The following is a 115,343-nucleotide window of genomic DNA, read 5'->3' as shown; positions in this document are numbered from 1 at the left end:
TCGAATACGCTAAAACAAATAATAAAGACGTTCACTTTTTAGGCTTATTAAGTGATGGTGGGGTTCACTCTCACATAAAGCACCTTTTCGGATTAATTGATGCTGCCGATGAATATGGTTTAGAACACACCTACATCCATGCCTTTACCGATGGACGTGATGTAGATCCTAAATCTGGATTCGGGTTTTTAACCGAATTAGAATCTCACTTAGAAAAATCCTCTGCAAAATTAGCTACCGTAACAGGAAGGTATTATGCAATGGATAGAGATAAACGTTGGGAACGTGTTAAATTAGCTTTCGATGCTATGGTAAATGGTGTTGGTGAGAAATCAACAAACGTAACCGAGACAGTTCAAAAAAATTATAACGACGATATTACCGATGAGTTCATTAAGCCAATCATTATGACTGGTGCAGATGGCGCGCCGGTTACAAAAATAAAAGATGGCGATGTCGTGATCTTCTTTAACTTTAGAACCGATCGTGGTCGTGAGTTAACCGAAGCGTTGTCTCAAACCGATTTCCACGAACAAAATATGCACAAGTTAAATCTGCATTATGTAACGCTTACCAATTACGACGACACATATAAAAATGTTAATGTAATTTTTAACAAAGACAACTTATCGGATACTTTAGGTGAAGTTTTAGCTAAAAATGGTAAAAAGCAAATCCGTATAGCAGAAACTGAAAAATATCCACACGTTACCTTCTTCTTCTCTGGTGGTCAGGAAAAAGAATTCGACGGTGAAACACGTATTTTAAGAAATTCACCAAAAGTCGCTACATACGATTTACAGCCGGAAATGAGTGCTTACGAATTACGAGATGCCTTAGTTCCTGAATTAGAAAAAGGCGATGTAGATTTCGTGTGTTTAAACTTCGCGAATGGTGATATGGTTGGCCATACCGGTGTTATGGAAGCAGCTATTAAAGCCTGTGAAGCGGTTGACGAATGTGTTAAAGATGTAGTAACAACAGCACTTGATAACGGTTACACCACTTTAATGATTGCCGATCACGGAAATTGTGAAACCATGATTAACCCTGACGGCACACCTAACACAGCACATACTACAAATCCGGTTCCTGTGGTTTTAATAGACAAGGATTTAAAATCTATTAAAGATGGTATTTTAGGTGATATGGCGCCTACCATTTTAAAATTAATGGGTGTTGAGCAGCCAGCTGCGATGACACAGCATTCTTTAGTTTAAATTCTTTAATTAAAATTGTACATTTGTTTGAAACAACAAGTCTATAATCTTAATGAATTTAAACACGCAACTTATTATAGCTGTCGATTTTGACGGCACCATAGTTGAAGATGCTTATCCAAATATAGGAAAGCCGATGCTTTTTGCTTTTGAAACCTTAAAAATGCTTCAAAACAAAGGCCATCGGCTTATTTTATGGACTTATCGTCACGGCAGTAAATTAGACGACGCCGTTAATTTTTGTAAAGACCACGGCGTAACATTTTATGCCGTAAACAAAAGTTATCCTGAGGAAGAATTCAACAATGCTTCAAGCCGAAAAATCCACGCCGATTTATTTATCGACGATAGAAATATTGGAGGCTTTCCGGGTTGGGGAGAAATTTATCAAATGGTAACCAACACCAAACCTCAAGAAGAAGAAAAAAAGAAAGGCTTTTTCAAGATTTTCAAATAATCTAGCATAATTCAAACTGTTAATTATTCCTTTCATTTAAAAGGCATTCCCACTATTTTAAGTATCTTTGCCCATATTTTTTTTGACACATGATTCATATTAAAACCAGAGAAGAAATTGAATTAATGCGCGAAAGTGCTTTAATCGTATCTAAAACTTTAGGAGAAGTTGCTAAAGCCGTAAAACCAGGTGTATCGACATTACAGCTAGATAAAATTGCAGAAGAATGCATTAGAGATCATGGTGCTATCCCGGGGTTTTTAGGATTATACGATTTTCCGAACACCCTTTGTATGAGTCCTAACTCACAAGTGGTTCACGGTATTCCTAATAACGATCCGCTTCAGGAAGGCGATATTATTTCAATTGACTGTGGTGCATTAAAAAATGGCTTTTACGGTGATCATGCGTATACCTTTGCTGTTGGAGAGATTGACCCTGAAACTGAAAAATTACTTCAGGTTACCAAAGAATCGCTTTATGTAGGTATTCGCGAATTCAAAAAAAATAATCGTGTTGGAGATGTAGGCTATGCCATTCAAAAATACTGCGAAGATCATGGTTATGGTGTTGTTCGCGAATTGGTTGGTCACGGATTAGGTAAAAAAATGCACGAAGACCCAGAAATGCCTAACTACGGTAAACGTGGTCGCGGTAAAAAATTTGCGGAAGGTATGGTTGTAGCTATCGAACCAATGATTAACCTAGGAACACATCGTATACAACAACACAGAGACGGCTGGACGATTACTACTTTAGACAATAAACCAAGTGCGCACTTTGAACACGATGTAGCCATTGTGGATGGTAAGCCCGAATTACTTTCAACTTTTGCTTATATCTATGATGCTTTAGGCATCACATCAAACGAAGAAGACGAATTCAGACAAAACGCATTAGTTCTTTAACATGAACCAAATTGAACGTATTGAACAAGAACTTGAGCCTTTAAGAGCTCAGTTAAACAATCATAAATTATATAGCGCCCTAAACGCTATAGACGATGTTAAAATATTTATGGAGCAGCACGTTTTTGCTGTTTGGGATTTTATGTCGTTACTAAAGTCGCTTCAAAATCAATTAACCACTACTACACTGCCTTGGGTACCCGCGACAAATCCAGCAACCTCAAGATTTATAAATGAGATTGTATTAGGTGAAGAAAGTGATGTTAACGAACTTGGCGAGCCTAAGAGTCATTACGAAATGTACTTAGATGCCATGCTTCAGGTTGGCGCCAGCACAAAACAGATAAATACATTTATCGATTTCATAAAAGAAGGACTTTCAATTACCGATGCAGGTTTAAAAGCAAAACTAGAAGCTGAAACCTTAAATTTCATTCAGTTTTCTTTTGATGTTATTGATACACAAAAACCTCATGTGATTGCTTCTGCATTTACTTTTGGGCGAGAAGATGTGATTCCGGATATGTTCTTTCAAATTATAAATCAGTCGAAAACCGAAGATAACACCTATAGTAAACTCACTTACTATTTAAATCGTCATATTGAATTAGATGGTGATGAACACGGCCCGCTATCTTTAAAAATGATTGAAGAATTATGTAAAGAAGATGATAAAAAGTGGGATGAAGCTTTAGCAACTGCAAAGCAAGCTTTAGAACACCGCATCGCGCTTTGGGACAGCATTGCTGCCTTAATTCAAACCAATCGTTTAGTTGAAGCCTAACGCCTTTGAAAAAGCTTTTTAAAATACTTCTGAATATTATTCCTCGACCTTTATTAATCAGGTTAAGTTATATTATTCGCCCGGTTCTAGCTTTCTTTTTACGAGGAAAAAATTTTATCGACCCTATTGACGATAAAGGATTCAGAACCTTTTTACCTTATGGTTATGGCACGCAACGTAATAATGTATTATCGCCTTCAACATTGAGTTTAGAGCGTCATAGGTTATTATGGTTATACCTGAACAAAGAAACCAATTTCTTTACTGAGAATTTAAAAGTTCTACACTTTGCTCCAGAACAATGCTTTTTAAAACGTTTTAGAAGGTTAAAAAACTTAAATTATACCACTACCGATTTATTATCCCCCATTGCTGATGTAAAAGCCGACATCTGCGATTTACCATTTCAGCATAATGAATTTGATGTTATTTTATGCAATCATGTTTTAGAGCATATTCCAGACGATACTAAAGCCATGCAGGAGTTATATCGTGTAATGAAGCCAGGCGGCTGGGGAATATTTCAGATTCCACAGGATTTAAGTCGTGAAGTAACATTTGAAGACGATACCATTACAGACAAAAAAGAACGCGCTAAAATCTTCGGACAATACGACCATGTTCGTGTGTATGGTCGTGATTATTTCAACAAATTACGTTCCATTGGTTTTACGGTTGAAGAAACTAATTACACGAAAAATTTATCAGAACAAGATATTGAAACCTACTGTTTAGCCAAAGGCGAAATTATCCCTGTGGTTAGAAAGTAAAACTAAATAAAATGGCACAGCAATATTTTATAATTACAGGCGCTTTGTATGGCATGCTATCAGTAATATTTGGAGCATTCGGCGCCCATGCTTTAAAAAAAATAATATCAGAAAGCGAACTATTAATAAGTTTTGAAACAGGTGTTAAATATCAAATGTATCACGCCATAGTTCTTCTAGTTTTAGGTCTAAACAACTTTAATAATTCAACCATTTACTGGTGTTTTACTATCGGCATATTACTATTTTCCTTCAGTATTTATGGTCTGGTATTAAGCAGTACAAAAGGTAAAAAACTAAAGTTTCTAGGCCCTATCACTCCTCTTGGCGGTTTGCTTTTTGTCATAGGGTGGTTACTAATTTTATTACAAACTTTATAAAAAAAGGGAAGCTGTACATAAAACAAACTTCCCTTTAAAAATTGATTAATTATATTTTTAGTGCTTTTAAACAATTAATTTTTAACAAACTTTAAAGTTGTTACTTTTCCTTTTATTGTTACTCTTACTAAATAAATACCACTTTTTAAATCTGAAACATCAATAGCATTGATATTTTTAACTGTTTTAATATAGTTTCCTAAAACCGAATACAGACTTAATGATTCTATATTAAAATCTGATTTAATATTTAACATAGATTGCACTGGATTTGGATAAACAAAAAACTTTTTAACAAGAGTGTAATCATTTATACTCAAAGCATTATCAAACTCAAAAGCACCCCTATCAACTGTGGTATTTACAATTCTTGGATTATTAAGCAAATCTACACTTCCAATAACAAAAGTATTATCACCATTATTAATGGCTGGAGATGTATTTTGAAGTGTAAAATCGTTAGCCAAAAAATCGGTAAAATCTGGCGATGTATTCAAAGTAGCTGTTTGTTGAGCTGAAGATATATTACTAAAATTATCTTCGGCTGTATTATTGTATAAATTTAAAGCTGAAGGAATACCACTATCTCCAACAGAATTGACTATTACTCCATTTGAAGATTCATTTCCCCAAAAAATATTATTTACTAAACTAACCGTATGCACCGATGCTGTTGGTAACGCTTCTAACACTACAACAAATCTATCTCTTGCCTGATATAATGTGGCTTCTTCTCTGTTTTTAACGAAAGTACAGTTGCTAATAGTTGTTGAAAATGTGCTTTGCGGATCTGCTTGAATGATTCGCATTGCGCTAGCAAATTGTCCCTGTGTATCAAATACATTGTCTTTGACTATGTTGTGATTAAACAGCGTATTCGAAATTTTTATAGAAGCATTTACAAACGATGAAAAAGAATCATCATTATTAGAAATATAAATACCACCTCCAAGTTTTGCTACATTATTTTCAAAAACACACTGATTAATATATATACCCAATCCTGCTGTATTGTAAGTAGTAAGATTACTCCTGTAATTCAGATAAATACCCGCCCCATTTTGCTGTAAGTTATTCGTAAATTTACAGTTGTTAAAAGAAATATTAGGAAACTCATTATTAGGTTGCGCCAATCTAATAGCTCCAGCACCTGTTTGTGAATACGCTCTTGTAAACGTAAGGCCATCTATTATAGTCATATTTGTAACTGAAAAATTATCGATTCTAAGCAAACGTCCAAAATTATCGCTTGTTGTTGAGGCTCCAAAAGTAAAATCTGGTATTGCAGTACCATCATCTCCATTTACATCGCCACTAATTATGGTTTCATTATTACCAAAAACACGCTCATTAAGTTGGGTTTCTGTACCTGCAAATCCGCCATAAATTTTAACACCTCTCGCCGTTATTGTGATTCCAGTATTTTGGTTTCCGCCAACAGAAGTAGTTGGCACATATGTACCACCTTTAATCCAAAATTCAGAATTATCAGCAGCATTTTCTAAAGCTGATGTAATATCAGTATAAGCGTTTGTCCAACTTGAACCATCATTGGTTCCTGTGGCATCTTGGTCGATATAAGATATATTGATAAACTCGTTAGATAAAGCCAAAATTTCAGACTGCGTTAATGCTCTGGTATACTCTCTGTAATTATCTATAACATCCTGATAACCCAATCCTATCCTCAAGTCAGGTGAGTTACTAAAAAGATATGAATTAAGACTAGATCCAGACTGCTCTGCTATTTCAGATGTATCATCAGTACTTATTAGCACTCCATCAACGTACATAGAGTATCGATAACTAAAATAATTTTGTGGTGGACCCGACGGAAATGTTTGCACTCGAGTAATCTCCTCACCTGTAATTGTTACATGATGCCATTCATCATCATTAATTGCAGAAGACACAACAACACCATCTGTACTGTAATTGCTACCATACCTAAAGCTACCCACAAAAACTAGTGTTCCATTAAATATTAAATCTAAATAATAACCTGCATTAAAAGTCGCTATATCGTTATATTGCTCTAAAATTCTAGCAGAACCAGAAGACGTTTTTAACCATAAACTAATTGTAAAATCGCCAGTTCCTGTTGGGTGTAAACCTCCGTTTAAACGCGTATTGTTTAGGTCTAATGCACCACCATAATTACCTAATACATCTTGAGTTTGTTGAATATTATTTACGCTATCAATATTTAAATCATATGTTCCTGGTGACACATCATTTTGGATAGATCCATTTGTAAAGAGATACGATCTTGATAAACCCGTGGTAGGAATTTGAGCCAGAGCTATCATACTAGTCAACAACGTTGCTAGTAAAAGTAATTTTGTTTTCATAATAGATTTGATTTTAAATTTTGAATCAAAATTCTAGAAAGAAGTAGTTGATTTAATTTTTTCTTTCTGAAAGGAATTTATTTTTTGCTGAAAGGCACTTTCAATCTTCTTGTAAAATTAAATCGGTAAGCTTGCTATTAAAATTAACTTCGTTAATGCCAAGTAAGGTATCTACTGTTTTTAAGAAATTTTCAAGTCTATTATCACGACCTGAGTTTATGAGCTTTAGCACACCTACTGTTCCATATATTTTCTCAACTTCTTTTGCTAAAACAGCTGCAATAGCAGATTGAGATGCTACTTCTGGTGCATATTTATCAAATAATGATGTATTGTTTTTAAAGACTTCTAATAAGTTAAGTTCTGGTTGATGTTCCACCAATTGTTTTAGATGATTTATTAAGGTGTCAAACAAAATCATGTTTCCGTTTTGATCTGTGTAATAGGCATTCCCCCAGAGGTAAGCTAAAGCTTTTTCGGCTATCCAGTTTCTATTAATATGGTTATTAATTTTTCCTGAGTAATAATGAAAAATATCATGTGAGAAATCTTCATTCCCCATTACAGAAAAAATGGCACGATTACCAACTAAACCATAACCATCGCGATATAATCCGTTATCGCTAATAGAATAATCGAAACCTCGCATATTTAAAATAGCTTGGTAATCTTCACAAATAAAAAACTGAAACTGTTCTGGTTTTACATTGAGTTTTTTTGCTATTTCAGAATTTTTACTATCAAATAGTTTAGCATTTTCTGTGTCAATACACTTTTTATAATAGTAAGTTATGTTTCCAACTATTTGCGTGTCCCAATCTTTTATTTGTTCTTCTAATGGAATATAAAACATGTATTTACCATTAATCTTTGTAGTAAAAAAATGAAATAGACACAACAAATCTGCCGCTTCATCCTCTTGATGCATTACAATCGCTGTAGTAATCTCTATTTTAGATTTACTTTTCGGAATGATGTTTAGAACAGACCATGACCTATCTGGTTTTAATTCACCATTTTCATCAACTATATAATCACTAAATTTTTTAAACGATGAAACCGACAACTTTCTATATGATTCTTTAATATAAGACGTGTCTATATTTTTCGTTAAGCAACTTTTTAAGAAAGTTGAAAGATCATTTTTTAGAAATTCAAATTCTGTAGAATCTACAGGTACTCTAGCATATTTTGATATTTTTAAGTCTTGAGAAAATACACTTTGAAACGCCACTAAACATATAATTTTGACTAATACTTTTTTCATATTATTAACTATCAAAACAAAAAAGACCTTAACAATTCTAAGCCTTTAGATACAACAAAAGCTATTTATTAATGGTTACTGTACCACCACAATTACTATCTGCTGAATAAAATTTATGACCTGGTAATCCTTTGGCATCACTATAATAATAGTATAAATCTATAGTACATGCTTGTATTAATTGACCTCCAGAAGGTATCTCGTGGGTTATGAATGCTTTTTTAGAAGAACCCTCCCAAATCGTACTTCCTTTTTTGTTAGAAACTGTTACATTAACGTTATTTTTTAACCACTTTTGGTAAGCCAACATACGTTGGTATTCTGTACTATTAAAAATATCGTCATTGTATTATTTCATGGCTTTGTCCATCATGGCGCGCTTATCGTCTATATATATTTTTGTTCTAGCATTTTCAGGATTTGCTACCCATTGCTTATAGTTAGCTTTTTGCTTTTTAGTAGCTTCGTCTAAATATGGCTGTAGCACTTAGGCTTTTACTTTGTCGATATCTACACCAACGGACTTTAAACCGTTCATTTTAGACTTTAGCGATTTTAAAAGTCCTTTTTTCTTCTTTGTCTTTGGGGCAGGTTCTGTAGTTTTGCTTACTACTTTTCCCGCTTTTAGCACAAACCTAATTTCGTAATCATCTTTACTTTCCCATTTTTGAAGAAAAAACATGTAATCATCAATAAATACAATTCTATCACGACCAACGCTTCTGCCTTTTCTTATTACATAACCTACTTTTTCCTGTAATTTTTTGTTACCCTCAAAAAACGCTTTTTAGATAGGTTACTGGAAAGGCTATATTATCTGGGAAATATTGACTTGTTTCGTTTCGTATAGATTCGGTTGCGTGATTTGGGTATTGTCTTAAAACAATTTCAAAATGGTCGTTAGGTTGGTTTTTATCAAATTGCACATCGGTAATTTCCATTACGCCATTATGACTTTTATACAAATCGGCAACAATTCTGTATTCACCTCTTGAGACATTGTTTCTAATAATTTCACTTTGATTTTTAACCTCTTGAGCTTGAGCAGAAATAGCGGTTAAAAAAATCCAGAACTTAAATAGTTTAAATGTTTTCATTTTCGCTTTTTATTTATTGACAAACAAAAATGAAAAGTAGAAGCTTGACTTATTTCTTTTTTTTTTGAAAGCAGTTTACTTTTTGCCGAATCTACCTTTAAATGTTAAATGTTTCTCTTATTAGCTCCATAAATTCGTTACGCTTATCTTTAGAAATTGGAATTGTCATATTATTGCTCATCACTAGATGATGACCATCGCGTTTTGATAATTCTTTGATATGCTTGATATTTACGAAGTAAGAACGATGTGTTTTATGAAAAAAAGTTAGGTTACTTAGTTGTTCTACAAAATGTTTTATGGGCTTGCAGATAAATTCTGTATGGCCATTATCAAGATAAACTTTAGTGTACATACCATCAGCTTCAAAAAGTATAATCTCTTCGTGCGAGACAAAAATAAATCCCTTCGGAATTTCTAATGCTATTTTATTTAAAGCTAATTGTTTAAAGGTATTTTTTAAATGGTTTAACTGGGTATTAATATTTGCTTTATTTAATGTGGTTATTGCTTTTTTAGTGGCTAGTTTAAGTTCGGTTTTATCAATTGGTTTTAGTAAGTAATCTATTGCTGTAATTTTAAAAGCGTCTACCGCATATTTGTTATAAGCTGTGGTGAAAATAATCTGAAAGTTTATTTCTTCTTCTGTTAAAAATTCTACTATTTGCAAACCTGAGTATTCTGGCATTTCAATATCTAAATACACAATTTGCGGTTGTTCTTCTTTAATTAACGCTACACCTGTTTCTAAATCTGATGCTTCAAGAATTGTTGTGATTTCAGAAAAAAGTTCTTCTATAATGCATCTTAAAAGTCGTCTTGCTTTATTTTCGTCGTCAACAATTAGTACTTTCATAAGTATTATTCTGATTATAAAGGTATTGAAATTATAATTATTGTTCCTGAATCTTTGGTGTAAGAGCTACTATTAATTATGACTTCAATTTTATTTGTTCTGTTATGATTTATAAGTTTTACTCTTTTTTGGTTAGCGCTTGTGGCAAATGAACGATGTTGTGGGTTACGGTTTTGATTAAGACGCATAGAAGCTTCTACTCCAATACCATTGTCTTTTATAATACAAAGACATTTGGTTTTAGCATCATTTAACTTAAAGATTATTTCTAATTTCCTATTGTCTTTCTTGTGCAGCAACCCATGTTTTAAGGCATTTTCCACATAAGGTTGAATAAATAGCGAAGGTACTTTAATCTTATTTGCATTTAAATTTTCCGAAATAGTTATGGCGTAATTTAAAGCATCTTCAAACCTGTTTTTTTCGAGTTCTAGATATATTTTTAGCGCGTTAATTTCTTGAGAAAGTGAAACTTCATCTTGCCTGCTGTGGTCTAAATAAATACGTATTAATCTTGAAAATTTTATAAGAAAACTACTTGCTAGATCTTTCTCATTCAACACAATATACTCTTGTATAGAATTAAGTGCGTTGAATATAAAATGTGGATTCATTTGGGAACGAAGATTTTCTAATTGCGATAACACTAGTTGCCTATTTATCATTTCGTTTTGCAATTGCGCATTTTGCCTTCGCTTTAATTTGTTAATTTTTATAATGTACAATGCATAAAGTAAACCTGTTATAATTAATGCTATAAAGGTATAAAACCACCAAGTATTCCAAAACGGTTTAGCTATAGCAAAATTTATTGTTTTTACATTACCTTTATTATTAGCTAGTTTAACTTCAAAGGTATAGTTTCCACTAGGCAAACTATTATAAACTACAGAATTCACATAATCATCTGTGGTATACCAATTTTTACTTTGCCCTAATAAACGGTAATTATATTTGGTATTTTCGTTACTTTTAAACCCATTAACATTAAAGACTATTTTTACTGAATTTTCATTGTGAGCCAATTGATATTGCGATAAAAGTTTTTGATTTTTAGAATTAACTTGTACGTTGGTAAAATATATTTTCGGAGTGACATTAGTTTTAAATGAAGTTGTTTTGTTGATACTAAAAAGACCTTGTGTAGAGGCAAAAAACACATGATTACCAATGGTTTCTATATCTGTAATACGATAAGAAGGTATATCTTCTCTTACCGTTAAATTTTTAAACGTTTTAAAGGAAAAATCATAAAATTGAATACCTTTTTCTGTAGCTATCCAAAGTGAATTTTTATCACCTTTTATCTGAGTGATCCTATTAGAAAACAACCCCTTCTCTTTAGTAACATGAGCTATAACACTATCATTTTTAACACAATAAACCCCATTTTTAAAAGTAGACACCCAAATGTTTCCATCTTCTGTTTCGGTAATAGTTTTTACATAAATAGACGTTTTATTGGCTTTTATTTCTTTAGTATCATTAGTAGTATCGATATAAAAAAGCCCATCTACCGAAGCATTGTAAAACGCATTATTGCTTCTTGAAAAATGGTTACCATAAGACCTTTGCGACATTATTACGTCTACCTTATTAAACGCTTGGTTAAAAAACTCTAAACTTCTGTATGTAGAAACACTATACTTTGCATTACCATAAGCTATACCCTTAGCTCCGTTAAGTTTATTATTAATGGTCGTTAAGGTTTTGTTAGATAGATTATAAATTTGAGTTTTATCCTCTTTGGAAACAATAATTGTATCGGATTGTTGTTTTTTAAAAATTTTGCTCACACGATATGCTGAACTTTTGTCTATTATTTTAACCTGTCCGTTATTAATATTAAGGCTACCAAAATGCCCTTTGCTTGTACCAAAAAGCAATGTAGAATCGTTTATTTTTTCTATTTGCGATAAATTTTTAGATGCATCTAATAAGTCGTATTCTAAAACATTAATATTGGGATAAATATAAATACCGTCGCCTTTGGTGATTATCCAAAAATTATTGAAACTATCTTTTATCACTTTAGTAATATATATAGAACTAAAAAGCGTATGAATAAGTCTTAATTTATCTTCCTTTAACTGGCATACATAAAGTCCACAATCTGTAGAAAACCAAATCTGATCTGCTTTAAAAAAAACATTTAAAATGGTTCTTGAAACCAATTGATCTGGTAGTGTTATTTGATAATCTTTACCTGTTACAGCATCTATCTTGTAAAATTTATTTTTCTTGAATTGAGAAAAGAAATACAAGACTAAACTATCTTTTTCTATAACATTAATTTTACGTGATATCCCTAATTGCGCTTTATCATTACTAAAAACACCAACTGAAATACTTTTTTTGTTTTTAAACTGAAAGTCTGCCTTTACTATTTTATCATCTTCAGTATATATATACCCTGTCTTATTTTTGCTTAAATTTCCTATTTCAACCTTTTTATTAAGCGCTTTTTTTAACATTTTACTTTTTAGATTAACAGAAAGGATGTTGTGTCTAGTAATAATTATTAATTCAGAATTTGTTACTAAAAATTCTGTGATTTGTCCTTTTAATTCTTTTGACAAATCAATAAAATGATACATAGTATTGCCAGACACATAAAAAAATTGCCCTGAAATATTATTACACCACACACGACCTAAATGATCTTCAAAAACACCAAAAACAGCATTACCTCTTTGCTCTGAATTAGTGAAGTGTTGATAGCTTTTTCCATCATAACGATAAAGACCATTATCTGCAGCTAGCCAAATAAACTTTTTGGAATCTTCAAGAATATTATAAAATTCAATATCAGGAAGACCATCTTTTTCAGTTAAATGTATTTTTGCAGGTTGTTGACCAAAAATGACACCAACAAAATGGATAAAGAAAAAACACTGCAGTAGCCTGTCCATAAAGATAATTTGGTCACAAATTAATCTTTATTACTATAAGTAAGTCTATTTTTTGCTGACTTACCATTTTTATTTGCTGAAAAGCCGTTAAGGCTTAAGGTTTCAAATTCGTGCTGTTCGTTTTCAAAAATCAAAAACACTTTTAGTTCGGGATGCGATTTTAAAAACGTCTTTACACCTTCAACACCCATAGCTTTAAATGCAGTGGCATAAGCATCGGCCGTCATACAATCTGACGCAATAACCGAAATACTCAACAAATTCGTTTTACTTGGATAACCGGTTTCGGTATTAATAATATGCGCATATTTATTACCATTTTCATCCACCTTAAACTTTCTGTATGTGCCAGATGTTGCCATAGCTTCATCTTTAACGGTAATGCCTTTTAAGATAGATTGCGTACCATCAAAATGCGGTTGCTCTACTCCAACTTTCCAAGGCGATTGTTTTTCAGCATTAATACCACGCGTTCTAATCTCCCCGCCTATTTCAACCAAATAATTCCTGATGTTTTTACTTTCTAAAAACTGACCAATAACATCAACACCATAGCCTTTGGCAATGGCGTTAAAATCGATAAAAGTGCCTGCCGGCTTCTTTAAAACATGGTTATTCAGTTGGACTTTATTAAAACCAACCGACAGCATTAAACTATCTATTTTAAGGCTATCGAGATTTACTATTTTTCCACCCGGACCAAAATCCCAGGCATTTACTAAAGCACCAATGGTTGGATCGAAAGCACCTTGTGTTGCTTTATAAATATTCTTTGAAGTGTTAAAAACAGTTTCGAAATGCGTATCGACCAAGCTGTCTTCATTTCTATTAATTCTTGAAATATCAGAGGTTGGAATATAGGTTGACATCGAGTTATTAATAACTGCAAACAAACTATCAAACTGTGGTTGATAATTTACTTCTGAGTCATATAGCACGGAATAACTGGTTCCAAAAACAGGACCTGACAATTTGGTGTTTTTCACTACTGTTTCACAAGATACCATTAACAGCAATAAAGCTGACGCTAGAACAATTTTCATCTTAATTAAGATTTGTTTCAATAATCTGAATACCGTTATATTCCATTAAATACTCCTGATTTAAATAAATAGGCATTTTTTCACCTTCCACATTACCTATGCCTACGCCAGCATAAAGCACTTTAGCATTTTTTTCTCTGGCATGCTTTTTAAAAGTTTCCATCCAAACCACATCGTAGTTGTTCGGATTATCAGGTAAAATTACCGCTCTAACAATCACAAAATAATATTGACTGTTCTTATCGATACACACAAATTGTGGATGCTTTTTCAATTTGCTGTTCACGGCTATAAACTCAAAACCACGTTCTTCGAGATCTTTTCCAACGTGATTCATAGCCAAATTATGTAATTCCTGTTCTGTAAGTGGTTTACTCATATTGCAAAAATAATATTAAAATTTCGCCTACCCTAAAATTAAAAAATGTTTAACTTTAAAGCACTTACTTATTTAATCCTTACCAAATTGAGGGTTCATTTTTGTAATTAAAATCAATATATGACACCACATCCTCTTTCTAAAAGGATCGGACTTTTTTTAGGCCCTATCCTATTCACTTGCCTTAAAATTATACCATTTGAATCCATTTCAAGTAATGCTACTACCGTAATTGCAATTGCCGGATGGATGATATGTTGGTGGATTACAGAAGCGGTGTCTATTTCGGTTACGGCCTTACTCCCTTTACTTTTATTTCCATTATTTAAAGTCATGCCTATGGCCGATGTAGGAGCCAACTACGGAAGTCCAATCATTTTCCTATTCTTTGGTGGTTTTGTTTTGGCTTTGGCCTTAGAAAAAGTAAATCTGCACAAACGTATTGCCTTAACTATTATAAAGAAAACAGGTTCAACCCCTAATCGTGTTATTCTTGGTTTTATGATAGCCACTGGATTTATGAGCATGTGGATTAGTAATACCGCTAGCACAGTGGTCATGCTACCTATTGCGCTTTCGGTTATAAAATTACTCATCAATGACGATGATGGATTTACCAAACAGGATAAAAATTTTGCTTTAAGCGTGATGTTAGGTATTGCTTTCTCGGCAAATGCCGGAGGCATAGCCACGGTAATTGGCACACCTCCCAATTCGGTTTTAATTGGTTTACTGGAAAATGAATACCATATTGAAATCTCCTTTTTAAAATGGATGATAATGGGTTTACCGTTTTCAATCATTTTAATTAGTGTCATTTACTTGGTGATGGTTAAATGGTTTTTTCCTTGTGAGGGATTGGTATTTAACACCGAAAAAGACTTTATAGATCATGAATTGAAAAAACTTGGTAAAACCAGTTCTAGCGAAAGACAGGTCCTTATCATTTTTGGAATCACTGTCTTTTTATGGATTTTCAGAACGGTAATTAACAAGCTGATTCCAGGTTTAGAATTATCGGATACGATGATTAGTATGTTTGGAGCTTTGATGTTATTTACGATACCCCATAACCTAAAACGTGGTGAATTCATTTTAGAATGGCAAGATACCCAGAAATTAGCTTGGGGCATTCTCATGCTATTTGGAGGTGGTTTGGCTTTGGCCAAAGGCATGTCTGCAACAGGTATTGTTGATGTGGTCGCTAGCACAATTGCTACCAGTCAAATAAGTATTTTAGTTATGGCTTCATTACTCATTATTCTTATGTTATTTATGACGGAACTTATGAGCAATGTGGCATTAACCGCCGTTCTTGCTCCAGTAGTAGCAGGAATAGCTTTAGGTTTAGATGTTCCCATGTTACATCTTCTTATTCCAGTAACACTTGCCAGTAGTTGTGCCTTTATGTTACCTATGGCAACCCCGCCTAATGCTATTGTTTTTGCCAGCGGTTATATTAAAGTAAGCGACATGGCCAAAGTTGGTTTTATTTTAAATCTTATCTCTGTTGCACTACTTATTCTTCTGTTTCAAATAGGGTTACCCTTAATATTTTAACACGAGGTTTTTGGAAAAGGAATTGATTTTTAATAATTTACAATGAATTCGTATAATTATGAAAACAGCCAACAACCGTTTAGATACTGCCATAAACAAATTATATACGGCATTTCACGATGACAGACTTCATCCAGAATGTTGTAAACAATGTGCTGTGGGTAACATTTTAGATCATTCAGATACTTGGAAACATTTTTCTGATAATCATGGCTCAACCAAGCTGAATTATATTGGTAAGGTTAATGAGACCTTCGGAAAACGGTTTAATGGGTATACACCTTCAGAATTACTTCTTATTGAAGCTACATTTTTAAATGCCTGTGGCTACCAATTACCATTACATTTTAAAAATAAAAAGCCTAAAAACCCTACTGATAAAGATGTTTTATTCAATGGGCTTCAAGCAGTCATTGAACTATTATGTAAATTGGACGATAGCCAAAATGTGATGGATTACACAAAACTTTTTGAAAATCTAAAAACAACTAAACAATCACTAGTTTTAGATTAACTACATCTGAAACTTTTTATAGACGCAACCATTTAGGAAAATTCGCATCTAACTATAAACATGTCGAAATGATGAAATACTTATTAATTCCTCTACTCTGTCTTTTTATCTTTAGTTGCTCCAGTGGTAATTTAAAAAAAGAAAACAACTTTTCATTCAAACCAGGTGCCTGTATTGATATTCAAAACAACGGATATAAACTATGTATCACTACCATAGAAGATGGCAGGTGTCCTTTAAATATGAATTGTTTATGGCAAGGAAATGCGGCTGTATACTTTATCCTAACTTCAAATCATGAAGACATATCCTTTACTTTAAATACATTCAAGAATTTTAAACAAGACACTATTATTAATAACCTAAAATTTTCGTTAGTTGATGTTCTACCGTACCCGGAACGGACGCCTTCATCTAACTTGGAGGATTACACTATAAAGCTAGAAATTTCCAATCCTGACTAACTAACATTTACAAAAAAAACACTAACACACTTAATATCAGTACACTAAATTACATAATTTAGAAAAATTTTCTTACTTTTAATTTTCACATAATTAACCACTAACCAACATTGTATGAAAATTAATCAATTTATTCTAACTACCTTATGTAGCGCCTCTCTATTGGCATGTATTTCAAAAGAAAAGAAAGAAACTACCGAAGCTTATGAGACTATTGAAGTAAAAGAAGTCGCCATTGATCCCGTTAAACGCGGTGAGCATTTAGTGAATGCCATTGGTTGTCACGACTGTCATACGCCTAAAAAATTTACAGAAAAGGGGATGGAACTCGATTTTGATCGTTTACTTTCTGGTCATCCTGCTGATGAAGTCTTACCACCTTACGATAAAGAAACAGCCAAATCCTACCTCTTATTTAATATGGGATTAACAGCCGCAACAGGCCCATGGGGCACCTCCTTTGGTGCGAATTTAACCCCTGATGCTACAGGAATAGGCTCTTGGAGTGAAGAGCAGTTTTTAACTGCCATTAAAAAAGGTCTCTATAAAGGTATGGAAGGCAGCAGACCGCTTTTACCGCCAATGCCTTGGCAATCATATAAAAACTTACCCGACGAGGATTTAAAAGCCATTTTCGCGTATTTAAAAACGATTAAGCCCATCGAAAATATAGTGCCAAACAATATTCCTCCTAAAATGAATTAATACAATATAGCGCATAAAAAAAGCCAACTGTACAGTTGGCTTTTTTATTATGATGAGTTTTAGATTATCCTCCGAAATCATCGAATCTGATGTTTTCATCTGGTAGTCCAAAATCTTCTCCCATTTTTTGTACCGCTTTGTTCATTAACGGTGGTCCACAGAAGTATAATTCAATATCTTCTGGAGCATCGTGTTTGCTTAAGTAGTTATCAATAACACAATTGTGAATGAAACCTACAAAACCATCTCCTGGTGCATCGATATCTTCTTTTACTTTCCAGTTATCTTCTGGTAATGGCTCAGAAAGCGCTAAGAAGAAACGGAAGTTAGGGAACTCTTTTTCTAATTGATAGAAGTGATCTAAGTAGAATAACTCACGCTTAGAACGTCCACCGTACCAATATGTTACTTTACGACCAGTCTTTAATGTTTTGAATAAGTGGTATAAGTGTGAACGCATTGGCGCCATACCTGCTCCTCCACCTACGTAAAGCATCTCAGCTTCCGACTCATTAATAAAGAACTCTCCAAATGGTCCTGAAATAGTTACTTTATCTCCTGGCTTTCTTGAGAAAATGTAAGATGAAGCCACCCCTGGGTTTACATCCATCCAACCATTTTTATTTCTATCCCATGGCGGAGTCGCAATACGTACGTTAAGCATAATATCACGTCCTTCTGCTGGGTAAGAAGCCATAGAGTAAGCTCTCTCAACCGTATCATCATTTTTCATTACTAACGGCCACAATCCGAATTTATCCCACTCTGCCTGGAATTTATCCGGTGTTTCGTGTTCTTCCGGATGCGCTGTAATGTCAATGTCTGAATACTTAATTTCACACTTAGGGATTTCAATCTGAATATATCCACCGGCTTTATAATTCATATCTTCTGGAATACGAACTACAAACTCTTTAATGAACGATGCTACGTTGTAGTTACGTACCACTTCAGCTTCCCATTTTTTAATACCAAATATCTCTTCTGGTATTGTAATATCCATATCTTGTTTTACCTTAACCTGACAAGCTAAACGCGCACCGTGTTGCAACTCCTTACGCGTAAAGTGTGGTGTTTCTGTAGGAAGCGCTGATCCACCTCCTGCATTTACGTGACATTCACATTGAATACACGTTCCACCACCACCACAAGCTGATGGTAAAAATATTTTTTGATTTCCTAAAGTAGATAATAAACTACCTCCTGAAGCAACCTCGATTTCCTTTTCACCATTAATAGTAATCTTTACCGGTCCAGATGGCGATAACTTTTGTTTTACTACTAATAGTAAGGTAACCAGTAAAAGCGTAATAATTAAGAACGCGACTACCGTTGCTACTATTGTTCCTGTTGTACCTGCTGCTAATAAAATCATCTTAATTATTTGTATTGTTAGCTAACTCTTCTTTTGCTGTTTCAGCTGCGTTTAAAGCAACCTGATCGTTTGATGTTTTCTCTTCAATAGAAGCTGTTTTTTCTTCCTTCTTAGCCTCATCATCACCTCCAGTTAACATACCACCAAAACTCATAAATCCAATAGCCATTAATCCTGTAATGATAAAGGTAATACCTAAACCACGTAACGCAGGCGGCACGTTTGAATATCTGATTTTCTCACGGATAGCAGCAATGGCTAAGATTGCTAAAAACCATCCGATACCTGAACCTACACCGTAAACAGTAGCTAAACCTAAGGTTGGAATTTCACGAGATTGCATGAATAATGACCCTCCTAAAATTGCACAGTTTACCGCGATAAGTGGTAAGAAAATACCAAGTGAGTTATATAATGATGGAGAGAACTTCTCTACCACGATTTCTACTAGCTGTACCATGGTTGCAATAGTAGCAATGAATAAGATGAATGATAAGAAGCTTAAATCGTAAGCTGCATACTCTTCCCCTAACCATTTTAAAGCACCAGGTTGTAAAATATACTGATCTAACAACCAGTTTAAAGGTACTGTTATAAGCATTACGAAAATAACGGCAGCCCCTAAACCAACAGCTGTTGAAACTTTTTTAGATACTGCAAGGTAAGAACACATTCCTAAGAAAGTGGCGAATACCATGTTATCTATAAATATTGATTTTAAAAATAATTCTAAATGTTCCATATGTTTTCAATTATGAATTCTGAAATAAGAATCCTAAATTAGAGACTAGTCTTCGATTAATGCTTTGTTTCTAGAACGTTGTACCCAAATAATGATTCCTACCACGATTAAGGCCATTGGCGATAATAACATGAAACCATTATTTTCATATCCTATGGCATACAATCCAGTTTTCTCGATTGGATCTCCTAAAACTTTAAATCCTAATAATGTACCAGAACCTAATAATTCTCTAAAGAAACCAACGATAATAAGAATCACACCATAACCTAAAGCATTACCAATACCATCTAAAAACGATTTCCATGGTCCGTTACCTAAAGCGAAAGCCTCAAAACGTCCCATAATGATACAGTTGGTAATAATTAACCCAACGAATACCGATAGGGTTTTACTTAACTCGTATGAGAATGCTTTTAATACCTGATCTACTATAATTACTAAAGCTGCAACAACAACTAACTGAACTATAATTCTAATTTTTGAAGGAATAATGTTTCTCAATAAAGAGATCACCACGTTACCTATACCTAATACAAATAATACAGATACAGCCATTACAATAGATGCTTTTAACTGCGCTGTAATCGCTAAGGCAGAACAAATACCTAATACCTGAATAGTAATCGGGTTATTATCTGCTAACGGATCTGTAATTAACTTTGCGTCTTTCTTTGATAAAAGTCCCATACGATTAATTATTTTTTAAATTATCAAAATAAGGTTTGTAAAGCTTTAAATCGCTTTTAATCATTGCTGAAACACCATTACCTGTAATCGTTGCTCCTGCAATAGCATCCACCTCATTATCTGTTTTATCTTCGTTTGTTGGATCGGCATTTCCTTTAGCTACGTCCACCCCTTTAAAGTTTCCGTTAGCATCTAATAAATGTTCTCCAATAAAATCGTCCATAAAGAAACGCTCTTTAATGTTCGCTCCTAAACCTGGTGTTTCACCTTTATGATCAAAATATGCGCCTTGAATAACCATATTTTCATCCATTGAAACATATCCCCAGATAGCATCCCAAAGTCCCTTTCCGTAGATTGGCACAATGTAAAATGTCTTTCCGTCCTTCTCTCCAATAAATAAAGGTAAGTTGCGCTTTGCAGCATCTCCACCAGCAGCAGCTTTATCTTTTTTAAGATCGATTAAATAAGCCTGATCATCTTCAGAAACGTTTCCGTTTGTAATAACCTCTTGCTTTGTGATATATTTTGAGAATAATTCGGGTGCCTCTTTTGTGTCTACAAACACTGCGCTACCCGCATCATTATTGTTTACTCCCATAGCATATAGAATATTTTGTTGTTTTTCTATACGCATATTTTCTGAAATCTTTGGACTTAATGAAGAAGCCGTAAATGCTAATAAGGCTCCTACAATTACTACCATTGCTATCGCAAATAGAATAGTATATGAATTTTTGTCTGTTCTATTTTCCATCGTTATGCAACTTTAGCTTTTAAACGTTTCATTCTTTTCTTCACATTACCTTGAACAACGTAATGATCGATAGTTGGTGCAAATACGTTCATTAAAAGAATCGCCAACATCACACCTTCTGGATATGCCGGGTTGAATACACGAATTAAGATAGAAATAAGTCCTATTAAAAATCCGTAGATCCATTTTCCTTTGTTCGTTTGTGAAGCCGTTACAGGATCTGTAGCCATAAACACCGTACCGAAAGCAAAACCTCCAATTAATAAGTGGTGCCAGAATGGTGTATTCATTAATCCGTAAAACTTACTTCCTTCTCCAATAACTCCTGCATCTACCACTTGATTAAAAATTAACCCCATTACAATGGCTCCTAATGCAGAAGACAACATAATTCTCCAGCTTCCAATTTTGGTGAAGATTAAGAATAAACCTCCTAAAAGAATTAATAAGGTAGATGTTTCACCAACCGATCCTGGAATAAACCCTAAGAACATATCTAAAGTACTTACCTCTGATCCTCCAAGCATAAACTCTTTTCCTTGTGCTAAGCTACCTAAAATGGTTTCGCCTGAAATGGCATCTAAATTAGCTCCGGCTGCAATTTCATTTGTTCTTTCAACCGCACCTTCAACCCATACTTTATCTCCAGACATCCAAGTTGGATATGCGAAGAACAAGAATGCACGAATGGTTAAAGCCGGGTTAAGGATGTTCATCCCTGTACCACCGAAAACTTCTTTTCCAATTACCACACCAAAAGCTACTGCCACAGCAAGCATCCAAAGTGGGATATCGATAGGAACAATAAGCGGCACTAACATACCGGTTACTAAGTATCCTTCTTCTACTTCGTGTTTTTTTATGATAGCGAATAAGAACTCAATTCCTAAACCAACACCGTAAGACACGATTACCAACGGAAGAATTTTCCAGAAACCAATGGAGAAGTTCGCTAAAGTCCAGAATTCTGAACTAAAGAAACCACTTGAAACGGCCTGAATGTCTCCAACTGCTAAATTATGTTGATAACCCGCGTTAAACATTCCGAAGATTAAACACGGTATCATAGCCATGATTACAGTATTCATGGTACGCTTTAAATCATCGGCTGCCTTAACATGAGTACCACCATGCGTCGTCTCATTCGGCAAGTATAAGAAAGTATGCAGCGCGTTGAATGCCGGAGCAAACTTCGTGCTTTTGTACTTTTCTTTTAAAACATGTAATTTATTTTTTAAACTCATTTTTTATAGTTTTCATTTCTAATTAGAAAAATGAATAAGATTTATTTTTCATTTTGATGTACAAAACTCAAACATCGCATTTTTCATTTTGCTTCACAAAAAGAATAATTATCCAATTTCTTTAAGCATTAAATCTAAGCCCTCTCTAATAATTTTTTGATGCGGTTGCTTCGATACACAAACGAATTCTGTTAATGCAAAGTCCTCTGGAGCGACTTCATACATTCCTAAAGCTTCCATTTCATCTAAATCTTTATACATACAAGCTTTTAAGACTTGTAATGGATAAATATCTAAAGGGAATACTTCTTCGTAACCACCCGTAACTACAAAAGCACGGTGCTCACCATTAGTATTAGTATCTAAATTGTATTCTTTTTTAGGGTTTAACCAAGAAAAGGTTAATGCTCTTGAAGTAGAAACTTTATTAAATACCGGTTTGTTCCATCCGAAGAAATCGTAATCATCACCTTCAGGAATTACAGTTATTACATTACTGTAATAATCTAATGCACCATCTGGTTTAACTTGTTTTCCGCTTAAAACGTTACCTGAAATGATACGAGCGTTAGCACCTTGTGCAATGCCTTTATCGTAAACCATGGTTGCGACTTCACTACCAATTTTAGTTTTAAAGTAACGTGGTTTTTCGATTTCAGAACCTGCTAAGGCCACAACACGCTCGGCATTAAATTTACCGGTTAACAATAATTCACCTATAATAACAAGATCTTGTGCGTTTACTGTCCAAACAACCTCACCTTTATTTACAGGATCTACTTTATTAATAAGTGTACCTACATTACCTGCAGGGTGTGGTCCTGAAACTTTGTGAAGTGTTACTCCAGTTAAACCTGCTAAAGGCGAATTAGAATTAGCTCCAACAGAAACATGTATTTTACCTTCGGTTAATTTACCAAGGGCAGTAACGGCTGCTTGTAATTCTGCTTCTTTACCTTTTAAAGTAAAATCTAAATCGGCTGCTAGCGGTGCACTTGCGTAACCAGAAATAAAAATAGCTTTTGGTGTTTTAGCCGGATTAGCCACAACATCATACGGACGTTGTTTAATAAATGGCCAACAGCCTGAAGCTAAAAAATGCGCCTTAACCATCCCTGGATTAGCCGCATCTACATCAAACTTACCGTTGTCTAAATACACTTGTTCGCTATCTACTTCTATTTTAATAGCATCTACTCTACGTTTTGGTCCACGAACTACCTCAATTACAGTTCCAGATACAGGCGACACAAATTTTACAGCCTCATTCGATTTATCATAAAAAATCGTTTCACCTGCTTTTAATTTAGTCCCTTCTTTAGCTACAAGTTTTGGAATTACGCTGTGGAAATCTTCAGGTCTAACCGTGCAATACTTACTTATAACTGCCTGTTCAACAGTTTTTTCAGCCTCACCTTTAAGTTTTATATTCAGACCTTTCTTAATCTTAATGTCGTTTGACATACGCTATATAATTGAATTTTGTTGTCTAAAAAGCGACGCAAATTTACTGAATTTCTTCAGGAATCAACATTATTGTATTCGCTTAGTTTGTTATTTGTACTGATTCTAAATAACAGATTATTGCCCAGGCATGAAATTTGCATATCTTTACACTATATTATTCGTAATTAAATGAAAATTAACATACAGCTCCTTTTATATTTTTTCCTTTTTTCTCTTACAGGCTTTGCTCAAGTTGAAGAAGTAGCTCCGCCCGATTACATAAAAACGATAAACTTTAAAGGCAATACACCCGAAACACAATTACCCATATTAAAGCTTGGTGAATATGTGATTTTGGAGTTCGATGCCTTAAATGGAAATGAGGATGATTACTACTATAAAATTGAGCATTTTAATCACGACTGGACGCCTTCGGTGTTATTTAAATCGGAGTACTTAAACGGTTTTGATAATCAACGCATTCGCACCTACGAAAACTCATACAACACCTATCAAATTTATTCGCATTACAAACTTACCATTCCAAATCAGTTTACAAAAGGATTGAAAGTTTCAGGAAATTATATGCTTTCTATTTTTAATAGTTATGATGAACTGGTTTTCTCAAGAAAATTCATGATTTACGAAGAAGACGCCTCGGTAGGAGTAGCACTTAAACGCGCAAGAAACATTGAATATTTAGACCAGAAACAACGTGTTGATGTCACTATCTCTCCAAACGGAGCAGCCTTTAATAACCCAATGCAAACCGTAAAAATTGTAATTGTACAAAACAACAATTTAAACACAGCTATTAAAGATTTAAAACCACTATATACGGTTGGCAAACAACTTATCTATAAGTATGATACCGAAACCAGTTTCTGGGGAGGTAACGAATACCTTTATTTCGAAAATAAGGATGTACGCGCAGCTAATACCGGAGTACAATTCATCGATTTAAAAGAACTTTATCACAATTATTTATTTACCAATATGCCCAGATACAACAGGCCTTACACGTACAATCCGGATATTAACGGAAATTACGTTATTACCAATATAGATGCCGAAGACCCGAGTATTGAAGCCGATTACGTTTGGGTACATTTTTCACTGTCTGCCGATGACACCTATAGAAACAAAACTGTGCATGTTTATGGTAATTTCAATAATTACGTGATAGATGAAAGCACCCAACTGATTTACGACGAGAACAGGGATACTTTTTCTACTTCACTTCTTTTAAAACAAGGATTTTACAACTACAAATACGTTCTGGTTAATGATGATAATTCCGTAAACGAAGGCGCTATTGGCGGCAACTTTTACCAAACCGAAAACAACTATAAAGTTATTGTCTACTACCGAAATCTCGGCGCACGTTACGATAAAATTGTCGGCATTGGCGAAGGCACATCGGTTAATATCTCAAACTAACCCCTTTTCAACCCATTTTTTTAACACTTTTGGTTAATTTTTCCCGATAACTTCTAATATTTCTTATTTTAGCAGGACATCTATACCCTATTTACCAAAAACGAACATGGTTCAATTAGTTACAAGAGGCATTAAAATCTCGGTCGAAACCACCTACGAAGGCTCTTTTTACAGAGACTATAAGATACAATATGCTTTTGCGTACACCATTACTATTGAAAACCAAAGCAAGGATGTTGTTCAATTAAATTCTCGTCATTGGGATATTTATGACGCGTTGAACAATATTGAAATTGTAAAAGGCGAAGGCGTTATAGGTAAAACTCCGGTAATTCAACCCGGCGAATCACACACTTATTCTTCCGGATGCCTGCTTTCCTCACCATTCGGTGCTATGAAAGGGTTTTACAATATGCTTAATTTTTCCACTAACAGCATTTTCAAGGTTACCATTCCTACATTTAAACTAAGCGCGCCGTTTGCCATAAACTAAGACATCATGAAAACCGTAATTCAATTTATATGTATTCTTTTAATTTCGGCTACCACAAGTTGTCAGTCGAAAGCGGATAAAAAGGAAGCCTCAGAAGTAAACAGAATTGAGCTTGCCGAAAATTTATCCAGAAAATTATTAGAAGCTCAAAAAAGTGGCAGCTACTATAAGTTATCAGAATCTGAAGCTACACCAACAATGATTAACGGACTTAATGAAGATTTACAAAAAAGCGCTTACATCCAAATAAAAAGTATGTTTGGTGATTTTGAAGATTTGAAATTTGAAGCTCTAAAAATATACCCTAAAAACGGAACCTCTTACGACATCTTTAGGTTTAAAGGTACTTTTGAAAAAAGTAATGAAGTTGAAATTCGAGCCGTTTTAGACAAAGAAGGAAAACTTTCTGGCTTCTTTGTAAAACCCTGGAGCGATAAACTATAGCTCCTCTACTCTATTAAATCGGTATACCGTATTGTTTTGTTTAATGTGGAAAAATTCACAATTCGAATAATGAACAAACTCATATGTTTCGTGGTATTCGAATCCATGGCGCTCGACTTTGTATACAGCCTCAACATCTACATTCCCGTGGGGAGAGATACGTTTAAATTTAAAATGTAAAACCTCCTCTAATTTATGCAATTCAAACCAGGCCCCAGCGGCAACACCAGACAACCACTGCGATTTATGATGTAAATTCTCTACAGGTTTAGGAATTAAAGAACCTATGAAATCTGGCTGATGCCCTTTCAATCGATCTAAAAAACAACGGATATTTTCACTAGCTTGAGACCCTTTAAAAATACCAATCTCACCATTCTCCGTAACCTCAAAAACCTGAGGTCCTGTATTTGCCAACAACACATTTCCAACTGTACTTGGTGTAAACCATTTTGACCTTTTCAACTTTCGTTTAATATCTTTATCCGTCACTGAAGCAATCAGTGCATCAGTTACAAATCGCGCACAGTTACATGCTTTTTTAATAAAAGCTGCATATCGAATAAAATGTTGGTTTTGCATTTCGGTGATATGTGCTCGGGCTTTATTGTAATCTATAGATGTGCATACCGAAGCCACCAGCTTTCCGTCACCATGGGTCAACTTTGGATGCGTTGCGAGAAACTTCAAAATAGCATCTAAATTTAAAATAGAATCGCCTTCTATTTCGGCTTTAAGTGGAAAATCCAATTCATTATCGGTATCCTTACCGCGAACACGCCCCGTAGGTTCTGGCGTTATATAACGTCCAAAATCATGATACTCCAATACACCTGTTACCTTGTTAATAAGCACTAAGGCTGCATGCCCAGCTCTTAAATAATTCTTTTTACCAATTCCGAAAAACCTTAGAAACGGTGAAAACCATTCTTTAGAAACCATAACAATGGTCTCGGGATAAGCCAGGGTTAAAATAATTCCGGTATTATTGTTCATTTACAGTTTCTGGAAGTTTCATAGTCTTGCAGGACGTCAATTCGTTTATCAGATTTTCATAACACATACTAACAACAGCATTCGACTTGACTATCTGGGTAATACTCGTGGTTTTAACAAAGCCGCGATCCATAACAACACCATAATCTAAATTCCCCTGACCAGCACTTTTATGGAATTTTAATAGAGATTCAGAGGTTAGTTTATTCTCCGACTTAAAATCTTCAAACCAAAATCGACGCTCTTGTTTCATTGTATTCGTATACAATGTTGATGACGACCAAATATACTCCGCTAATGGCAATTGCTTAAAATGTTCAACTTCACCATCCCAAACGAATTCAAAAAATCTCAAATCCTGATTCCAATCTACAATCACCATTGTAAAAGGTTCTATATCTTGAAAATTATAAACCACCAACTCCTGTTCCAAGTTTTCAAACAATAAAACATCGGTAGCAACCAGCCCTCTGCTTCGTCTGTAATTTTTCTTTCTTTCATGCAAATCGAAAGCACCATTTAAAACACAAACCACTCTGTTTTGTTCACTAACACCTATCCAACTTCCACCTGAAACCTCATCTTTAGGAAACAATAATTTCGTATTATTCTGTGTAGAAATTTCCGGAAGTAGAGCGGCTCTAACCGGAGCTTCATCTCGATTTGAAGTTAAAATAAAATCATTTTTCCCTTTCGGGACCAAAGTAACTGTGCACATGTCCATTATAGTCTTAGAACGAATTTGCAACTTACAAAAATCTGCGAAATTTTAACAGGTTTTTGACAATTCACTCCCCTATAAACTCCTTTAAAAAATGTAAATTTGCGAAGAACAAAAACAAACAAAACTAAAAACTCGTAATATGGGAAAAGGATTCTTTAATGTACCTGTTGCAGTCAATGAGCCTGTTAAGTCTTACGCTCCCGGAACTCCGGAACGTGATGCTGTATTAGCCGCATACAAGAATATGTATAAGAGTACTGTTGATGTACCTTTATATATAAACGGACAAAACGTAGAAACTGGAAACACCAGAACTATGTCGCCTCCTCACGATCACAAACATGTTGTTGGAACTTATCACTTAGCTGAAAAATCGCATGTTGAAGACGCTATCGCCACTGCTTTAGAAGCAAGAAAATCTTGGGCATTAATGCCATGGGAACAGCGTGCTGCAATCTTTTTAAAGGCCGCTGAACTTGTAGCTGGTCCTTACCGTTATAAAATTAATGCTGCGACTATGATGGCGCAGTCTAAAAATATTTTCCAAGCAGAAATCGACTCGGCTTGTGAGCTTGTAGACTTTTTACGTTTTAACGTTCAATACATGACTGAAATCTACAGCGAGCAACCAAAAAGTACTAGTGACGCATGGAACCGTGTAGAATACAGACCTCTAGAAGGGTTTACTTATGCCGTGACCCCTTTTAACTTTACTGCTATTGCTGGAAATCTTCCTGCATGTATGGCTTTAATGGGGAACGTAGTGGTTTGGAAACCTAGTGACAGTCAGGTGTATTCTGCTAAAGTTATCATGGATATCTTTGAAGAAGCTGGTGTTCCTCCAGGAGTAATTAATGTTGTATTTGGTGATCCGGTAATGATTTCAGATACCGTTTTATCTCACCCAGATTTCTCAGGATTACACTTTACCGGTTCTACATTTGTATTCAAAGAACTTTGGAAACAAATAGGAAACAACATCCATAACTACAAAACCTACCCAAGAATTGTAGGTGAAACAGGTGGTAAAGATTTTATCATGGCACACAAATCGGCAAACCCTATTCAAGTGGCTACTGCTATTACTCGTGGTGCTTTTGAATTCCAAGGACAAAAATGTAGTGCTGCATCGCGTGCTTATATCCCATCAAACCTTTGGGAAGATGTTAAAACGCAACTTACAGAAGACCTAAACTCATTTAGTATGGGTTCTCCTGAAGATATGAGCAACTTTATTACTGCCGTAATTCACGAAGGATCTTTCGATAAATTAGTAAAATACATCGAGCAAGCTAAAGCTGATGCGGACGCTGAGATTATTCTTGGTGGTGGTTACGATAAAAGCAAAGGATACTTTATTGAGCCAACTGTTATTGTAACGACGAACCCAAATTACGTAACTATGGAAACCGAATTATTTGGTCCAGTTGTTACAATTTACGTTTACGATGCTGACAAGTACTCTGAAACCTTAAAATTAGTTGATGCTACAAGTGAATATGCTTTAACAGGTGCTATTCTTTCTCAAGACAGATACGCAATTACTGAGGCTACTACGGCATTACAAAACTGTGCTGGAAACTTCTACATTAACGATAAATGTACTGGTGCCGTTGTAGGTCAGCAACCATTTGGTGGTGCTCGTGCTTCAGGAACTAACGATAAAGCGGGTAGCCCACAAAACTTATTACGTTGGGTTTCACCTCGATTAATAAAAGAAACTTTCGTAACTCCAACAGATTACCGTTATCCGTTTTTAGGAGAATAAAAGTTTATATTATGATTATTGAAATAAAGCCTATCAAATTTGATAGGCTTTATTTTTTCTATAGAAATTTATTTATCTTTCAATATGCAATTCCCTAAACAAGAAAGGCACATTTTTTGATGACTATTAGCTATGAAAAAACAACTAATCATTACCGCTTTATTAATATTCAGTTTCACAACTTTTGCTCAGGCCAACAAATATTTACGTCAAGCCGAACGGAGCACAGATCTTAAAGAACGTATTAAACTATGTAATCAGGCTATAGCATTAGAACCCAAAAACCTGGATGCCTATTTTTTACGAGGGTTAGCAAAAAATGACTTGGGCGACTACTACGGTGCTATAGTCGACTATTCTAAAATTATTCTTTTAGACCCCGACCCGGACACCTATTATAATCGTGGTAATTCGCGATACGCATTACAGGATTTTGAAGGTGCTAAGCAAGACTTTGAAAAAGCTTTTGAGTTAGATCCCTACTTTATAGATGCTCTTTACAGCTTAGGTTGTGCTCAATATGACTTAGGCGAATATGAAGATGCGGTTAAAACCTTCGGAAAAGTTTCGGTTGCTGATCCCATGAACACCAAAGCCATTTACCGCCGGGCTGATAGCTTTAACGCGCTAAAACAATACCGTAACGCGTTAAACAGTTACACACTTGCGGTAAACATAGACAGAAACTCGTTAGCGTATTATAACAGAGGAGTCTTTTTAATGAGCATCAACTATTACAAAGATGCCCTTAGTGATTTTGAAAAAGCCATAAGACGTGATAACAACTATTCTCATGCCTATTTTTACAGAGGAACAGCGCAATTATTTTTAGGTGATTTTGTTAAAGCTTTTGGAGATTACAACACCACATTAAAATTTGACACACTGGATTTTGACGCCATGTTAGGCATTGCCATAACTAATTACAAAATGAACGACCTGAGGAATGCAAAACTTTTCTTTGAAAAAGCCAGCAATATCTTAGATCCGAACAACACTATTAAGGGTATCGACAAATATAAGAACACTTACTGGTATACTAACCAAAACTATTATTTCAAAGAAATGTATCAAGCATTAATTAACCTGTAAACTAACCTTTATATTTTATAGGTAAGTGTACCACCTTTTTAGTTTCAAAAAAATCTTCGGTGTAATAATCTGTTAAATTATAAATGGTTGCTGTTTTGTAATCCTTAAGTTCTTCGGCTAGATCACCGCCCTTAAGATATAAAATGCCGTTTTTAAAATCGTGTCTTTGCTCTTTGGCAATCTTACCTTTTATCCAATGCACAAAGGTTGGCATGGCCGCTACGGCACGACTTACTATAAAATCGTAAGTATCATCGATTTCTTCAACACGCGTATGTGTAGTCTTTACATTGGTAAGCCCTAAACCATCAACAACCTCATTAACTACTTTCAATTTTTTGGCAATACTGTCTACTAAATGAAACGAACACTCCGGATATAAAATCGCTAATGGTATCCCAGGAAAACCACCACCAGTTCCAACATCCATAATTTTACTCCCGTCCTTAAACTGCATCACTTTAGCAATACCTAAAGAATGTAACACATGGCGCAAATACAACTCATCAATGTCTTTTCTGGACACCACATTAATTTTTAAATTCCAATCCTGGTATAAGGTTTCCAGCAATTTGAATTTATTAATTTGATCTTCGGTAAGGTTTGGGAAGTATTTAAGTATAAGTTCCATTCGTGTTAAATTTTCAACAAAAATATGCTTTTTAAACACATATTTTTATAAAAAAACGTTATAAGTTCAGTTCGTTTATACCTATCTTTGCGGCAGGTATGATGGGCAAATTTTTCATAAGTAATCATATTAAAATTTAAAGAATGTCAAAACAAACGCTTTCCTTTTCAAGAACAGATTCTGCAAAGTTTTTCAGAACACTTAACAAACGTGTGAATGAATACTTTAAAGAAAATAATGTAAAACGCACGGGGAATTGGAAACTTTGGGTTAAAACTATTGTTATGTTTTCAATATTTTTAACACCTTACTTTTTATTACTAACATTAAACATCCCTGGTTGGGCACAGTTACTATTAACCATTGTTATGGGAATTGGTATGGCTGGTGTCGGTATGAATGTTATGCACGATGGTAACCACGGTGCTTTCTCCAATAAAGAATGGATTAACCGCCTTATGGGAAGTAGTATCTATATCCTTGCCGGAAATGTGTATAACTGGCAGGTACAGCACAATGTACTTCACCATACCTATACTAATATTCACGGACACGATGAAGATTTAGAAGCCGGACGTATTTTACGTTTTACTGAGCACAGTGAGTGGCGTTGGCACCACAGATTTCAACACTACTACTCTGTATTGCTATACGGGTTATTAACCATAAACTGGGCTATTACTACAGACTGGCAACAAATGCAACGCTATATGAAGCGTAAATTATCTTACGGAAAATTCCCAAACCCGGTTTGGAACTGGAGTAAGTTAGTGGTCTCTAAAATTATTTATGTATCGATTTGGATTGTACTGCCAATGCTTGTTTTAGATATTGCCTGGTGGAAAATTTTAATCGGATTCTTTTTAATGCATTACACTGCGGGATTAATTTTAAGTGTTGTATTTCAATTAGCTCATGTTATGGAAGATGCCGAAATGCCACTTCCTGAACAAGACGGTACCATGAAAAATACCTGGGCAATTCACCAGTTAAAAACTACGGTTAACTTTGGAGCTAAAAGTAAAATCATTAACTGGTTTACAGGTGGATTAAACCATCAGATTGAACATCACATTTTCCCTCACATCAGTCATATTCACTATGATAAAATCGGGAAAATTGTAAAAGAAACAGCAAAAGAATTTAACTTACCATATAACGAATATAAAACCACACGTAAGGCCATCATAGCGCATTTCAAACACTTAAAAGAAATGGGTATGAAACCAGCTTTACAAGTCTAACTATTATTATTAATTAAATGCAACTACTATCCGATAGAGTTCTGAATATGGCGACGTCTGCGACATTAGCCATGGCTGCGAAAGCAAGAGAACTAAGAAATGAAGGCAAAGATATTATTGGTTTAAGTTTAGGAGAACCTGACTTTGATACACCCGACTTTATTAAAGAAGCCGCAATTCAAGCTATTAATGATAACTACAATTCATACACACCAGTTGATGGTTACGGCGAATTGAAAGATGCTATCATTACTAAGTTTAAACGTGATAACAATTTAACATATACACCTGCACAAATTGTAGTATCAACAGGAGCTAAACAATCTTTAGCTAACGTTGCTGCGGTTTTAACCAATCCTGGTGATGAAGTTATTGTACCTTGTCCTTATTGGGTTAGTTATGCAGATATCGTAAAATTATACGATGGTGTTCCTGTTGAAGTAGCAACTTCTATTGACACAGATTTTAAAATGACACCTGAACAATTAGAGGCTGCTATTACATCTAAAACAAAAATGATTTGGTTTAGCTCACCTTGTAATCCTAGTGGTTCTATTTACAGCGCTGAAGAGTTAAGAGCTTTAGCTGATGTTTTAGTGAAATATCCAAACATCTATGTCGTGTCTGATGAGATTTACGAGCACATCAACTATGTGGGTGGTCATGCGTCTATGGCTCAGTTTGAAGACATGTACAACCGTACCATCACCGTAAACGGTGTATCAAAAGCTTTTGCTATGACCGGATGGCGTATTGGTTACATTGGAGCTCCTGAAAAGATTGCTCGTGCTTGTAACAAAATTCAAGGTCAAATGACAAGTGGTGCTAACTGTATTGCTCAGCGCGCTACCATTACCGCCCTTAACGAATCTCCTGAGCGCGTTAAATACATGATTGACGAGTTTAAAGTACGTCGTGATTTAATCTTAGGATTGTTAAATGACATTGAAGGTTTTGAATGCAACACTCCACAAGGAGCATTTTATGTATTCCCTAACGTTTCTGCGTTCTTCGGAAAAACCATTAAAGGGCAAACCATCAATAACGCATCAGACCTATCAATGTTCTTATTAGAAGAGGCCTTAGTAGCAACCGTTGATGGTGCTGCTTTTGGAAACCCTAACTGTTTACGTATTTCATACGCAGCTTCACAAGAACAAATTATTGAAGCAATGAAACGCATTAAAGAAGCAGTAAGTTAAGCTTTTTTATACTCGAAATATTAAAGTCCGGAAAGTTAAGCTTCCGGACTTTTTGTTTTACTCCATATTTTACTTATATTCAGTATTTAACCTAAAACACTTTAAAACTGAATGATATGAAAAAATTAGTTTATGTATTTATTTTATTACTAACTGCCGGAACACTTTTAACTGGATGTAGGGAAAAGAAAACTGCAGGAGAAAAAATTGAAGACGGTATTGAAGAAATTGGAGATGGATTAGGTGATGCTGCCGATGATGTAGGTGACGAAGTTGAAGATGCCGCTGATGATGTTGAAGACGCAATGAAAGAGTAATGTCCATTGACTAATATTATATCTAAAAAAAGAAACGCAGGAAAATATTTTCCTGCGTTTCTTTTCATGTTTGGTATTAACTTTATTATTTAATTATCAGAAATACACTTAGCAAAACACTTACTAAAAACAAGACCATTACAATATTCTGCTTAACCATGTCACGTCGTCTTTCTTTTTTGAGCTTCTCACGTATACGAAGCAAGTCTGCTTTAGTGGCTTTAGGAAATGTTTTCATTCTGGCATTTGAATAACTCCTCCCAAAGCCTTTTTATCCTTGCGTTTAGATATTAAATTTCTATTATTTTTAAGTGAATTGCTCGCAGCAATCATAGCGCCTTCGCCTCCCATAATGTCTAAATTTTAAAAGTGAAACAAATACTAATGGATGAATCTTTTGAAGATCTAATTATAATCCATCCTTAAACAAAAAAGCTGCTTTATTTATAAGTAGTAAAACAGCTTCAATTGTTACACGCTTTAAAACTTATTTTACGTTTAAACGAACAAAATAGGCTACCTATTCCTCCAGAAAAAGGGAGTAAACAAGATTAAAACTGTAAATAACTCTAAACGACCAATAAGCATTAAAAAAGAGGACCACCATTGCGCTAATGGCGGTAAGGCAGCATAATTATTAACCGGACCAAAACTACCTAATGCAGGACCTATATTACCTAAACTAGATGCCGACAACCCTACAGCTGATGTATAATCAATTCCAAACATAGAAAAGACCAAAGCGCCTACAATAAAAGACAGCATATAAAGAATAAAGAAAGCAAGGATATTAAATACAATATCCCCTGTAATAGCTTTGGTATTATAACGCACAGGTAAAATCGCATTGGGATGAAGCGCACGTTTAAACTCTAAAAATCCGTTTTTAATTAAAATTAAATGACGCACCACTTTTACACCTCCAGAGGTACTCCCCGCAGATCCCCCTAAGAACATCAATCCGAAAAAGAAAACGACTAAAAACGGAGTCCACAATGTGTAATCGGCAGAAATAAAACCTGTCGTTGTAATCACCGTTAATACTTGAAACAATGCATGTCTAAAAGCACTTTCGCCGCGTCCCCATACCATTGGGTGATGAATAGTGGATATAGAATGGTCGGCTTTTAAATAAATAATAACCGCCGCTATAATTGAAAAAACAAGTATAAACCTGAAGTAAAGCTTAAACTCCTCATCTTTAATTACTTTCTGAACTTTCCCTTTAAACGCAAAATAACTCAACACAAAATTTGCTCCAGCTAAAAACATAAAAAGGATTACAATATATTGTATTATAGGCTGATCGTTCCAATACGCTAAACTCGCATTTTTAGTAGAAAACCCACCTGTTGACACCGTTGCCATTGAATGATTTATGGCGTCGAAAAACGACATGCCGGCTAGATGTAAAAAGACCGTTTCAGCAACAGTATATCCGAAATAAATTAACCACAAACGCTTGGCGGTATCTGTAATTCTAGGGTGTAATTTATCGGCACTAGGCCCAGGTGCCTCCGCCGCAAACAGCTGCATTCCTCCAATACCTAGTAAAGGTAAAATAGCTATTGCTAATACAATAATTCCCATACCACCAATCCAGTGTGTTGTACTTCGCCAGAACAACACGCCTTTTGGCATTGCTTCAATATCATTTAATATGGAAGCACCGGTAGTTGTATATCCAGACATGGTTTCAAAAAACGCATTGGTAAAACTTGGAATACTTTGGGTGATTACATACGGTAAGGTTCCTGACAAGGACATGATAATCCAACCAAAAGCCACAACAATATACCCTTCTCGCTTATTCATTTCCTTGGTATGATTCCGCGTTAAAAACATGGAAATAACACCGACCAACAGGGTTATAATTCCAGCTGAACAAATTTGAAAGGTTACACCATCATCATATATTAAACTCACTAAAGCCGACAACAACATAAACCCGCCATTAAACAGCAGAAGTAAGCCTAAAAAATGAAAAATGATTTTATAATTAAGTTTCAAAATTCAATATGTTTTTTGAGGTTGATTAAAGGAATAGTTTTTCTACACGTTTTATAGATTGTAACAAGCAGCAAACAACTACTCTATCACCTTCTTGAATTTTAAAGTTCCCTAATGCAATCATGCCAACACCATCTCTAATAACGCCTCCAACTATGGCCGAACGCGGAAAATCAATGTTTTTAATTAATTTATTACACACTGCAGAAGACGACTTCACTTCGAACTCTAATAATTCAGCATTTAAATTACTTAGCTTCGTCATAGCCACAACTTCCCCTTTACGGATATACCTGAAAATATTATTTGCAGCTAATAGCTTTTTATTAATAAGTGTATCTATACCTACCGATTGCGACAACTCAAAATAATCCATATTCTCAACCAAAGCAATGGTCTTTTTAACGCCCTTAGATTTGGCTACAAGGCAAGACATGATATTTGTTTCTGAATTTTCTGTCACAGCAATATAAGCATCCATATCACTTATATTTTCTTCATCTAACAAATCTACATTTCTACCATCACCATGCACCACAAGTACATCTGGCAGCAAGTCTGCTATATAAAAGGCATGCTCTTTATTCTGTTCAACAAGCTTAAGGTTGAATTTCTTCTTACATAAATCTCGTGCTGCTTTATACCCTATTTGGCTCCCCCCAAGAATCATTACATTTTTGATTTCTCGGTTTACCTTACCTGTTAAACGACACAATTCTTCTGCTCCGCCTTCTGAAGTAATAAACACCACATTATCACCACGCTCAAATTTTGTATCACCACGTGGAATAATAGTAAACTGTGTTCCAAAGCGTTGCATTGCAATGGGTACAAAATGTAATTCAGGGAAAATTTCAGCCGCTTCCTTAACCGTTTTACCAACAAACAAAGCTGATCTGGACAAGGTTAAACCAACCATGGTTAACGCTCCACTCTCAAACTCATAAGTATCATTAAAAGACGATTGTTTTAAAGACAATTCAATCTCTGCTGCGGCTAGGGCTTCTGGCGAAATCAGCTCATCAACTCCAAATCGGTCAAACCCCAATTCCTCTTTATGATGAATAAACTCAGTATTCGAAATCCTGGCAATCGTTTGTTTTGCTCCTAACTGTTTCGCTAGTGCACTTACAGTAATATTTGTAGTTTCACTTGATGTTACCGCAATAAACAAATCACAAATCCCAACACGAGCTTCTTTTAAAATAGATATAGAAGTTGCATCCCCGCGAACCACGCGAATATCTAAATGCGCATCGGCGTAAGCAATTCGTTCTTTATCTGGATCAATTAAAGTTATTTCCTGAGATTCGTAGGATAATAATTTTGCTAAATGAAATCCAACTTCTCCAGCTCCAGCAATTATTATTTTCATCTGCTAATTTTCATTTTTTTAAAGGATACACGCTACATTCCTTTCAGAGAAGAAAATACTATTAATCTTATATGCAGAATGTTTCATTATCTATTTTTCGTAAAAAGTAGTACAAAGATAGAATAATTTATAATTGTGAAATTAAAACACTTCTTACATTTCAATTCTGCAACAAGTTTAAATTTAATTTTTTAACGCAATAGGCTTTATTACATATTTTATACTCGAAATAAATTGTGTACGTTTGTCAAAAAATTAAAGCATTGTCAAAAATTAAACCATACAAGCATAGCGATTTAGGAAAAAAAGAGCAGGTAACACAAATGTTCGATACCATCTCTGGTGATTACGATGGGTTAAATCGTGTTATTTCTTTCGGAATAGATATAAAATGGCGTAACAAAGTTGTAAAAATGGTAAAAGAAACCAACCCGAATACCATTTTAGACATTGCTACCGGAACCGGAGATTTAGCTATTAACCTAGCTGAAACCAATGCCACAAAAATTGTTGGTTTAGACATTAGTAGTGGGATGCTGGAAATTGGTAAAGAAAAAGTAAAAAAGAAAGGGCTTGACAATAGAATTGAAATGATTCTAGGCGATAGCGAAAATATGCCTTTTGAAGACAATACTTTTGATGCCATTACGGTATCGTTTGGGGTTAGAAACTTCGAAACACTTGAAAATGGGTTAAAAGATATTTTACGTGTTTTAAAACCAGGAGGTACATTTGTCATTCTTGAAACCTCCATTCCAACAAAAACTCCTTACAAACAAGGTTATAATTTTTATTCAAAAAACATCTTACCTCTTATTGGTAAAATCTTTTCTAAAGACCGCAGTGCTTACAAATATTTAAGCGAATCGGCTTCTGCTTTTCCTTATGGTGAAGCTTTAAACAATATTTTACGTAAAGTTGGGTTTATTAATGTTGAAGATTACCCGCAAACATTTGGGGTAGCAACAATTTATAAATCATCAAAGTAAATTATTTATATGAAACGCATCCTTGTTGTTATATCATTTCTATGCTTAGTTCAAGCTGCTAATGCGCAACTTTTTAGAAGAGATAAAGTTATTTATGATGCGAATCAAGGCCGGGGCTCTACCGATAACAATTTATTACGTTGGGGATATTTCCTGGGTTTTAACTACCTGGATTTCAATTTCGATTACAATCAGGATATGCGTGATATTTATGTAAAACGCAGCCCCGGATTTAACGTTGGGTTAATTGGGAACCTGAGAGTGAATAGCTTTTTAGATTTACGTTTAGAACCGGGGTTATTAATATCCAGTAGAGAATTACATTACAGTGAACAATATTTCGTTAATGAAGAACCTAATGGCTCTGATTTAGTAAGAGAAGTGAAATCAACTTACATCTATGTACCTTTATTGCTTAAAGTTTCCACAAAACGCATCAATAACTTTAAACCATTTATTTCCGGAGGGTTTTCGACAGCTTTAAACTTATCGGCCAATGAAAGCAATCCTAACGACAATAGCAATGGGCAGTTTAGAACCAAAAAGAATATGTTGTTTTATGAGTTAGGTTTCGGAATCGATTTTTACCTACACAACTTTAAATTTACGCCTTCTATAAAAGGTGTCTTTGCTATGAACGATGAGTTAATCAGAGATAAAGACCCGAATAGTCCTTGGACGAGTAACATTCATAGTATGCAAACCAGAGGCGTGTTTATCAACTTTACATTCCAATAAGATAACATTTAACATTGACTGAATACAGCTAAGATCTGCGTTTAAACTCGCTTAATAAAATAGCAGTTGCTGTAGCGACATTTAAACTTTCTGTCGCTTGTAAATCACCAAATCTTGGTATTGAAATCTTATCGGTTACCAAGTTTTCAATCTCATGAGATATACCGTTGGCTTCATTCCCCATAACTAAAATCCCGTTATTGGGTAATTCTGAACTATAAACATTATCGCCTTCCATAAAGGCCCCAAACACGGGAACATCAACCGAACTAATAAATTCTTCAAGATTTACATAGTTAATGTTTACACGGGTAACAGACCCCATAGTTGCCTGAATCACTTTCGGGTTAAAACAATCTACCGTCTCTTTGCTACACACCAGATCTTTAATTCCAAACCAATCACACAGTCTAATAATTGTTCCTAAATTTCCAGGGTCTCGCACGCTATCTAAAGCAACAATTAAGTTATTACTATCAATGCGCTTTGGCTCGGGCCTTTTAAAAACTGCCAAAGCTGTATTGGGAGTCGTTAAAAAACTAATACGCTTTAAATCTGCAGGAGAAATAATGGTTTCTAGTTTGGCATCAATATTGAAGCTTTCGGTCGTATATAAAGCATGAAGCTTTAGAGAAGAAGCTAATAACTCTTTTATAGTTTTAACCCCTTCAACAACAAATAAACCATGTTGTTGACGGTATTTTTTTTGCTTTAAACTGGTTATTAACTTTATTTGACTTTTAGAAAGCATGTAATTTTTGTTACTTTAAATCTGATTATAGGGTATAAAGAAATGAAAAATTACCCTTATGAAAGTCCTAATTGATCTAAATCTTTATCTGTCCAATTATATTTAACAAGTTTTAAAAACAAACTCACTAAATAAGCATTGAAAAAAATAAAAATAAACTCATGAAATAATGTATTTTTGAGCCTATAAATGGTGTTTTTTATTTCAGTTACCAAAAGAATATCAATAACCTACAATAATTTTAAATTTCATTTGAAACAACACTTTTTAAAAATATCAATACTAACAGCTATTGCCGGTCACCTTTTTTCTTGCGACGCTGTAAAACGAGTTGGTGAAAATGAACATTTATTAACCAATAACACGGTTATTATTAACGACAAAAAGAATGGCACTGAAACTATTAATAATCTTTTGTATCAAAAACCAAATAGCAAAATACCCGTTTTAGGTACACCACTCAGGTTACAAATTTACAATTTAGCCAGACCTGATATAGATTCCATTCTTGATGAAAAAATCTATAACAACCCAAAAAAATTGGCACGTAAAACCAAACTTCTTTCCAGAAAACAATTAGACAAGGATGTAAGCAACCGCATAAGTTTTAATGAATGGCTAAAAACTACTGGTGAAGCTCCGGTAATTGTAAATGTAGATAGAACAGAAAAATCGGTTAAGCGACTAGAAGACTATCACATTAATAACGGTTGGTTCGATGTTGAAGCTAGTTATAATATCAACAGAAAAGACAACAAACGTGCCGATGTAACGTATACCGTTGAAACAGGTCCGGCTTTTATTTTAGATACCATTACTACTAAAATAAAATCGCCAGTTGTTGATTCAATTTACCACAAAAAAATATTACGAAACAGTTTAATAAAATCTAACGAGCAATATAAAACTTCAAATTTTGAACAGGAACGCGACAGAATTTCAAGTGAATTGAGAAATTCCGGGTTATTCCATTTTAATCAGGATTATGTTGGGTTTGAAATTGACACCATTGGAACCAACAAAAAAATAAATGTTGACATACAAATTCAGGATCGTGCCATTAGAACACAAGATTCTTTAATTCGTGTCCCTTTCAACATTTACAACGTTAGAGATGTTAGCATCATAACCGATTATACTTTTGAAGACAGAAACAAACCCTTTCAAGATTCTATAACCTACGAGGGTTTTAAGCTTTACAGTTATGGTAAAATGCGCTACCGACCAAAGGCTTTAACCGATGCCATTTTTATTACCCCTGGTAAAGTTTTTAAAGATAACGACCGTACTTTAACCTACCGACATATTAATGGTTTACGAACTTTTAAATATCCGAATATCGATCAGGTAGAACTTGACAACCACACCTTATCAGACACCATCCGGTTAACACCTTTAAAGAAATTTAGTCTAGGATTTAGTGCCGATGTATCGCAAAGTAATATCCAAACCATTGGGTTTTCTTTAAATCCAAGCTTGCTAATGCGTAATATTTTTAGAGGAGCGGAAACTTTAGAAATATCAGCCATTGGATCAATCGGTTCTTCAAAAGACCAAAAAGTTGGAGATCCGTTTTTTGATATTAACGAAATTGGTGCCGATTTAAAACTAACCATACCGCGATTCTTTTTCCCGTTTAACACGAACCGGATTATAGCGAAAGACATGTCGCCAAGCACAAAAATTTCGTTATCAACAACAAGCCAAACCAACATCGGATTAGACAAGCAAACCCTTAGCGGGGTGTTTAACTATAATTGGTCTCCATCTAGAAAAGTAACAGATCGTCTGGATGTTTTCAACGTTCAATACGTTAGAAACTTAAATATTGATAACTATTTCAATGTTTATACAAGCTCATTCGACAACCTTGAAAATATTGCCCTGAACTCCTATAATACACCTTCGGATTTTATTAATATAAATGATAACGGAAACGAATCATTAATCATCGAGAAGTCTGATGAGTTTATAGATTTGGTGTTATCTGATAACAGTTACCAAAATAGTAACCCTAATGAATACAAGGAGGTCAACAATATTAACGAACGTAAGCAAAGGCTTACCGAAAACAACTTAATTCTGGCGTCCAGCTTTAGCCTAACGAATGACGAGCGCACCAACCTGTTTGATGAAGATTTCTCTATTTTCCGTTTTAAAATAGAAACGGCTGGAAATTTAATTTCAGGAATGTCCGATATCTTAGGGCTTCAAAAAAACACTAACGACCGTTATGAAATTTTTAATGTGGCCTATTCACAGTATGTCAAGACGGAACTGGACTATGTTAAACACTGGGATTTAGGCAAAAAAAACATCCTGGCTGTTCGCAGTTTTTTAGGTATTGCTATTCCTTATGGCAACTCAAGCAACATTCCGTTTTCTAAGAGTTTCTTTGCCGGAGGAGCTAACGATAACCGTGCCTGGACGGCGTATAGCTTAGGACCTGGAAGTTCACAATCTAGTAACGATTTTAATGAGGCCAACTTAAAAATTGCCCTTAGTGCCGAGCAGCGTTTTAATATTTTTGAGGATCTTAATGGTGCGTTTTTTATTGATGCCGGTAATATTTGGAATGTTCTGGATGATGTTGAAGATGAAAATGCCGTGTTTTCAGATTTCAATTCATTAAAAGATATCGCTTTAGGCTCTGGTTTTGGTTTACGTTACGATTTCAGCTTTTTCGTTTTCCGTTTCGATGTTGGATTCAAAACTTACGATCCGTCTTACCAAGATCAAAACCGCTGGTTTAACGACTACAACTTCTCTAATGCCGTATACAACATTGGTATTAACTACCCGTTCTAATAAATAAACTAACGGTAACTTAAAGTTCCTTTTTTAGAGCAATATATATTGCGAAAACTACAACGTTTTAGTTTATTTTTAGCATTTTACCAACCAAAAATCAGCCTTGTTTATTTAAAAATTGATTACTTTTGGTTCTTACAAACTAAAAAAACAAAATTTTATAAAATGGGACACAATATTAAACCAGGAGTTGCTACCGGACAAGAAGTTCAGGCAATCTTCAAACTTGCCAAAGAAAAAGGATTTGCTTTACCAGCAGTTAACGTTATCGGTTCAGACACTATTAATGGTGTTTTAGAAACAGCCGCTGCTTTAAACGCTCCGGTAATTATTCAGTTTTCTAATGGTGGTGCCCAATTTAATGCAGGTAAAGGTTTAAGTAACGATGGTCAAAAAGCAGCCATTGCTGGTGCCGTTGCAGGTGCAAAACACGTACACACTTTAGCTGAAGCTTACGGTGTTCCTGTTATTTTACACACAGACCACTGTGCTAAAAAGTTATTACCTTGGATTGATGGTTTATTAGATGCTAGTGAAAAACACTTCTCTGAAACTGGTAAATCACTTTTCAGTTCACATATGATTGATCTTTCGGAAGAACCAATCGAAGAAAACATCGAAATCTGTAAAACCTATTTAGAGCGCATGAGCAAAATGGGTATGACTTTAGAAATCGAATTAGGTATTACTGGTGGTGAAGAAGATGGTGTTGACAACTCTGATGTAGACGATTCTAAATTATACACACAACCAGAAGAAGTAGCTTACGCTTACGAAGAGTTAAGTAAAGTAAGCCCTCAGTTTACTATTGCAGCTGCTTTTGGTAATGTTCACGGTGTTTACAAACCAGGAAACGTTAAATTAACGCCGAAAATCTTAAAGAATTCTCAAGAATATATTTCAGAGAAATATGGCGTAGGTCATAACCACATCGATTTCGTATTCCACGGTGGTTCTGGTTCTACAGTTGAGGAAATTCGTGAAGGTATTAGCTATGGTGTAATTAAAATGAACATTGATACCGATTTACAATATGCATTCATGGAAGGAATCCGTGACTATATGGGCGCTAAAGCTGAATACCTAAAAGCACAAATTGGCAACCCTGAAGGAGACGATGTTCCTAATAAAAAATTCTACGATCCTCGTGTTTGGTTACGTGAAGGAGAAAAAACATTTGTTGAGCGCTTGAAAAAGGCTTTCGAAGATTTAAACAACGTAAACACATTATAGTTTATACATTATAAAAGAATAAAAAGACTCTGCTTTAGTAGAGTCTTTTTTTATACCTACTTATTTACAAAACAATATTTTATAAACATAAAATGAAGATTTTAGGCAATAAAAGAGACATGGCATTACCTCAAAATTAAAAAAAGACTTAATTTTGTGCACTGTTTTGTTATCAAGTTTCGTTTATTTGACAAATAAAACGCTTCAAACAGAGCAAAATAAAGGATGGATAATCCGTAGTGTAAACAGAAATGTTTCAGATTAAAATCTAAAAAAATCATAAATCATTATGTCTTGGTTTAAAAGAAAAACAAAAGGAATAACCACTACTACCGAAGAGAAAAAAGACACCCCAAGGGGCTTATGGTATAAATCTCCAACCGGTAAAATTGTAGACGCAGAAGAATTAGAAAAGAATTTTTACGTAAGCCCTGAAGATGGTTATCACGTTAGAATTGGAAGTAAAGAATACTTCGAGATTCTTTTCGATGATAATAAATTTAAAGAACTAGACGAAAACTTAGAGTCTAAAGATCCATTAAAATTCGAGGATACTAAAAAATACCCAGAGCGTTTAAAATCTGCTCAAGATAAAACCCAATTAAAAGACGCCGTGCGCGTTGGTGTTGGAAAATCTAAAGGTAAAGATTTGGTTGTGGCTTGTATGGATTTCGCTTTTATTGGTGGATCTATGGGGAGTGTTGTTGGTGAAAAAATTGCTCGTGCGGCCGATTACTCTCTAAAAAACAACATTCCATTAATGGTCATCTCTAAATCTGGAGGTGCCCGTATGATGGAAGCTGCTTTATCTTTAATGCAGTTAGCCAAAACTTCGGTGAAGTTAGCACAGTTAGCAGATGCTCAAATTCCTTATATTTCACTTTGTACAGATCCTACAACCGGAGGGACAACAGCTTCTTTCGCTATGTTAGGAGACATCAACATTAGTGAGCCTGGAGCCTTAATTGGTTTTGCTGGACCACGAATTGTAAGAGATACAACAGGTAAAGAATTACCAGAAGGTTTCCAAACCGCAGAGTTCCTTTTAGAACACGGCTTTTTAGATTTTATCACCGTTAGAAAAGAACTTAAAAACAAAGTAAATCAATATCTGGATTTAATCTTAAATCAGCCATTAAGAGCTTAATTAAAACGTATTCCTATCTCCTAATAAAAAGAAAAGCAACTAGTATTAGTTGCTTTTCTTTTTTTACGTAAAACCCTAAGTCATTTATATTCAATATATTTATCCTTTAAAAACACTAACCTAAATCCTACATAATGAAAATTAAACTACCCTTTTTAGCAATTGTACTACTCACTATTTTTAGTTGTGAAGAACTGGACAAACTTACAGAGTTTGACATTACAGACAACCTAGGAACTACACTTGAAGTATCTATACCAGAAGGCGCACCAACCAACTGGTCTCAGGAAATCTCAGTAGATTTGGCCTCTAACAAGCAGGTTCAGGAAAATTTAGATTATGTTCAAAATGTCACCATCAACAACCTAAGTTTTGAAATTACAGATTATGTTGGTGCTGCCGATACACAACTCACCGAAGCTTCAATAACAGTTGCAGGAACATCAATTAGTATAGGTACTATCGATTTAAAAGCCGCTGATGATGCTAACCAGGTGTTTTCAATTGGAACAGAAGAACAGTTAGCCATTATTGCAGCCTATTTAAAACAAGCCGAAAGTGTTACCGTTACTTTATCTGGTATTGTGAGTGCTACACCTGTTGAATTTAATGTGGTTATAGATGTTGATGCAACCATAACAATAGACGTTATTTAATTCAGAATAAAATAATTACATATAAAAAACAAACTTTAAAAGTCGTTCTTTCTTTTTCAAATATTAGTATGTAAATCATTTTTAATTGCTATATTTGCCGCTCGAAAGATAGCCTTTCGTTTACATAACAATTATTTACAATAATATTAGCATGTATTTATCAAAAGAAGCAAAAGAAGAAATCTTCGCAAAACACGGTAAAGGAGCAAATGATACTGGTTCTGCTGAAGGACAAATCGCGTTATTTACGCACAGAATTAATCACTTAACTGAGCACTTAAAAAACAATCGTAAAGATTTTAACACTGAGCGTTCATTAGTAAAATTAGTAGGTAAGCGTCGTGCTTTACTAGATTACTTAACTAAGAAAGATATCTTAAGATATCGTGCAATAGTTAAAGAACTAGGTTTAAGAAAATAATTCGAAAAGAGGCTTTTACAGCCTCTTTTTTGTTTATACACTACTCGTGTGCAGGAGTCTAAACCGCACAAAATAAGAAGCTAATTACAGTTTTTCATTGGTCAACACACAACAACTACACACAACAACACAACGACCATTGTTTAATTAGAATTAAAAAATTTATGATTCCAAAAACATTTAAAGAGGTTATAGACCTTGGTGATGGTAGAGAAATTTCTATCGAAACCGGAAAATTAGCAAAACAAGCTCATGGTAGCGTTGTGGTACAATCTGGAAACTGTATGTTATTATGTACAGTAGTTTCTAACTACCAACAAGCCGATGTAGATTTTTTACCATTAACGGTAGACTACCGTGAAAAATTTGCTGCTGCTGGTCGTTACCCAGGAGGGTTCTTTAAAAGAGAAGCCAGACCTAGTGACGGAGAGGTTTTAACCATGCGTTTAGTTGACCGTGTGTTACGCCCATTATTCCCTAAAGATTATCACAGTGAAACTCAGGTAATGATTCAGTTAATGTCTCACGATTCTGAAGTTATGCCAGACGCTATGGCTGGTTTAGCCGCTTCTGCTGCGATTCAATTAAGTGATATTCCTTTCGAAACACCTATTTCTGAAGTAAGAGTTGGTCGTATTAACGGTGAATTAATCATCAACCCTTCTTTATCCCAATTAGAAGAAAGTGATATCGATATGGTAATTGGTGCATCTGCCGATTCTGTAATGATGGTTGAAGGTGAAATGAAAGAGATTTCAGAAGAAGAAATGACCGAAGCTATTAAGTTTGCTCACGAAGCTATTAGAGTTCAGTGTGAAGCGCAACTTAAATTAGCTGAAGCTTTTGGTAAAAAAGAAACTCGTGAATACGAACCTGAAAGAGAAGACGAAGACTTAGCTAAGAAAGTTCACGATATGGCATACGATAAAGTATATGCCGTAGCAAAAAAAGGCTCTTCTAAACACGAAAGAGGTGCTGCATTCGCAGAGATTAAAGAAGAAATTATCGCTTCATTCTCTGAAGAAGAACAAGAAGAATATGGCGGATTAATTTCTAAATACTACAGCAAAGCTGAAAAGAATGCTGTTAGAGACTTAACATTAAACGAAGGTTTACGTTTAGACGGACGTAAAACTACAGATATCAGACCAATTTGGTGTGAAGTTGATTATTTACCATCTACGCATGGTTCTTCAATCTTTACTCGTGGGGAAACTCAAGCATTGGCTACGGTAACTTTAGGAACTTCTAGAGAAGCTAATATGATTGACATGCCTTCTTTTGAAGGAGAAGAGCGTTTTTACTTACACTACAACTTCCCTCCGTTTTCAACAGGTGAAGCTAGACCTATACGTGGAACATCTCGTCGTGAGGTAGGACATGGTAACTTAGCACAACGCGCCTTAAAAGGTATGGTTCCTGCAGATTGTCCTTATACAGTACGTGTAGTTTCAGAGATTTTAGAATCTAACGGTTCTTCTTCTATGGCAACTGTTTGTGCTGGAACAATGGCTATGATGGATGCTGGTGTACAATTAACTAAACCAGTTTCCGGTATTGCTATGGGATTAATTTCTGATGCTGAAACAGGTAAATACGCTGTATTATCAGATATCTTAGGTGATGAAGATCACTTAGGCGATATGGACTTTAAAGTAACTGGTACCGAAGACGGTATTACTGCTTGTCAAATGGATATTAAAGTTAAAGGATTATCATACGAAATTCTTGTTAATGCATTAAGACAAGCTCGTGATGGTCGTTTACATATTTTAGGAAAAATAACTGAGACTATTGCTACACCAAATAGCGATGTTAAAGCTCACGCTCCTAAAATGATTACCAGAACAATTCCTAACGAATTTATTGGGGCATTAATTGGACCTGGAGGAAAAGTGATTCAAGAATTACAAAAAGAAACTGGAACAACTATTGTTATTAACGAAGACCCAGTTACTGAAGAAGGTATTGTTGAAATCTTAGGAACAGGTCAAGAAGGTATCGATAAAGTTTTAGCTAAAATCGATTCTTTAATGTTTAAACCACAAGTTGGTGAAGTTTACGAAGTAAAAGTTATTAAAATGTTAGATTTTGGAGCTGTTGTAGAATACACTAAAGCTCCTGGAAACGAAGTTTTATTACACGTAAGTGAATTAGCTTGGGAACGCACAGAAAATGTTTCTGACGTTGTAAATATGGGTGATGTATTTGAAGTAAAATACTTTGGAGTGGATCCTAAAACCCGTAAAGAAAAAGTATCTCGTAAAGCGATTTTACCAAAACCAGAAGGTTATGTAGCGCGCCCACCAAGAGATAATAAAGGTGGTAACAGAGACAACAGAAATCGAGACAACCGTCGTGATGACAGAAAACCAAGAGAGAAAAGAGATTAATTTTTAATCTACTCAATACACTTAAAAATCCCGTAAATATAATTTGCGGGATTTTTTTTCATTCTTTTAATCACCAATAATAAGTTTATACCTTCGACTTGTATTACCAATGCTACAAACATCAATATCACCTTCTTCATCGTCATATTCATAAGGATCTACTCCTAAGCTTATATAAATATTATATTGACCTTTTTTAAGCGTTATACCTTCAAAAATAACATAACGTCCATCTACAATTACATCCAATCCTTCAGGCAAACTTTCTGCAATGGAAAAATTATAATAATAACCATCATCATCCGGATCGTTGTTTACAGAAGCCTTAAGTTCATCATAATAATATTGCCCGGCATGGCCCCGTTTTAAATCTTTATCAGGTAATTCGGCATCTTTTCGAATAATACAATCTGAAAAATCAAGACTTTCACATGCTGTCAACAAAAAGCACAATGGCAACAAAACCTTCTTCAACAGCAAATAACTCACTACTTTTGAATTCTGACTTTTCATAATTACAACAAATAAAACACAAAGGTTAATGACAATTTCACCATATAATGTTCCGGATTTACCACATCGTAACTCCGAAACCTCAGCATTCCCAGATTACAAATTCCTTTTAATTTTAAACCTTTAGCTAGCTCTTTATTTAGCCCGAGATTTAAACCAAAATCGAAAAAATTATAAAACTGATTAAAGTTAGTGACTCCCTCAATATATTTGAATGAATTTTCGAAAACACCACCAAATTGGGGTTCTGCACAAAATTTAAACGTTTCATAAATTGATATTTCAGTATTAAAATTGACCTCTTTATCTAATGTATTAAGCCATTTTATTTGAGTAAAATTCACCTGCTGCTTTTGTGCATAACAATGAGCAGATAATAATAAAACCAAAAAAAGCTGCTTCATTGTTTTCATAACTAAAATTTTACATTTATTTATTCATAAAATCACTATCTAGTAACCTTTTATATATCCAGAAACATTGATTGAAGAAAATCCTGGACATTATTGTCGCACCGCATTAATTAGAATCAATAATCATTTCATATTCTCTGCTCGTGCTATATTCGACACAAATAAGACTTTCAGGATAATACGGATCTATATCTAAAAATATTTTAAATTTAAACCTACCGCTTTGGACGGGAAAGCCTTCAAACACAACTGTTCTATCATCAAAAACAACATCAACACCGTCTGGTATTCGCCCCTCGACAGTAAAGGAATAGTCGTAATGATCATCATTAGGTTCATTATCCACAGAAGCTTTAATCTCATCAGAATAATATTGGTTAATTAAGCCGGTTTTAAACTGATGACTTGGAAGACTGGCTTTTACATTTCCAATGCATTCCAAATTATAATCATCATCAATTCGACAACTAATAAGTATTGAGCAAAAAACAAACAATACTATATTTAGCAGTTGGCTAATTCGGTACGTCTTTATTATATAGGATTCTTTCATAATTCTGAATTTGGATTTCGATAAAGCAAATTTCGAAATTGCATTAAAATGAATATCCTAAAATCCTGTATATAGATAATTCAGGACATATTTGATTTAAGTCACTTGCGGAATTTTTTTTATTTCTCTTTCTGCCAATTTATCCTTTATAAATTCCGGCAATAACTTATCTAAAAACATGAGACATTTATTTATAAAGCCAGGTATTACCACTTTTTTTGCCTTTAACATTGCTTCTATAGCTATAATTGCAGCTTCTTCTGGGTTTAAAATCGACTTTCGACTTATCCATCCCATCAACCTATTTTGATAACATAACCTGGTAGTTGTATTTAATCCGCCCGGACAAATAGTCGTTACAGATATATTATCATGTTTCAATTCTTTTCTCAGGCTTCTTGAAAAGGATGTTAAATAAGCTTTTGTGCCTCCATAAACCTGTTTTGTGGGTAAAGCAAAAAAGCTAGCCATACTGCTTATGTTTAATATTCCGGCTGGACCATTTGACTTTAAATTGCTTAAGAGTAATCGAATCAATAAGGTTGGAGTCATTACATTAACATCGATTTGCTTTAAAATGTATTTTTCGCTTAATCCCGAAAATTCACCACGGCTTAAAACACCTGCGTTATTCACTAAATATTTTACTTGTAAACCATTTACCTCGATATACCTTAAAATATCGTAACAACTAACACTAAGACTCAGATCTAATTCTAAATAACACACTTTAACATTAAAGTGTAGTTCTATAAATTTTGATAATTTCTTTAATCCCGAATCCGGTAAAGCCACCAAAATTAAATTCATTCCTCTTTTTGCAAACTCTAAGGCCATGGATTTTCCATACCCCTGACTTGCTCCTGTAATTAATGTATAATATGTTTTCATGATACTGGTTTTAAATATTTTATTGTTCTCTTCAGTCCCTTTTCTATAGGTGTCACTGTATATTTCAGATCTCTTCTGGCTTTATTAGAAACAGATTGCCGATTAATGAACAATGTCTCTAAAACTTTAGGAGATAAACCGGATTTTCCTTGGATGTTACCTAAAAAGCTACTCATAGCCAAACAGGTCTTAACCAGCCAATAATTAAACGTCACTATTTTAATTTTACTTTTGGTGAGCGTTTTTATCTTTTTAAATAATTTTCTATAACTTATATTATCGCCGCCTATGATATATTTCTCATTAGCTACATTCCGCTTCATTGCTTTAATATGTGCCTTTACAACATCTTTGATGTAAACATAATTAGACATCACTTCTATTCTATTAGGCACAAACAAAACATTCTTTTTTGCTATGAGTTCTATTAAACGATTAACACCGTTGGAAAAAGTTTTAACTCCAGGTCCGTAAACCTTGGAAACATTCAGAATAACATATGGTAAACCAAGTTTAGAATAGCCTTTAATCTTTTCTTCGGCCATACATTTAGTAAGCTCATAATCGTTAGCATATGAAGCTAATCGTGGCTGTTCTTCGGTTATTGAAATATCTTTATAAGAAGGACCAAATACCGACAAGCTACTGGTAAACACAAACTTTTTAACTCCTTGATTAAGTGCTGCAGCTAATACATTTTCAGTTCCTACCACATTCGTTTCAAAAAAACTATTGATGCTTTTACATTTTAGATTAGTGAATGCAGCACAATGAAACACATATTCGCAATCTTTAATAGCTTTATTTAGAGAAGACTTATCACAAATATCTCCTTTAAATAGAACTATTTTTTCGTGTAACGGAACTTTTGGCGAATGAATATCTCGACACAATGCGTGTACAGTAATATGTTTTTTAGCCAAAGCCAAAGCCAATTCATGACCTATATAACCTGTTGATCCTGTAACTAAAACTTTCATAACGTTGATTGGTTTTTAAAGGTTAAATGATAAAAAATAGAAATCTCATAAACTGCCGATAATGCAATATGCAGCAGAAACGCATACCAAATACTACCTGTGTAGTAACTAAAGACACATAACAAAACCCCAAAAGGAATAGCCCCTAACATTTCACGTTTTGAATCGAAGGCATGGATAAGCACATAAAAAAAAGTAACATATAAAATAGATAAGTTTAAACCATACGATTCTAAAAAGAAGAAAAACATAATACCTCTAAAAAAGAATTCGTAACACAGTAAAAAAACAAACCTGATTGCAAAATAACCTCGTGCATTCGATAGTTGATAGAAGCTTACAGCATCACTATCATTCAGCTTATAATTTTTGCCAACAGCCATACACGCTGTAAACACACATAAAAAACAAGCCAGCAAAAACCCTACTAAAACGTGTAAATTGAATGCTCCTACCGAACAAATAAGTTGTCTCATTTCAGAAAAAACAGCAAATGGCAACACTCCGAATAATAAAATACCCAAAACATGCTTTAAGTTTAATAGCTTCAGCCCATTTGTAATATTTAACGAAGACTGCAGATTATTAACGCCAAGTCGATTAAAAACTATGCTTATTAGAAAATAAGCTGTAAAACTAACACCAAGCACCCATATGGTTAATTGAAAATTCATGACAGCACTGGTATTAGAGTTACACTAAACAGTTTACTTACTGCATCTATTTTTACACATTTTCCATTCTTATAATGAAATACGTTATACTTTCCTTTATCAAAATCTACCAGATAACACCCTTTGTTTATGGATTTAATCTTTAATTCCTTTTTTAAATTATCGCAATATATCTTCTCTATTGTTTTAGGTTCCTCAAAATAAAGTGTAATTAAGTTTCGAGTGAGTTCTTCAAATTTTAATCGTTGTTTCTCATTGTTGTGAAACAGAATATATCGATCATCTTTTCGAACCACTTTATGATCTGCTTTCACCTTACCATTTACTTTTCGGTACACCGAAGAATACATCAATATCCCATTTTCATAAATTGATTTTTCAGCACACGACACATTAACTTTAACTAGAAATTTAACTTCAACATGGCTTTCCAAAGAATATGTAGTAATATGGTTCTCTACTTGTTTTTCAATGTTTATAAAACCTATTGTTGTATTGTTCTTCACGATCTTATATGAAACAGATTCAGAAGAATTACCTGAATTGAAAGGAAAAGCGGAGCTTACTATAAAAAAGAAAAGAATGGACTTTATTTTAAGTACTATTTCTCTGAATTTACTAAAATCTAATGAAGTATTTGCGCCATACCTCATTCTTCTTACTAGATATAAAATTAATGCTGGTATCATGACTCATAGTTTTATGATTATTTTCTAATCGTAAAATTATAACCACGCTTTAAATTGAATATCCGATAAACTCTATACTATAAAATATGGGATGTCCAACGATAATTCAGGACATAAGAAAATCTAATATTGACTTCTGTAAATAGTGGGAGTTACTGAGGTAAATTTTTTAAATGCTGAATAAAATGTAGATTTTGAATTAAACCCGCATTCCAAGCCAATAGCAACAATGGTATATTCACTAAATTCGTCGTTCGACAAAAATTTCTTGGCTTGCTTCACCCGAAGTGAATTAATAAAATCTGAAAAATTGTAGTCGCTGTAAGAATTGATAAGTTTTGAGAAATAGCTTTTACTCATATTTAAATCTGAAGCCACTGACTCCATACTTAAAAGCGGATTTAAGAACAATTTATTCTTTACAATATAACCTTTAACTTTATTGAAATCAGCCTGATGTTTTTCATTGAAAAAATCGTCACATTCTTCACTTCCATTTTGACTAACTGATTTTGTTAAAATATCATCATTCGCCAGTTTTGATCGCAAAGAGATTCGATCACTCACCACAGTATATTTATAAAATCCCTGATACCCCAACCAATACAATAAAACCGAAGTACAAAAATTTAATGGCAAATAGGCCGTTCTTTGTCCTGTTGTAATATGAAACAGTAAAGCCAAACCCCATAGTCCTATATTCAAAATACCTAAACGGACAAACCACTTTATCCAGTTTAAATCATCGTAAGACACAATGTAATTTAACAGATGATGCTTCTTAAAAATTATCAAACAGGCATTGACAAACATAAAAAGCGAATACCCCAAATTGATTATATTTTCAACAAAAAACCATTTGGTAATTAGAGGTGAATCTTCTTCAAGGTAAGGATTAAAGTCGTATACTATTATTCCTAATCGAACAACCACCTCTGAAATAAAAATTATAATGGTAGGCTTTATATATTTATTGACTTTATCTTCAATCTTAAAATAATGCACCGTAAATGCATAAAACATAGGAACTATAAAAATATGCCACGGCACTTCAAAATTGTTAAGAAAAAATCTAATCGCTGAATGCTCGTCAAATATTCCCCAACCTACTAATACCTCTAAGTAACCCTTATACCTCAACCATGCCTGTAAATTATTTAATGAGATGGATAGAACTATTAAATTTAAAAACACCACTGTGGGATTGAATTTCTTTTTCACACCAAAGGTTACAAGATTAAACCCGAAACCTTGCAGCACTCCTGCCAAAAGCAAAAAGTTTATTAAAGAAATTAAGCTCTCATTCATAAAAGATTAAACTTAATTAATGCGTCCTAATTTATTAGAAAGCAAAAGCTATTTCGTATTACACTAAGATAAAAAATTATTTACTTCAGATTTTATCTAAATCTCACAAAAACAACATATACACATCTAACAATCGACAAAAAAAACACATATTACGACTATTAAACATTTAAAAAATGGGAGGAAATTTTGCTAGTCAGGTTTGCTTATTAACCTTTTGAATGACTTAAAATGGAAACCCTGGTAGAACTATTATTACTGCTATTTTCCCTGCAATGTTTATTTAAAACAATAAAGTATAAATAAACATTCAAAGCGCTATCAATTAAATTCACACAACGATAAAACTTGGATTTCGATTTTGAATTCATCATTTAAGAAAAAATTAGATTAAAAATGCAGAATTAAATAACAAACAAATTGATGAACATAAAGACACTTTGCTTTTACTTATTCTTTTTAACGACTTACATTAACATAAAATTAAACCATACAATTCACAAAACATTTACACATTAGGCGTAAAGCTCATTTATTTTTTGTAATTTATGCAAAACCTAATACCAACCTACTTGCAATTTTTTAAAAAATGCAAGAATTATTTATTCAATCTTTAAAGGATAAGTTTGAAAACCCAACATCCTTTGCACATGAGATAGCAGAAATACTCGACATCGGCTATGATGCTGCTTACCGGCGTATAAACTTAAAAACAAACCTTACGCTAGAGGAAAGTGTTAAGCTAGCAAAACACTATAACATCTCATTAAACAAGCTTTTCGAAATTGGAAATAAAAATTCTATTGTCACAGAATTATCTTCACCGATTAACGATGTTCAAGGATTAGAACAATGGATAAAAGAATCGACAAAACATGTTATTGCCGTAAAAAAAGTAAAAAATGCCCAGTTTATTTATTCCAGTAAAGATATCCCGGTTTTCCACACACTAACCAATTCTCTACTTACCAGATACAAAATGTATGTTTGGCTAAAAGACCTAAATATAGAAATGACTAAAAGTAAAATTACTTTTGATGATTGGGTAAAAACCATTCCTTCATCCTTATTGAAGAGTGCTTTTGAATTGGGTGAAATTTACAATCATACCAATGTTATTGAACTCTGGAGCGATAACACTGTTAACGGATCGATTCAGCAAGTACTCTATTATTTCGAAGCTGGTTTAGTTTCAAAAGAATCCGCATTGCAAATATGTGACGATATCCATGATGTTATTACGCTTGTTGAAAACAAAACTATTAATCAAAGCATTAATGGTCAGAATAATTCTCTTTCTTTTATGCTTTACAAATGTGATTTACAGTCTTTATCGAACACCATAATGGTCATTACTCCTTACGGAAAAGTATTTTTTTCTCCATTTACAGTTTTAAGCTACTTTAAAGTTGAACATAAAGAAACATGCGACATGATGCATGAATTTTTACAAAAACTCATGTCCAACTCAAAACTTTTAACCACCGCCGGAGAACGGGACAGAACCCTTTTCTTTAAAAAAGTCTATCAAAAAATTTCTATCGCCAAAGAGCGCATAAATATGGGTGACAAAATGTTATACATATAACAAAAATTCGTTAAACCCTTTCGCTAATTTTTATTTAACACTCATTTTCATTAACTTACGAATTATGATTTACGAAGACAAAGCAAAATATTCAGACATTCTAAAAAATTCTATTAATTATTTAGAAAACCATGGCTTTGAAAATATCAAAGCAGACATTGACGGTTACGAAACCCCTAAATCCTACACAAAATCTGGCAGTGGCATTTCCATAACCCCAGATGTTGTAGCGACTAAAGAGGGTCGAAAGTATTATTTTGATATTAGTTTAAAATCAGAAAAACCAAAGTTATTGAAATCCAAATGGATTTTCCTGAACACATTAAGTGCCATGAAATCTTCCAGATTTAGGTTAATTACTGCACGCGGGCATTATGCATTCACCCAAGAAATGCTTGATTCCATTAACCTTAACAGCAAAACTTTAATAAAAATTTAATTTACCGGAACCTACTTATAATGTGTGACTTCCATACAGTTTCAGTGTCATATAAATAGGACAAAAAAAAGAATTTCATAATTTTTGTAACATTTTTTTGTCTTATTACGTATAACTATATACAAAAGTAATATTCATATAATTATTTACAGGAGCACTTTTTAAATGAGACAACTTAAAATTACGAAGCAGGTTACCAATAGAGAAACAGCTTCGCTAGATAAGTATTTACAAGAAATTGGTAAAGTTGACTTAATTACAGCCGACGAAGAAGTAGAATTAGCACAACGCATTAAGGCAGGAGATCAAATCGCTTTAGAAAAATTAACAAAAGCTAATTTACGTTTCGTTGTATCGGTAGCTAAACAATACCAAAACCAAGGTTTAACCCTTCCCGATTTAATTAACGAAGGTAACCTGGGGTTAATTAAAGCCGCTCAACGTTTCGATGAAACGCGTGGTTTTAAATTCATCTCGTATGCTGTTTGGTGGATTCGTCAGTCTATCTTACAAGCATTAGCTGAGCAGTCGCGTATTGTACGTTTGCCTTTAAACAAAATTGGTTCTATTAATAAAATTAATAAGACTTTCGCATTTTTAGAGCAAAGTCATGAGCGCCCGCCAAGTGCTGAAGAAATTGCTAAAGAGTTAGACATGACCATTAATGATGTTAAAGAGTCTATGAAAAACTCAGGACGTCACGTAAGTATGGATGCGCCTTTAGTTGAAGGTGAAGATTCTAACTTATATGATGTATTAAACAGTGGGGAGTCGCCTAACCCAGATAGAGAATTATTACACGAATCGCTTCGTACCGAGATTGAACGTGCTCTGGAAACTTTAACGCCTCGTGAAGCTGATGTAATTCGTCTGTATTTTGGTTTAGGAAACCAACACCCAATGACGCTTGAAGAAATTGGAGAAACCTTCGATTTAACCCGTGAGCGTGTTAGACAAATTAAAGAAAAAGCTATTCGTAGATTAAAACATACGTCTAGAAGTAAAATATTAAAAACATATTTAGGTTAGTAAAGTTTTTACGACTAAGTAAACGTAACAACAGTTACACATAACTGTTCGTTTTTTGATTGATGAAAGAACCCCCGGCTGATTACCGGGGGTTTATTTTTATGCATTCTTTAACCTTTTAGTTACTAGGCTTTTCTATATTTGCAAAAAATTCACAAAAACACACCACACAACATGAGTTCTAAATTAATTGCCCCATCGTTATTAGCTGCAGATTTTGCAAACCTTCAACGCGATATTGAAATGGTTAATCAAAGTGATGCCGATTGGTTCCATATAGATATCATGGATGGTGTTTTTGTTCCAAACATTTCTTTTGGTATGCCTGTTTTAGAAGCTATTGGCAGACATGCTAAAAAAACTTTAGATGTGCACTTAATGATTGTTGATCCAGACCGTTATATTAAAACTTTTGCCGACTTAGGAAGCAATGTATTAACGGTCCACTATGAGGCATGTACACACCTACACCGCACACTTCAAGCCATTAAAGCCGAAGGCATGAAAGCTGGGGTATCCTTAAACCCGCATACTAACGTTAGCCTTTTAGAAGATACCATTAACGATATCGACCTAGTACTTATTATGAGTGTGAACCCTGGTTTTGGTGGCCAAAGTTTTATTGAAAACACCTATGACAAAGTCAAGCAACTTAAAGCTTTAATTGAGCGCAAAGGCGCCTCAACCATTATTGAAATTGATGGTGGTGTAACTAATAAAAACGCCAAAGCATTGGTTGATGCTGGTGCCGATGTTTTAGTTGCAGGCAGCTATGTTTTTAAAAGTGAAACACCTATTGAAACTATTAAAGACTTAAGAGAAATTGCTAACTCTTAATAGTTTTTTAGATAGTATTTCAATAAATCCCTTGTTGTAACAATACCAATTAACATCCCTTCCTCTACAACTGGCAAGGCATGAAAAGCACTATTGGCTAATATAGTAGCAGCCTCTTTTATGGTCGTATCTGCTGTAATGGTTACCACATTTTTGGTCATAACCTGCTCAATGGTATAACTATTATAAACCACTGCGTTAACATCATGTTCATCGGCTGTTGCTTCTGCTAAACTTATTTTTTGAAGATCAGTGAAGCTTAACATACCAATTACAACATCTTTACACACTACAGGGATATGTTTAATACGGTATTTATTAAAAAGCGTTTCAGCTCTTTCTAAATCGTCTGTTCTATTCAGAGCTATGACATTCTCCGTCATAATATCTGATACAGGTATTAAAGCATTCATAGTCTATTAGTTTTTTGGTTATATATTCTGAATGGTTGGTTTTAATTGAAATTAGAACAATCAAAAATGATTAAGCAAATATTTTATCAAATCTGTTGTTGTCACAATGCCCACCAATCTGTTGCTATCAACAACTGGTAAGGCATGAAATTCGTGTTCTGCAAATATTTCAGCCACTTCTTTTATGGTACTTGTTGAAGATACCGTTAAAACGTTTTTAGTCATTACTTGCTTAACTTTAAACATTTTATAGACCAAAATATCGGCATCATCCTGCGAATCTTCGGTTAAATCTGCAAAACTCAATCTTAATATATCGTTATAACTCAACATGCCTCTGACATAAAAACCAGAAACTACAGGAATATGTCTAATATGGTGAGATTTTAAAAGATGCTCTGCTTTATCTAAATTATCATTCTCCTTTAATGTAATAACAGGCGTTGTCATTATCATCGAAACTGGTGTTGTACGTATCATCTTCTTATCTGTTTTTACCTTATAAAATTAGCAAACAACAGCTTAAAGATTCATGACAAAAATCATGTTATAATACTAATATCCTACTATATTAAAATTTAGCATTTGTTTAACCTTTACATAGATCTCAGGAAATTCTAACTGGAAGGTATTAGGAGTTTCAATAAAGTTTTCGATTACCACAGCTAAAAACTCAAACTGGTTAGTAAACGCATATTTTCTAAAGTATCCTGAACTCATTAAACGAGCACGCAAAGCTTCATCATTAACTAATAATTCAGATAATTCTTTAAACGTATCACTGAAGATGGTAGAACTTACATCTCTTTCTTTAATACTATTTATATGTATGGCATGTGTAAGCTCGTGGATTCCTAAATTTAAATTATCATCCGCCGATTTATAACCTTCTTTAAAATCTTCCCACGACACAACCAACGCTTCTAATTTAGGATTAAACTCCCCTTTGTGATAGGCATCATTGGTTTTTGAATAAAACTTGGTTGGATACACTACAATTTTAGATATTAGACCTATATAAAAGTCTCTAAACCCAAAGGTTAACATAACTGCTGTAGCAGAAATTAACACTTTTATTTCATCGTTAATTTCAACTCCAGACCTACCTATAAATTCTTTGTCCTCTATAAAACGGAACACACGATGCTCAAAGTGACGTTTGGATTTATTTGGAAGTTTATTATAAAACGTAAATTGTCGCTCCAATATTAACCGCTGGCTTTTATTCAGGCGTTTTAGATAAAGGTAAACGTGATTATACATTGGCTTTTTGTAGCGCATAACATACGCCATTTCAACCATTTTAAAGATATAGTTAATAATAATCCCTAAAAGGAACACCAATAAAACACCAAGTAGTATAACACTACTTAAATCCATATCTCTTACCAAAACCAGATTGAACATAAAACAATACAATGTATTTGGGGTTACACATGCTAAACTTAATCAAAAAAGTTGGTATATATTTAATCGAATATTTAAAAAAGCCTTACTGCGAACAGTAAGGCAAAAAAAATCGCTATTTGTTACATTACTCTTCCTCTCAATAACAAATAGTTTATAATGTGTAACTAATTATAAAAGCCCTTTCCCATATAAATAAAGTATTAGTTCGACAATTGATTTAAAAAGTTAAGTAGAAAGCCTAAAACAGCTTTCTACTTATTAAGTTGTTAATTAATCTCTACTACCTTTTTAGGAATCTCTTTAATAGGTTCTTTTTTTAAAAGGTTTAATTTTAAAATGCCGTTTTTGTAAGTCGCTTCAATTTCTTTACTAACATCTACAGTTTCTGGAAGTCTTAAAGAGCGTTTAAAAGAATTATAACTAAACTCTTGGCGAGTATAATCATCTTCTTTCTCTTCTTTTTCCATTTTCTTTTCACCACTTACATACAAGACATTGTCTTCAATAGTCACTTCAAAATCTTTTTTATTGAATCCCGGTGCGGCAAATTCAATTTCAAAATCAGTATGATGTTCTTTAACGTTCATAGCTGGCATCAATCCTTCTTCTGCAAAAAAATCTGAATTAAAAAAGTCATCAGAGCTTAAAAAGCTCTTTAAGTCTAAATTATTCCAAGGGAATAATCTGTTTCGGTTGTTAAACTTTGTGAGTGACATGACAATTAATTTTTGATTATTAATTTACTGGTCTAATATAATATTAATGAACCCTTTATAATATGATAAATATCAGTTAAAGGACATTTACCCGAGTAAATTGAATAAAAATTCATGTTGTTAAATAAGCTTTATGATGATTGTCAGTATTTGATTAATCTATTATCGTTAACTTTAAAACTGCATAATTTATGATGAGATGAGTGTACATATTGAAGCCGAAAAAGGCGCCATCGCCGATACTGTTTTATTACCTGGAGACCCATTACGCGCCCAATGGATTGCCAATACCTTTCTAGAGGACGTGGTTTGTTACAATAAAGTTCGGGGCATGCTTGGCTTTACAGGATTTTATAAAGGTAAACGCATCTCAGTTCAAGCCAGCGGTATGGGGGTACCTTCTGCTTTAATTTATTATCACGAACTCATTAACGATTATGAGGTTAAAAACCTGATTCGTGTTGGCACTGCCGGTTCGTACCAAGAACACGTAAAACTTAAAGACATTGTTATTGCCATGTCGGCATCGTCGACCTCTGCCATTAACACATCCAAATTCGGATCGTATACCTATGCACCAACAGCAAGTTATAACCTATTTGAAAAAGCTGTAGATTATGCCAAAACCAATAACATTTCCTTCCATGCCGGAAACATATTAACCGCCGATGTGTTTTATGATGACAATCCAGAATTCTATAAAATCTGGGCCGAATATGGCGTACTTTGTGTAGAGATGGAAACTGCAGGACTTTATAGCATTGCTGCAAAAAACAACGTAAATGCATTAACTGTTTTAACCATTTCAGACTCTCTGGTATCTAAAGAAACAACGAGTGCAAAAGAACGCGAAAGCACGTTTAACAGCATGGTTGATATTGCGTTGAATATTGGTTAAAATAAAAACGCTACATAATTCTATTAAATTATATAGCGTTTTTCAAAATGTGACCACGGAAGATTATATTTCCCAAAATGTTCCGGTTTGAAAATAAAAACAGCTTACTTACAAATTCAAGCAAGCTTGATTTGACGTAGGGTATTTTTATTTATTCGTGACCACGGAGGGATTCAAACCCCCGACCGCTGGAGCCGAAATCCAGTGCTCTATTCAGCTGAGCTACGTGGCCAATTTCTCTTTTACAAAGATTATGCTATTATGCTAACTTTTGTCTAACAATTGTCGATATGGTTTTTCCATCAGCTTTACCTGCCAATTCCTGAGACACAACACCCATTACTTTCCCCATATCTTTCATACCTTCTGCTCCAGTTTCAGCAATAACCTTAACCACAACTTTCTCGATTTCTTCTTCAGATAAAGCTTCCGGTAAGAATTGACTAATCACTTCAGCTTCTGCCAATTCAGGCGCTGCTAAATCCTCACGTCCTTGTTCAACATATATCGCTGCACTGTCTTTACGTTGTTTTACCAACTTTTGAAGCATTTTAAGCTCTTGCTCTTCGGTTAAACCGTCCTGCCCGCCTGCTTCGGTTTGTGCTAATAAAATAGCTGATTTTACTGCTCTTAAAGCCGTTAAAGCCGTTTGATCTTTAGCTTTCATGGCTTCCTTTAACGCCGTCATGATATCTTGTTGTAAACTCATTGGTATATTTTATTTGATTGCGAATATACTAAGAAAAATAGTTTCGTTACCTCATTTAAATGCATAAAAAACCCGTAAAGTTGAGAGAGGGACTTTACGGGATCCATAACATAGAAAGGGTAGTGTACTAAATTAATCTACATTGTCATGTAAAAATGAATTATTACTTCTTAACTGAATATCATCATTATCGTCTAAACCAACGCTAGTTCTTGAGATATTATTAGTTTCCGATGAATGTCTGGCTTCATTTAAATTTACACCTTGACGCTTGTAAGCCGGCACTTTTTCTATATCGTCTATTTTTGCATTATTAAACTTATAGTTAAAGTCTTTCATCTTACGTCTGCGCTCTTCAGCACGCTCTTTTAACATATCTGAAATCGGACTATTCATAGGGTCTATTTCTTCTGCCAAATCAGCTTCTGAAACTTCCTTTTTAACTGTTTTCTTTTCAAAAACCACGTCTTGATCGTAGTCTTCTAAAACATTGGTTTGCTTTTTTGCCTTTGAAGTTTCTGGCTCTGCATAATCTTCTAAAGCATAACGAATATCTCCTTTTTCGTTAGTTTCGTTTACCGGAATAAGCTCTACATAATCATTAACCTGAATTTGTTTTACTTCTTCCTCCAAATCAAATCGCTTAGGTTCTTGCGTTTGTTTTGGTTGCGATTTTTCCTCGTTAGATATCGGTAAATCGAAGGTTAAGGTGATTTGCTTTTCTTCTTCTTCAGCATCAACAACTGGTTCTGGTGTTGACATTCTTGTTACTGGTTTTATAACAAAATCGTCATCCTCTTCAACGTGTCCTTTTACTTCTTCATATTGCACATTGATATTTTTAATAAACTCTGATGTTGGAATGATGTTAAAATCATTATCGGCCCTTTGGTTGGTTTCCGACTTTTTTTCAAAAACAGGTTCCTCTTCTTCCACATCAAAATCTAAAGTATGTCTAACCACTGGTGGTTCTTTCTTCTCTTCCAGCTCAATAACAGGTTCTATAATTACCGGATCTTTAGTTTTAGCGACAGGCTTTTTAGGCTCTGCATCGTCACTTCCTAAAGAGTGCACCACCTTTTTTGTTTCGGTATTAGAAATTTCGTCCTGTTGCTCTACATTAAAACCCGTTGCGATAATAGTTACTGCAATAGATTCTTCTAAAGCGTCGTCTTCACCAACCCCCATAATGATATTGGCACCATGACCAGCTTCATTTTGAATATGATCATTAATTTCTCCAATCTCATCGATAGTAATTTCATGTGAACCCGAAACAATTAATAGTAACACGTTTTTGGCTCCTGTAATTTTATTATCGTTTAATAACGGAGAATCTAAAGCTTTACGAATAGCATCTTGAGCACGGTTTTGTCCAGCAGCTATAGCCGATCCCATAATAGCAGTTCCACTATTACTTAATACGGTTTTAGCATCACGTAAATCGATATTTTGAGTGTAGTGATGTGTAATAACTTCGGCTATACCACGAGCAGCTGTGGATAACACTTCGTCGGCTTTAGAGAACCCGGCTTTAAAGCCTAAGTTTCCGTAAACTTCACGAAGCTTATTATTGTTAATTACGATTAACGAATCGACTACATCTCTTAATTCTTCAACACCCTTTTGCGCCTGTTCGATACGCATTTTTCCTTCGAACTGGAACGGCATAGTAACGATACCTACGGTTAAAATATCTAAATCTTTAGACATTTTTGCAATAATAGGTGCAGCACCTGTACCTGTACCACCGCCCATTCCGGCCGTAATGAAAACCATTTTCGTGTTAGTATCTAACATGGTTGAAATGTCTTCAAAACTTTCTACGGCAGAGTTTTTACCCACCTCAGGGTTGGCACCAGCTCCTAATCCTTCGGTTAAATTAACTCCTAACTGTATTTTATTGGGTACACCACTATTTTGAAGTGCCTGGGCATCGGTATTACAGATGTAAAAGTCTACCCCTTTAATACCTTGTTGGAACATGTGATTGATAGCGTTGCTACCGCCACCGCCAACACCAATAACTTTAATAACATTTGATTGATTTTTTGGTAAATCAAATGCGATGCTTTCGAATTCTTTTTTGCTGCTCATAAATTCTGTTTTACTGGTATAATTTAATTTTTCTTTAATCTATTTTTTTTCCTCGATAATCGAGATTTAAAAATGTCGAGTCTCTGCTCGAGTTCTATATTCATTTACCCCTGAAGGTGCACTACACCTTCAAGAGTTGATTTATTCGGCGTTATCTAAAAAATCTTTAACACGCTCTGTTAACTTATCTAAAAAAGAACGACGTTCTTTTATTGGTTGCGGCTCTATAGGTTCCTGTTGTTCTTCTGTAGATGCCTCTGCTGCATTTTCTGCTACAGGAGTTTCTTCAGCGACAACATCCTCTTGTTGTTCTACACGTCTGCGTTCTTGACGTTTTAACCCGTCTAACACTAGCCCTACCGCCGTAGCAAATAACGGACTTGTAATATCATCATCACTATCGCCAGCTAAATGCTCGTTAGGATACCCAATTCTAGTATCCATTCCTGTTATATATTCTACCAACTGCTTTAAGTGTTTTAACTGAGCGCCTCCACCTGTTAAAACAATACCGGCAATAAGTTTCTTTTTCTGTTCTTCGTGTCCGTAGTTTTTAATTTCTACGTAAACCTGCTCGACAATTTCAACCACTCGAGCATGGATAATTTTCGACAGATTTTTTAAAGTGATTTCCTTTGGTTCACGACCTCGCAACCCAGGAATAGAAACAATCTCGTTGTCTTTATTTTCTCCCGGCCATGCAGAACCAAATTTTATTTTAAGCAATTCAGCTTGCTTTTCAATAATCGAGCACCCTTCCTTAATATCTTCAGTAATCACATTTCCTCCAAAAGGAATAACCGCTGTATGACGTATAATTCCATCTCTGAAAATTGCCAAATCGGTAGTACCACCACCGATATCAATTAGTGCTACTCCCGCTTCTTTTTCTTCCTGACTTAACACCGCATTAGCAGATGCTAAAGGCTCTAAAGTGATCCCTTCAAGATTTAAACCTGAACTTTTTACACAACGCCCAATGTTTCTAATGGAAGACACCTGACCAACAACCACATGGAAATTTGCTTCTAAACGACCGCCATACATTCCGATAGGCTCTTTAATTTCAGCCTGACCATCCACTTTATACTCTTGAGGTAATACGTGAATAATTTCTTCACCCGGAAGCATAACCAATTTATGTACCTGATTAATTAATCGGTCGATATCATCATCGTCGATAACTGTTTCTGAATTTGCGCGCGTGATGTAGTCGCTATGTTGTAAGCTTCGAATATGTTGACCTGCAATACCAACAGTAACATTTTCTATTTTCATACCGGCAGCGGCCTCAGCCTCTTGAACTGCCTGCTGAATAGATTGAATGGTTTGCGTAATGTTATTAACAACGCCACGGTGAACACCCAAACTTTTAGACCTACCAATGCCTAAAATTTCAACTTTACCGTAATCATTTTTACGCCCAATCATGGCCACAATTTTTGTGGTTCCTATGTCTAATCCTACTGCTAAATTATGCTCCATTGCTTAAATTTTGGTACACACTACTTGGTTGTCAAACTGCAAATTGACCTTACTATAATTCTTAAGCGTATGCTCTTTCAAGTTTTTTTGATAGAACGCTTTAAGATTATTAATCTTCTTATCTAAAAATTTAGTATCGCCTAACTGTACTAAAAAGTTGCATTGTCTGAGTTTTAAAAATATCTTCTCGTCTTTGCTTTGATGAATTTCTATAACATGTTTTTCAAGGAAATCATCGGTTGTAATCTTTTTGGCAACGGTATAAACTTCTGCTAAATTATTTTTTTCAATAAAACCAGTAACCAGCGGCACTCGTGCGGAGTAATTACTCGATAAAGGCATGTATTTGCCATCACTATCTATGTAATAAGACGCATTGGTGCTAACTCTTGCAATAGGTGTTTTTTGTTCAACTTCTGCATTAAGTGTTCCGTTTACAGCGAGATACACTTCTGCATTTTTGATCATTGGATTAGATTTTAGGGCATTCTCTAATTCATTCAAATCTAAAGTTTCTTTAGCAACATTTTTAACTTCACCAAAATTTTGTATTAACAATTTACTAACAGTCTCATCTGTAATGTATAAATTGTTTTCGCCAACAAATTTAACGTTAGGCTGCATAACCACTCGAGATGCGTTTCTATTGGATGCAAAAGCAAACAGAAACCCAACCAGTGTGAGTAATACGCCCATTTTTATGTAATTCCAATTAATTTGCAACGCTAAATTCCTTTTTTATTCGTTTTACTTCTTCTCCTATATCACCTGCTCCAATAGTAAGGATAACTTGTGCCTCACTTTTATGGATTTCGGTTAAGAGCTCTGTCTTACTCACTAACTTCTTTTTGTTATTCTCAATTTTTTCTAATAACCACTGGGATGTCACCCCTTCTATTGGCAACTCGCGAGCCGGATAAACATCCAACAATAATAACTCATCAAACTGAGCTAAGCTTGCCGCAAATTCATCAGCAAAATCTCGTGTTCTACTAAATAAATGCGGTTGAAAAACAGCCAGCACTTTTTTGCTTGGATACATCTCTCTTACTGCTTGATGCACCGCATTAATTTCTTCCGGATGATGGGCATAATCGTCAATAAACACTAGATCATTAGTTTTAATCTGATACGTAAATCGACGTTTCACCCCCTTGTAGGATGCTAAAGCTTTGGCGAGCTGCTGGTTAGGGCAACCATATTCTACAGCCATCGCCAAGGCTATTAATGCATTCGACAAATTATGTCTCCCGGGCAGGTTAAATTCTAAATTTTCGAGTACTGTGGTTGGTGTTTTCACATCAAACACATAAGTACCGTTTACTATTTTTATATTTTTTACACTATAATCAGCGTCGTCTTCAATACCGTATGTTATTCCCGAAATAGGCAAACCATTTTTAACAAACAGCTTCCCATTTGATTTAACACGTTTTGAAAAATCTTCAAAAGACTTTTTCAATTCTGATGCATCACCATAAATATCTAAATGATCAGCATCCATAGATGTGATACATGCTAAATCTGGTGACAAGGTTAAAAACGAACGATCAAACTCATCGGCTTCCACAACCGATACTTCAGTTCCGTTTAGGATTAAGTTTGAATTGTAATTCTCACTAATACCTCCTAAAAAAGCGGTAACAGGCACATCGCAAACCTTCATTAAATGCCCCAGAATACTGGTTGTTGTCGTTTTTCCATGCGTTCCTGCAACAGCTAAACAAAATGTGTTTTCTGTAATAACACCAAGTACCTGAGACCGTTTTAACACCTGAAACCCTTCAGTTGTAAAATAGTTTAACTCAGCATGATCTTTAGGTACCGCAGGCGTATACACCACTAAAGTTGTTTCAATATTTTTAAACGTAGCTGGAATATTATCTATAGCATCTTCAAAATGAACAGCCACACCCAAATCCTCAAGACCAGACGTAATATCGGTAGGGGTTTTATCGTACCCTGCAACCGCTTTTCCGTTGGCCACAAAATAGCGCGCCAAAGCACTCATACCGATACCACCGACACCAACAAAATAAACGTTATGTATGCTGTTTAAATTCATTTAACTTTTAACCTTTAGAAGTATTTCAACCTCGTCTGCTATATCTTTTGTAGCATTAACCAATGCTATTTTCTTTATATTTTCTCCAAGTTCCTTCTGCTTTTGCGGTGATGCTACCAGCTGTGAAAATTTATTTTTAAAATCCACTTCCAATTCATCTTCCTTAATAATCATGGCTGCATTGTTGTCTACAATGGCCATGGCATTTTTGGTTTGATGGTCTTCAGCCACATTAGGTGACGGAATAAAAATGACTGGCTTACCAACAATACAAAGTTCTGACACCGAACTTGCTCCTGCGCGCGATATCACAATATCGGCCGCAGCATAAGCAAAATCCATATTATTTAAAAACTCATGCACCTGTACATTCACTGTATTATTATAGATTTTATACTGCTGATAATACAACTTACCACACTGCCAAATCACCTGAACATTTTGTGTATCGAAAAAATCCAACTCCTTTTCGATAAGCTCATTGATGCGTCTTGCTCCTAAACTTCCTCCTAAGACCAGCAAGGTTAACTTTCCTTCTTTCAAGTCGAAAAGCTTTTTAGCCTCTTCGGTTTTCGAATTGATATCCAACAAGCCTTGACGCACCGGATTCCCGGTTTTTATAATTTTATCTGCCGGAAAAAATCGCTCTAACTCATCGTAAGCCACACATATTTTCTGAACGTGTTTTGCCAACAATTTATTGGTGATTCCCGGAAACGAATTTTGCTCCTGTATTAAACTCGGAATACCATTCTGCGATGCCATATACAATAACGGTCCGCTTGCAAAACCTCCCGTACCTATAGCCACATCAGGCTTAAAGGACTTCACTATTTTACGAGCATTGTACAAACTACTCATTAGCTTAAACGGAAACATTAAATTCTTCATCGTTAACTGACGCTGAATTCCAGAAATCCATAGTCCTTCAATTTTATATCCGGCCTGTGGTATTTTTTCCATCTCCATTCTATCTTTTGCACCAACGAATAAAAACTCGGCATCAGGCATACGATGCTTCAATTCATTCGCAATAGCAATTGCAGGATAAATATGTCCTCCTGTTCCTCCACCAGACAATACAATTTTATATGTGTTTTTTGTCGCCACTAATTAATCCTATTTATATCGTTTCAGATAAAATTCCCAACGGATTTTCTTCTTCCGTCAATACTTCTTCTTGTTCTTTTATTTCTTCGCGCTGAGCGCTTACACTTAAAACAATTCCAATAGCGAGACATGTCATCCATATCGAGGTTCCCCCACTACTGATTAACGGCAAGGTTTGTCCTGTAACTGGAAATAATTCTACAGCCACCGCCATGTTTATTAACGCCTGAAATACAATTGGCAAACCAACACCAAGCGCCAGTAACTTACCAAATACTGTATCGGTTTTTTGAGCAACGATAACTATTCTAAATAATAGCCACATATACATCACCATAATAAACACACCTCCAATAGAGCCATATTCTTCTACAATAATCGCAAAAATGAAATCGGATGATGATTGTGGTAAAAAGTTCTTTTGAATACTTTTACCCGGTCCCACACCCTGAATTCCACCAGAAGCAATCGCTATTTTAGCCTTTTCAATTTGATAATCGGCTTCAGTATCTTCATCATTAGAAAAATTCTCAATACGACTCATCCAGGTATCTACACGATTAGGCATCACTCCCGGAAATGCTTTGGCCACCAAAACAAACATAGCTAGTGCCAATATTCCAGAACCAATAATTACCGCCAAATAACGTATAGGATATCCGCCTAAAAACACCAGCATAACCACCATTAAAAATATAATAGCAGCTGTTGATAAATTGGCCGGCAAAATTAATGCTAATACTAAAAATACTGGCGTCCAAAGTGGTAAAATTGATTCCTTAAATGTGATGACTTCATCTTTCATTTTGGACATGTATCGTGCTACATACACCAAAAGCACAACCGCTGCAAAGGTTGATGTTTGAAACGACATTCCCACGATAGGTATTTGAATCCATCTACTTGCATTAGCTCCATCTATAGTTGTACCTTGAAGCATCGTGATTCCTAATAAAACCAGAACAACCGGAATCATAATAAGCGATAACCCTCTAAAATATCGATACGGTATTTTATGCACACCATACATAATGGCAAACCCTAAAAACAGATGCATAAAATGCTTAATAAAAAACGCAAATGTATTGGTACTATCACCTCGATAAGCCAAATTACTGGCAGCACTATACACAGGCAAAAACGATAGTATAGCCATTAAAGCTACTATCGCCCAAATTAATTTATCGCCTTTTATGTTTTTAAATAGTGCCTGCACTTTTTAACTAATTATTTTCTTTTTTCTTAATTTTTATAAATTTCTAACAGCATCTTTAAACTGACGCCCACGGTCTTCATAATTTTCAAACAAATCAAAACTTGCACATGCAGGAGACAATAGTACGTTATCCCCAGATTCAGACAACTTATAAGCCATTTTTACAGCCTCCTCCATACTTTGAGTTTCAACAATAGTATCAACCATACCTCCAAACGTATCAATAAGTTTATCGTTATCAACACCCAGACAGATAACAGCTTTCACCTTCTCATTTACAAAAGCAAATAACTCCTCATAATTATTGCCTTTATCAACCCCGCCAACAATCCAAATAGTCGGTGCATCCATACTTTCTAAAGCAAAATATGTTGCGTTTACATTAGTTGCTTTAGAATCGTTTATATACTGTACTTTATTAATTTTAAGCACCTGCTCTAAACGATGTTCAACACCTTGAAAACTTTCTAGGCTTTCGCGGATGGTCTGCTTTCTAATTTTAAGCAAATGCGCTACGGTTGAGGCTGCCATAGCATTTTTAATATTATGCTTACCTTCTAATGCAAGATTGTTTGTTGACATATGTATCTGGTTGTTATCAATTGCTATAATCATCTTTTCCTCTTCTAAATATGCACCCTTATCTACTTTTTTTGTTATTGAAAACGGTAATAATGTCGATTGAACCGGGTGCTCTTTTAACCAATTGGTGATCACTTCATCATCGGCATCGTAAACCAAATAATCTTCTTTGGTTTGATTTTCTGCAATCCTGAATTTTGAAGCGATATAATTTTCAAACTTGTAATCATATCGATCTAAATGATCAGGAGTTACATTCAGTAATACAGCAATTTTCGGTTTAAATGTATCGATATCATCTAACTGAAAACTACTGATTTCTAAAACGTAATTCGGGTAATCGTGTTCTAAAACCTGTTTTGCAAAACTATCACCAATATTACCGCCCAAACCTACATTCAACTCCTGCTTTAAAATGTAATGCGTTAATGTTGAAGTTGTGGTTTTACCGTTGCTACCAGTAATTCCAACAATGGTTGCTTTTGTAAATTTTGATGCGAATTCGATTTCTGAAACCACCTGAATTCCTTTTTCGCGAATTTGTTTTACCAAAGGCGCTTTATCCGGAATACCAGGGCTTTTCATCACGATATCGGCATTCAAAATTTTAGATTCCGAATGCGTTTCGTCTTCCCATTCAATCTCATTATGTATAAGAACCTGTCTATATTTGTCTTTTATTTTTCCTTTATCAGACACAAAAACTTCATATCCTTTAGCCTTTGCGAGAAGTGCAGTTCCTACTCCACTTTCTCCTCCTCCAAGCACCACTAATCGTTTCATCTATCTAATTTTCAAGGTCACGATTGAAAGAATAGCCAGCAATATGCCAACAATCCAAAATCGTGTTACTATTTTACTTTCGTGATATCCCGATTTCTGATAGTGGTGATGTAACGGCGACATTTTGAAAATGCGACGCCCTTCACCATATTTCTTCTTGGTATACTTAAACCAACTCACCTGCATCACCACCGATAAATTCTCTGCTAAGAAAATACCACATAACACGGGAATTAACCATTCCTTACGAACCGCAATAGCAATAACTGCAATGATTCCACCAATAGTTAAACTTCCTGTATCTCCCATAAACACCTGCGCCGGATAGGTATTATACCATAAAAATCCGATTAAGGCTCCAACAAACGCTGTAATATAAATCGTGATTTCCTCGATACGCGGAATGTACATGATGTTTAAATATTCTGAGAATACAATGTGTCCCGATACAAAGGCAAAGATTCCTAGCGTTAGCACAATAATAGCTGATGTTCCTGCTGCCAATCCGTCAATACCATCGGTTAGGTTTGCTCCGTTCGAAACGGCTGTGATAATAAAAATGGTAGCCAAAATGAATACCACCCATGCATATTTTTCTAAACTCGGACTAATCCAAGTAATTAAATCGGCGTAATCAAACTCATTTCCCTTCACAAAGGGGATAGTGGTTTTAGTCGATTTCTCTTCACCATTAAACAACTTTGCCGGAGACACATTAGCATCTTGAGCTACAATTTCTTGTTGCTGTTCAACCGACACTTTTTCTTTTATCGTTACATCGTTATGGAAATACAAGGTTGCTCCAACAATCACTCCAAGTCCGATTTGTCCAAGAACTTTAAAACGCCCTTTTAAACCTTCTTTATCTTGTTTAAATTTCTTTAGGTAATCATCAATAAAACCAATAACACCCATCCAAACCGTTGTTATTAAAAGCAAGATGATGTATATGTTTTCTAGTTTCGCCAATAACAACACTGGAATTAAGGTTGCTAAAATGATGATGATTCCACCCATCGTTGGTGTTCCAGCCTTTTCACTTTGCCCTTCAAGCCCCAAGTCTCTAATGGTTTCGCCCATTTGTTTTTTTTGTAAAAAACGAATGATACGCTTTCCGTAAATAGTAGATATTAACAATGACAAAATCATCGCTAAAGCAGCTCTAAAGGTAATAAACCCAAAAAGTGAAGCTCCCGGAAATTGGAATTGTTGTTCTAAATATTCAAATAAATAATACAGCATCTACTATTCTTTTATTTCTGTAATTGTTTTAAATAATCGTTTACCATTTTAAAATCATCAAAGTCGAAACGCTCACCTTTAATCTCCTGATACGTTTCATGCCCTTTGCCTGCAATTAAAATAATATCGTTAGACTGTGCAATCTGGCAAGCCGCCTTAATAGCCTGAGCCCGATCTACAATCGTTAAGGTCTTTTTAAAATTTTGAGGTTCCACACCTTTTTCAATATCTTCCAATATCGCTTCTGGTTGTTCACTTCGTGGATTATCACTTGTAAAAATTACTTTTGTACTTAACGCCGAAGCAATATGTCCCATTTTAGGTCGCTTGGTTTTATCGCGATCGCCACCACAACCCACAACAGTAATTAACTCTTCGTTTTTAGTTCGAATACTATTTATAGTTTCCAACACGTTTTTCAACGCATCAGGAGTATGAGCATAATCTACAATTGCTGTGATTTTATCGTTGGAAATCATATACTGAAAACGTCCGCTAACACTTTCCAGCTCACTGATTAATCGAAGCACCTCTACTTTTTCTAAGCCTAACAACTCTGCAGTCGCATAGATGGCTAATACGTTATACGCATTGAAGCTACCAATTAGACGTGTCCAAACCTCAGCTTCGTTAATTTTTAACAATAAACCTCCAAACTGATTCTCTAAAATCTGCGCTTTATAGTCAGCATACGTTTTTAGAGCATAGGTTTGTTTTCTGGCTTTTGTATTTTGCAACATCACTAAACCATTCTTATCATCAACATTTACTAAAGCAAAAGCTTCTTTTGGCAGATGATCGAAAAACGATTTTTTAACATCGCGATATTCTGCAAAGGTGTTATGGTAATCTAAATGATCATGTGATAAATTAGTAAACACACCGCCTTCAAAATGTAATCCGGTGGTTCTATGTTGATGAATACCGTGTGAGCTCACTTCCATAAAGCAAAACTCAACACCTTCATCATTCATCATTTTCAAATACTTGTTAATCGTCAGCGAATCTGGCGTGGTGTGTGTGGTTTTAAACTGTTTATCATCAACCATAATTTTCACAGTGGATAATAAGCCTACTTTATATCCTGCCTTCTTAAATAACTGATACAACAAACTGGTAACCGTGGTTTTTCCGTTTGTTCCGGTAACACCAACAAGCTTTAAATTTTCTGAAGGCACATCGTAATAATTCGATGCCATAATCGCTAAAGCCTTGTGCGAATTATCAACCTCAACATAAGTTATTCCTTCAACTAAACTTTCAGGCATAACCTCACAAACAATCGCCTTTGCCCCCTGTTTTATAGCTGCATCAATATACTTATGTCCATCTACTACACTTCCAGAAATCGCCACAAACACATCATCGCTCTTGATTTTTCTAGAATCAAAATCGATAGCCTCTATATTTACAGTAGTATTACCTACCACAGCATTAATAGTAACTTTATATAATATGTCTTTCAAAGCTATCATGAAGCTGTTAATATGATGGTTTGGTTATTTTTTAACTTTATATTTTTATTGATAGACTGGCTTTTTACAACACCACTACCTTGTAATTTTACTTTTACATGCACCTGCATATTTTCTAATAAAGCTACTGCATCCATAGCCGGTAATCCCACGACATTTGGCATAATAGTTTTATAGGTCTGGGCTGTTTTATAAAAACTATTAAACTCTTTTTCTACAGAAGCATGCTTTACTTCTAAGGTCTTCACCTCGTCTATAATCGGCGTATCTGTATGTATTTTTTGAGCAATTCTTTTGAACACGGGCCCCGTTACATCAGCTCCATAATATCCTTTTTTAACACTTGGTTTATGAATGACCACGATACATGAATATTTTGGATTATCGGCTGGAAAATACCCAGCAAACGATGAAATGTATCGACGATTTTCTTTCCAATCTTTCATCCAATATTCAGTTTGTGCCGTACCTGTTTTACCCGCCATAGAAAAATACGGCGAATATAAGGAACGCCCAGTTCCTCGCTCCACTATATGCTTTAAAATATTTTGAATTTCTTTTAGTGTTTTATCTGAACAGATTTTATCACCTTCATTATCTCCGTCAAAAGATTCCACTACATGATCTAACTCTTTCACTTCCCTTATAAACTTCGGCTTTACTAACACCCCATTATTAGCAATCGCATTGTAAAACGTAAGTGTTTGAAGTGGAGTTAACTTTAAATTATAGCCATACGCCATAGATGGCAAAGCGTTTCTACTCCAAATTTTATCACCCGGTTTTGGAATCACAGGTTCACCCTCACCAATTATTGGCAAACCAAGCGGCTTATCTAATTCCCAATCTTGTAAATGATCCACAAACTTTTGCGGTTGTTTAGCATATCCATCATCTATAATAGTTGCCAACCCAATATTAGATGACACTTCTAATGTTCTTGCCGCAGAAATTTTTCCGTGACCATGCGTATCTTTTATACCTTTTCCGTAAAACTGCTTATACCCAACTCCGGTATCAATCACTGTAGAGGTATCAACCACTTTATCTTCTAAAGCAGCCATTAATGCCATGACCTTAAACGTAGAACCAGGCTCATGCGCTTCACCAACCGCATAGTTTAAACGCTCATAATAATATCCGTTTTCATTTCTACCCAAGTTTGAAATCGCACGAATCTCACCGGTTTTAGCTTCCATAACCACCACGCAACCATGGTCGGCTTCGTACTCTTCTAATTGTTTCAATAACGCATGATGTGCTATATCCTGAATATTAACATCTATAGTCGTATATACGTCGTAACCATCTTTAGGTTCAATTTCGTTAGCATCACTTAAAGGCTTCCATTGCCCTTTACCAATTTTTTGTTTTCTGCGTTGCCCGTCGGTTCCCCTTAAGTATTTAACGCCAAAAGCGCCATCGATACCGGCGCGTGTTACATTTCCATCTTCATCAAATCGTTCATAACCTATTGAACGTTGAGCTATCGCTCCCATGGGATGTTCGCGCTTGGTAGTTTGCTCTACAATCAACCCACCTTTAAAAGCTCCTAACCTAAGCATTGGGAAACTTCTTAAACGAATATAATCACCGTACCCAACATTTCTAGCTAATAAATAATACCGATTTCTATTGGCTCGCGCTTTACGCAATGCTTTTTGATAAGATCTTGACGAACGCCCCGAGTAGGCCGCTAAAGAATCACATAAAGGAATAAGATATTTTTCAAATGTATTACTAGTTGGGGTCAGCAAATCGATGCGCACATCGTACTTTGGCACCGATGTAGCGAGTAAGTTTCCATTAACCGAATACACATTACCGCGATTGGCAGGGATTTTCACATTCTTAACCACACGTGTATCTGCCAATGCACGATACTTTTCTCCTTGTAAAAATTGTATACTAAACAATTTAAACAGCACAGCAGCACCAAAGACGAACATACATCCTGATATAAAATACAAGCGGTTTAATATGTTTTTCTCGTTTACTGCCAAGTTTTGGTTAGTTTTGTGATTTAATTTTTATTTTTTTTGGTGGAATTACCGATGGTGCAATTCCTTTATCTTTCATTACATTAATTACTGCCGATTCCATTTTCAACTTCATCAACCTGGACCGACCATCTATAAACTCCGACCGCATTTCGTTGACTTCATTTTTCAATCGTGCAATTTCATACACTTTTTTATCAGCACTATGCGAACTCGCAATCATTACTATAGCTAAAACCGAAACAAAAATGATGAACCTCCAGTTTTTAAAAGCATCATCACTAACTAAAAACGTCCCTTTTAATATGCGATAGATCTTCTGCTTCATTATATCTTTTCAGCTATTCTTAATTTCGCGCTCCTTGCTCTGCTATTAATTTTTATTTCTTCTTTTGTTGGAACAATTAAACCTCCTACTTTTTTTAAAGGCACTTCAAAATTCCCAAACATATCGCGTTCTGGCTCGCCTTCAAACATTCCGTTTCTTATAAAACGCTTCACCAATCGATCTTCTAAAGAATGATAAGAAATCAAACTCAAGCGTCCTTTTTCATTTAAAATCTCTGGCGACTGTAACAGCAATTCTTTAATAACCTCAATCTCTTGGTTTACTTCAATTCGAATCGCTTGATAGATTTGTGCTAAAATTTTGTTCTCATGCTTTGGTGACAAAAACTTTTTCAAAGCACTTTTTAATTGTTCACTGGTTACTATCGGCTCTTCTTCTCGTTTTTCAACTATTAATCTTGCCATAGCTGGTGCAGCACGCAACTCCCCATATTGAGCTAACACCGCTCTAAGCTGCTCTTCATCATATTCATTTACCACATGATAAGCTGACAATGCACTATTTTGATTCATACGCATATCTAAATCAGCATCAAAACGCGTTGAAAACCCACGCTCAGCAACATCAAACTGATGAGATGACACACCAAAATCCCCTAAAATCCCATCAACCTTTTTTATACCATAAAACCTTAAAAAACGTTTTATATGTCTAAAATTCTCATTGATTAATGTAAATCTTGGGTCGTCGATTTTGTTTTCAAGAGCATCTGCATCCTGATCGAAGGCAAACAACTTCCCCTTATCACTTAGCCTACTTAATATTTCTCTACTATGTCCGCCACCACCAAAAGTCACATCCACGTAAATGCCATCCGGATTAATATTTAATCCGTCAACCGTTTCTTTTAACAACACCGGGTTATGATATTCCATAATCTTCATCATCTTGTCCCATCACCTCTTCAGCTAAATCTGCAAAATCATCAGCTGCATCATCAATGGCTTGTTCATATAAATCTTTATCCCATATTTCAACAATGTTAATCGCCGAAGCCACCACAATTTCTTTTGAAATATTAGCAAATACCGTTAAGTCTTTTGGAATTAGTAAACGCCCGTTAGCGTCTACTTCTACAATTTTCACTCCAGCCGTAAAACGACGGATAAAATCGTTATTTTTCTTTTTAAACCGATTTAGCTTGTTCATCTTCTGCATGAGCCTTTGCCACTCTGCCATTGGATACAACTCTAAACACTTTTGAAACACCGAACGACGCAACACAAACCCATCTTCTAAAATAGAAGACAACTGCTTTTTCAACGGCGCAGGCATCATTAATCTACCTTTGGCGTCAACCTTACAATCGTATGTTCCTGTTAATAAGTCCAATGTGATTCACAAATATGTTAACGGTTTGTGTTTCAAATATATTGAAAATTTTACCACATTTTACCACATTTTACCACTTTGTTAATAAATTTTCGACTAAATAACACTAAAAATGGATTTTATACGGCCTAAAACCCAACAACCACTTACAATCAGCGCATTAGAACAAATCGTAACACAATCGCTTTTTTATTAACATCTTTCAACGAAACTATTATTTTTGAAAATCCTTAAAATCGTCGTAAGTATAGATGAAATAACTATATTTGTTTTTAAAGTAACGACAACTGATTAATGACGCATCGTTTAAAAAAAGAAAAGAACTACAGCTATATTGAAGCTGGCGAAGGTACGCCAATTATTGTTTTACACGGCTTAATGGGCGGATTAAGTAATTTTGATTCAGTAATAAAACATTTTAGCCAAACCGGCTACAAAGTTATTATCCCCGAATTACCTATATACACTAAGCCCCTACTAAAAACTAATGTAAAAAGTTTCGCAGGCTTTTTAAATGAATTTATCGAATTTAAAGGCTACGATGAAGTTATTTTATTAGGAAATTCTCTTGGCGGACATATTGGCTTATACTACACTAAATTACACCCATCAAAAGTAAAAGCTTTAGTAATAACTGGAAGTTCCGGTTTATACGAAAGTGCCATGGGAAGCGGCTATACAAAACGTAGTGATTACGAAGTTATTAAGAAAAAGGCACAGGACGTATTTTACGACCCTGAAGTTGCTACCAAAGAGATTGTAGACGAAGTTTACGCTACCGTAAACGACCGAAATAAACTGATTAAAACATTAGCTATAGCAAAAAGTGCGATACGTCACAACATGGCTAATGATTTACCTAAAATGCAAACACCAACCTGCATTATTTGGGGTAAAAATGATACGGTAACTCCGCCGGAAGTTGCTGTAGAATTTAATGAATTGTTACCGAATTCAGAATTATACTGGATAGATAAATGCGGGCACGCCGCTATGATGGAGCATCCGGAAGAATTTAATAAGATTCTTGAAGCCTGGCTAAACAACAAAAACTTATAGTCAACAAACTTAGATTTTAACACGATTCGTGTAAACTCATATAAATACCCCTCAATGCAAATAAAAACTGCAGAATTTGTTATGAGCAACTCTGATGTTGCGAAATGCCCTAAAAGCATGCTACCAGAATATGCTTTTATCGGACGAAGTAATGTTGGAAAATCGTCGCTTATTAACATGTTAACCAATCGAAAAAGTTTAGCCAAAACCTCAGGAAGACCGGGAAAAACACAGTTAATAAACCACTTCTTAATAAACAAAAACTGGCACCTTGTAGATTTACCGGGTTACGGTTATGCACGGGTTTCGAAAAGCACAAAAAAAGTCTTTCAAAAGTTTATTACAGCTTATTTTAGTCAGCGTGAACAGTTGGTTACTGCTTTTGTTTTAGTAGATATTCGTCACGAACCACAACCCATCGATTTAGAATTTATGCAGTGGCTAGGCGAAAATGGCATTCCGTTTTCTATTATATTCACAAAAGCAGATAAATTGAAACCTAAAGCCATTGAAAATCATGTTGAAGCTTACCGAAACATTCTTTTAGAAACATGGGAAGACATGCCAAACTACTTTGTAACTTCATCGAGTAAAGAGATTGGTAAAGATGATGTTTTAAATTATATTGATGAGCTTAATGAGAACATGCAATTGAGTTCTAATTAATTTTTCACATCCAATGCATCACGAAGCGCATTACCAATTAACATAAAAGCCATTACCAAACTCATAATGCAAAGACCAGGAATAAGCGCCAAATAAGGTTTACCAAGTATAATATAATTATAATGGTCTTTAATCATGGCTCCCCAGCTAGCCATTGGTGGTTGAGCACCAATACCTAAAAAACTCAATCCGCTTTCTATTAAAATCGCAGAGGCAAAATTAGCTGCAGAAATCACAATAACGGGCGCCATGATATTGGGTAAAATATGTTTTACTATAATTCTAAAATCTCCAAACCCTAGCGCTCTTGCAGCTGTTACATATTGCTGTTCTTTAACACTTATTACCTGTCCTCGAACCACTCTGGCAACCTCAACCCACATGGTTAACCCTACTGCAATAAACACCTGCCAGAAACCTTTTCCTAAAGCCAGAGTAATCGCTATAACAAGCAACAACGTTGGAATAGACCAAGTTACATTAATAATCCACATGATAACAGCATCGGCTTTACCTCCAAAATAACCAGCTATACTCCCCATAAAAACACCTAAAACCAAGGATATAAATACCGCTACAAAACCTATAAAGAACGAAATTCTTGCCCCTACTAAAATACGACTTAATAAATCACGACCGTACTTATCAGTTCCAAACAAAAATGTTTTTTCTTTTACAAAACCATCAATAGATTGATTTGGAAAACGGCTTAAACGTATAGTCTTTTCAACACCTTTTAAACCATCGGAAGCGTATTCGGTGTAGGTTAAATTTCCGTCATTAATTTCATAATCTGAAACAGGGATTTCAGTATCGGTTGATTTCGTTCCAAAGAATAGTTTATCAAAAACATTTTGCTCTATTTTCAACTCCGACGGTATGGTTAGCATGATGATTTTAAAACCCGGCTTTTTGGAATGTATAGCCAAATGCATTTGATTGGCATGCTGAGAACTATCTGGAGCAAACACATAAGCAAACACCGAAATAATTCCAACAAAAACTACAAAACCAAAACTAAAAACGCCCCAAAAGTTCTTTTTAAACTTTTGGAGCGCTAAGTGTTTCAACGAGTTTGTTTTATAACTCATATACAACCGTTTATTTTTTCACTTCAGCATTTGTTGTAGCAATCTTTTTAAGGCGTTGAGATGCTTTCATATCTTCTAAAACGTTAAGCGCTTCTTCAACATAAACATCCTGACTTAAACTCTCGTGCCAACGTCTGCGTTTTTCTTTTAAATCGGTAGTATCTTTTTCAAAAAGCGATCTTTCATAAGATGTTGAGCTAAATGTAAGATTGGTTTTATAATCTGAAATAGCATCAAATTGTTTCGCTTCTTCTTCGTTTAAATCTAACTCTGCTTTATATTTTTTGAAGTTTAAAGACACTTCTGTTTCATCAATTTTACCTTTTACCCATTTCGCATTTTCTTCAATCAACTTCAACTGTTCATTATTTTTCATGCGTTCTTCACTACTTTTTACAATAGCATCGTAATCAAAATAATTCCACGGTGTATAATCGGCTGAATCTATTTCATCCCAAGGCAACGGGTTTTCTTTATCCTTCTCTCCTACTTCAATAAAACTGAAACGACCAGGAACTTTAACATCACTTTTTACACCTTCTAATTGCACCGAACCTCCGTTAATTCTGTAATACTTTTGAGTCGTTAACGCTAAAGCGCCTAAATCTCCACTGGTATTATTTCGTAACATGGTGTTCAAGTTAATCACATTCTGAACGGTTCCTTTTCCATAGGTCTGTTTACCTCCAATTATTATGGCACGTTTATAATCCTGCATGGCAGCTGCCATAATCTCGGAAGCTGAGGCTGATATTTCATTCACTAAAATCACTAACGGCCCGTCCCAAGAGATAGAACTATCGCGATCTTCCAAAACTTCTTTAGCCTTTCCGGTAGAACGCACCTGTACTACAGGTCCTTCTTTTATAAACAACCCTGCCATGTCTACAACAGTAGGTAAAGACCCACCGCCGTTATTACGTAAATCTAATACCAAACCTTCAATACCCTCAGATTTTAAACGAGCAATCTCAGTTTTAACATCTTTAGCTGCATTTATATTTTTATAATCTTTAAAATCTACATAAAAAGCAGGTAAATCAATAATACCAAAAGTCATTCCGTCTTTTTTAACTACCGATGATTTCGCATAAGTATCTACCAATTCAATAACATCTCTGGTAAGCGTGATATCTTTAATCGTACCATCAACCTTTTTAACAGTAAGCGTTACCTTAGTTCCTTTTGGTCCTTTGATGTATTTAATGGCATCGTTAATACGCATACCAACGATATTCACCGGTTGGTCTTCGTCTTCTTGCTTAACTTTTATAATTAAATCTTCAACCTCTAATTCCTGACTTCTCCAGGCTGGTCCTCCTGAGATTAATTTCACCACTTTTATATAATCATTGCGCTTTTGAAGTTGTGCCCCGATACCTTCTAATTTACCAGACATACGCTGATCGAAATCCTCTTTATTGTTAGGGGCTAAGTAATAGGTATGCGGATCGAATTCTTCAACAATAGTATTTACATAAATCGCAAACCAGTCTTCACGTTGAAAATCCTCTAGATTATCATTGAAATATATCTCGATAGATCGTAATGTTGACTCGCGAGCTTCCTTCTCGATTTCCACATCGGTTTTCATTACATAAGACGGATCTTTCTCTTTCTTTCTTACCTCATCTTCATAGATATCATCATAGTTTGAAAGCGCCGAAAACTTAAGTTGTCTTCTCCACCGGTCTTTCATCTCTGCTTTAGTCTTAACGAAACCTGTCTTCTCATAATCCGTATTAAAGGTTTCATCTCTATTGTAGTCAAACGGTTTTGATAATACTTCTTTATAAATCTCCTTTGACTCAGCAATACGCTTTACCAATCGTTCATGTACAATATTGAAGAACGTAATATCGGTTGCTTTTATCTGATCATCAATTGTTAATTTATACTTTTCAAAATCTTCATAATCTGACTGATAAAAATAACGCTTCACCGGATCTAAAACATCTAAATAATCTTTAAATAATTCTTCCGAAAACGTATCATCAAACATTACCGGATCGTAATGTCCATTCTCTAAAACAAAAGTAATTACTTGAATTAGTAACTTATCTTTATCAGGGTTATCGAACTTTTTTGTAGTAAAACTGCAGGATGCAAACCCCAGAAGTAAGGCCAGCAACAGCACTTTATATTTCCTTCTCATAATATTTTTCATTCAGTTAATATTCAACGACACATTTAATGCCCGACATTTTTTTACTAAAATAAAGAAAAAAGTATGCCAAGCCCGGCATTTGCTACTAATTTTTTGTTAAACAGAATAAATAAAGTGTATCCTACGGAAATTATGTATTTTAGCGTTACAATTTTCAGAATGTAAATGACAGAAAGACCGCTTATACTTGTAACGAATGACGACGGCATAACAGCTCCGGGAATTCGAACCCTCATTTCAATTATGAATACCCTTGGAGATGTGGTAGTTGTAGCTCCAGACAGTCCGCAAAGTGGCATGGGACATGCCATTACTATTGACTCTACCCTATATGTTGAACAGCTTAAGGTTGATGATGGCCCACAAACGGAATACAGTTGTTCGGGAACTCCTGCCGACTGTGTAAAACTGGCTATTCGTGAAAAATTAAACCGCAAACCAGACTTATGTGTTTCAGGAATTAATCATGGCTCAAACTCATCTATCAATGTAATTTATTCAGGCACCATGAGTGCAGCGATAGAAGCCGGCATTGAAGGCATTCCGGCCATTGGGTTTTCGTTACTGGATTATAAATGGAGTGCTGATTTTGAAGCAACTAAAAGCTTTGTAAAAACCATTACCGAAAATGTTTTACAACACGGTTTACCAAACGGCGTTGTGCTTAATGTGAATCTTCCTAACTTACCTAAGGAGAACATTAAAGGCATTAAAGTTTGTAGACAAGCCAGAGCCAATTGGGTGGAAGAATTCGACAAGCGCAAAACACCATCAGGAAAAGATTATTATTGGCTTACCGGGCGTTTTGTAAACTTAGATGGCGGTGAAGACACCGATGAATGGGCTCTAGAACATGGGTACGTTTCTGTGGTGCCGGTACAATTCGATTTAACTGCGCATCATTACATTCAAAATTTAAACTCCTGGAATTTAAATGATTAAAAAAGAGATTTTTATAGGTATTGCCGTTGGGCTAATCGCTAACGGTCTTGGCCTAATTTTAATATCAAGCCTTTTAGGTCAAGGTGAAGATTTTGTTAACGTAATAAAAGCAGCATATGCTGAAGGCTTTTTAGGCAAACTCATTAGCTTAGGGGCTGTTTTAAATTTAATTGCATTTTTTATCTTTATAAGAAAACGTCGGGATTACCGCGCACGTGGCGTACTAATCATTACTATTTTTATAGCGATATTGACTTTTATTTTTAAACTTTTTTAAATGAAGTATTACATTTTAGCAGGTGAAGCATCAGGCGATTTACACGGTTCGAACTTAATGAAAGCATTATTTGAGGTCGATGCTCATGCTGAAATCAGATTCTGGGGTGGCGATCTTATGCAGGCAGTTGGCGGTACTTTAGTAAAACACTACAAAGAGCGTGCTTTCATGGGCTTCGCAGAAGTTATCATGAATCTGAATAAAATCTTCAAACTCATTGCATATTGTAAAGAAGATATTAAAGACTACAATCCGGATGTTCTCATTTTTATAGATAATTCTGGATTTAATCTGCGTATTGCCAAATGGGCAAAACAAGAAGGTATTAGAACGAACTATTACATTTCTCCACAAGTTTGGGCATCACGTGCTAAACGTGTTTTTGATATTAAACGCGATATCGATGATATGTACGTTATTTTACCCTTTGTTGAAGACTTCTATAAAAAGTATGATTATAAAGTGAACTTCGTTGGGCATCCGCTTATTGATGCTATTGCAAATCGAGATCAGGTTAACGAGTCTAAATTTAGAGACACTTACAACTTAGACAAGAGACCTATTATTGCTTTATTACCAGGAAGTCGAAAACAGGAAATTAAAAACATGCTTTCGGTAATGTTGAAAATGGTCGATTCTTTTAAGGATTACCAATTTGTAATTGCCGGTGCACCAAGTCAGGATTACAGTTTTTACGAATCATTTATAAAATCGAATAACGTAAAATTCATCTCGAATAAAACCTACGATTTACTAAGTATTTCAACTGCCGCATTGGTAACTTCTGGTACAGCTACTTTAGAAACAGCCTTATTTAAAGTCCCTCAAGTGGTTTGCTATAAAGCAAGTGCAATCTCTTATCATATTGCTAAACGCATAATAACTTTAAAGTTTATTTCGTTAGTTAATTTAATTATGGACAAAGAAGTCGTAACCGAATTAATTCAGAACGATTTTAACAAAAAAAGGTTAAAACAAGAATTAGCGCGTATTTTAGATGAAACAGAACGTAAAAAAATGTTCGTCAACTATTACGAGTTAGAAAAAGCTCTTGGCGGAAAAGGTGCCAGCAAAAAAACAGCACAATTAATATACAATTCAATAAAAAACTAACATACTTTATGAGGAGTCTTTGTTTCCTACTTTTATTAACGCTCAGCTTTACAAGTTGTAAATCATCTAAACGAGCCAAACAAAAAGACTCTCAAGTTGTCATTAACGCCAAGCGTGCATTAAAAAACTATGACAACAACGCTATTGTAAATGACATTGAAGTTTCAAAAACTCCTATTTCTGAAAACAAACCAGCTATAACTAAGGCTGACGCCATTACCAGTTATGCCTTACAATTTGAAGGCGTAAGGTACAAATGGGGAGGCACGACTTCAAATGGCATGGATTGTTCTGGTTTAGTCTTTGAATCCTTTAGGGCTAATGATATTATTTTACCTCGTATTTCACGAGATATGGCTAAACAAGGTGATAAAATTCCTTTGAGAAAAGTTCAGGAAGGCGATTTGTTGTTCTTTAAAACCGCCAATCGCAGAAACAACATTAATCATGTAGGTTTAATTATTACAACTGAGAATGACATTCAGTTTATTCATGCTACAACACGTGGCGGCGTTATTGTTTCCAAACTATCTGAAGCCTACTGGAACAATGCATTTGTTGAGGCTCGAAGAATATTATAAGATATTTCTTATATTTATTGAGTATGAAAATACTCAATTTCACCATAATTAAGCTTACACTATGCCTGATAACCGGTATCATTATTGGTTACAGTTATAACTTCTCAGTTAACTTAAGCCTGTATTTGGTAATAGTTTTACTCAGTTTACTGGCTGTTAGTTATGGTATTTCAAAAAAGCAAATCGTAAAAACTATATGGTTCGGGTTATTTAGTTACCTATCAATGATTAGTATTGGTATTCTGGCAGTTGTTCTTCACAACCCCTGTAATTTCAACAACCATTACACAAAAAAACTTCAACTTGATGCTACCTCAACAATCACTTTTAGAGTTCAGGAGGTTTTAAAACCCAACACGTATTACGACAAGTATATTGTTAACCTACTGGAATTAGACAGTAATCAGGTTTCCGGAAAAACACTTATTAATATCAGAAAAGACAGCATTGGCAAAAAACTGAATATCGATGACGTCTACATAACAAAAACAGTATTACATACGATTCCTTCTCCCTTAAATCCTGGACAATTTAATTATAAAGCCTATTTAAAACGGAAATACATTTATCATCAAATAACCTTATCTGACACTGAACTTCTAAAAATAAAATCCAAAAAGAACACCATTTTAGGTTACGCTGATGCTGTTAGAAATTATATCAACACCAAGCTAGGAGCATATCATTTTAAACCGGACGAACTCGCTATTATAAATGCATTATTTCTTGGTCAGCGACAAGACATAAGCAACGAAATTTATACTAATTATGCCAATGCAGGAGTCATACATATTCTGGCTGTTTCGGGATTACATATTGGTATTATACTCATAATTTTATACATCATCTTTAAACCCATTGAATATTTAAAACACGGGAAGATATACAAAACCGCGCTACTACTTATTATTTTATGGAGTTTTGCCATAATAGCAGGGTTATCCGCTTCAGTGACTCGGGCTGTTACCATGTTTAGCGTTCTGGCGATTGCTGTAAATTTAAAACGCCCAACCAACATATATAATACCCTTGCTTTAAGTATATTTATATTGTTATTATTTAAGCCCATGTTTCTTTTCGATGTTGGGTTTCAATTAAGCTATTTAGCCGTTCTTGCCATAGTTACTATCGATCCGCTACTTTACAAACTTTGGATACCAAAAAACAAAATCCTTAATTTTTACTGGCATACATTTACCGTTACTATTGCTGCTCAACTGGGTGTTATTCCAATAAGCTTGTATTATTTTCATCAGTTTCCAGGACTATTTTTTATTTCAAATTTAGTCATCATACCCTTACTTGGTTTTATTCTAGGTTTCGGCATTCTTATTATAATTCTGGCCTCTTTAGGTTTTCTACCCAGCTTTTTAGCAACGAGCTTCTCTTATAGCATTTCGTTAATTAATAAATTCATTGAATGGATTGCAAAACAAGAGACATTCATTTTTAAAGATCTTCCCTTTAACCTTTCGCAAGTATTAGCAAGCTATACCCTGATAATAACTCTAGTTTTTCTTTTAAAAAAAAGAACCCTCAATTCGTTTAAACTCGTTTTATCCGGAATCATCGCACTACAAATAGCATTTATTTATACCAGTTACCAGAAACCTAATCGGGAATTTATCATTTTTCAAAAAAGCAGACATAGTTTAATATCAAACACCTATAATCATAAAACAACCTTTAGTACGGATGTAGACAGCATCCCGTTATTTCGAAATAGTATTGTGGATTACAAAGTTTCAAAACAAATTAATACCTCAAGGAGAGACTCCATTGCATCTATATACCTTTTAAACAAGAAAAGGTTACTAGTGGTGGATAGCTTAGGAGTATACAATCTAAAATCATTTCATCCGGATTTTTTACTACTCAGGCAATCGCCCAAAATCAATTTAAATAGGCTTATAGATTCTATAAAACCCAAAGCCATTATCTCCGATGGCAGTAACTATAAATCCTACGTGCACCATTGGAAAACTATTGCTTTAAAAAGAAAACTCCCCTTTCACTACACTGGTGAAAAGGGAGCTTTTATAATTCGTTACTAAAATAGACTAACTTTTAAATTCCGGTTTAAAGGCCTTATAATAGTCGTTAAACTTTTCCTGAGAATCCATGTCTTTATGATCGTCATTTTTGAAAAGCTTCAAATACAACTCTAACTGATTAGGTTGCTGGTACCCTCGAATAGGCGCAATTAAATCGCCTTTTTCATCCATAAAAATTATTGTAGGATACGCACTCACCTGAAAGTATCTTGTTAATTCGTGAGCCGAGTTACGACGATTAGCTAATTCCGGTTTGTATCCCGGGTTTGAAAACGTCTTCCCTTTGTAACTCACCTCATCGTTTCCTTCAGCATTAAACTTAACGGCGTAATAATTTTTATTTACATAATCGGCGACATCGGCATTATGAAAGGTATTTTTATCTAACATTTTGCAGGGTCCGCACCAACTGGTATACACGTCCATCATAATCTTTTTTGGAGTTTTCTTTTGAAGCTCTAAAGCCTCTTCTAAACTCACCCATTTTATCTCTTGTGCTAAACCGCTAACTGAAGTTAAAGCAGCCAACAATAATATAAATCCTATTTTTTTCATAACCATTTAGTATCAAAACCTATGCCTAACTTACAAAAAAAGCTCCGAAAATGGAGCTTTTTAAATGTATTTAACCTTTATAATCGATTAACGCACACCATGCATTAATTTTTTCAATAATGGATTTAATGCCAGAATTAACAACCCGGCTACAACAGGCACAATCGTAAATATCAAGAAGAATGTAGATAAACTATACTCTTTAGTAATGTTTTCAATTTGCCCACCTACAACAGCTGCTAATTTGTTTCCAATGGCAATGGCCAAATACCACATACCAAACATTAAAGCAATCATTCGTGCTGGCACTAACTTACTAACATATGATAATCCAACAGGCGATAAACATAACTCACCAAGCGTATGGAATAAATAAGCTAAAATTAACCAGATCATACTCACTTTTACTCCTTCTTGAATACCATAAGAACCAAACGCTAATAACCCAAAACCAACAGCCATGATAATTAAACCTAAAGCATATTTAGCGGCAGCTGACGGATTGTATTTACTCTCCCACCATTTCGAGAAGAACGACGCAAATACAATAATAAAGAATGAATTTAAAATACTAAACCACGATACTATAATCTCCGATCTATCTGAAGAAAACTCTCTTACTAACATCCAACCAACAATTGACCACATAAATAAGAAACATACAGCAAGCACAATGTTGGAATATGGAATCTTTTTATATGTTTTCTTCCATAAATCATATAACACATATGTAATTATGCATAGCGGCACAACAGTTAATATGGCATTAATAATATTAAATGTAAGAGCAGAATTACCCGTTAACACACGATCTACATTATCTCTAGCAAACAACACCAAGGAAGATGCACCTTGCTCAAACGACAACCAAAAGAATACGGTAAAGAATGCGAAAATGATAAACGCAATCATACGATCTCTAACAATAGCTGAATATCTAAAAATACGTCCGATTACTAAAACCAAGAATAATACTAAGGCGATTAAAACCGCCACATACTGACCTTCAAGCGCACCGACTTTAAACGCCGAAAACATATCGATTCCTGCAATTTTAGACATTGGATCGTTAATCGCATACCCTAAACCTACAATAGCACAGATAATCATTAACACTTTATCCACTAAAGTAAATGGATTTGGTTTTTCTTCTACCTCATCTTCGTCAACTTTAGCCACGTGATCATCACCATCAACAGTATCTTCTACCTCATGTGTTTTAGTTGGTTTCTTTCCAATGTTTCCAAATAGGTTTCCTGAAAATGCAAACTGAAGTGTTCCTAATAACATAAAAATTCCTGCAAGACCAAATCCGTAAGACCATCCTATTTTTTCAGCTAAATAACCACAAAGCATCATTCCGAAGAACGCTCCGGCATTTACCCCCATATAGAAAATGGTATAAGCACCATCTTTCTTTTCTGGGTTTTTCTTATACATTTCAGAAATGATAGATGTGATATTTGGTTTAAAAAACCCAGTACCAACTACCAATAAGCCTAAACCAAAGTATAACGAAAATTCAGTCTCTACCGCCATTGAAGCATGCCCTAAAGTCATGATTATAGCACCTATAATTACCGCCCAACGGTAACCTGTTAATTTATCGGCTACTATACCACCCACAATAGGGGTAATGTATAATAACATGGCATAAGTACCGAATAAAGCGCCTGCATTTTCGGCAGACCAACCCCACCCCGGATTATCACCAATAATAGAAAATGTTAAAAAGTTAACCAGTAACACACGCATTCCGTAAAAGGAAAAACGCTCCCACATCTCCGTAAAAAATAATACAAACAACCCTGCCGGATGCCCTAAAACTTTGTCTTTAAAAAGATTTTCAATATCTGTCGTCATATATAATTAATGGTTGAATTATTTCTATTTTAAAATGAAGCTTTTACTCCTCGTGCATATCACGTTCGTTATCTTCAGCTCCATGAGTTAAGGCTTCTAATTTATTTCTAAACAACATTACGAGTGCTCCAAAAATCACACAGAAAACCGCAATACCTGTAAAGATGGTAAACTCACCCAAGCTTTCAGAAGCTTCACCCAACACACCTGCTACTTTATTACCCAAACCTGTCATAGCGAAATAAATACCCATCATTAACGATGCATATTTTACTGGCGCCAGTTTCGTAATGTATGATAGAGCTACTGGAGAAATACAAAGTTCCCCAACGGTATGAAATAAATAAGCTAATACTAACCAATACATAGCAGATGATCCAGCACTCTGATATTGAGCTGCCGCAGCCGTCATAAAGAAAAAGCCTGTTCCCATAATGATTAAACCAATGATCATTTTAAACAAAGACGTAGCTACTTTACCCTGCAATTTTCGTTTAGCCCAATACCCGGCAACTGTAGTTCCTAAGAAAATGATAAACATCGCATTTAATGACTGGAACCAAGATGCTGGCACTTCCCAACCAAATAAGTTCCTGTTGGTATTATCCATTGCATAGATATTCATTAATCCTCCAGCTTGCTCAAAAGCACCCCAGAATACAATTACCAATAAGAAAGATATAAACAATACCACCACTCTATCTTTTTCAACTTTAGTAAGTGGTTGATTCATTAATTCTTTATCTGCTGAACCTTCAGAACCTCCTAAAAAGTTTCCAACGTGTTGTAAATGTTTTTGACCTGCAACATATTGAATAAGCCCTAAAGCCATTCCTATACCCGCTAAACCAAATCCATAATGCCATCCATAAACTTCACCTACATAACCTACAATTAAACTGGCTAAAAATGCACCTACGTTTATTCCGATATAAAAAATAGTAAATCCTTTATCACGTCTTACATCACCTTGTTTGTAAAGACCTCCAACCATTGTTGATATATTTGGTTTTAACATCCCTACACCGGCAATGATTAATCCTAAACCTGTATAAAAGGCCCACATCTGCTCGATAGCCAAAATACTATGACCTGCTACTAATAAAATTCCTCCATACAACACGGCTTTCTTTTGCCCTAATATCTTATCAGCAATCCAACCACCAGGAATAGACGCTACATAAACCAACATAGTATACCAGCCATATAAAGCTAAAGCCTCTCCATTAGACCAGCCTAAACCAGCATTAGCCCCTTGAGTTTCGGCTACTAGATACAATACCAAAATGGCACGCATTCCATAATAAGAAAAGCGTTCCCACATTTCTGTAAAAAACAGAACATACAGCCCTATTGGATGTCCAAATAATTCTTTGTGTTTAGTTGTAGTAATTGTGTCTGACATAAATTTTGTGTTAGTTATTTATACAAACTAAGCTGTATGAATACAGCTTAGTTGATTTTATTATAATTTATCTCCTAAATTTTCGTTCAGGAAGTTAGTCATTTTTTTGTAAAGGTGTAGCCTGGTATTTCCACCATAAATACCATGATTTTTATCCGGGTAAATCGCCCAGTCAAATTGCTTATCGGCTTGTACTAAACTCTCTACTAATCGCATCGTATTTTGTACATGTACATTATCATCAGCAGAACCATGAACTAAAAGAAAATCGCCTTGTAATTTATTTACATGATTAATTGGGGAGTTGTCGTCGTAACCACTTGCATTGTCTTGTGGCAATCCGTTATAACGCTCGGTGTAAACGGTATCGTAGAAACGCCAGCTTGTTACAGGAGCTACAGCTATCGCCATTTTAAAGACATCATTCCCTTTAAACAAACAATTACTACTCATAAAACCACCAAAGCTCCATCCCCAGATTCCAATACGGGTTTCATCAACATATGGTAATGCTGCTAATTGCTTAGCTGCAGAAATCTGATCTTCGACTTCGTATTTTCCTAATTGCTCGTAAGTCACTTTTTTAAAAGCCGCTCCTTTATAACCTGTACCACGACCATCAACACAAGCAATAATATAACCTTCTTGCGCTAAATGTTGATACCAGTAATCGTTATAAGAACTCCATGTATTGGCTACTTGCTGTGAACCTGGTCCAGAATACTGGAACATTAACACCGGATATTCCTTATCTGCATCAAAATTAGCAGGCTTAATCATCCACATGTTTAAATCGTTCCCATTTACATTAATGGTACTAAATTCTTTTGCAGAAATGGTATAGTCTGATAATTGCTGAACAAGTGCCTTGTTATCTTTAATATTCTTAACAACATCTCCTGTCGACGCTTTATTTAATGTATATACCGGCGGTGTTGTTGTATTTGAAAACGTGTTAATGAAGTATGAGAAATCGGCACTAAAGTCGGCACTGTTTGTTCCTTCAGCTTGGGACAAACGTTTTTTACTACGGCCGTTTAATTTCACAGAATACACATCGCGGTTAATTGAACCGTTTTCCACAGACTGATAGAAAATTCTACCACTCTTTTCATCGTAACCGTAATACGCTGTCACTTCCCAGTTTCCTGTTGTTACCTGATTAATTAACTCTCCTTTTTTAGAATAGTGATAAATGTGATTATAGCCATCTTTCTCACTCGTCCAAATAAAACTATTGTCTTCTAAGAACGTTAAGTTATCGGTAACATCAACATAAGCTTTATCGGTCTCTGCTAACACTAAAGACGATGTGTTTTTATCAGCATCAATCAACCATAAATCCAATGCATTTTGTTTTCTGTTTAAATAATGTGCACTTAACACATTAGCATCGTTGGTCCACTTGATTCTTGGAATATAAAAATCGTTGTATTCCTTATTTACTTTAACAGCTTCAATGGCTTTTGTATCTAAATCATATAAATGAAGTGATACTAAAGAATTCGCCTCCCCTGCTTTTGGATATTTGAACACCTGCTGTGATGGATACAGGCTTTCTCCATAAACATCCATAGAGAATTCTGGTACATTGGTTTCATCAAATCGGATGAAGGCAATTTTAGTTCCATCGGCATTCCATTCAAAGGCACGAACAAAAGCAAATTCTTCTTCGTAAACCCAATCTGTTATACCGTTTATAATTTCATTTTTAACACCATCGGTAGTAACCTGAGTAGTTGCACCTGATGTTAAATCTTTTATATAAATATTGTTATTATACACATAAGCTACTTTCGATCCGTCTGGTGAAAATGTTGGTTCCTGAATTCTTTCATCTGAAACCGAAACAACCGATTTATCTGCTACATTATACACATAATAACTACCTAATACCGAATGACGGTAAATCGATTCCTCATCAGTTGCTAAAAGTACTTTCGTCTCATCTTCACTAAACGTATAATTTGTAAAATAGTTTAATTCTGAAATGTTTCTAGAATCAACTAAGGTTGTTACTTTTTCTAATGTTTTGTAATCGTAAATATCTATTGAAGTCGAGCGTGTACTTCTATCGAAGTTAAACACAGAATATTGCTGGCCATTTGCCATAGAATGAAGTACATCCATACGTTCTGTTCTAAACGTACCATTCCATATTTCTTCAAGGGTAATTTGCTTATTTTGAGCGGTTAAACTTGCTACGAATAGTACGCAAACGCAAAACGATAATTGTAGGTATTTCATTAAAAAAAATATTTATTTCGTAAAGAGAGCCCAATTTTACTAAAAATAATACAAAGCACCCTTTTTATTAACACTTTAATAACGTCTTTAAATAAAAAAATCGAGTTTAATATTGCATTTAAGTATGCTATCTTTGCGAAACAAACCTCTTCAAAGGAAATTTGAAGTATTGAAAAAATAACAACCAGAATTCGGGGTTCGCCACGAAGCATTCCAATCTCGATTATCGAGTAAACGAACATCTTATGAGTAAATCTATTGCCGGTTTTTCAAAACTATCGAAATCAAAGAAAATTGATTGGATGGTAGAAACCTATTTTTCTAATGCCGAACAAGCCAAAACGGTATTAAAGCAGTACTGGAATACAAACGAAAAATTACAAACCCTACACGACGAGTTTATTGAAAACACCATAACCAATTACTATTTACCCCTTGGTGTGGCGCCTAACTTTTTAATTAACGACACCCTGTACACCATCCCTATGGCTATCGAAGAAAGTTCGGTAGTGGCGGCAGCCAGTAAAGCTGCTAAATTCTGGTTAGATCGCGGCGGATTTAAAACAACGGTAATTTCTACAACCAAAATTGGTCAGGTGCACTTTATGTATCATGGTGATAAAGACACTTTAAAAAACTATTTTAACCATATAAAACCGCAACTGATAGAAGACGCCAAACCAATCACCAAAAACATGGAGAAACGTGGTGGCGGTATTTTAGATATTGAGTTAAGGGATAAAACCAACGAAATAGATGACTACTATCAGCTTCACGCATCTTTTGAAACACTTGATGCCATGGGGGCCAACTTCATCAACTCTTGCTTGGAGCAGTTTGCTAAAACTTTTAAAACTGAAGCTTTAGCATTCGATAAATTTAATGACGAAGAAAAACAAATTCAAATCGTCATGAGTATTCTTTCAAATTATGTCCCGGAATGTTTGGTTCGTGCCGAAGTGAGTTGTAAAGTTGAAGATTTAACCGAAAACGAAAACATTTCGGCTGAAGAATTTGCCACTAAATTTGTTCAGGCCGTTAACATTGCTGAAATTGAACCTTACCGTGCCGTAACCCATAACAAGGGTATTATGAACGGTATTGACGCGGTGGTTTTGGCCACCGGAAACGATTTTAGAGCTATTGAAGCTTGCGCTCATGCTTACGCTTCTAGAAATGGTAGATACAGTAGCTTATCGCATGCCAAAGTTGAAGATGGCATGTTTACCTTCTGGATTGAAATGCCACTAGCATTAGGAACTGTTGGCGGATTAACAGGATTACATCCGTTAGTAAAATTATCCTTGGAGTTACTACATTACCCTAACGCTAAAGAGCTCATGCAAATCGTTGCCGTTGCCGGATTAGCTCAAAATTTTGCTGCATTACGCTCACTAACAACAACCGGGATTCAACAAGGGCATATGAAAATGCATTTGATGAATATTTTAAATCAGTTTGAAGCTACTAATGAGGAGAAACTTATTTTAACCGAGCAGTTTAAAACCCAAACTGTTTCACATAGCGCCGTAGTTGAAGCCATTGAAACCTTACGTTCTAAAAGCAACTAAACCTATGCAGCAATTCTATAGTAACGGTAAACTTTTAATTTCAGGAGAATATGTTGTGCTTGATGGAGCAAAAGCATTAGCGCTACCAACAAAGTTTGGACAGTCTTTAATCGTTACACCTCTCGATGACCCCAAACTCATTTGGAAAAGTTACAATAGTGATACATCGTTATGGTTTGAAGGGACTTTTGAAATTGAAAATGGCAAACTGAAACCAAATCAAAATAATGAGACTTCAGATAGAATTATTCAAATTATACAGGCTGCAAAAACCTTAAACCCTGATTTTTTATGTTCAAATCAAGGCTATACTATTTCAACAGCATTAACATTCCCAAAAAACTGGGGGTTAGGAACATCATCCACCCTTATCAATAATATTGCTGATTGGGCAAAGATTGATGCTTTCGAATTGTTGAAAAACACCTTTGGCGGTAGCGGGTACGATATTGCCTGTGCTCAAAACAACAACCCCATTACTTATCAAAGAACACCAAATGGAATTCAAGTCAACACCTTAGTTTTCAGCCCTGAATTTAAAGAACACATCTATTTTGTGTATTTAAACGAAAAACAAAACAGCCGTGAAGGTATAGCAACGTATAACAGCAACAAATCGAATATTGAGCCTGTTATTTCTGAAATTAATGCGATTACCTCGCAACTTATTAGCTGTACATCTTTAACATCTTTTGAGGACTTATTAACGCAGCATGAAGCTATTATTTCAAAAGTCACCAAGCAACAACCTGTTAAAGACCGGTTATTTCCAGATTTTAATGGCGTTATAAAAAGTCTTGGTGCCTGGGGAGGTGATTTTGTTTTAGTGACGAGTGAAGATAATCCAACGGCGTACTTTAAAGAAAAAGGTTACCATACCATAATCTCATACTCCGATATGATTCTATAAAAAACCAAAAGAGCAACGTTATATAATGTTGCTCTTTTGGTTTTGCGTTAGGGGTTGAAAAGGAAAGCCCACAGCGATTATTCGCGCGGACTTGTATTGTAAAACCCGACCCGAAGGGTAACGCAATAAATTTATTTACCATACAAAGCACCATAGGTTGTGCAGGCTCTGTAATCGGCAGATTCTTTATCCATTCCAAATGAAGCCCAAGCGCTAGGACGAAAAATTTTATCCTCCGGCACGTTGTGCATATTAACAGGCATACGAAGCATTGAAGCTAAAGTAATCAAATCTGCTCCAATGTGCCCATAAGAAATCGCACCATGATTAGCACCCCAATTTGCCATGACGCTGTACACATCTTTAAATGGTCCTTGCCCTGTAAGGTTAGGAACAAACCAAGTGGTTGGCCAGGTTGGATTTGTACGTTCGTTAATGGTATGATGTACTTCTTCTGGTAATTGTACAGTTTGTCCTTCAGCAATTTGTAAAACAGGTCCAATACCCTTTACAATATTAATTCGACACATGGTTACAGGCATCCCTCCTTTTGTTTTAAAGGTAGAAGAATAGCCACCACCCCGAAAATATTCTAACATTCCAGGTCCCCAAGTAGTATTTTCTAAACATTTATCAACTTCTTCTTCTGTAATATCCCACCAAGGCTTCATTACTGGTTGTCCATCAATAGTTTGTTCTCCTGTACCATCTAATGCAGATGCTCCTGAATTTATTAGGTGGATAAATCCATTAGAGGCCTCACCTGTTAAGGTGTATCCTGTTACTCGTTTCACCGATTCCGGACTCCAATACGTACGCACATCACTAAAAATTTGAGCAGATCCCGTTAATAAGTGACCGAACAACATAGACACCCCATTTAAACTATCGTTTTCTGTTGCAAACATAAAAGGCTGACGAATACCATTCCAATCGAAAGAGGAAGTCAAAATAGCCTCCATAAAATCACCATTCGGGAAATGGTCTGTCCACTGTCGTTGCCCTTGAAATCCTCCTGAAATAGCATTATGCCCAAGTGCCTCTTCTCCATAGCCCAACTCTTTCAATTTAGGATTTCCAATCATTAAATCGCGCCCTATAAGTGCCATCTTTACCACAAACTCCCAATCTTGATCTAGCTGCTCCCTTGTTTTTAGCTTTCCTTCTGGGTTGTAATTCTTTCCTTCCTTACAATTTGCCTTAGTCCAGGCCAATGCTTTTTCATATTCTTCTTTATCGTAAATCTCCTGCTCTATACGTCGTGTAAACTCAGACATATCCACATTCTCACAACGCATACCTAAATACCTTTCAAAAAAATCAGGATTCACAATAGACCCTGCAATCCCCATAGAAACAGAGCCCATAGATAAATATGATTTCCCTTTCATGGTAGCTACAGCCAGACCTGCCTTTCCGAAAGCCAACAATTTCTCCTGTACATCTTTAGGTATCGATGTATCATCACTATCCTGCACATCTCTACCATATATACTAAATGCAGGCAGGCCTTTTTGGTTATGTCCTGCCAATGCAGCTGCCAGGTAAACTGCACCAGGACGTTCGGTACCATTAAATCCCCAAATCGCTTTTGGTATTAAGGGATCCATATCGATTGTTTCACTGCCGTAACACCAGCAAGGTGTTACCGTTAAACTAAGCCCAACGCCTTCTCTGGAAAATTTATCTGCCGAGGCTGCTGCTTCGGCAACACCTCCTATGCAAGTATCTGAAATAACGCATTCAACCAAACTGCCATCTGCATGTCTTAAATTATTTGACAAAAAATCGGCCGCACGCTTAGCCATATTCATTGTACTTTCTTCTAGAGATTCACGCACGCCATCAAGTCGACCATCTATAACAGGACGAATTCCTATTTTTGGCAGCTTCCCTATTAATGTTTTGTAATTCATCTTAATTTCTTATATAGTTTATGTTGCTTGCTTATGCTTAGGTTTTAGTAGGTAGGACACTAAAAAGCCCACTAAAAAAATGGCCATAGTACCAAATACTATAGTTAAATACGTATGAAAGGAGGCTCCAATAGAATCCGGTCCAAAAATACGTTCTGAAAATGTCAACCACAGAATCACTAAAATTCCTGCTATCATCCCAATAATTGCCCCAGTAGCGCGTTTCACTCTTGCGCTCATAGCTAATAGGAATAAACCTAACATTCCTCCACTAAAAATTGAGGATAATTTCCACCAGGCATCTAAAGCACTTTTCACATCAATCATAGCAATACCAATACCAACCCCAATTAAACTAATAATAGCTGAAGACATGTATAGCACTCGCATATGCTGTTTGTTAGATGCTTTTTTATTGATATACCGATTATAATAATCGGTTAGAAATACTGTTGCAGAACTATTAAAACTGGTTGAAATCGTGCTCATACCTGCTGCAAAAATAGAAGCAATCATTAAACCTGTTAATCCAGGTGGTAAGGCATTTACAATAAAATACGGAAACACTCTGTCGGCTTTTGCTACATCCTGTAATTCTACAGGAAGAGTTTCAGCAGAATGATAATAGCCAAATAAAGCGGTTCCTATAAACAGAAACAATATCGAGATTGGCAAATAAATTAGTCCGCCTATTAATGCTGAACGCTGCGCTTCTTTGTCTGACTTTAAAACCATATAGCGTTGTACATAATTCTGATCGATACCATAATTCTGAAGGTTGATAAATACACCATAAATAAGAACCACCCAAAACGTAGGTTCGGTTAAATCGAGCTTAAAACTCCCCAAACTAAACTTGTTATATTCCGCTCCGATTGAAAATATCTGAGATGGCCCTTCTGGCATACTGAATAACATATAAACAATACAACCCAGAGCGCCAACAATTAAAATAATTCCCTGAATAGCATCGGTCCATAACACAGCTGTAATACCTCCTAACATAGAATAAACTGCTACAATAATACCTGTAAATAAAATGATAGTAGCAATATCCCAACCTACAATTGCATTTAAGGTTAGAGCCAGTAAATAAAGAATAGTGCCTACGCGCATGAGTTGGGTTAACAAATAACATAGGGACACATAAATTCGTGCCCAGGCACCAAATCGCTGCTCCATAAAAGTATATGCCGATGGACTATTGATTTTTCGATACAGCGGCACAAAATATTTTACAGCGATTAGAGTTGCAATGGGTAATGACAAACTAAACACTAATGCATTCCAATTAGACTGAAATGCGTTACCCGGTAGAGCCAAATAACTGATGCTACTTACAAAAGTTGCAAAAATTGACATGGTAACCACCCATCCGGGTATATCTTTATTGCCAACCGTATAAGATTCGGATGTTTTATTTCTTTTAAAAAAAGAACCTCCAAATAGGGCAATTCCTCCTATGTAAAGAAAAAACACAACAAGATCTGTAAAATTCATTAATTCTTTTAGATTTTAGTTAGGTTGGCAAAAATAATATCTTTTTAAGTTTAATTTGGTTAAGATTAAACTGGTATGTCTTTATTAACCCAAGATAGTTTCTATTTCCTTTTTTATCCGGTTTACGCTATCTCTAACCTGAGACATTTCCTTCTCTTCAAATGTATTAAATGGTGGCGCAATGTAGGGTTTAATTAAGCCCAATACCGATAACGCCGATTTTAATCCTTTTAAATAGCTCGATCCGTAAGATCCTATAGTATATATTTTTGTAGCGACATCCATAACCAAATTTTGTAGCACCCGAATGCGGTCGAAATCTCTCGCTATAGTTGCGTTATACAATTCAACATACAACTTCGGAAACATATTCGCCCCACCGTTAACACCGCCGCTACCTCCCATTAAAATGGTTTCTGAGGTGATTTCTTCAGGACCTACCAATAATGAAAAGTCTTCTTTCGCTTTCAACATATAACACAGCGACTGATAGTACACCGTGTTAGCCGAACTATCTTTCAATCCAATAATATTTGGATGCTCGGCTAATCGCAATACCGTACCTCTGTCTATATTTACTTTGGTATGTGAAGGCATATTATAAAGAAATAAAGGTAAACGCAATTGACTTGCCAAACTCCAGTAGTACTTATATAATTCTTCCTGACCCAAACCATAATAAAATGGTGGTGCAGCAACCACTGCGGTGGCTCCGGCCTGATGGGCAATATGCGCTAAATGTAAACTCTCTTCTATAGATGTATCGGTAACCCCAACAAACACAGGAATTCTTCCGTTTACAATGCGGCAGGTTTCATTAATTAAAAGCTCTCTCGTTAAATAGCTTAAACTGGTAGACTCTCCTGTTGTCCCTAAAATAAACACCCCGTGAACCCCTCCTGCAATTAAATGTTCTAATAATTTATTTACACTTTCAACATCAAGAGAAAGATTATCCGATAATAGCGGTGTCACCATAGGAGGTACAATTCCCTTAACAATGGTTTGGTTTGTTCCTGTAGACATATTAGCAATGCTTATTTTATTTGGTTTAGCTTAATTTACAATTAATCTATCATTAACTGCTACTTAAATTTAAGAATATCACAACAAAATAATGCAACTATCAACCATCGGTCAATTTTATAAATTTAAAATTAAGGCATAAAAAAAAAGCGGAACAACATTGTTCCGCTTTTAAATATTATTAGCAGTTCTTTTATTGAATCTGAGTTTCTACTCGATTATCTTCAATATCAGCTGACTCTTTTAATGCGTTATATAACTTAGAAGTTACAACATTCATTTTTTGTTGTTCCACACGGTTAGCTGCAGCTTGATAGTTTTCTAAAGCTACTGCTGGAGTTACTTTGGTAACTTGCACCATATAAACACCATTATTACCATCGATTAATTCTGAAGTTTCCCCTTCGTTTAATCCGAAAGCAGCACCAACAACTAAAGGCTCTCTACCAGCACCAGAAATGGTTGGATTCTTCATGTTAATAGCTGACGCCGTTCTAACAGATGTGTTTTGGCTAGCTGCTAAATCATCTAAGTTAGTTGCAGATACTCTATCTCTAAGCATCTCAGCCTTTTTCTCCTTACGGATAATTGGCAATACACTTGCCGTTGCTTCTTCTACAGACATTAATCCTTTTTCATGCTTCGCTACTAATTGAGCAATGACATACCCATTAGTTACAGAGAAACGTTTGATAGCACCAACATTGTTACCTTCTTCAAAAGCCCAACGTACAATTTGTCTTTGGTTACCAACACCTGGAATATTTTCATCTAAAACTTTAATACCGTTTACTGGTCTAACCACAAACTTTTGAGCTTCAGCTTCAGCATCAAAATCTTTATCATCTAATACTGCTAATTCAAAACTTGATGCATCTCTGAATACTTTATCGATAGTTGCTTCAGAAGGCTCAATGCGTCTTGCAATTGTTCCAACCTGAACTGCTTTTTGTTTTTCTTTAAGACCTTCAATCTCGATAATATGGTAACCGAATACCGTTTTAACCACACCTAAATCACCAACATTCCCTTCGAATTCGAAATCGTTGAATTCAGGAACCATAGTGTTGTATGGGTGCCAATCGTAACGCCCTTCGTTATCCACACTTCCTTTATCTGAAGAAAACTCTGTTACTAACTCTGGGAACTTAGAACGATCTGCTTTAATTACCGCTAATAAGCTATCGGCAGTTGCTTTAGCCTGCGCATCAGTTTGGGTAACGTCCATTTGTGCGCTTTGCGCTCCGATAAACGGAATTAAAATGTGTCTTACTTTTGCTGAATCTGGTACTTGTTTAGCTGCAACTACTTTTGAAATTTTATAGTAACCGTTATCCTTATAAGGACCATAAGTTTCACCTACATTCAATTTAAAAATACTATCTGCAATAGTAGATGGTAAACTTGATTTGAATAAGAAACGATCGTCAAATTTGATATCTGAATTTGAATTCACAAATCCTTCATCATCTGTAGTACTTAAAAACCCTTTTACAGATTCGTTAGCTTTAGTAACGCTATTGTACTCTTCTCTATCTTTTAAAAGATCTGTTAATTCCTTTTTAATTTCGTTTTCATCTTCTACAGATGCTACTTCATTAAACTGAACAAACTTAATATCTCTTGAAGCGTCTACTTCGTATTGCTTTTTGTTTTTACTTATGTAGCTTGAAATATCAGATTTAGACACTTCAACTAAACTATCGGCAATCGAGCTGTAAGGTAATTGTACATATTTAATATCTACTTTGTTCCCTTCTAACTTATACTCTAATTCACCTTCAGCTAACGTACCTGTTAAACCAGCTTTAACCATGTTAAAGTAGTTTTGTTGTAACGCATTAGAAGCAATAGTTTTCTCGTAGTTTACCCACTGCGAATACCCTTCTGCCGATGTTTCTTTTAAGTTTGCGATATATTCGTTTAACTTATTTTCATCGAATAATCCAGCTTCGTTTAAAAACTCCGGACTATTTGCTAAAGCAGTTTTTAAAATATCACGCATCTGGTCTTTTTCAACAGAAATACCTAACTCTTCAAATTGAGTTTCCATTACTGCTTTTCTCACTTCCTGATCCCAAACACGGTTCATTACTTGTGTATTGGTTGCATTAGGACCTAATTGGCGTTGCATTACTTCCACTTTTTGAAGAAAATCTTCACGGGTAATATCCTTTCCATTAATTGTCGCTACTACATTGTCGCTACCTGCAAAAGCACTTCCGCTTTTAAATAAATCTGCTAATACAAAAGAAAATAACGCCAGTGCTATGACTACTATTAAAAATAGTGAGCGTTGTCTAATCTTATTTAAAACTGCCATCTGTAATTAAAAATTTTTAAAAAATCCTTGTTGGGATTTAGCTTGTTAAGTTCTATATATGTGACTCCCGCACATACGTCGTGGGCGAAAATACTATTTTCTATTTAATAATAAAAGCCCTTAGATGTGATTTAATTAAACATTAATCCTCATCTAAAATTTTAAGTTGAATAAGGTCTATTTTAGTATTCGATACTTCTACGATTGAAAATTGAAAATTATCGATTTTTACAATCTCATCCTGAGCTGGAATTTCTTCGGTATGGTTTACAATTAACCCTCCTAAAGTCTCATAATTTTCACCTTCCGGAAGATTTAATTTATAGGTTTCGTTAATATAATCGACCTCCAAACGTGCTGAAAACGTGTAGGTTTCATCATCTAGCTTTTCCTCAATTAAATCGACGGTATCGTGCTCATCTTCAATTTCACCAAACAGCTCTTCCACAATATCTTCAACCGACATAATACCTGAGGTTCCTCCATACTCATCTAAAACCACTGCGATACTTTTTCGTTTTTTGATCAATAAACTTAATACGTCTTTTATCAAAACAGTTTCTGGAACAAACTCCACAGGCAAGACCATTGCCTTGATGTTTTTGGGTTTTTTAAATAATTCAAAGGAATGTACATACCCCACAATATCATCGATCGTCTCTTTATACACCAAAATTTTTGTAAATCCGGTTTCGGTAAACAAACTGCTTAAGTTTTTTAGAGAATCGTTAATTTCAATAGCGGTGATTTCCGTTCGAGGCACCATAACCTCACGGGCTTTAACTTCAGAAAACTCTAGGGCATTCTGGAAAATCTGAATTTCGGAGTCGACTTCCTCATGTTCCTCAACCGATTCCATTTGCTCACTAATATAGTTGCCCAGTTCTACTTTTGTAAATGCCAGCTGAATCTGATCGCCTTCTGTTTTAAAAACATGTTTAAGAACAAAATCGGAAATCCATATCACGAAATCGGAAATTAAACTAAACAGAATATAAAACACATATGCCGGAATGGCTAAGGTTTTAATTAAGGTGTTGGCGTAAATTTGAAAAAATACCTTCGGCAAAAATTCTGCCGTAATTAAAATAACTAAGGTTGAAATTATAGTTTGCGATAACAAACTAAAATCTGTTAACATTAAATTGATAAAATTGTAGGTCGATGGTAACAATGACTGAAACCATTCTACCAACAAATCGCCCATAAAAAACCCGTAAATAACCAAAGCTATATTATTACCAATAAGCATGGTTGCAATAAACTTGGATGGTTTAGCGGTAAGTTTTTTTAAGACGTTGGAAAGCAACCCCTCCTGTTTTTTCTCAATTTCAATGTGAATTTTATTTGAAGACACATAAGCAATCTCCATTCCTGAGAAAAAAGCCGATAGTAATAATGATACAATTATGATAATAACATAAATGCTCATCTATTTTTTATTGTTTTTATTACTGTATTTGTTAGCAAACTTTCTTCTGAAGAAAAATATAAAAACCGCTAGACCAGCTAATGCGAAAGACACATATGCGCCATTGCCTTTACCTAATTTAGTAATGCCATCATAAAGAAATAAAACAGCGAAAACCAGATAAGCGAATTGAAAAATTTTAGAGTATTTCATAAGGTTATATTAGTGCTCGAAGACATCAACAATAACTGAAAATGTATTCGGGTATGTGTTAATTTTTGTAATGTAAAGATAATTAAATTTGAAGTAAAGCGAATTTTAATTTCGCAAGTTTGAAACTATTTCTAATCTTCTACGGTAATAACACCTGTTACTTCAAGTACTTCGGCGTATTCGAATTTAGAATCTGAATCAAAACCATTTCCATTTATAATATCGGTTTCCGATTTAAACGTTACGGGTTTATTTGTAAACAACCATTCTTTCTTTTGGTCGTAGTATAATTGGTCGGTTTTTAATTCACGATTATCAACTGTAGTAATAACAACATTTCCTTGTAAGTCGATTAAATCGGTTTTATTATACACTATAGCATAATCTGCTACAACAGTACTTTTTTTATTCTCCTCATCGTAGAGGTACAAGGTTATACCTCCTTGAAACTCGTTAAACGGAAAGTCTCGATTACTATAATCCAGCATTTTTGCACTTAGCAAATTGGCGGTTACCCGACCAGAATCGGTATATTTTAAGTTAATATGTTCGGCAACACCCATAGGCTCGTTTTCAGACATTCCTAATTGTTGCACTTCATTGTAACTGTTGTTACATGAAAAAAGCATTGTCACCGTTAATAAAGTCACAATGTAAAATGTATTATTCAATTTCTTTGTATTCATTAAATATTTTCAACCTTTAAAAGATGCTCTCCTTTTAAGAATTTTAGTTTTTCCCCACAGAAGGAACTGTTACAGCCTCGCTAATCCAGCAGTCTATTTTTATAACCTCGCCAGAACATCCACAACTAAAAACATCTTGTTTTGAAGGCGCTAATGCCATATACCTTTCTACAGATTGCTTACCTGCTGCTCCGGCTTTCATAGCTTCGTTGGCTGCCAACCAATATACGGCTCTTTTATTAAAAGCCGTGTCTCCACAATTATTAGCACTCGCTGCATACATAGCTGCAATAGAAATATAAGGACTGGTATCTGATGGGTTAAGTTTTAAAGCTTGTCTGAAAAAATTTCTGGCCTGACCATAACTACCTTTAGCTTTCAACTTCTGAGCAATGGTTTTATTAAGTTTAGCTTTTTTAAAATTATCGGTTTCTAAACTAATCGCTTCTTTATAATACGTAATAGCTTCATTTGGTTTCCCTTCTTTATCTTTTAAAATACCCAAATAGTACGCCGAATTAGCTGAAGGTTTTAACTCATGTAAGGCATTAACCAACTTGATAAATAACGGATCACCTGTACATTCCTTTTCAGACATTTTTCCAGCAGCTCTTCTTAACCAAAGCTCATTGGCTTTATTAGCTTCAAATTCTTTAGTATATAAAGGAATTAAATTTTCGCAATTAGCTCTATCTCCTAATTTACCATCGATAGATTTTGAAACTGTCTCATATGCCCCTAACCAATCTTCATAAATCCCCATGTTCTTTTTTTCGGCAGAAGTTAAAGTAGCCCCAGAGGATTCCTTTTCAATTAATGCATTTAACTTTGCTGCGTAATTAGATACCTCTACTTCCACTTTTTCTGTTATGTCGTCATACTTATCAAATAACTCAGCATCCGACTTCTTTTTTGCATCATACAAATCAACGATCAAAGAAAAATAAGTATACAGACTTTTAGGATGAGAAAATGATGTTTTATCTTCTTTATAAGCTTGATCAAAACAACTGTAAAGTTCATCATCCGTTTTATTTAAAAGCGCTTTATTGTCGTATTGTAATTGACAAGACTTTGCCAGGAACTGTCCTTTTGGAGTTTTACCTGAAAAATGTTCCAGACGTTCCTCCCATAATTTCACCAAATCGTTTATATACGCAACCTTTTCAGCTCCTTGGGCCTTTTCTATTTTATATTCTAACACGTCTTCACCTTTCGAATAAATACCTAAACTATATTTTGGACATTTATTTCTTACTAACATCCAAGGTTCGTAGGCTGCGTCAAAATTTTTAGACTTAGCGCTCTCATAAAACAATGAAAAGTTTAAAATACACGCTTCATCTTGTTGCGAAAAACCAAAAAGCCCTATTAAAAATAGGGCCATTGATAAAATTATATTTTTAGAACTTCTAGCGTTCATCTTTTAGATATTAGGAACCGTTACTGAACCGTTAATCCAACAACCAATGCTGATTACCTTACCTGCATTTCCTGCACTAAAAATTTCAGATTTTTGTGGTGCTTTAGCACGGTAACTCGCTGCCGATTGTGCTGCAGCCTTTTTTAAGGTTGCATCTGCACGTCCAGCTTTATCTGCTTCTGCAGCTGCTAACCAGTAAACTGCTCTTTTATTAAACGCTGTATCTCCACAATTATTGGCACTTGCTGCATACATTGCTGCAATAGCTAAATACGGACGACCGTTTGATGGGTTTAATTTAAGTGCCTGACGGAAATAATTTCTCGCCTGACCGTAGCTTCCTGATTTCTTAAATTTAGTTCCAACACGGTATACGATTTTCGACTTTTTATAGTTATCAGTCTCTAAATCGATCGCTTGTTGATAAAACTTAACAGCTTCGCTTGACTTACCTTCTTTGTCTTTTAATACCCCTAAATAATAAGCTGAGTTTGCAGAAGGGTTTAATTCGTGTTGTGCATTTACCAACTTAACAAACAATGGGCTATCTGTACATTCTTTCTCGTACATTTTAGCTACCGCTCTACGAATCCATGTTTCGTTTGTTTTGTTTGCTTCAAAGTCTTTTTCGTATAAAGGAATTAAGTTCTCACAGTTTGCGCGATCACCTAATTTTTTATCCATTGCACCAGCTACTTGATCATAAGCTTTTAAATAGCTTTCGTAGTATTTTTTATACTGTGCATCTTTACCTGTTAAAGCTGTGCCTGCAGCTTCTTCTTTCTCGATAAGCGGATTTAATTTTTGAGAATAGTTTTCTATTTCACTTTCAACTTTCTCTGCAACATCATCATACTTATCAAATAATTCTGCATCTGTTTTCTTTTTAGCATCATATAAATCTACCATTAAAGAAAAGTAAGAATACAAACTCTTAGGATTTGTAAATGTTTCTTTATCTAATTTATAAGCCGCATCAAAACACGCATATAAATCTTCAGCCGATTTATTTAATAATTTATAGTTGTCGTATTGTAACTGACAAGCTTGTGCAGCATATTCTCCTTTTGGTGTTTTACTTGGAAAATACTCTACTCTTTGTTCCCAAAGTTTTAATAAATCATTTATTACTGCAACTTTTTCGTCTCCTTCAACTTTATCTAATTTATCCTCTAAAATTTTCTCACCATCAATATAGATAGCAATATTAAATTTCGGGCATTTTTCTCTTACAGCCTTCCAAGGCTCGTACGCGGCATCATAATTCTTTGCTTTTACATACTCATGGAATATAGAAAGCTTAGTCATACATTCCTCATCTTGTTGTGCAAAACCAGTGAAGCCAACAAATAATAAAGCAAATAAAAATGTAAATTTCGTCTTCATGTTTCTTAATTTTTCTCTTTTCTGTTAGTCATATTTCCTTTTTTGAAACCATCTATCGTTCAAAGATAAGCTTAATTGGAAATTAATAAAATTCTCTTGTATTAAATTGCTGTTAGTTGTTCCTCTTTTTCCAAGTTCTACACCCATGTTTGCGTTAGAGAAGAAAGTACCAACTGGTAATCCTACTCCAAAAGATATGCCAAACTCGTTTATAGACTCGTCCTCGATTTGTAAACCTGTATTTTCGAAATGCATTCCGGCTCTATAGGTTATACGTTTAAAATAATTATTGAAGGAGTTATATTGTGGAATATAAAAACCTCCAATAGTATATGATTGCGAATCTTCGTAAGTTGAAGCTCCCGTTCTATATAATTCATTTGAAAAATTACTTGTACTCATAAACAGGGTTTCAATCCCTACAAACCATTTTAATGGTTGCCCGATACCTGCTCCGAAAGATAAATTCGATGGCATAACCAAGTCTGTTTCTTGCAAGCCTTGCTCTTCTAAATCTTCATCAATAGTATCTACAACAAACTCCTGGCCTGTACTTGACAAGGTTATTGTAGAGTAAGAGCGTTCGTTTTTAGAGACTAAATCGCTTTGCGGTGTATAGGTTAAGGCTGAAACAAACTCAAGTTTTTCAGTTATCATGGTTTTGTAATTCACCCCTAAATTTACATTTAGACCACTTAAATCTGATCTATTGTTTTCTCTGGACTGGTATTGTGTTGGCACGCCATCATCATCATAATTAAATGCTACTGTACTATTTTGAATATTCCCAAAGTTGTAATGAACATCTAAACCTACATTTAAGCCCTTCATAACTTGATAGCCTAAGCCCATGAAGACTTTATTCACACCACCTTCGCCTCGAAATCTATGAGAAATACCATTATCGTTCAACGACTCTAATTTGTACCCTACCGATGTATAAGGCATTAAACCAAAACCAACACCGAATTTCCCCATAGGAATATTCATTGCTAAATAATCGAATGTTGCAGAAGAAGCATTATCATTACTACTTTCACTTTTTAAGTTAATGCTAGAATATGTTCCTCCAACAGTATACTTAACGAGACTACTGCCATCGTTAAGGCCTTCAAAATTATTACCAGCGTAAGAAGCCGGGTTTCTTAAATTAACATGAATACTATCTGAATAAATACTAAGCCCTCCCATACTACGGTTTTCTACAGTACCTTTAAATTTTAAGCTACCAATGCCGTAAAAAGAATATGGAGAGGCGGTTCCCTCTTGTCCGTAACTTTTAATTGCAATTACTGCAATAAAAATTAATACAAGTTTTTTAATCATTCGTTTGAATTATATAGTAATATTTGATTTAGACCTTCTAAAAGAAAATTTTGGTTGACAAATATGGTACTTTTTAATTGGTTAGACAAGAAATTACAATCGCCCCCTGTTAAAATAACTGTTAAATCTGGATATTTTTGTTGATAATTAAGAATAATTCCTTCGATTTCATTTAAAACACCGTAAACAACACCAGAATGTATTGAATTAATTGTAGAGTTTCCTGTAATACTTTTTGGCTTTTCTGTTTCTAACAATGGTAAATTAGCGGTTTGGTTATGTAACGACTTATAACGCATTCTCAAACCTGGGGAAATAGCACCTCCCAGATACTCGTGTTTATTTGTTACGAAATCATAAGTAATGCACGTGCCGGCGTCTATAATTAACGTATTTTTTTCAGGAAATTCGTTAACTGCAGCACACACCAAACCAATACGATCGACTCCCAATGTCTTAGGAGTTTGATATAAGTTTTTAAAGGGGAAATTAGTATTAGAATCAACAACTAATAGTTCTAATTGCTCTTTTAAATCGCTTATGGTACTTTTATCCAATTTTGCTACAGAAGAAATAATAGCCCGATTTATAGTATTAAACGTCTGTTTTAACTTATTTACAGCTTCAACAAGCTCTCTCTGCTCAACGACCTGCTTTTCTAAAAATTCATTCTCTTTAAAAACTGCTAGCTTAACCAGCGTATTACCTACATCAATTACTAAATTCATCTGTTTTATTAAAGCTGTAAATTTACAAAACCAGAATTAATAAACCCCTACTTCATGTATACTACTGATTACAAACACTATAAAAATGCAAAACCAAAAAAAACACATTTTTTTCAAATTTATTTTGGTGAAAATGTAAAAAGAACATAAATTTGCAACCGCTTAACTAAGGTACCTTAGCTCAGTTGGTAGAGCAAAGGACTGAAAATCCTTGTGTCCCTGGTTCGATTCCTGGAGGTACCACTACAAAAATCCTGAAACATTTGTTTCGGGATTTTTTGTTTTATATAATGTTACTACTCTCTTTATTTAATGGTCGCCAATAGATGTTTAGCCTAAAGACGTCTTAGAATCCATCCACACAATTTATATAACATTTGAAATTTAATTAAAATCCTAGTCATGAGCAGCAAGTAATATTATTCCCGTAAACCTCCTAAAATTTGTGCCGGTTGTTTATTGGATATACTTGATTTACAACACGAAAAGCAATACATGTATTTTAGATAAAAAAACTTCGTCTATCTTTTCACTTTTCTCTTGGTAGCAATGCAAAAAGCTTATATATTTGCAACCGCTTAACAGAGGTACCTTAGCTCAGTTGGTAGAGCAAAGGACTGAAAATCCTTGTGTCCCTGGTTCGATTCCTGGAGGTACCACTACAAAAGTCCTGAAACGTTTGTTTCGGGATTTTTTGTTTTAAATAAACCAAGAAGTTACATTAAAACAAAAAGGAGAAGTTATAATCCTAACTTCCCCTTTCCTAAATAAATCAATCTTTTTATTATTTAGCTATCAAATTCCAAGCCCGACACACACGGAGTGAATGTAAAGGTATATGGGTTATATTTTAATACTTCCTCTTGAAGCGCCTCCGATGATGTGTAAGCAAAAAGCGAATGATACCTAATAAACAACAAATATTTATAGAGATAATAGGTATCACTTGGAACAATATCTTCTTCATTAGAATTGGCCAGGTCTACGACCTGTTTAGCTTCTTCATCTTTAAGATTAAAATAAACTTCTACAACCTTCTGGAAGTCTTGTTTATCTGCTTTTAGAATATTCTTATCCGTTAGCACTTTAAATTTGCTACTGAATACGTGTGCACCTTTTAAAAATATATTCTGAGTTTTATGGTCTACAACCTCGTTTAATACAAGATCAACAAACTGTGGCGTATTAACGGTTGATGCTGCTGGCAATATTCCTTGTGGAATAATAACGTTCGAAATTTTTTCTACAGCATAAGCTTGTTCTTCACTTAAAAATAAAGGCTGCCAGTTTACACATTGATTCCCTTCGCAGGAAGACAATATTTGCATTAAAGTTGGCGTTGCGACAACATACCCTGTAGATAATGCCATTTTTTTTAACAGTTGTCTTCTTTCCATAATTAGAATTTATTCTTTTTTATTTGATCTGCCGCATGATTAGCTGCTCGCGCTGATAAAGCCATGTAAGTTAATGAAGGGTTCTGATAAGCTGAAGACGTCATACAAGCCCCATCTGTAACGTATACATTTGGCACAGCATGCACTTGGTTGTACTTATTCAACACCGATGTTTTCGGGTCGTGTCCCATTCTAGCCGTTCCCATTTCATGAATAGCATGCCCCGGATGACATGGGTTATCATAACCTTTTACATTTTTGAATCCAGCATTTTTCAACATATTAACAGCTTCATTCTGCATATCCTCACGCATTTTACGCTCATTCTCTTTAAATTCACAGTCAAATGTTATCGTTGGAATTCCCCATTCATCAACCTTGTCGTGATTTAAATACATTCTATTTTCATGATACGGCAAGCACTCACCAAAACCGGTCATCCCAATACGCCAAGGCCCCGGTTTAAATAGTTGATCTTTTAAGGCTTTTCCATAGGAAAGCTCTTTTATTCCACTTTTCCAGTTTGTTCTACTTGCCGCCCCTTGAAAACCGAATCCGCGTAAATAATCTGTTTTTGTATCAGGTTCTCCTAAATTCCTAAATCTAGGAATATGAAAACTAGTAGGGCGTCTACCTTTATAATATTTATCATCAAATCCTTCAACAGTTGCGGTTGCCCCTACTTTAAAATGATGATCCATTAAATTATGACCTAACTCTCCACTATCGTTACCTAAACCATTTGGAAACCGTTCAGAAATTGAATTTAGTAATATGGCCGTACTTGCAATAGTAGAAGCACAACAGAAAATGACCTTCGCAGAAAACTCCATTTTTTCATGTGTCTCTGTATCGATGACTTCAACTCCTGTTGCCAGTTGCTTAGCATCATCGTAAAGGATTTTATTCACGATAGAATTAGAGCGCAAAGTCACATTACCCGTCTTACTTGCTGCCGGTAATGTAGATGAGTTACTACTAAAGTATCCACCGTACAAACACCCCCTAATACATCTATTTCTATATTGACAATTACTTCGACCTTCCCGTTGAATATCTCCAGTTAGATGAGCAAAACGCCCCATAATTAGATATCGATTATCATACTGTTCAGAAATTTTATTTCTGAATTCTTGCTCCACGCAATTCAACTCCATGGGAGGAGTAAAGATACCGTCTGGTAAATGAGGTAGGCCTAATTTTTCCCCACAAACACCAATAAAACTTTCAACCTTATCATACCAAGGTGAAATGTCTTTATAACGAATAGGCCAGTCTACAGCAATGCCTTCCTTTTTGTTGGCTTCAAAATCTAAATCACTTAAGCGCAAGGTTTGTCTTCCCCAAGTAATAGATCGTCCACCAACATGATATCCACGAATCCAATCAAACCGTTTATCTTCGTTATAAGGATGTTTAAGATCATCTACAAACCAATGTTTATGCTCTTCACGAACAGCAAAACCCGTTCTATTTTGTTTCTCCTGTTTTTTAAGATCTTCTCTACTCACCAAACCTCGATATTTAAAGTCCCAAGGTTCTTTATTCATAGTGGGATAATCTTTTATATGTTCGACATTTCTTCCGCGTTCCAGCACTAAAGTTTTTAGTCCTTGCTCACACAATTCTTTAGCGGCCCATCCTCCAGAAATACCTGTTCCTATAACAATAGCATCGTACATTTATCTTTCTTTTTCTTTATACAAAAAACGAAAAACTTAATTAAAATTAGGTCGACACTTGCTTTAAAAAAGGTAGACAAATCTTTCATTTTTTAAGTATTACCTCTTGATTATTCACTCCAACAGAAATAGTAAATCCATTTTTAAATTGGATTAACAGAGTTTTAAAAATACAGAATGAGAAATTTGAAATAGCTAACCAAACCATGTTTGATTTCTTTTCGAACAGCTATAAAACAAAAAATCCCCAACAAATGAATGTTGAGGATTTCCAAAAAAGGCAACGACCTACTCTCCCACGGATGCAGTACCATCGGCGCTAACGGGCTTAACTACTCTGTTCGGAATGGTAAGAGGTGAGCCCCGTCGCTATAATCACCTTAAATTTTAGGTTGGTGTATCTTAAACATCAACCGCGCATCACGCGCTTATATTTTAACATATTGAAAAAACATACATGTGTTTGTATTTTAAAAAACTGTACTCTTAAAAAAAACAGGCGTACAATAAGCCTATGGGTTATTAGTACTACTCGGCTATGACATTACTGCCTTTACACCTGTAGCCTATCAACGTAGTCATCTCCTACGACCCTTTAAAGAAATCTCATCTTGTGGTGGGTTTCGCGCTTATATGCTTTCAGCGCTTATCCCTTCCCAACGTAGCTACTCTGCAATGCCGCTGGCGCGACAACAGATACACCAGAGGTTAGTCCAACTCGGTCCTCTCGTACTAGAGTCAGATCCACTCAAATTTCTAACGCCCACTGTAGATAGAGACCGAACTGTCTCACGACGTTCTGAACCCAGCTCGCGTGCCACTTTAATGGGCGAACAGCCCAACCCTTGGGACCTTCTCCAGCCCCAGGATGTGACGAGCCGACATCGAGGTGCCAAACCCCCCCGTCGATATGAGCTCTTGGGGGAGATCAGCCTGTTATCCCCGGCGTACCTTTTATCCTTTGAGCGATGGCCCTTCCATGCGGAACCACCGGATCACTATGCTCTTGTTTCCAACCTGATCGACTTGTAGGTCTCTCAGTCAAGCACCCTTATGCCATTGCACTCTACGCACGGTTACCAAGCGTGCTGAGGGTACCTTTAGAAGCCTCCGTTACTCTTTTGGAGGCGACCACCCCAGTCAAACTACCCACCAAGCACTGTCCCCTGAACCAGGGTTAGACTCTAGATAAGCAAAGGGTGGTATTTCAACAATGACTCCACAACGCCTGGC

Annotated in this window: 107 protein-coding genes, 3 tRNA genes and 2 rRNA genes (2 of these 112 cut by a window edge); 42 read left to right on the top strand and 70 right to left on the bottom strand. The window is 35.0% G+C overall.

Annotated features, from left to right (window positions below; all coding sequences use genetic code 11):
- The 6 genes from gpmI to RBH94_RS09615 form a co-directional block, all read left to right on the top strand.
- Positions 1-1,220: the 3' portion of a 2,3-bisphosphoglycerate-independent phosphoglycerate mutase gene (gene gpmI, locus RBH94_RS09640; RefSeq protein WP_307880713.1), read on the top strand. Its footprint begins 298 nt before the window's first position; 1,220 of the gene's 1,518 nt are visible here — the last part of the coding sequence; its start codon lies beyond the left edge, outside the window; the stop codon is at positions 1,218-1,220.
- 52 nt (positions 1,221-1,272) lie between these two features.
- Entirely contained in the window at positions 1,273-1,677 is a 405-nt protein-coding gene (locus RBH94_RS09635; protein ID WP_307880712.1) for a BT0820 family HAD-type phosphatase, read from the top strand.
- 89 nt (positions 1,678-1,766) lie between these two features.
- On the top strand, positions 1,767-2,585 hold the full coding sequence (gene map, locus RBH94_RS09630; RefSeq protein ID WP_307880711.1) for a type I methionyl aminopeptidase: 819 nt from the start codon (positions 1,767-1,769) through the stop codon (positions 2,583-2,585).
- Between the two features lies 1 nt (position 2,586).
- Complete coding sequence (locus tag RBH94_RS09625) at positions 2,587-3,369, top strand: DUF3050 domain-containing protein (protein WP_307880710.1); 783 nt, start codon at positions 2,587-2,589, stop codon at positions 3,367-3,369.
- Positions 3,370-3,374: 5 nt separating this feature from the next.
- The gene (locus RBH94_RS09620) at positions 3,375-4,139 is read left to right on the top strand and encodes a class I SAM-dependent methyltransferase (protein ID WP_307880709.1); all 765 of its coding nucleotides are present in this window, start codon (positions 3,375-3,377) and stop codon (positions 4,137-4,139) included.
- Positions 4,140-4,150: 11 nt separating this feature from the next.
- Positions 4,151-4,519, top strand: a complete 369-nt coding sequence (locus RBH94_RS09615) for a DUF423 domain-containing protein (RefSeq protein WP_307880708.1) — start codon at positions 4,151-4,153, stop codon at positions 4,517-4,519.
- 74 nt (positions 4,520-4,593) lie between these two features.
- Here RBH94_RS09615 and RBH94_RS09610 read toward each other — a convergent pair whose 3' ends face one another.
- From RBH94_RS09610 to RBH94_RS09565, 10 genes are all read right to left on the bottom strand, one after another.
- Positions 4,594-6,870, bottom strand: coding sequence for a T9SS type A sorting domain-containing protein (locus tag RBH94_RS09610; RefSeq protein ID WP_307880707.1), 2,277 nt, complete (start codon positions 6,868-6,870; stop codon positions 4,594-4,596).
- A 100-nt stretch (positions 6,871-6,970) separates the two neighbouring features.
- Positions 6,971-8,137: a hypothetical protein gene (locus RBH94_RS09605; protein WP_307880706.1), complete on the bottom strand. Its 1,167-nt coding sequence runs from the start codon at positions 8,135-8,137 to the stop codon at positions 6,971-6,973.
- Positions 8,138-8,198: 61 nt separating this feature from the next.
- Positions 8,199-8,447 (bottom strand): hypothetical protein, encoded by a 249-nt coding sequence (locus RBH94_RS09600; RefSeq protein ID WP_307880705.1) that lies wholly within the window; start codon positions 8,445-8,447, stop codon positions 8,199-8,201.
- A gap of 39 nt (positions 8,448-8,486) precedes the next feature.
- A complete protein-coding gene (locus tag RBH94_RS09595; RefSeq protein ID WP_307880704.1) occupies positions 8,487-8,624 on the bottom strand; it encodes a hypothetical protein in 138 nt (45 codons plus the stop codon).
- Positions 8,625-8,819 (bottom strand): hypothetical protein, encoded by a 195-nt coding sequence (locus tag RBH94_RS09590; RefSeq protein WP_307880703.1) that lies wholly within the window; start codon positions 8,817-8,819, stop codon positions 8,625-8,627. It abuts the gene before it with no gap.
- Between the two features lie 91 nt (positions 8,820-8,910).
- Positions 8,911-9,234 carry a hypothetical protein gene (locus tag RBH94_RS09585; RefSeq protein WP_307880702.1) on the bottom strand — a complete coding sequence of 108 codons (324 nt, stop codon included), beginning with the start codon at positions 9,232-9,234 and terminating at the stop codon, positions 8,911-8,913.
- Positions 9,235-9,331: 97 nt separating this feature from the next.
- Positions 9,332-10,090, bottom strand: a complete 759-nt coding sequence (locus tag RBH94_RS09580; protein ID WP_307880701.1) for a LytTR family DNA-binding domain-containing protein — start codon at positions 10,088-10,090, stop codon at positions 9,332-9,334.
- 14 nt (positions 10,091-10,104) lie between these two features.
- Positions 10,105-13,002 carry a histidine kinase gene (locus RBH94_RS09575; RefSeq protein WP_307880700.1) on the bottom strand — a complete coding sequence of 966 codons (2,898 nt, stop codon included), beginning with the start codon at positions 13,000-13,002 and terminating at the stop codon, positions 10,105-10,107.
- Positions 13,003-13,022: 20 nt separating this feature from the next.
- Complete coding sequence (locus tag RBH94_RS09570; protein ID WP_307880699.1) at positions 13,023-14,045, bottom strand: FAD:protein FMN transferase; 1,023 nt, start codon at positions 14,043-14,045, stop codon at positions 13,023-13,025.
- Position 14,046: 1 nt separating this feature from the next.
- A complete protein-coding gene (locus RBH94_RS09565) occupies positions 14,047-14,424 on the bottom strand; it encodes a Na(+)-translocating NADH-quinone reductase subunit F (protein WP_307880698.1) in 378 nt (125 codons plus the stop codon).
- 120 nt (positions 14,425-14,544) lie between these two features.
- Between RBH94_RS09565 and RBH94_RS09560 the strand changes: the two genes are divergently transcribed.
- From RBH94_RS09560 to RBH94_RS09545, 4 genes are all read left to right on the top strand, one after another.
- Positions 14,545-15,984 (top strand): DASS family sodium-coupled anion symporter, encoded by a 1,440-nt coding sequence (locus RBH94_RS09560; protein ID WP_307880697.1) that lies wholly within the window; start codon positions 14,545-14,547, stop codon positions 15,982-15,984.
- Between the two features lie 58 nt (positions 15,985-16,042).
- A complete protein-coding gene (locus RBH94_RS09555) occupies positions 16,043-16,498 on the top strand; it encodes a Na(+)-translocating NADH-quinone reductase subunit F (protein ID WP_307880696.1) in 456 nt (151 codons plus the stop codon).
- Between the two features lie 68 nt (positions 16,499-16,566).
- Positions 16,567-16,962: a hypothetical protein gene (locus RBH94_RS09550; protein WP_307880695.1), complete on the top strand. Its 396-nt coding sequence runs from the start codon at positions 16,567-16,569 to the stop codon at positions 16,960-16,962.
- 114 nt (positions 16,963-17,076) lie between these two features.
- Entirely contained in the window at positions 17,077-17,667 is a 591-nt protein-coding gene (locus RBH94_RS09545; protein WP_307880694.1) for a cytochrome c, read from the top strand.
- Between the two features lie 64 nt (positions 17,668-17,731).
- Here RBH94_RS09545 and nqrF read toward each other — a convergent pair whose 3' ends face one another.
- The 6 genes from nqrF to RBH94_RS09515 all read right to left on the bottom strand — a co-directional run bounded on the left by nqrF (position 17,732) and on the right by RBH94_RS09515 (position 23,939).
- The gene (nqrF, locus tag RBH94_RS09540) at positions 17,732-19,039 is read right to left on the bottom strand and encodes an NADH:ubiquinone reductase (Na(+)-transporting) subunit F (protein ID WP_307883155.1); all 1,308 of its coding nucleotides are present in this window, start codon (positions 19,037-19,039) and stop codon (positions 17,732-17,734) included.
- Between the two features lie 4 nt (positions 19,040-19,043).
- The gene (gene nqrE / locus RBH94_RS09535; protein ID WP_241739557.1) at positions 19,044-19,784 is read right to left on the bottom strand and encodes an NADH:ubiquinone reductase (Na(+)-transporting) subunit E; all 741 of its coding nucleotides are present in this window, start codon (positions 19,782-19,784) and stop codon (positions 19,044-19,046) included.
- 45 nt (positions 19,785-19,829) lie between these two features.
- On the bottom strand, positions 19,830-20,474 hold the full coding sequence (locus tag RBH94_RS09530; protein ID WP_188224532.1) for an NADH:ubiquinone reductase (Na(+)-transporting) subunit D: 645 nt from the start codon (positions 20,472-20,474) through the stop codon (positions 19,830-19,832).
- Positions 20,475-20,478: 4 nt separating this feature from the next.
- A complete protein-coding gene (locus RBH94_RS09525) occupies positions 20,479-21,231 on the bottom strand; it encodes a Na(+)-translocating NADH-quinone reductase subunit C (RefSeq protein ID WP_307880693.1) in 753 nt (250 codons plus the stop codon).
- A gap of 2 nt (positions 21,232-21,233) precedes the next feature.
- Positions 21,234-22,475, bottom strand: a complete 1,242-nt coding sequence (locus RBH94_RS09520; protein WP_307880692.1) for an NADH:ubiquinone reductase (Na(+)-transporting) subunit B — start codon at positions 22,473-22,475, stop codon at positions 21,234-21,236.
- Between the two features lie 108 nt (positions 22,476-22,583).
- Complete coding sequence (locus tag RBH94_RS09515; protein ID WP_307880691.1) at positions 22,584-23,939, bottom strand: Na(+)-translocating NADH-quinone reductase subunit A; 1,356 nt, start codon at positions 23,937-23,939, stop codon at positions 22,584-22,586.
- 171 nt (positions 23,940-24,110) lie between these two features.
- On the opposite strand from RBH94_RS09515, the gene RBH94_RS09510 reads away from it, so the two are divergent.
- The 3 genes from RBH94_RS09510 to RBH94_RS09500 all read left to right on the top strand — a co-directional run bounded on the left by RBH94_RS09510 (position 24,111) and on the right by RBH94_RS09500 (position 26,298).
- Complete coding sequence (locus RBH94_RS09510) at positions 24,111-25,361, top strand: DUF5103 domain-containing protein (RefSeq protein WP_307880690.1); 1,251 nt, start codon at positions 24,111-24,113, stop codon at positions 25,359-25,361.
- 106 nt (positions 25,362-25,467) lie between these two features.
- Positions 25,468-25,854, top strand: coding sequence for a Co2+/Mg2+ efflux protein ApaG (apaG, locus tag RBH94_RS09505; protein WP_188224537.1), 387 nt, complete (start codon positions 25,468-25,470; stop codon positions 25,852-25,854).
- Between the two features lie 6 nt (positions 25,855-25,860).
- Positions 25,861-26,298 (top strand): hypothetical protein, encoded by a 438-nt coding sequence (locus RBH94_RS09500; protein ID WP_307880689.1) that lies wholly within the window; start codon positions 25,861-25,863, stop codon positions 26,296-26,298.
- On the opposite strand, the gene RBH94_RS09495 is transcribed toward RBH94_RS09500, so the two are convergent.
- Together RBH94_RS09495 and RBH94_RS09490 are read right to left on the bottom strand one after the other, a co-directional pair.
- Positions 26,293-27,294, bottom strand: coding sequence for a DUF6695 family protein (locus RBH94_RS09495; RefSeq protein WP_307880688.1), 1,002 nt, complete (start codon positions 27,292-27,294; stop codon positions 26,293-26,295). The genes RBH94_RS09500 and RBH94_RS09495 overlap by 6 nt on opposite strands.
- Positions 27,284-28,012 (bottom strand): NRDE family protein, encoded by a 729-nt coding sequence (locus tag RBH94_RS09490; protein WP_307880687.1) that lies wholly within the window; start codon positions 28,010-28,012, stop codon positions 27,284-27,286. Before RBH94_RS09490 ends, RBH94_RS09495 begins: the two co-directional genes overlap by 11 nt.
- 145 nt (positions 28,013-28,157) lie before the next feature.
- On the opposite strand from RBH94_RS09490, the gene pruA reads away from it, so the two are divergent.
- Positions 28,158-29,786 carry an L-glutamate gamma-semialdehyde dehydrogenase gene (gene pruA / locus RBH94_RS09485; protein ID WP_307880686.1) on the top strand — a complete coding sequence of 543 codons (1,629 nt, stop codon included), beginning with the start codon at positions 28,158-28,160 and terminating at the stop codon, positions 29,784-29,786.
- A gap of 132 nt (positions 29,787-29,918) precedes the next feature.
- A complete protein-coding gene (locus tag RBH94_RS09480) occupies positions 29,919-30,878 on the top strand; it encodes a tetratricopeptide repeat protein (protein ID WP_307880685.1) in 960 nt (319 codons plus the stop codon).
- 1 nt (position 30,879) lies between these two features.
- Here RBH94_RS09480 and rsmG read toward each other — a convergent pair whose 3' ends face one another.
- Positions 30,880-31,509 carry a 16S rRNA (guanine(527)-N(7))-methyltransferase RsmG gene (gene rsmG / locus RBH94_RS09475; protein ID WP_307880684.1) on the bottom strand — a complete coding sequence of 210 codons (630 nt, stop codon included), beginning with the start codon at positions 31,507-31,509 and terminating at the stop codon, positions 30,880-30,882.
- A gap of 143 nt (positions 31,510-31,652) precedes the next feature.
- Between rsmG and RBH94_RS09470 the strand changes: the two genes are divergently transcribed.
- The 3 genes from RBH94_RS09470 (at position 31,653) to RBH94_RS09460 (ending at position 34,272) form a co-directional block, all read left to right on the top strand.
- Positions 31,653-32,753, top strand: a complete 1,101-nt coding sequence (locus RBH94_RS09470; RefSeq protein WP_307880683.1) for an acyl-CoA desaturase — start codon at positions 31,653-31,655, stop codon at positions 32,751-32,753.
- Between the two features lie 17 nt (positions 32,754-32,770).
- On the top strand, positions 32,771-33,955 hold the full coding sequence (locus RBH94_RS09465; RefSeq protein WP_307880682.1) for a pyridoxal phosphate-dependent aminotransferase: 1,185 nt from the start codon (positions 32,771-32,773) through the stop codon (positions 33,953-33,955).
- 116 nt (positions 33,956-34,071) lie between these two features.
- A complete protein-coding gene (locus RBH94_RS09460; RefSeq protein WP_307880681.1) occupies positions 34,072-34,272 on the top strand; it encodes a hypothetical protein in 201 nt (66 codons plus the stop codon).
- Between the two features lie 516 nt (positions 34,273-34,788).
- On the opposite strand, the gene RBH94_RS09455 is transcribed toward RBH94_RS09460, so the two are convergent.
- Together RBH94_RS09455 and trkA are read right to left on the bottom strand one after the other, a co-directional pair.
- A complete protein-coding gene (locus RBH94_RS09455) occupies positions 34,789-36,285 on the bottom strand; it encodes a TrkH family potassium uptake protein (protein ID WP_307883154.1) in 1,497 nt (498 codons plus the stop codon).
- A 22-nt stretch (positions 36,286-36,307) separates the two neighbouring features.
- The gene (gene trkA, locus RBH94_RS09450) at positions 36,308-37,657 is read right to left on the bottom strand and encodes a Trk system potassium transporter TrkA (protein WP_307880680.1); all 1,350 of its coding nucleotides are present in this window, start codon (positions 37,655-37,657) and stop codon (positions 36,308-36,310) included.
- Between the two features lie 263 nt (positions 37,658-37,920).
- Here trkA and ubiE point away from each other — a divergent pair, with 263 nt between their 5' ends.
- Together ubiE and RBH94_RS09440 are read left to right on the top strand one after the other, a co-directional pair.
- Positions 37,921-38,646, top strand: a complete 726-nt coding sequence (ubiE, locus tag RBH94_RS09445; RefSeq protein ID WP_307880679.1) for a bifunctional demethylmenaquinone methyltransferase/2-methoxy-6-polyprenyl-1,4-benzoquinol methylase UbiE — start codon at positions 37,921-37,923, stop codon at positions 38,644-38,646.
- A 9-nt stretch (positions 38,647-38,655) separates the two neighbouring features.
- Positions 38,656-39,384: a porin family protein gene (locus RBH94_RS09440; RefSeq protein WP_188224550.1), complete on the top strand. Its 729-nt coding sequence runs from the start codon at positions 38,656-38,658 to the stop codon at positions 39,382-39,384.
- A 28-nt stretch (positions 39,385-39,412) separates the two neighbouring features.
- On the opposite strand, the gene RBH94_RS09435 is transcribed toward RBH94_RS09440, so the two are convergent.
- Positions 39,413-40,135 (bottom strand): RNA methyltransferase, encoded by a 723-nt coding sequence (locus RBH94_RS09435; RefSeq protein ID WP_307880678.1) that lies wholly within the window; start codon positions 40,133-40,135, stop codon positions 39,413-39,415.
- 252 nt (positions 40,136-40,387) lie between these two features.
- On the opposite strand from RBH94_RS09435, the gene RBH94_RS09430 reads away from it, so the two are divergent.
- From RBH94_RS09430 to RBH94_RS09405, 6 genes are all read left to right on the top strand, one after another.
- On the top strand, positions 40,388-42,943 hold the full coding sequence (locus tag RBH94_RS09430) for a BamA/TamA family outer membrane protein (RefSeq protein ID WP_307880677.1): 2,556 nt from the start codon (positions 40,388-40,390) through the stop codon (positions 42,941-42,943).
- A 168-nt stretch (positions 42,944-43,111) separates the two neighbouring features.
- The gene (fbaA, locus tag RBH94_RS09425; protein WP_307880676.1) at positions 43,112-44,179 is read left to right on the top strand and encodes a class II fructose-bisphosphate aldolase; all 1,068 of its coding nucleotides are present in this window, start codon (positions 43,112-43,114) and stop codon (positions 44,177-44,179) included.
- Between the two features lie 289 nt (positions 44,180-44,468).
- Positions 44,469-45,326, top strand: coding sequence for an acetyl-CoA carboxylase, carboxyltransferase subunit beta (gene accD / locus RBH94_RS09420; RefSeq protein ID WP_188224554.1), 858 nt, complete (start codon positions 44,469-44,471; stop codon positions 45,324-45,326).
- A 134-nt stretch (positions 45,327-45,460) separates the two neighbouring features.
- Positions 45,461-45,982, top strand: coding sequence for a hypothetical protein (locus RBH94_RS09415; protein ID WP_307880675.1), 522 nt, complete (start codon positions 45,461-45,463; stop codon positions 45,980-45,982).
- A gap of 151 nt (positions 45,983-46,133) precedes the next feature.
- On the top strand, positions 46,134-46,403 hold the full coding sequence (rpsO, locus tag RBH94_RS09410; protein ID WP_188224556.1) for a 30S ribosomal protein S15: 270 nt from the start codon (positions 46,134-46,136) through the stop codon (positions 46,401-46,403).
- Between the two features lie 164 nt (positions 46,404-46,567).
- Positions 46,568-48,796: a polyribonucleotide nucleotidyltransferase gene (locus tag RBH94_RS09405; RefSeq protein WP_188224557.1), complete on the top strand. Its 2,229-nt coding sequence runs from the start codon at positions 46,568-46,570 to the stop codon at positions 48,794-48,796.
- Positions 48,797-48,862: 66 nt separating this feature from the next.
- On the opposite strand, the gene RBH94_RS09400 is transcribed toward RBH94_RS09405, so the two are convergent.
- The 8 genes from RBH94_RS09400 to RBH94_RS09365 all read right to left on the bottom strand — a co-directional run bounded on the left by RBH94_RS09400 (position 48,863) and on the right by RBH94_RS09365 (position 54,817).
- Positions 48,863-49,309: a hypothetical protein gene (locus RBH94_RS09400; RefSeq protein WP_307880674.1), complete on the bottom strand. Its 447-nt coding sequence runs from the start codon at positions 49,307-49,309 to the stop codon at positions 48,863-48,865.
- 2 nt (positions 49,310-49,311) lie between these two features.
- Positions 49,312-49,713 carry a hypothetical protein gene (locus tag RBH94_RS09395; protein WP_307880673.1) on the bottom strand — a complete coding sequence of 134 codons (402 nt, stop codon included), beginning with the start codon at positions 49,711-49,713 and terminating at the stop codon, positions 49,312-49,314.
- Between the two features lie 115 nt (positions 49,714-49,828).
- Positions 49,829-50,164 (bottom strand): hypothetical protein, encoded by a 336-nt coding sequence (locus tag RBH94_RS09390; RefSeq protein WP_307880672.1) that lies wholly within the window; start codon positions 50,162-50,164, stop codon positions 49,829-49,831.
- 207 nt (positions 50,165-50,371) lie between these two features.
- Positions 50,372-51,166, bottom strand: coding sequence for an SDR family oxidoreductase (locus RBH94_RS09385; protein ID WP_307880671.1), 795 nt, complete (start codon positions 51,164-51,166; stop codon positions 50,372-50,374).
- The gene (locus RBH94_RS09380) at positions 51,163-52,146 is read right to left on the bottom strand and encodes an NAD-dependent epimerase/dehydratase family protein (protein WP_307880670.1); all 984 of its coding nucleotides are present in this window, start codon (positions 52,144-52,146) and stop codon (positions 51,163-51,165) included. Before RBH94_RS09380 ends, RBH94_RS09385 begins: the two co-directional genes overlap by 4 nt.
- A complete protein-coding gene (locus RBH94_RS09375; protein WP_307880669.1) occupies positions 52,143-52,820 on the bottom strand; it encodes a type II CAAX prenyl endopeptidase Rce1 family protein in 678 nt (225 codons plus the stop codon). The genes RBH94_RS09380 and RBH94_RS09375 overlap by 4 nt, the downstream gene beginning before the upstream one ends.
- Complete coding sequence (locus RBH94_RS09370; protein WP_307880668.1) at positions 52,817-53,509, bottom strand: DUF6134 family protein; 693 nt, start codon at positions 53,507-53,509, stop codon at positions 52,817-52,819. The genes RBH94_RS09375 and RBH94_RS09370 overlap by 4 nt, the downstream gene beginning before the upstream one ends.
- Positions 53,510-53,632: 123 nt before the next feature.
- A complete protein-coding gene (locus RBH94_RS09365; protein WP_307880667.1) occupies positions 53,633-54,817 on the bottom strand; it encodes an AraC family transcriptional regulator in 1,185 nt (394 codons plus the stop codon).
- 589 nt (positions 54,818-55,406) lie between these two features.
- Between RBH94_RS09365 and RBH94_RS09360 the strand changes: the two genes are divergently transcribed.
- The 4 genes from RBH94_RS09360 (at position 55,407) to rpe (ending at position 58,710) form a co-directional block, all read left to right on the top strand.
- Positions 55,407-56,405 (top strand): hypothetical protein, encoded by a 999-nt coding sequence (locus RBH94_RS09360; protein ID WP_307880666.1) that lies wholly within the window; start codon positions 55,407-55,409, stop codon positions 56,403-56,405.
- 64 nt (positions 56,406-56,469) lie between these two features.
- Complete coding sequence (locus RBH94_RS09355) at positions 56,470-56,844, top strand: hypothetical protein (protein ID WP_307880665.1); 375 nt, start codon at positions 56,470-56,472, stop codon at positions 56,842-56,844.
- A 165-nt stretch (positions 56,845-57,009) separates the two neighbouring features.
- Positions 57,010-57,873, top strand: a complete 864-nt coding sequence (locus RBH94_RS09350) for an RNA polymerase sigma factor RpoD/SigA (RefSeq protein WP_034041378.1) — start codon at positions 57,010-57,012, stop codon at positions 57,871-57,873.
- 174 nt (positions 57,874-58,047) lie between these two features.
- Positions 58,048-58,710 (top strand): ribulose-phosphate 3-epimerase, encoded by a 663-nt coding sequence (rpe, locus tag RBH94_RS09345; protein WP_307880664.1) that lies wholly within the window; start codon positions 58,048-58,050, stop codon positions 58,708-58,710.
- On the opposite strand, the gene RBH94_RS09340 is transcribed toward rpe, so the two are convergent.
- The 4 genes from RBH94_RS09340 to RBH94_RS09325 all read right to left on the bottom strand — a co-directional run bounded on the left by RBH94_RS09340 (position 58,707) and on the right by RBH94_RS09325 (position 61,249).
- Positions 58,707-59,123 carry a CBS domain-containing protein gene (locus RBH94_RS09340; protein WP_241739559.1) on the bottom strand — a complete coding sequence of 139 codons (417 nt, stop codon included), beginning with the start codon at positions 59,121-59,123 and terminating at the stop codon, positions 58,707-58,709. The genes rpe and RBH94_RS09340 overlap by 4 nt on opposite strands.
- Before the next feature lie 60 nt (positions 59,124-59,183).
- A complete protein-coding gene (locus RBH94_RS09335) occupies positions 59,184-59,603 on the bottom strand; it encodes a CBS domain-containing protein (RefSeq protein ID WP_307880663.1) in 420 nt (139 codons plus the stop codon).
- A 75-nt stretch (positions 59,604-59,678) separates the two neighbouring features.
- A complete protein-coding gene (locus RBH94_RS09330) occupies positions 59,679-60,530 on the bottom strand; it encodes a zinc-dependent peptidase (RefSeq protein WP_307880662.1) in 852 nt (283 codons plus the stop codon).
- Between the two features lie 269 nt (positions 60,531-60,799).
- A complete protein-coding gene (locus tag RBH94_RS09325; protein ID WP_307880661.1) occupies positions 60,800-61,249 on the bottom strand; it encodes an Hsp20/alpha crystallin family protein in 450 nt (149 codons plus the stop codon).
- A 199-nt stretch (positions 61,250-61,448) separates the two neighbouring features.
- On the opposite strand from RBH94_RS09325, the gene deoD reads away from it, so the two are divergent.
- On the top strand, positions 61,449-62,147 hold the full coding sequence (deoD, locus tag RBH94_RS09320; protein ID WP_307880660.1) for a purine-nucleoside phosphorylase: 699 nt from the start codon (positions 61,449-61,451) through the stop codon (positions 62,145-62,147).
- Between the two features lie 158 nt (positions 62,148-62,305).
- Here deoD and RBH94_RS09315 read toward each other — a convergent pair.
- The 15 genes from RBH94_RS09315 to mraZ form a co-directional block, all read right to left on the bottom strand.
- Positions 62,306-62,379: transfer RNA gene (locus RBH94_RS09315), tRNA-Arg, on the bottom strand.
- 27 nt (positions 62,380-62,406) lie between these two features.
- A complete protein-coding gene (locus tag RBH94_RS09310) occupies positions 62,407-62,856 on the bottom strand; it encodes a GatB/YqeY domain-containing protein (RefSeq protein ID WP_307880659.1) in 450 nt (149 codons plus the stop codon).
- A gap of 132 nt (positions 62,857-62,988) precedes the next feature.
- Positions 62,989-64,953 (bottom strand): cell division protein FtsZ, encoded by a 1,965-nt coding sequence (gene ftsZ / locus RBH94_RS09305; RefSeq protein ID WP_307880658.1) that lies wholly within the window; start codon positions 64,951-64,953, stop codon positions 62,989-62,991.
- A 141-nt stretch (positions 64,954-65,094) separates the two neighbouring features.
- Positions 65,095-66,438 (bottom strand): cell division protein FtsA, encoded by a 1,344-nt coding sequence (gene ftsA / locus RBH94_RS09300; protein ID WP_307880657.1) that lies wholly within the window; start codon positions 66,436-66,438, stop codon positions 65,095-65,097.
- 3 nt (positions 66,439-66,441) lie between these two features.
- Positions 66,442-67,134: a cell division protein FtsQ/DivIB gene (locus RBH94_RS09295; RefSeq protein WP_307880656.1), complete on the bottom strand. Its 693-nt coding sequence runs from the start codon at positions 67,132-67,134 to the stop codon at positions 66,442-66,444.
- A gap of 16 nt (positions 67,135-67,150) precedes the next feature.
- Positions 67,151-68,503, bottom strand: coding sequence for a UDP-N-acetylmuramate--L-alanine ligase (murC, locus tag RBH94_RS09290; protein ID WP_307880655.1), 1,353 nt, complete (start codon positions 68,501-68,503; stop codon positions 67,151-67,153).
- Positions 68,504-69,613, bottom strand: coding sequence for an undecaprenyldiphospho-muramoylpentapeptide beta-N-acetylglucosaminyltransferase (gene murG / locus RBH94_RS09285; protein ID WP_307880654.1), 1,110 nt, complete (start codon positions 69,611-69,613; stop codon positions 68,504-68,506).
- A gap of 13 nt (positions 69,614-69,626) precedes the next feature.
- On the bottom strand, positions 69,627-70,829 hold the full coding sequence (locus RBH94_RS09280; protein ID WP_307880653.1) for an FtsW/RodA/SpoVE family cell cycle protein: 1,203 nt from the start codon (positions 70,827-70,829) through the stop codon (positions 69,627-69,629).
- Positions 70,830-70,862: 33 nt separating this feature from the next.
- A complete protein-coding gene (murD, locus tag RBH94_RS09275; protein WP_307880652.1) occupies positions 70,863-72,194 on the bottom strand; it encodes a UDP-N-acetylmuramoyl-L-alanine--D-glutamate ligase in 1,332 nt (443 codons plus the stop codon).
- Entirely contained in the window at positions 72,195-73,436 is a 1,242-nt protein-coding gene (gene mraY / locus RBH94_RS09270; RefSeq protein WP_307880651.1) for a phospho-N-acetylmuramoyl-pentapeptide-transferase, read from the bottom strand.
- Positions 73,437-73,447: 11 nt separating this feature from the next.
- Positions 73,448-74,911, bottom strand: a complete 1,464-nt coding sequence (locus tag RBH94_RS09265; protein WP_307880650.1) for a UDP-N-acetylmuramoyl-L-alanyl-D-glutamate--2,6-diaminopimelate ligase — start codon at positions 74,909-74,911, stop codon at positions 73,448-73,450.
- On the bottom strand, positions 74,908-76,860 hold the full coding sequence (locus RBH94_RS09260; protein WP_307883153.1) for a penicillin-binding protein: 1,953 nt from the start codon (positions 76,858-76,860) through the stop codon (positions 74,908-74,910). The genes RBH94_RS09265 and RBH94_RS09260 overlap by 4 nt, the downstream gene beginning before the upstream one ends.
- A gap of 61 nt (positions 76,861-76,921) precedes the next feature.
- Positions 76,922-77,239, bottom strand: a complete 318-nt coding sequence (locus RBH94_RS09255; RefSeq protein WP_188224583.1) for an FtsL-like putative cell division protein — start codon at positions 77,237-77,239, stop codon at positions 76,922-76,924.
- Positions 77,239-78,135 (bottom strand): 16S rRNA (cytosine(1402)-N(4))-methyltransferase RsmH, encoded by an 897-nt coding sequence (gene rsmH / locus RBH94_RS09250; RefSeq protein ID WP_307880649.1) that lies wholly within the window; start codon positions 78,133-78,135, stop codon positions 77,239-77,241. Before rsmH ends, RBH94_RS09255 begins: the two co-directional genes overlap by 1 nt.
- A complete protein-coding gene (mraZ, locus tag RBH94_RS09245) occupies positions 78,122-78,592 on the bottom strand; it encodes a division/cell wall cluster transcriptional repressor MraZ (RefSeq protein WP_188224585.1) in 471 nt (156 codons plus the stop codon). The genes rsmH and mraZ overlap by 14 nt, the downstream gene beginning before the upstream one ends.
- Positions 78,593-78,886: 294 nt before the next feature.
- Here mraZ and RBH94_RS09240 point away from each other — a divergent pair, with 294 nt between their 5' ends.
- Positions 78,887-79,651 carry an alpha/beta fold hydrolase gene (locus RBH94_RS09240; RefSeq protein WP_188224586.1) on the top strand — a complete coding sequence of 255 codons (765 nt, stop codon included), beginning with the start codon at positions 78,887-78,889 and terminating at the stop codon, positions 79,649-79,651.
- 54 nt (positions 79,652-79,705) lie between these two features.
- The gene (yihA, locus tag RBH94_RS09235; RefSeq protein WP_307880648.1) at positions 79,706-80,317 is read left to right on the top strand and encodes a ribosome biogenesis GTP-binding protein YihA/YsxC; all 612 of its coding nucleotides are present in this window, start codon (positions 79,706-79,708) and stop codon (positions 80,315-80,317) included.
- Here yihA and RBH94_RS09230 read toward each other — a convergent pair.
- Together RBH94_RS09230 and RBH94_RS09225 are read right to left on the bottom strand one after the other, a co-directional pair.
- On the bottom strand, positions 80,314-81,408 hold the full coding sequence (locus RBH94_RS09230) for an ABC transporter permease (RefSeq protein WP_307880647.1): 1,095 nt from the start codon (positions 81,406-81,408) through the stop codon (positions 80,314-80,316). The two genes, yihA and RBH94_RS09230, sit on opposite strands and share 4 nt — an antisense overlap.
- 10 nt (positions 81,409-81,418) lie before the next feature.
- Positions 81,419-83,563 carry a carboxy terminal-processing peptidase gene (locus tag RBH94_RS09225; protein ID WP_307880646.1) on the bottom strand — a complete coding sequence of 715 codons (2,145 nt, stop codon included), beginning with the start codon at positions 83,561-83,563 and terminating at the stop codon, positions 81,419-81,421.
- Positions 83,564-83,740: 177 nt separating this feature from the next.
- On the opposite strand from RBH94_RS09225, the gene surE reads away from it, so the two are divergent.
- The 5 genes from surE to RBH94_RS09200 are packed head-to-tail and all read left to right on the top strand — an operon-like array spanning position 83,741 to position 88,542.
- The gene (gene surE / locus RBH94_RS09220; RefSeq protein ID WP_307880645.1) at positions 83,741-84,517 is read left to right on the top strand and encodes a 5'/3'-nucleotidase SurE; all 777 of its coding nucleotides are present in this window, start codon (positions 83,741-83,743) and stop codon (positions 84,515-84,517) included.
- The gene (locus RBH94_RS09215; protein WP_307880644.1) at positions 84,510-84,794 is read left to right on the top strand and encodes a hypothetical protein; all 285 of its coding nucleotides are present in this window, start codon (positions 84,510-84,512) and stop codon (positions 84,792-84,794) included. Before surE ends, RBH94_RS09215 begins: the two co-directional genes overlap by 8 nt.
- Positions 84,795-85,907 carry a lipid-A-disaccharide synthase gene (lpxB, locus tag RBH94_RS09210; RefSeq protein ID WP_307880643.1) on the top strand — a complete coding sequence of 371 codons (1,113 nt, stop codon included), beginning with the start codon at positions 84,795-84,797 and terminating at the stop codon, positions 85,905-85,907.
- Positions 85,908-85,915: 8 nt separating this feature from the next.
- Positions 85,916-86,488 (top strand): C40 family peptidase, encoded by a 573-nt coding sequence (locus tag RBH94_RS09205; protein WP_307880642.1) that lies wholly within the window; start codon positions 85,916-85,918, stop codon positions 86,486-86,488.
- A gap of 23 nt (positions 86,489-86,511) precedes the next feature.
- Positions 86,512-88,542: a ComEC/Rec2 family competence protein gene (locus RBH94_RS09200; RefSeq protein ID WP_307880641.1), complete on the top strand. Its 2,031-nt coding sequence runs from the start codon at positions 86,512-86,514 to the stop codon at positions 88,540-88,542.
- 6 nt (positions 88,543-88,548) lie between these two features.
- On the opposite strand, the gene RBH94_RS09195 is transcribed toward RBH94_RS09200, so the two are convergent.
- From RBH94_RS09195 to RBH94_RS09180, 4 genes are all read right to left on the bottom strand, one after another.
- A complete protein-coding gene (locus RBH94_RS09195) occupies positions 88,549-89,097 on the bottom strand; it encodes a thioredoxin fold domain-containing protein (protein ID WP_307880640.1) in 549 nt (182 codons plus the stop codon).
- An 87-nt stretch (positions 89,098-89,184) separates the two neighbouring features.
- Positions 89,185-90,960, bottom strand: a complete 1,776-nt coding sequence (locus tag RBH94_RS09190) for a peptide MFS transporter (RefSeq protein WP_307880639.1) — start codon at positions 90,958-90,960, stop codon at positions 89,185-89,187.
- 43 nt (positions 90,961-91,003) lie between these two features.
- The gene (locus tag RBH94_RS09185) at positions 91,004-92,365 is read right to left on the bottom strand and encodes a peptide MFS transporter (RefSeq protein ID WP_307880638.1); all 1,362 of its coding nucleotides are present in this window, start codon (positions 92,363-92,365) and stop codon (positions 91,004-91,006) included.
- Between the two features lie 60 nt (positions 92,366-92,425).
- Positions 92,426-94,612, bottom strand: a complete 2,187-nt coding sequence (locus RBH94_RS09180; RefSeq protein WP_307880637.1) for a S9 family peptidase — start codon at positions 94,610-94,612, stop codon at positions 92,426-92,428.
- A 245-nt stretch (positions 94,613-94,857) separates the two neighbouring features.
- On the opposite strand from RBH94_RS09180, the gene RBH94_RS09175 reads away from it, so the two are divergent.
- Positions 94,858-96,183, top strand: a complete 1,326-nt coding sequence (locus RBH94_RS09175; RefSeq protein WP_307880636.1) for a hydroxymethylglutaryl-CoA reductase, degradative — start codon at positions 94,858-94,860, stop codon at positions 96,181-96,183.
- A 4-nt stretch (positions 96,184-96,187) separates the two neighbouring features.
- Positions 96,188-97,093 (top strand): GYDIA family GHMP kinase, encoded by a 906-nt coding sequence (locus tag RBH94_RS09170; protein ID WP_307880635.1) that lies wholly within the window; start codon positions 96,188-96,190, stop codon positions 97,091-97,093.
- Positions 97,094-97,224: 131 nt separating this feature from the next.
- Here the strand turns inward: RBH94_RS09170 and RBH94_RS09165 are convergent, their stop codons facing one another.
- From RBH94_RS09165 to RBH94_RS09115, 11 genes are all read right to left on the bottom strand, one after another.
- Positions 97,225-99,009, bottom strand: a complete 1,785-nt coding sequence (locus RBH94_RS09165) for an L-fucose isomerase (protein WP_307880634.1) — start codon at positions 99,007-99,009, stop codon at positions 97,225-97,227.
- A gap of 18 nt (positions 99,010-99,027) precedes the next feature.
- Positions 99,028-100,509 carry a sodium:solute symporter gene (locus RBH94_RS09160; RefSeq protein ID WP_307880633.1) on the bottom strand — a complete coding sequence of 494 codons (1,482 nt, stop codon included), beginning with the start codon at positions 100,507-100,509 and terminating at the stop codon, positions 99,028-99,030.
- An 84-nt stretch (positions 100,510-100,593) separates the two neighbouring features.
- Positions 100,594-101,535 (bottom strand): dihydrodipicolinate synthase family protein, encoded by a 942-nt coding sequence (locus tag RBH94_RS09155; RefSeq protein WP_307880632.1) that lies wholly within the window; start codon positions 101,533-101,535, stop codon positions 100,594-100,596.
- 193 nt (positions 101,536-101,728) lie between these two features.
- On the bottom strand, positions 101,729-103,858 hold the full coding sequence (locus RBH94_RS09150; protein WP_307880631.1) for a SurA N-terminal domain-containing protein: 2,130 nt from the start codon (positions 103,856-103,858) through the stop codon (positions 101,729-101,731).
- A gap of 142 nt (positions 103,859-104,000) precedes the next feature.
- Positions 104,001-105,290, bottom strand: a complete 1,290-nt coding sequence (locus tag RBH94_RS09145; RefSeq protein ID WP_188224605.1) for a hemolysin family protein — start codon at positions 105,288-105,290, stop codon at positions 104,001-104,003.
- Positions 105,291-105,482 (bottom strand): hypothetical protein, encoded by a 192-nt coding sequence (locus RBH94_RS09140; protein WP_307880630.1) that lies wholly within the window; start codon positions 105,480-105,482, stop codon positions 105,291-105,293.
- A 131-nt stretch (positions 105,483-105,613) separates the two neighbouring features.
- Positions 105,614-106,168 carry an LPS export ABC transporter periplasmic protein LptC gene (gene lptC, locus RBH94_RS09135; protein WP_307880629.1) on the bottom strand — a complete coding sequence of 185 codons (555 nt, stop codon included), beginning with the start codon at positions 106,166-106,168 and terminating at the stop codon, positions 105,614-105,616.
- A gap of 43 nt (positions 106,169-106,211) precedes the next feature.
- On the bottom strand, positions 106,212-107,555 hold the full coding sequence (locus RBH94_RS09130; protein WP_307880628.1) for a M48 family metallopeptidase: 1,344 nt from the start codon (positions 107,553-107,555) through the stop codon (positions 106,212-106,214).
- A 39-nt stretch (positions 107,556-107,594) separates the two neighbouring features.
- Positions 107,595-108,977: a hypothetical protein gene (locus RBH94_RS09125; protein ID WP_307880627.1), complete on the bottom strand. Its 1,383-nt coding sequence runs from the start codon at positions 108,975-108,977 to the stop codon at positions 107,595-107,597.
- A gap of 24 nt (positions 108,978-109,001) precedes the next feature.
- Positions 109,002-110,303 (bottom strand): hypothetical protein, encoded by a 1,302-nt coding sequence (locus RBH94_RS09120; protein ID WP_307880626.1) that lies wholly within the window; start codon positions 110,301-110,303, stop codon positions 109,002-109,004.
- Positions 110,300-111,031, bottom strand: a complete 732-nt coding sequence (locus RBH94_RS09115) for a type III pantothenate kinase (protein WP_307880625.1) — start codon at positions 111,029-111,031, stop codon at positions 110,300-110,302. Before RBH94_RS09115 ends, RBH94_RS09120 begins: the two co-directional genes overlap by 4 nt.
- A gap of 170 nt (positions 111,032-111,201) precedes the next feature.
- Between RBH94_RS09115 and RBH94_RS09110 the strand changes: the two genes are divergently transcribed.
- Together RBH94_RS09110 and RBH94_RS09105 are read left to right on the top strand one after the other, a co-directional pair.
- A tRNA-Phe gene (locus RBH94_RS09110) sits at positions 111,202-111,274 on the top strand.
- 343 nt (positions 111,275-111,617) lie between these two features.
- Positions 111,618-111,690 (top strand) — tRNA-Phe (locus RBH94_RS09105).
- 129 nt (positions 111,691-111,819) lie between these two features.
- Here RBH94_RS09105 and RBH94_RS09100 read toward each other — a convergent pair.
- The 4 genes from RBH94_RS09100 to RBH94_RS09085 all read right to left on the bottom strand — a co-directional run.
- On the bottom strand, positions 111,820-112,428 hold the full coding sequence (locus tag RBH94_RS09100) for a gluconate 2-dehydrogenase subunit 3 family protein (RefSeq protein WP_307880624.1): 609 nt from the start codon (positions 112,426-112,428) through the stop codon (positions 111,820-111,822).
- Positions 112,429-112,430: 2 nt separating this feature from the next.
- Positions 112,431-114,110, bottom strand: a complete 1,680-nt coding sequence (locus RBH94_RS09095) for a GMC oxidoreductase (protein WP_307880623.1) — start codon at positions 114,108-114,110, stop codon at positions 112,431-112,433.
- 275 nt (positions 114,111-114,385) lie between these two features.
- Positions 114,386-114,493: ribosomal RNA gene (gene rrf / locus RBH94_RS09090) — 5S ribosomal RNA — on the bottom strand.
- A 119-nt stretch (positions 114,494-114,612) separates the two neighbouring features.
- A 23S ribosomal RNA gene (locus tag RBH94_RS09085) occupies positions 114,613-115,343 on the bottom strand (it continues 2,090 nt past the right edge of the window).

It is taken from the genome of Aestuariibaculum sp. YM273 (assembly GCF_030908365.1).
Taxonomy (GTDB): Bacteria; Bacteroidota; Bacteroidia; order Flavobacteriales; family Flavobacteriaceae; genus Aestuariibaculum; species Aestuariibaculum marinum.
This window is presented reverse-complemented; position numbering and strand designations above follow the sequence as displayed.

Bases quoted from the DNA above. Each gene is read 5' to 3' on its own strand.
- RBH94_RS09635 (WP_307880712.1), top strand. From the start codon at position 1,273: ATGAATTTAAACACGCAACTTATTATAGCTGTCGATTTTGACGGCACC.
- map (WP_307880711.1), top strand. From the start codon at position 1,767: ATGATTCATATTAAAACCAGAGAAGAAATTGAATTAATGCGCGAAAGT.
- RBH94_RS09625 (WP_307880710.1), top strand. From the start codon at position 2,587: ATGAACCAAATTGAACGTATTGAACAAGAACTTGAGCCTTTAAGAGCT.
- RBH94_RS09615 (WP_307880708.1), top strand. From the start codon at position 4,151: ATGGCACAGCAATATTTTATAATTACAGGCGCTTTGTATGGCATGCTA.
- RBH94_RS09610 (WP_307880707.1), bottom strand. From the start codon at position 6,870: ATGAAAACAAAATTACTTTTACTAGCAACGTTGTTGACTAGTATGATA.
- RBH94_RS09605 (WP_307880706.1), bottom strand. From the start codon at position 8,137: ATGAAAAAAGTATTAGTCAAAATTATATGTTTAGTGGCGTTTCAAAGT.
- RBH94_RS09600 (WP_307880705.1), bottom strand. From the start codon at position 8,447: ATGTTGGCTTACCAAAAGTGGTTAAAAAATAACGTTAATGTAACAGTT.
- RBH94_RS09590 (WP_307880703.1), bottom strand. From the start codon at position 8,819: ATGTTTTTTCTTCAAAAATGGGAAAGTAAAGATGATTACGAAATTAGG.
- RBH94_RS09585 (WP_307880702.1), bottom strand. From the start codon at position 9,234: ATGAAAACATTTAAACTATTTAAGTTCTGGATTTTTTTAACCGCTATT.
- RBH94_RS09580 (WP_307880701.1), bottom strand. From the start codon at position 10,090: ATGAAAGTACTAATTGTTGACGACGAAAATAAAGCAAGACGACTTTTA.
- RBH94_RS09575 (WP_307880700.1), bottom strand. From the start codon at position 13,002: ATGGACAGGCTACTGCAGTGTTTTTTCTTTATCCATTTTGTTGGTGTC.
- RBH94_RS09570 (WP_307880699.1), bottom strand. From the start codon at position 14,045: ATGAAAATTGTTCTAGCGTCAGCTTTATTGCTGTTAATGGTATCTTGT.
- RBH94_RS09565 (WP_307880698.1), bottom strand. From the start codon at position 14,424: ATGAGTAAACCACTTACAGAACAGGAATTACATAATTTGGCTATGAAT.
- RBH94_RS09560 (WP_307880697.1), top strand. From the start codon at position 14,545: ATGACACCACATCCTCTTTCTAAAAGGATCGGACTTTTTTTAGGCCCT.
- RBH94_RS09555 (WP_307880696.1), top strand. From the start codon at position 16,043: ATGAAAACAGCCAACAACCGTTTAGATACTGCCATAAACAAATTATAT.
- RBH94_RS09550 (WP_307880695.1), top strand. From the start codon at position 16,567: ATGATGAAATACTTATTAATTCCTCTACTCTGTCTTTTTATCTTTAGT.
- RBH94_RS09545 (WP_307880694.1), top strand. From the start codon at position 17,077: ATGAAAATTAATCAATTTATTCTAACTACCTTATGTAGCGCCTCTCTA.
- nqrE (WP_241739557.1), bottom strand. From the start codon at position 19,784: ATGGAACATTTAGAATTATTTTTAAAATCAATATTTATAGATAACATG.
- RBH94_RS09530 (WP_188224532.1), bottom strand. From the start codon at position 20,474: ATGGGACTTTTATCAAAGAAAGACGCAAAGTTAATTACAGATCCGTTA.
- RBH94_RS09525 (WP_307880693.1), bottom strand. From the start codon at position 21,231: ATGGAAAATAGAACAGACAAAAATTCATATACTATTCTATTTGCGATA.
- RBH94_RS09520 (WP_307880692.1), bottom strand. From the start codon at position 22,475: ATGAGTTTAAAAAATAAATTACATGTTTTAAAAGAAAAGTACAAAAGC.
- RBH94_RS09515 (WP_307880691.1), bottom strand. From the start codon at position 23,939: ATGTCAAACGACATTAAGATTAAGAAAGGTCTGAATATAAAACTTAAA.
- RBH94_RS09510 (WP_307880690.1), top strand. From the start codon at position 24,111: ATGAAAATTAACATACAGCTCCTTTTATATTTTTTCCTTTTTTCTCTT.
- apaG (WP_188224537.1), top strand. From the start codon at position 25,468: ATGGTTCAATTAGTTACAAGAGGCATTAAAATCTCGGTCGAAACCACC.
- RBH94_RS09500 (WP_307880689.1), top strand. From the start codon at position 25,861: ATGAAAACCGTAATTCAATTTATATGTATTCTTTTAATTTCGGCTACC.
- RBH94_RS09495 (WP_307880688.1), bottom strand. From the start codon at position 27,294: ATGAACAATAATACCGGAATTATTTTAACCCTGGCTTATCCCGAGACC.
- RBH94_RS09490 (WP_307880687.1), bottom strand. From the start codon at position 28,012: ATGTGCACAGTTACTTTGGTCCCGAAAGGGAAAAATGATTTTATTTTA.
- pruA (WP_307880686.1), top strand. From the start codon at position 28,158: ATGGGAAAAGGATTCTTTAATGTACCTGTTGCAGTCAATGAGCCTGTT.
- RBH94_RS09480 (WP_307880685.1), top strand. From the start codon at position 29,919: ATGAAAAAACAACTAATCATTACCGCTTTATTAATATTCAGTTTCACA.
- rsmG (WP_307880684.1), bottom strand. From the start codon at position 31,509: ATGGAACTTATACTTAAATACTTCCCAAACCTTACCGAAGATCAAATT.
- RBH94_RS09470 (WP_307880683.1), top strand. From the start codon at position 31,653: ATGTCAAAACAAACGCTTTCCTTTTCAAGAACAGATTCTGCAAAGTTT.
- RBH94_RS09465 (WP_307880682.1), top strand. From the start codon at position 32,771: ATGCAACTACTATCCGATAGAGTTCTGAATATGGCGACGTCTGCGACA.
- RBH94_RS09460 (WP_307880681.1), top strand. From the start codon at position 34,072: ATGAAAAAATTAGTTTATGTATTTATTTTATTACTAACTGCCGGAACA.
- trkA (WP_307880680.1), bottom strand. From the start codon at position 37,657: ATGAAAATAATAATTGCTGGAGCTGGAGAAGTTGGATTTCATTTAGCA.
- RBH94_RS09440 (WP_188224550.1), top strand. From the start codon at position 38,656: ATGAAACGCATCCTTGTTGTTATATCATTTCTATGCTTAGTTCAAGCT.
- RBH94_RS09435 (WP_307880678.1), bottom strand. From the start codon at position 40,135: ATGCTTTCTAAAAGTCAAATAAAGTTAATAACCAGTTTAAAGCAAAAA.
- fbaA (WP_307880676.1), top strand. From the start codon at position 43,112: ATGGGACACAATATTAAACCAGGAGTTGCTACCGGACAAGAAGTTCAG.
- accD (WP_188224554.1), top strand. From the start codon at position 44,469: ATGTCTTGGTTTAAAAGAAAAACAAAAGGAATAACCACTACTACCGAA.
- RBH94_RS09415 (WP_307880675.1), top strand. From the start codon at position 45,461: ATGAAAATTAAACTACCCTTTTTAGCAATTGTACTACTCACTATTTTT.
- rpsO (WP_188224556.1), top strand. From the start codon at position 46,134: ATGTATTTATCAAAAGAAGCAAAAGAAGAAATCTTCGCAAAACACGGT.
- RBH94_RS09405 (WP_188224557.1), top strand. From the start codon at position 46,568: ATGATTCCAAAAACATTTAAAGAGGTTATAGACCTTGGTGATGGTAGA.
- RBH94_RS09400 (WP_307880674.1), bottom strand. From the start codon at position 49,309: ATGAAAAGTCAGAATTCAAAAGTAGTGAGTTATTTGCTGTTGAAGAAG.
- RBH94_RS09395 (WP_307880673.1), bottom strand. From the start codon at position 49,713: ATGAAGCAGCTTTTTTTGGTTTTATTATTATCTGCTCATTGTTATGCA.
- RBH94_RS09385 (WP_307880671.1), bottom strand. From the start codon at position 51,166: ATGAAAACATATTATACATTAATTACAGGAGCAAGTCAGGGGTATGGA.
- RBH94_RS09380 (WP_307880670.1), bottom strand. From the start codon at position 52,146: ATGAAAGTTTTAGTTACAGGATCAACAGGTTATATAGGTCATGAATTG.
- RBH94_RS09375 (WP_307880669.1), bottom strand. From the start codon at position 52,820: ATGAATTTTCAATTAACCATATGGGTGCTTGGTGTTAGTTTTACAGCT.
- RBH94_RS09370 (WP_307880668.1), bottom strand. From the start codon at position 53,509: ATGATACCAGCATTAATTTTATATCTAGTAAGAAGAATGAGGTATGGC.
- RBH94_RS09365 (WP_307880667.1), bottom strand. From the start codon at position 54,817: ATGAATGAGAGCTTAATTTCTTTAATAAACTTTTTGCTTTTGGCAGGA.
- RBH94_RS09360 (WP_307880666.1), top strand. From the start codon at position 55,407: ATGCAAGAATTATTTATTCAATCTTTAAAGGATAAGTTTGAAAACCCA.
- RBH94_RS09355 (WP_307880665.1), top strand. From the start codon at position 56,470: ATGATTTACGAAGACAAAGCAAAATATTCAGACATTCTAAAAAATTCT.
- RBH94_RS09350 (WP_034041378.1), top strand. From the start codon at position 57,010: ATGAGACAACTTAAAATTACGAAGCAGGTTACCAATAGAGAAACAGCT.
- rpe (WP_307880664.1), top strand. From the start codon at position 58,048: ATGAGTTCTAAATTAATTGCCCCATCGTTATTAGCTGCAGATTTTGCA.
- RBH94_RS09340 (WP_241739559.1), bottom strand. From the start codon at position 59,123: ATGAATGCTTTAATACCTGTATCAGATATTATGACGGAGAATGTCATA.
- RBH94_RS09335 (WP_307880663.1), bottom strand. From the start codon at position 59,603: ATGATACGTACAACACCAGTTTCGATGATAATGACAACGCCTGTTATT.
- RBH94_RS09330 (WP_307880662.1), bottom strand. From the start codon at position 60,530: ATGTTCAATCTGGTTTTGGTAAGAGATATGGATTTAAGTAGTGTTATA.
- RBH94_RS09325 (WP_307880661.1), bottom strand. From the start codon at position 61,249: ATGTCACTCACAAAGTTTAACAACCGAAACAGATTATTCCCTTGGAAT.
- deoD (WP_307880660.1), top strand. From the start codon at position 61,449: ATGAGTGTACATATTGAAGCCGAAAAAGGCGCCATCGCCGATACTGTT.
- RBH94_RS09310 (WP_307880659.1), bottom strand. From the start codon at position 62,856: ATGAGTTTACAACAAGATATCATGACGGCGTTAAAGGAAGCCATGAAA.
- ftsZ (WP_307880658.1), bottom strand. From the start codon at position 64,953: ATGAGCAGCAAAAAAGAATTCGAAAGCATCGCATTTGATTTACCAAAA.
- ftsA (WP_307880657.1), bottom strand. From the start codon at position 66,438: ATGGAGCATAATTTAGCAGTAGGATTAGACATAGGAACCACAAAAATT.
- RBH94_RS09295 (WP_307880656.1), bottom strand. From the start codon at position 67,134: ATGGGCGTATTACTCACACTGGTTGGGTTTCTGTTTGCTTTTGCATCC.
- murC (WP_307880655.1), bottom strand. From the start codon at position 68,503: ATGAATTTAAACAGCATACATAACGTTTATTTTGTTGGTGTCGGTGGT.
- murD (WP_307880652.1), bottom strand. From the start codon at position 72,194: ATGAAACGATTAGTGGTGCTTGGAGGAGGAGAAAGTGGAGTAGGAACT.
- mraY (WP_307880651.1), bottom strand. From the start codon at position 73,436: ATGCTGTATTATTTATTTGAATATTTAGAACAACAATTCCAATTTCCG.
- RBH94_RS09265 (WP_307880650.1), bottom strand. From the start codon at position 74,911: ATGATAGCTTTGAAAGACATATTATATAAAGTTACTATTAATGCTGTG.
- RBH94_RS09260 (WP_307883153.1), bottom strand. From the start codon at position 76,860: ATGTTCGTCTTTGGTGCTGCTGTGCTGTTTAAATTGTTTAGTATACAA.
- RBH94_RS09255 (WP_188224583.1), bottom strand. From the start codon at position 77,239: ATGAAGCAGAAGATCTATCGCATATTAAAAGGGACGTTTTTAGTTAGT.
- rsmH (WP_307880649.1), bottom strand. From the start codon at position 78,135: ATGGAATATCATAACCCGGTGTTGTTAAAAGAAACGGTTGACGGATTA.
- RBH94_RS09240 (WP_188224586.1), top strand. From the start codon at position 78,887: ATGACGCATCGTTTAAAAAAAGAAAAGAACTACAGCTATATTGAAGCT.
- yihA (WP_307880648.1), top strand. From the start codon at position 79,706: ATGCAAATAAAAACTGCAGAATTTGTTATGAGCAACTCTGATGTTGCG.
- RBH94_RS09230 (WP_307880647.1), bottom strand. From the start codon at position 81,408: ATGAGTTATAAAACAAACTCGTTGAAACACTTAGCGCTCCAAAAGTTT.
- RBH94_RS09225 (WP_307880646.1), bottom strand. From the start codon at position 83,563: ATGAGAAGGAAATATAAAGTGCTGTTGCTGGCCTTACTTCTGGGGTTT.
- surE (WP_307880645.1), top strand. From the start codon at position 83,741: ATGACAGAAAGACCGCTTATACTTGTAACGAATGACGACGGCATAACA.
- RBH94_RS09215 (WP_307880644.1), top strand. From the start codon at position 84,510: ATGATTAAAAAAGAGATTTTTATAGGTATTGCCGTTGGGCTAATCGCT.
- lpxB (WP_307880643.1), top strand. From the start codon at position 84,795: ATGAAGTATTACATTTTAGCAGGTGAAGCATCAGGCGATTTACACGGT.
- RBH94_RS09205 (WP_307880642.1), top strand. From the start codon at position 85,916: ATGAGGAGTCTTTGTTTCCTACTTTTATTAACGCTCAGCTTTACAAGT.
- RBH94_RS09200 (WP_307880641.1), top strand. From the start codon at position 86,512: ATGAAAATACTCAATTTCACCATAATTAAGCTTACACTATGCCTGATA.
- RBH94_RS09195 (WP_307880640.1), bottom strand. From the start codon at position 89,097: ATGAAAAAAATAGGATTTATATTATTGTTGGCTGCTTTAACTTCAGTT.
- RBH94_RS09190 (WP_307880639.1), bottom strand. From the start codon at position 90,960: ATGACGACAGATATTGAAAATCTTTTTAAAGACAAAGTTTTAGGGCAT.
- RBH94_RS09185 (WP_307880638.1), bottom strand. From the start codon at position 92,365: ATGTCAGACACAATTACTACAACTAAACACAAAGAATTATTTGGACAT.
- RBH94_RS09180 (WP_307880637.1), bottom strand. From the start codon at position 94,612: ATGAAATACCTACAATTATCGTTTTGCGTTTGCGTACTATTCGTAGCA.
- RBH94_RS09175 (WP_307880636.1), top strand. From the start codon at position 94,858: ATGAGTAAATCTATTGCCGGTTTTTCAAAACTATCGAAATCAAAGAAA.
- RBH94_RS09170 (WP_307880635.1), top strand. From the start codon at position 96,188: ATGCAGCAATTCTATAGTAACGGTAAACTTTTAATTTCAGGAGAATAT.
- RBH94_RS09165 (WP_307880634.1), bottom strand. From the start codon at position 99,009: ATGAATTACAAAACATTAATAGGGAAGCTGCCAAAAATAGGAATTCGT.
- RBH94_RS09160 (WP_307880633.1), bottom strand. From the start codon at position 100,509: ATGAATTTTACAGATCTTGTTGTGTTTTTTCTTTACATAGGAGGAATT.
- RBH94_RS09155 (WP_307880632.1), bottom strand. From the start codon at position 101,535: ATGTCTACAGGAACAAACCAAACCATTGTTAAGGGAATTGTACCTCCT.
- RBH94_RS09150 (WP_307880631.1), bottom strand. From the start codon at position 103,858: ATGGCAGTTTTAAATAAGATTAGACAACGCTCACTATTTTTAATAGTA.
- RBH94_RS09145 (WP_188224605.1), bottom strand. From the start codon at position 105,290: ATGAGCATTTATGTTATTATCATAATTGTATCATTATTACTATCGGCT.
- RBH94_RS09140 (WP_307880630.1), bottom strand. From the start codon at position 105,482: ATGAAATACTCTAAAATTTTTCAATTCGCTTATCTGGTTTTCGCTGTT.
- lptC (WP_307880629.1), bottom strand. From the start codon at position 106,168: ATGAATACAAAGAAATTGAATAATACATTTTACATTGTGACTTTATTA.
- RBH94_RS09130 (WP_307880628.1), bottom strand. From the start codon at position 107,555: ATGGCCCTATTTTTAATAGGGCTTTTTGGTTTTTCGCAACAAGATGAA.
- RBH94_RS09125 (WP_307880627.1), bottom strand. From the start codon at position 108,977: ATGAAGACGAAATTTACATTTTTATTTGCTTTATTATTTGTTGGCTTC.
- RBH94_RS09120 (WP_307880626.1), bottom strand. From the start codon at position 110,303: ATGATTAAAAAACTTGTATTAATTTTTATTGCAGTAATTGCAATTAAA.
- RBH94_RS09115 (WP_307880625.1), bottom strand. From the start codon at position 111,031: ATGAATTTAGTAATTGATGTAGGTAATACGCTGGTTAAGCTAGCAGTT.
- RBH94_RS09100 (WP_307880624.1), bottom strand. From the start codon at position 112,428: ATGGAAAGAAGACAACTGTTAAAAAAAATGGCATTATCTACAGGGTAT.
- RBH94_RS09095 (WP_307880623.1), bottom strand. From the start codon at position 114,110: ATGTACGATGCTATTGTTATAGGAACAGGTATTTCTGGAGGATGGGCC.